Here is a 115343-nt window from a genome sequence, read left to right as displayed (position 1 = left end):
CGATGGCCGTCCGATCCGGATAGAGACAAGCCATTTCTTCGAAACGCTGATGAATCGTCGTTCGAGGCAGGAGCAGGCCTTCGACAGGCAAACCGCTGTATTTCATCAGCTGGCTAAGCTGTTCTCCCCCGCTTATTAATCTGGCTTCTGCAAGGGGCGTATCCGGTTCAGAAGCCACATGATCCAGCAGTTCCGTCAAATGGCCGGCCCACCGTTCGATGGTTACCCGTGTGAATAAGGCTGTAGTGAACTCCAACGAGCCGTGATAGCCCTCCGCACTCTCGGTTACCATCAAGGTAAGGTCAAACTTGGCCTGCGTATCGGCAAATGGACAAGACTCTACCTTCAAGCCAGGGAGATCCAACTGCAAGTTTTCCGTGTTTTGAAGCACGAATACAGCATCGAACAGAGGGTTCCGGCTCATGTCCCGCTGGCTGACAACACGGTCTACCAGTTCCTCGAAAGGATACTCTCCATGCTCAAAGGCATCCAGCGCCGTTTGCTTGATTTCCTCAAGATATTCGGCAAAGGATTTTAGTCCGGAAGGGAAGGTGCGTAAAGCAAGAGTGTTGACAAACATCCCCATCATGTCCGTCAGATCCGCATGCGGACGCGCGGCTACCGGCGAGCCGACAATTATTTCATCGTTGCCGGACAGACGGGACAGCAAGGTGCTGTACGCGGCCAAGAACACCATAAATACGGTGACCCCTTTGTCCAGCGCCAGTTGCTGCACGGCTTCCGACAGTGTTCTTCCCAGCTTGAAATCAACCCGGTCGCCTGCAAAACTGCGCAAGGCTGGGCGCGCGAAATCGGTTGGCAGCTGCAATACCGGCAGCTCCCCTGCAAAATGCTGGAGCCAATACCTCTCCTGCATCTGATAAGCATCGCTGAGCACATATTCCTGCTGCCACACCGCATAATCTTTGTACTGCAGTCTCAGCGGGGCAAGCTCTTTCCCGGCATAAAGCTTCGTAAATTCCTCTACGAAAATGTTCATCGACACGCCGTCCGAGATGATATGATGCATGTCCAACAGGACATAATGAAGCTGGCTCTCCACACGTACGACCTTCACACGCAGCAGAGGCGCCTGACTGAGATCGAATGGGCGTATAAAGTCCGCGATAATCGGGTGAAGCTGCGCTTCTTCCGCTTCACAATAGACCGCTGCAAGCTTCACTTTTTCGTGTACTCTCTGCACTGGCTCTCCGTCTGCTTTGGCGAAGGAAGTGCGCAGCGATTCATGACGTGTGACCAGCTGCTGCAGGGACGCTTCCAAGAGCATCCGGTTCAGCACACCCTCCATTCGAAGAACGGCAGGCATGTTGTAACTGATCTCCGCTCCCTCAAGCTGCTGGAGCACATACAACCGCTTCTGTGCGGAGGTAAGCGGATAATGCTCCTGCGAATCAGCCGGCTCAAGTCCCTGAAATGCCTTATTCTGTCGGGAAGCTATAACTTCAGTCAATGTCTCCACGGTTGGATACTGGAATAGATCCCGTAGCGTGACGTCGGCCTGCAGTTGCTTTTGGATGCGCGAAACCAAGACGGTTGCTTTCAACGAATGTCCGCCTCGTTCAAAAAAATCATCCCGCACGCCTAACGGACGGACGCCCAGCACCTCCTGCCACACCTCTGCCATCTTCTGTTCGGCAAGGTTCCGCGGGGCGATGTAGCTGCTGTCTTTCTCCAATTGGCCGTCAGGCAAAGGCAACGCCCGCCGGTTCAATTTTCCGTTGGCTGTCAGAGGCATCTGCTCCATCGGAATGAAGTAGGCGGGAATCATGTAAGGCGGCAGCGTTCTGCCAAGCGCCGTCCGCAGCTCTTTTACTGAATAATCCCGGTCCGCTACAAAGTAAGCGCACAGACTAAGGTTATTCTCCGCTTCTTCCACAACCGCAACGGCTGCCTCTCTAATGTCGGGAAGCGTCAATAGATGGGCCTCAATCTCCCCTAGCTCAATCCGGTTGCCGCGAATTTTGACCTGGTGATCGATTCTTCCCCAATATTCCAAAGTTCCATCCGGCAACCAACGGGCCCAGTCTCCGGTTCGGTACATTCGCTCGCCCGATACGAACGGATCCGAAGTGAACTTGCCTGCCGTTAGCTGCGGCTGGTTTACATAACCGCGCGCCACACCGGAGCCGGCAATGCACAGCTCGCCCGGTACGCCGAGCGGAGTGAGCAGCCCTTGAGGGGTAAGAATATATACCCGTGTATTGGGGATCGGCCGCCCGATGGTAACAGCCTTCTCTTCCTCGAGCTCAACTGCAGTCGTCACCACGGTATTTTCGGTCGGGCCGTACTCATTCATCAGTTCCATGTTGGGATTCATCGTCTTCAAACGGCGGATTAGCGGCATTCCAACGGCTTCGCCAGCCAATACCGCGCTGCGCACCGTACGCCAATCCTCGGGATTCATGCTCTCCAGCAAGGCCGAGTAGAAGCTCGGCGGGCTCTGCATATGGGTGATTCGGCGCTTCACGATGGCCTCGCGAATGGCCGACGGATCTTTGCTGTCTTGAGCGTTCAACAGGACAACCGCCGCTCCCGAAACGATGGGACCAAAAAAGTGGGTCACGAACGAGTCAAAAATAAAAGGATTCAACATCAACGCCTTGTCACCAGCGCTAAACTGATAGTGGTTCGCTTTCCACTGAATGGTATTGGCAAGGCTTCCATGTTCGATCATAACGCCCTTGGACGCCCCCGTAGTGCCTGATGTATAAATAACGTATGCCAAATGCGCGGGTGCGACTGTTCTCTCCAGGCTCTCAGCGGGCACCTCCCGGAGCGGGTTGTCTTCGAAGTAAAGGACGGAAATCTGGTTGGCTACCTCCGCTGCGAGAGGCTGGTGCTCTATCGAAGTCAGCAGAACTTGGGGATGACTATCGCCCAGCATATAACGAATCCGTTCCATCGGGAATTCCGGATCGATAGGGAGGTAGGCCCCTCCTGCCTTCAAGACGGCGAGGATGCCCGCCGCCATTGCGCAAGATCGGTGGATCATGACGGCGGCAATCGTCTCCGCCCCTACCCCTTGCGCGCGAAGCACAGCTCCCAGCTGCTCCGCCCACTCGTTCAGTTCACGGTAACTTAGCTCCTCATCTCCACAAATAACCGCCGGCAGATCAGGGGTGCGGGCAACCTGCTCTTCGAACAAGGTGAGCACCGTTACCTCCGGGCGGTAGTCTGCTCTAGTTCCGGCAAATTGCTCCAGCAGCAGCTGTCTTTCCTTATCGGTTACCCAATTATACTCACCCAATTGGGAGTCTGGAGAATCAATGGCCTGACGCAGTAGCTCCAGGAAACAGCCAGTCCACCGCTCTATCGTGCTGCGAGTGAACAAGGCTGCGGCATATTCCCAACTGAAGGAGAAGCCCCCGGCCTGCTCTGTAACGGTGAGTGTCAGGTCGAATTTAGACGCAGTGTAGTCAAATGGGTATGGAGAAAGACCTACACCTGGGAGCTCTAACACCGCGTGTTCGGTATTTTGCAGCACGAGCATCGCGTCGAAGATCGGATTGCGGCTTGTGTCGCGCTGCCGCACGACTTGTTCCACCAGTTCCTCAAACGGAAAATCCCCATGTTCAAAAGCAGACAGCGCCGTCTGGCGGACCTCCTGCAGATAGACGGAAAAACGTTTTTCCCCGGCTGGATGCGTGCGCAGCGCCACCGTATTTACAAACATGCCGAGCATGCTTGCGAGGTCGGCATGCGGGCGGCCCGCCACCGGCGTGCCAATGATGAGCTCCTCTTGCCCGCTAAGTCGCGACAGCAGCGTGCTATATACTGCCAGCAGCACCATGTACACCGTACTGCCGCTCTCCTGTGCCAACTTGCGGACACCCTCCGCCAACCCGCCTTCCAGTTCGAAGTCCGCCCGGCCGCCCTCGATGCTGCGCATCGCAGGGCGCGGATAATCAGCCGGAAGGCTCAGCACCGGCAGCTCGCCGGCCAGTTCCTTAAGCCAATACGCTTCCTGCTTCGCATAGGCCTGCGACTGCCTGTATCCCTGCTGCCATACCGCATAGTCTTTATACTGCAGCCGCAGCGGGTTCAGCTCTTCTCCGGCATACAAGGCGGCCATTTCTTCCGTTAGGATTTGAACGGAAATTCCGTCCGAGATAATATGATGCATATCGAACAAGAGCAGATGGCGTTCTTCTCCGAGTTGAATCACCTTCGTGCGCAGCAGCGGGGCCACGCCGAGATCAAACGGGCGGATGAATGCCCGGATCTGCTTATCCGCTTGCCCTTCTTCCGCTTCCTCGCAGGATACGGAAAATGAAACCTGGTGCTGGACCTGCTGCATGGGCTCGCCGCCCACGACCGTAAACGAGGTGCGCAGCGCCTCATGACGGGTGATCAGCGACTGCAATGCCGCTTCGAGACGCGCCTTATCCAATCGACCTTCCAGTTGGAACACGGCCGGCATATTGTAACTAAGACCTGCCTCATCCAGCTGTTGCAGCACATACAACCGCTTCTGCGCCGACGACAGCGGATAATAAGCCTGCTCCGATGCAGGAAGGAGAGCCTCATAGGCACGTCCGGCTGCCGAAGTGACTGCTTGGGTCAGTGTCTTCAGATTGGTTGTCTGAAATATGTCGCGCAAGCCGATCTCGGACTGGAACTCCTGATGTATGCGCGTCAGCAGCGTCATCGCTTTAAGCGAATGGCCCCCGAGCTCAAAGAAATTGTCATGGAGTCCCACGGAGCCCTTGTTCAAGACCCCTTGCCACAGTGACGCCATTCTCTGCTCGGCGTCTGTTGTTGGACGAATGTATTCTTTGCGGGATGCAATTGCATCGGGTTTCGGCAAAGCTTTACGGTCCACCTTGCTATTCGACGTCAAGGGTAGCCGCTCCAGCTTCATATATACGGATGGCACCATGTAGTCTGGCAGCATCGAAGATAGGTATGCCCGCATCTCCGCGATCTCCAATTCGGCCTCGCCCGTGTAATATGCACAAAGCACAGGCTCTCCCTGCAGATCGGGCATTACGGCAACCACTGCCTCACGGATGCCTACGAACTGCAACAACTGCGCTTCAATCTCGCCCGGCTCGACCCGGTATCCGCGGATACTGAGTTGATCGTCCAGCCGTCCGAGAAATTGCAAATTTCCATCCGGCAGCCAGCGGGCCTGGTCTCCGGTGCGATAGATCCGTCCGCCAGCCGCATAAGGGTCTTCGGCAAAGCGCTCACTCGACAGATCAGGCCTATTCAGGTAGCCCCGGGCTACTCCTTCTCCTCCGATACACAGTTCCCCGGGCACGCCTACCGGCTGGAGGGTTCCGCCCCGTCCCAGCACGTACAGCTTGACATGGGGAAGCGGCCTGCCGATTGGCACATTCCCTTCCTTAGGCGGCTGACTCCCCTGTTCCACTTCATAATAAGACGCATCGATGCATGCCTCCGTCACCCCATAGCTGTTGAGGATGCGCATGACGGAGCCAAACCGCCGGTACACCCGCCGGAAGTCTTCAGCTGCAAGACGGTCCGAGCCCAAGATCAGCAGTTCCAGCCGGCCGGTGCTCAAACGGTGTTCATAAATGTAATCCATGAGCGGCACTAGCAGTGCAGGCGTCGACTCCAACAGCGTAATGCCGCATTCGACGATCATCTGCTGGAGCCGGGGCAGCTGAAGCCGGACCTCGTCCGGGCAGAAGACCATCATTCCCCCGTTTGGCAGTGTTCTGGCCAGATCGCCGGCAAACACGTCAAAAGAGAAGCTGGCTAATTGCAGCAGCCGCACCTCCATCTCTTCCAGCCTATACTCTTGACGCCATGAGCAGGCAGTCTGAATCCAGCTCTGGTGTTCCACCATAACCCCTTTGGGCTTCCCAGTCGTCCCTGACGTATAGATGAGATAAGCGAGCTGTTCCGGTCGGCAGTGAAGGTGTAGATTCGTAGCGTCATCGGCGTAGCATTCCTCCTGACGCAAATCGATGACCCCGCACGCATCAGGCACAGGAAAGGCAACAGAATCAGCCGTCAACAAAATGCCGGCTCCGCTATCCGCCAGCATATAAGCCAGCCGATCGGAAGGCAAAGAGTGATCCAAAGGTACGAACGCCCCTCCCGCCTTAAGGACAGCAAGAACAGCCGTTACAATTCTCGGCGACCGTTCCCCGAGAATCGCCACGGGTTGGCCCATCCCAATCCCCAGATTGATCAGGGTGCGGGCCAGCTTGTTGGCGCGTTCATTCAATTGGCCGTAGGTCAGTGATGAGCCGTCCAGTCCTGATAGAACAGCCATCCGCTCCGGCGTCTTCGCAGCCTGCTCCTCGAACAGCTCGTGCAGCAGACCGTCAGGCTGTTGCACCATATGGTGTCCCGGGCTAAAGGCTTGTAGGATCTCATGGCGTTCCTCCGGCGGTAATACTTGTAGTCGTTCTACCGCCTGCAAAGGTGCAGCCATTCCTTCCCGAAGGACATGCATCAATCTGGAAAATAAGCGGTCCATGTCTTCCGCCGCGAATAAATCGGTCAAATAATCGATTTGAATAGCCATCTCACCGGTTTTTACATTTTCACGTATATGGACGGTTAATTCATTATCCTGGTGACCATTTCCGAGAGGTAACGTGTCATACTGAATGGGAGCATCCTCCGGAAGAGTATCCCATGCCAACGGATGATAATTAAAAAAAATGGGCAGCAAGGATTCCGTAAAGCTAAATCGTTCACGGAGTTCAGGCACAATCCGATTGAAGGGGTATTTCTGATGCCGGATCAGCTCACCCTGCTTCATTTTCACCTGCTTTAAGAGATCAGCGAATGACAAAGAAGCATCCACGCTCAAGCGAAAAGGAGTTGTACTGACGAGCATGCCTACCATCGTTTTTTGCTCCATGGACGTTCTATTGGCATACATGGTTCCCAGCACAACTTCTTCTTCTCCACAAATCCGGGCGAGATACAGGCATAATGCCGTTACAAACAAGTTGAAGGCAGAAACTTGCTGTTGTTCACAAAATTGGTGAATTTCTTGGCATGCGGATGAGGGGATCCGGTATTGGCTATATGCGGCTAAACTGCTGGCAGTCTGGGCTTCGCGTTCGGAACTAACCAACCGTGTGATTGGAGGCAGCGAACTGAATTCTTTGTCCCAGTATGCTTTGTCTTTGAGAAAGCGGGAAGATGTAAGATAAGTCTCCTCACTAGAAAGCAGTTCTGTAAAAGAGGGCGCTTTTTCCGCCGTGAGCTCCTCGTTGCGTAACAAGGACATATAATTTTGGATGATTTCGTTCCCTAACAGGTTCAAGGAATAACCGTCTGCAATCACGTGGTGAATTTTCAAAAACAATTTGGCCTCCATCTCTCCTGTCCGGAACAACGTAAATTCAAATAATGGCGCATCAAATAGAGTGAAGGGCAGACGTGAACGAAAATCGACGACCTCCTGCCATGCTGCGGACTCTTCCTCTCTCACATCCATCTTATCGACATGGAAGGGTTCGAAGGGAACAACATAGATTTGCGGCTCCTGACCATCCATCTGTTTTAAGCGCATCCGCAGGGAATCATGCCGAAGAGCCAGCATCTGCAATGCTTGTATGATCATGTCTTCGATAATCGTTCCCTTTAAGGTAAGCAAACTGTTCAAAGTGGCAACCGTCGTATTGGGATTGAGCAGTTCCATGTACCATACTCTTCGTTGCGCTTCTGTCAATGTCCAAGTATGTTGCATAGTTAATTGTGCTTCTTTTCCGATATTTGACATTCAAATCCTTCTCCCTATTTAAATTAAGTGTGTAAGTGAGCTCTTGGATAGACTCTGTACAACCTAGTGGGGTTCTTGGGATGTCAATAGCAGTTCGGCATGACGAGGGACGTATAACCCATTGCTTATTTCATGATTCAGTTCGTGACCTTCAATAGATGGATACCATTCGTGTACGGAATCACCCGTGAGGTTCTATCTTATCCGAAACGGTACGTTTGGCTTGAGCGACGACGTCAATTCGCTCCTGTAAAAAGGTATCAAACGCAAATCCTCCCGTACCTCTGGCAACGGAAGCATCTTGGTTGCGGATATATCTGCTGACTAGCCCCTGATGAACATTACGAAATTTGATGATCTCGTTGTAAATATCGACAAGAAGGTTGAGTTCGGAAGAACGATCTCTCCCAGATTGCAAATCGGCCGAATAGATTTGCTTTAAGGAAGGGGCAGCCAACGCATTTTTAATGCGGAATTGCTCACATGGCTCCAAATATGGCAAAAGATCATGAGTCGTTTCAATATAGGCATCATCTGCGGTGCCCGTAATGAGATCGGTTAGGATCACGCCCGCAATGTGCACGCCGCTAGGCGCATTGTAGCTTATCCCATTCACTTCAATGGGGAAAAAATAATCTCTGAAAAAGGTAATAAAAAAGACGGGATCCACCCCTTTGTGTACCTCGGCATTTTCCTTGCGTACCTGCCTCATCGCCGCTCTTACGGCACTAAGAATTTCCAGGCGTTCCGGCATATTCGGCTCAAGCTGAAGCTTCAGCAATTCCTCAACCGCTGGCTTAAGCGCTAGCTCCGATTGCTGGTGCCGGGTGATAAAAGCGACTTCACTGGCATCCCCAGTAAACGTTCGCAAAGAATCGGCAGGGTTGTATGCAATATACGAAGCATAGGTATCCCGTGGAATTAAACCGGTAGCCAAGGAAAAAAGATCTAAAATGGAGTACACCCTGCGTAGTTCAGAAGCAAGAATCCCTCGTTTCAAGCACGAAACTAGGAAGATCCCCAACTCTCCCATTGCCAATACCTTTTCATTGTAAGGACGGTGATATACGAAATCGATAAGTTGCTGCTGATCATCTGGTAGAAGAGACAGGCCGCGCCTCAGGAGGTCAGCCGGGGACCCCGTCTTATTCAGGGGGGGAAGTTCGTTTACCACAAAACGGCTAAAGTTACCCAATGGATAGTGCATGTCTTCACATATACAATTCACCATAGTCATAAAAACTCTCTCCTTATATCCGAAGTTATTAACGAGAAAGATTTCAACCTATTACTCTTGCGGGAAGATACACTACATATGAAGTAGATTTGCAAACAGCTTCACTGGGAGGAAATATACAATTTAAACTATCACAATAAGGTTATTGTGTCAATTTTATCCTTTTGAACATTTTGTGACATGTATTTCTAACGGGTGAACCACATCAACATCAAATCAACACGAACTTACGTACTGTTGTGCTGTGCATAATGCTCTCGTTTCTAATCTTCCACGAACAAAAAGAGATTATTCGCTAGTTTGTTCTCGGCCAATGCCTTATCATCCTTCTATGACGCGCGCAGGATCGGTGCGCCATTCGTCCAGCGACCGACCAGCAGCACAGCGAATCGTCCCCGACTCCTGCGCTACCTGCTGCACAAACTTCCAGAATGCCGCCACATCCTGCCGTAGCCGCCCAACGGCGCTTATTTTTATGTTTTATACCTTAGACATTCGCTTTATTCACACTCTCAGAAATATATGGTAAATTGGGATTGTTGACGTTTTATAAGAAGGATAGCTCGTACCGGGAGCTTAGTTATCGGAGCAGACATTGCCAGTAAATACACGTGGCTCAAACTATGGATTTCAAGGAAACAACAATGACGAGAAAATAACCCCTTCCTCACGCCAACAACTTTTCTAACTTAATTTCCAGTTCACAAGTTGGAATAATAAAAATTTTACCCAAGAAGGTGGGATGAAAGTAAGTATACAAGAAATCCCATGCTCCATCTGCCTTGGCGAATGCCCAGAGGCTATTTTATAGTGGGAGGTAAGGGATTAACGTGATTCAGTTTATCATTGATTATCGCTGGAATTTGTTGATTATCGCTGAAATTTTTTTTTGGGTTTCCTTATTTATTGCAACCACATTGCGGTATTGGTTCGATAAGCCCAAGGCTGCGCTTCTTGTGTTTATTCTGACTCTTGTCAATGAGCTGTGGATTCTATATCTAGGGGTATTGGATTTAAGGCAAACCGGCAAGCTATCGATCTTTCAAATCGTCATCGTCATTATCATTCTGTATACGCTCGTCCTTGGAAAGTATGATTTGAAAAAGGTAGACCGATTCATTTATAGAACGATTGCAAGAATAAAAGGAAAACCGATCATGGATTCACAGGAAAATAAACGGTATGGAATGGCGAAAGCCAAGGAAGAATTAAAAGTTTTTAGTCTTCACGTAATCCTGTTTTTAGGGGTACATGCAGTATTCTACCTCATGTTGTATGCGGTCAATCAGGAGTCTCATCCGATTTCGTCAGCAGAGTTGATCCCGTGGCTGCAAGAACAATTTCAGAACAATTATGCTTTAGTTCAAGTCAATAAAATTTGGTTGGCTTTCTTGCTTCTGGATGGGATCATTAGTTTCTCTTATTTGCTTTTTCCCAAGAATGAGAGCAACAAGCCCGTTAATCGGTAATTCCATCGGAATGTGATTCTCTTTACAATAATCGGTGATCAGCCCGAGGCGCCTAGCAAAATGTTTGGGTTTGGCAGCTCCTCATGTGGAATAGAGATACACTTTATCGTCAAGATAGAAAGTCTGCTGCTCTATGGTTATTCTAACTCCTAAAAAAATGGTTGTTCCCTGACAGAATATAGGGAACAACCATTATTTAAACAAAAATCTTTTAAATAAACTTTTTATAAGATCGTCTTTTCTGCGTGTTAAACAATCAAGTACTTCAAGTATCTTGAGCACAGCCGCAACCTTAGACTGATCGTCAACAGAGCTGAAACACCATCAACAGAATCCGCTTTCCTCACGATGTCAAGTATGCTGTATAACCCGAATCAGATCATATTTTTTCAACAGACGATCGAGCTCCACCTTCTTCTCCTGCGACAGCGAGCGTGCCGGTGGCAACACATCGGTCGGAATATCCACGCCAGTGGCTCGGACCGCTTCCTTCAACACATTGAAAAACGGCGTATCCACCGCATACACCTCGGTCACGACGCGGAACAGCTTCCGCTGCAGATCCTGAACCATCGCAAAATCGCTGCGCCGATAAGCGTCATACAGCCCGCACGTCAGATGCGGCGCGAAGTTAGCGCTCGCCGGAACAACTCCGTCGCCGCCCGCAATCAGCGTTTCCAGCAAATGATGATCATAACCAGCGAACACCTGGAAATCCGGGCGCACGCTCTTTACCTTCGCGATGGCTTCCAGAACCGGCTCCACACGGTCGACCGTCTCCTTAATGCCGACGATGTTCGGGTACGTCAAGGCCAAATCCTTGACCAGATCCACCTTCACATCCTGCCCCGTCAACGCCGGAAAATTATATATGTAGATTGGCACACTGACGGCCTCCGCTATATCCGCATAATGGCGGAACAACAGCTCGTCGCTCAGCTTCGCAAAATACGGGTTGATGACAACCACCCCGTCCGCCCCCATGGCTTCCGCGTGCTTGCCGTAATCCACCGCTTCCGCCGTGCTCGTCGAACCGATGCCGATCAGCACCGGCAGGCGCCCATTCACATACGACACGGCGAACTCCGCAACCTCTTGTCTGAGCTCCTTCGATAGATGGAAGCATTCCCCCGCCGAACCGAGGAAAAACAACCCGTGCACGCCGGAGGCGATCAAATGATCGATCATGCGGCCCATGCCCGGCCGATCCAAAGCTCCGGATGAATTAACTACCGTAATGACTGGAGGGACGATGCCATGTAACCTGTAGTGTTGCATATCTACTCGCTCCTTTGCCAATGCTTCAAATTTTATATTGTGAAAAAACTTACAATCCAAGCAATACAAAATGAGATACCGATAACTCACTCTGCAACTTAAAGATATCACGGCTCCCCGGCATTTACAATCTTCCTTTATGGAGATATTGTAACAAATTGCACAAGCTACTGCCTACCTGAACATTTGGGAGAGTGGCCAAAAGCACGAATCGGCGGATACGTTTCGCCACAAGCATATTCCCTATTCTCCGCCCCCTTGTCACAAAACTCCCTCACTCCTCGTTATATGTGCAAACCATAACAAGGAGATGTTTACGATGAAAGAAATAACCTGTATTGTCATCGGGGGCGGCTACGCTGGCATCAACGCTGTCAAAGCGCTGCAGCAAGCTTTCGCGAACAAAGCGAACGGCAAGTCCCTGCGTCTCATCTTAATCAACAAAGAGCCGCATCATTTTCGCAAAGTGCTGCTGTTCAAGCCCCCCGCTGGAGAAGCGGACATCGCCCTCTGCCTTTGACAAGCCTGTTTCCGGAAGGCGTGCAGGTCGTCCAAGGTACGTAACGGCGATTGAAGGCCAGAAGCGGCGGCTTCCATCCGTGAGAGTATGGTGAAATAACGAATAAGAGGGCAACAAAAAAACGCATGTCGCAGCAACATGCATTTTTTTTCAGACCGTGACTGACATATATGTGATTTACAAATCGGGCTCTTGCTTTGAAAGCTCTTGAAGCATCCCGCTTATCTGTTCTACCAATGGCGCCGGTGCTTTCTTAGTTGAACCCGTATCAAATGGAGGCTTAGGATCGTATTCCAAAATCAACTGGACTCCTTTGCTCTTATCTTCCCCCAATTCCCATGCTACTAATTGGAGTGCCATGTCGATACCGGAGGAGACACCGGCTGCTGTTATGATTTTGCCATGGCGAACCACTCTGTCATCTGTTGGAATGGCTCCAAGAGAATGGAGCAGGTCGAAGGAGCTCCAATGAGTGGTAGCCTTCGCTCCATTCAACAAGCCTGCGGCGCTCAAGATCAGAGAGCCGGTACAAACCGAAGTAGTCCATTTCGTGGTCTCATGTAATTGGCGAATCCAATTCAGAGTTTCTTCGTCATTCATCGGAGTTTTATAATTAGGCGGACTACAGCCAGGAACGACGAGAATATCAGCTGAAGTAACTTCAGAAAAGCTGTAATCAGCATGCAAACAACCCATTTTTGAATCCAGTTTAATTAACCCTTTTTTCTTGGCGACAAATTTCACGTTACTTTTCATTGTAGCAGCAAATACTTCATATGGACCAATTGTATCTAATGCTGTGATTCCATCATAAAGCATGACTGCGATATCCATGATCATCTCTCCCTAAAGCATGATGTTTAATTCGTCTTCAAGCAAACTATACCACACCCCCCTATAGTATATAGGTGTCAATATTGTGAAATTCACTACGCGGTGTTAGGGTCATTCCTCTCTTATTAACAAAAAAAGCCGCAAATGAACAAAGCGTTTTCCTGTTAGCGCACTTCAGATTTGATATTCATCGGCGTGTCCCGATGAATCAAACAAGCCGCAAGCAAGCCAATGCCTAGCACGAGCGCAAGCAAAAGAAAAGTGATCGCAAAACTGCCTGTCTTCATGAATTGAATAGACAAAATTGGGCCTAAGCTCGTTCCTGCAAACAGGACAAAAGTATACACCGACACCGCTATACCGCGCGATTTCCCGCCCAATTGGCCAACGAGCGCAACCAATGAAGGAACGGTAAGCGCAATCCCCGTTACAAAGATTAGGCTCATTACCAGCAGCAGCGGCAGGTTAGATATGAAGCCCAATGAAGAGAGTCCAAGTATAGCTAGGGCCAAGCCGCCCCGCAACACGGATCGTACACCAAACCGCTTGGCGAGCCGCCCTGCAAACGGTGAAATCATCATGCCAAGTACTCCAAAGGAACGAACGTATAGAATTTCCTGCTTGCCCAGCCCGAACGCTGGACCGCTCAGATAAGTGCCTAGCACAGTATACATACTCACAAAAGACATTAGCAGCACAAGCGCCACCAGATAACTCAGTACTAGATTTTTCTGGCTAAATACCTTTCCGATGTGCTTGATGGGTTCCCACACGTTGGCATGCGCCTGATGGATTTCTCCCTTTGGCAACAGCCACAGTACTAGAAGCGAAGTAATTGCATACACTGCTGCAAGCAGATAGAAGATAGCGTTCCATCCATATTGCTGACTGATGAGACCGCTGATGACCTGGCCAACAATTCCCGCAACCAGGAATCCAGTGCTGATAAATCCGATGGTGGTTACCCGCTTCTCTGCTGGAAACATCTCTACCGCATAGGCCAAAGCAACAGGAGAAAATGTCGCCGCAGCCGCCCCCTGCAGTCCTCTCAGAACAATAAGCCATGTTAAGCTGTGAACCATTCCGAGCAGCAATGAGATAATGGTTAATGCGATAAGTCCGATAAATATTACTCTTTTGCGGCCATATTTATCAGACAGCGCGCCATAAATCAGGCATCCCACGGCAAAGCCGAGTGAAAAAATACTGCCTGTCGCCGCCGCATGTGTAGTGGTAATGCCAAATGTGGTGGCAAACACGGAAATCAGGGGAATGGTTACGTACAAGCTGCACATGACCACCATTCCCGACCAGCACAGCACCGCTGTCATCAGTGAGTAGTTCCGGCGCACAGCGGATTGATTGCTTAACTGAGTCATTATAAACACCTCTTATTTTCAAGTTTTCAAATGATCGTTGTTCTGACTTGCGGAAATTGCATCTCATATAATGCCTTGTAGTGGCCAGAGCGGCGAAGCAAGGCTTCATGTGTCCCCGTTTCCACAATTCTCCCTTTCTCCAGCACAATAATCTGATACAGCCTTTTTGTACATCATATAGGCGGGCGATCAGATGAGCGATCGTTGATTTCCCTGATCCTGAGGAGCCAACAAGCGCCGTTGATTGACCCGGATACAGTCGTAAATAGAAGTTATGCAGAACCGGCTTTTGCGGTTCATAGGCAAAATCCACATCCTCGAAGACAATATCCCCTTCATCGACGCTAAGCGGACAGCATTTTCCTTATCGCGAATCTCCGGTACAATTTTCATCACTTCCTGAATACGTTCATACGCCGCAGCCGATTGTTGAATTTTATTTACCAATCGGCTAAAAGAACGAATTGGGCCCTGCAGCAGACGCAAATAAGCCAGATATGCTACAATGTCTCCAATCGAAATCAATTGATTGATCGCCTGCCAAGCTCCAAACAACAAAACGATGGCCATGCCGATGTAATTCAGCCCTGTAATGAATAAGGCCCGCAAGTCTTGATTCGGAATCATCTCATCAATGATTGCTTTCGTCATTTGAGGAATGGAAAATTCAAGAATTGAAATGGACAGGATGGATACTGCCGTTAATATAATAAGTTTCCACTCCGCCCGTACTTCCGAAAATGTATAACGAAACATCCCCCATGCCACAAAATGCTCCTCAACCATCCCCTTCGTTTTCTTTTCTGTAAGTTGCTTGGATTTCTCCTTTCTCCAACGTATGTTTCCATTCACCACTCATTTCAAGCTCGACATATAGTTAGATAATCTAATTATAATGCTAAAAAAATTTATCTTCCCACTCCCAATCTTCTCTCTAAGCTTCCATTCAGCTTCATCAATATTTTCTTCAGCACCACTTGCTCCTCAACCTCCAAATCACTGATGAATGAGTCGCAAGTTGACCAAAATGTTGGCAGTATCTGATCAACCAGATTACGGCCTTCTGGCGTAATGTGGACATGAACCATACGACGATTGTTTTCATTCGTCTTACGTTCAATCCAGTTTCTTTTCTCTAGCCAATCGAGCAGAGCTGTTGCTGAAGCGCGCCGGATTCCAAGCCGACCTGCGATAGATGAAGGGGTAATCCCCTCTTTATCTTGATGCAGAATCAGCAACAGCAACAGGTCCAGCTTGCTTTCTGTAATTCCGAATGAAGACAGGTTTAAATCCATCATATCCTGGATGTTATCGCCAATCCATAGCAGCAGTAAACCCATATGAGCTGATGCTTGATTGGTATCCTTAGAAGCGGTTTTCCCCATAAGCTCCAAGTAAGGAGCAACGCCCAATCTGGGCAGCTGCTGTTCACCCACATGCTCCTTCTCAATCTTCTTTCTCATTCCATCACCCTGATTACAATTAGATTATCTAACTATAAGCTAATATAATCGATTTTTCTTTTTATTGCAACCCTTGTGTTTATTGAACTATTTTTTCCGTTATTCCCCTCTATCTCTATTTCCAGCCTATGAAAAGCGGCCAATAATATCGTACAAGACCCCATTCTCCTATCTTGTAGAAGAATATAATGAACCAACACCTGAATGGTACATCCCATCATTTTTTACTCAAGCGCAGAACCATCTCTTTACGAAAGGATGATAGAATGAAAAATGATGAAATGCCCGTGAGTAAGACAAGCAAGGGGAATGGAACTATTAAGCCGAGGCAAGCTTGCTTGATTGGGCCGTTAAATAGTTGCGAACGCCGCCGTAAGGCATTGCGAATTCGTACAACAGTAGCCCAACTGCAAGATAGACTCCCTTCCCCTGATCACCCGTGCAATGGTGACGAAAGCAGGTATCCGAATAAAATCGGCAGCTTTACGAAGGGGTTGCCGCATAATGGCCTTGGCGAGGTAGATCTTAATGCGTATCATGCATTCATTGCCGCTCTGAAGACAGGTAAGGATTTTGAATCCATTCCGCTAGGCGGGGTTGTAAAGATCGTCAACCCTCAAGCCTCATACGCATTTGATTTGGTGGGACCTGATAGTCATCATTTAGGGATAGCTTCACCACCGGCTTTCAGCAGTTCCTGGGAGGCCAGTGAGATGGCGGAAGTTTACTGGCAGGCGCTGACCCGCGATGTGCCCTTTACAGACTATGATACCCATCCGTTAACCCTGGGGGCCGCTTCGGATCTGACCGTATTTTCCGATTTTCGCGGGCCGAAAGTAAATGGAGCCGTCACCACTGGCAGCCTGTTCAGAGGGGATACCCCCGGTGACATAGCAGGACCGTATATCTCTCAGTTCCTATGGAAGGACATTCCCTTCGGAGCCACAACTGTTGTTCAGAGATATCGTACGACTATTGCCGGCGATGACCATATGACGTCGTATGAAGAGTGGCTGCGAATTCAAAACGGATCCTCTCCGAATGCGCCAAATGTACACGATCCCATTTCCCGTTATATCCGCAACGGCCGCGATTTAGGGGAATATGTTCATGTGGATTTTTCCTACCAATCGGTTCTTAGCGCTTGTCTCATTCTGCTCAGTTACGGAAAGAACGCATTAGATCCAGCCAATCCCTATTTTAACTCTGCAACCCAGAGCGGTTTCTCCACATTCGGTGCGCCATATGTGCTAGATTGGGTAGCCCGGACGGCGAGATCGGCGCTAGATGCCGCTTGGTTCCAAAAGTTCCTCGTCCATCGCCGGCTCCGCCCTGAGGAATTCGGGGGATGTGTGCACAACCAGTTGACGGGAGCCGCTAATTACGAAATCAATTCGGAACTGCTCGACTCACAGGCGGTTTCCGAGACCTTCAACAAGTTTGGATCCTACCTGCTGCCTGCAGCTTATGCGGAAGGCTCTCCGATCCATCCAGCTTATCCCTCTGGTCACGCCTGCTTAGCTGGGGCTGGGGTTACTGTGCTGAAGGCGTTTTTTAACGAATCGTTCCCTATCCCCCATCCCGTCGCGGCCAGTTCGGATGGACTCTCATTGCTCCCCTACTTAGGTTCTCTGTTAACAATAGGAGGGGAATTAAACAAATTTGCCGCAAATATTGCTCTTGGCCGCGATGCGGCTGGTATCCACTGGCGATCGGACGGCATCGAGGGACTAAAGTTAGGCGAAGCAGTCGCTATAGGAATGCTTCAGGATTACAAAAAAACCTATCATGAGGACTTTTGTGGCTTTTCCCTCACCAGATTTGATGGGACTACGATTACAATCGGTTAGCCGGCAGAAGCCAGACCTAATCTCGGAGAGTGTTCGATCAAAATAATGTATTAGACTGAAAAATATTTTATCTGATGTACAATAATTGTATGAACCTTCCTTAATCATGGGATTTTATATGAGGTAGTACTTTTAATAAGATATTATCGAGTATTGGTACAGTGGAGGTCATTATTTGTCCTCCACTGATAGACCCTTGACATACCATAATTATTAATTTATATTTATATTTCCTTTTTTACTTAAATCCATCTAAATCAACTGTTATATCAGATAAATCACTGTCAGCAGTAAGCGTTAATGAAGTGGGAGCTTCTATATAAGACACAGCAATATCTCCTGACTTTGTTTCTACAAGTAATGACTTTCCTTCTTTTGTATCTTTGATTTATACTTCACCATCTGTTGGAGTAATTTTCCAAAGCTGAATCCTGCAATAAAACCTCCCTTCTGGTCTTGCTGATTAACGGCAATTTTCTTCCCATCATTTTAATTGTTACAGGATCGTTCTTCTTGTCTATCCATTACACGGGGGAATCAATCATGAGTTAAATTGTGCGAAACGAACATCTCCTTTTATTTTTTCTTACTCAACCCTTACAAATTCCTTAAGCTCAAAAAAGCTTGTAGAACCCATATATCAATGCACACAACACACACAACCTTTCATCACTTCTTAAAGTCATGCCCAGTGTTTTTCCATCATCCCCATACGTAATCGCGTTCGAGATGCTGATCTAAAGGGACAGTTTTGTGAAGGGAGGGTATTCGTGTATTGTATAGAAATTCAAGTTAATAAATCATATTTTTATAGATTAGAGAATGGAATTAAGGAGGATTGTTTATGTCTTATATTCCAGAATTTCCCAAGCGTAATGGAGTGAATAATTTTTATGATACAAAAAAATTGGAAGATAAACTACAAACACTTCTCCAACAAGACATTTGTTCTGTTTCTGAATTAGAGAGGTGGCTAGTTGAGGAACGCCTATTATGTGCTGAAGTTGAAGAACTAATAACTAGTCATCAAATCAATTTTTATAGGGATACTAAAAACACAAATAAACGCGAATTGTATTTGTATTACCAAACCGATATCCAACCACTTCTTACCAAATATAATGCAGAGTTTGATAAGAAATTTAGCAATTGTCCGTTCTCAAAATTACTGGAAGATGAAAAATATGGTTATATGTGTAAAGTAAGGCTAGAAAAGAGTAAGATGTTTAATAAAAAAAACATCTCGCTTACTGTGAGGGAACAAGAGTTAATAACCAAATACAGAGAAATTTTGGCTGGTATAACAATGGAATGGGATGGCGAAACAAAATCTTATTCCTACATAAAAGCAATGTTAGAAAGTCCAAAAAGGCAAATTCGGGAACGAGCATGGCGCGCTTTATCTGAGTCGCATATGCTTGTAAAACCTGCTGTAGACCGTATTATGAATGAACTTGTAAAATTACGTCATCAAATGGCACTTAATGCTGGATTTAGCAATTATCGCGACTATGTATTTACACTAAAAAATAGAGAATACAGTATTCAAGATTGTTACACTTTTCATGAATCTGTTGAAAGGTATGCTATTCCAGTATGGAAACGTTTGGCGAAGCTCTTTGAAACAGAACTTGGTATAGAAAAGTATCGTCCATGGGATCTTAGTCCTTGTACATTACAAAAATCTCCATTCAACAATTTAATTGATTTATTGGATGGAGTTGAAAAAATGCTAGGTAAGACTGACCTATATTTCCAGGAGAGATTTCAGTACATTCGAAAGCAAGGATTAATTGATGTGGAGGAGCGAAAGAATAAAGCGCCAGGAGCTGTTTGTTTTACCTTACCAAAAGCAAAAAATGTATTCATTTATTCCAACTTTAGCCCATCGTTTAATGCTCTTATACATGAATTAGGTCATGCAATCCATTTTTATAAGCAGTTTGCTAACGAGAGTGGTGTACAAGAACAATATCTTCGTGAAGAAGTAGCTGAGCTTTACTCCCATAGTTTAGAACTAATGTTGATGGACAAACTTGATATTTTTTACCCTGAACACAATGAATATAAGAAAGCTCAGCGTGAACAAATGCATCGTGCATTTTCCATGCTCATTTCTCCACTAGCAGGAGACTTATTCCAACATTGGCTCTATACTAATCCATACCATTCACCCGAAGAACGGGATGCAAAATATCTTGAAATCAGCAAAAGATTCCAGTATTCATCAGTTGATATTGCAGGTTTTGAGACACAAATCGGAGCAAGTTGGATCGAGTCTTTCCACTATTTTCAGTATCCTTTCTATAAAATAGAATATGCAATATCACAACTAGGAGCGTTACAACTGTTTCAAATCTATCGCGAGAATCCAGAAAAAGCTATCACTTTATTTAAAGAAGGCGCAAGTATGGATTGGAATCTACCGATCGCGGATATCTATCGAAATACAGGTGTTAATTTTGACTTTTCTGAACAAACCATAAAAAATATCTCCGAATTCATTATTAATATTATTGAAGATTTAAATTAAATGTACGTTGTAGACTGAGTTCATTCGAGCATCGTTAAGAGAGGAAGAGGATAGTTAGTTCATTATATGAGCTAATCTCCTCTATTTTTTAATTTTAATAGGAGACGGATTGTAATATGTTGGCTTGACAATCCGTCAAATGAAAAAGAGTTCCCTGTAAAAGAGAACTCCTTAAGTAAGGATTATATGATCCCATACTTTTTTAATGCAAACTCGATTCCATTTTCACTTGACTTTTTAGTTACGAAATCAGCTACTTTTTTTAATTTTTCATTCCCATTCCCCATGGCTATACCAAGTCCTACTAATTCCAACATGTCTATGTCGTTCTCGCCATCACCAAACGCAATAGCTAGATGCGGAAATTTATACTATTTTCCTAGAAATCCGCCTTCAGATTTTATCACTTGTCCAGTAATCCACTGTGATTCATCGCTAGCTAAGAAGCTAATCGTTCTGGCAGCATCTTCCGGCAATCCGATCCGTCCCATAGGAAACATCGGCAGAAAAAGTGCTTTCATCTCTTCATTTATCCATCCTGAATCGGTTGGCCCTGGATCGAACCCATTCACTGTAATTTGGAGCGGAGCCAAAGCTACAGAGAGAGGCTCGATTAACCCAATCAGAGCTCCCTTCGTTGCAATATATGCCAAGTTGTCAGGGTCGGGGCCTTTGGAAACCATGAAGACAATTCTCCCTGGAGTCCCTTTTGCATGGTTCTTTTCAAATCTTCTTGCAAATTCTGTGCTAAGTATAATCGTTCCACGATTGTTCACGACATAGTGTTGATCGAACGAAGCGATATTCAGGTTCCGAAAATTGGTTGACACGCAATAGGCTGCATTATTAATCAAAATCGAAGCGTTGCCTAGCGATTTTTCTACCTGATCCATAATAAGTGACGGCATCTCCGGGTTGGCATAATCCGCCTCCATATGACTTGCCCTCACGCCCAAACTTTCCAGTTCCTTGCGTAAATGTTCAGGCCACTCCTTGTCTCCGCCATTGCCTTCCGTTTCATCAAAAGGATGCCAATGAGTAAAGAATATATCTGCTCCAAAACTTGCAAGGGAACGGCATATCGCTGTTCCAATCCCCGTTGATCTGCTTGCGCCAGTAACGATTGCTATTTTCTTTTTCAATGAGAACATATATTGTTCCTCCATTCATGATTTGGAGGGTAAGCAGTCAGAGATCAATAGAGATGCAATTTCCCGTAAAACTAAAAACGGATACCAATAGGCATCCGCAACATGGGTTTATGATACACTCATCCCTGCGTACCCGTAAGGTTAAAGATATGAACACCAAATAGAATAGTGAAATCACTATAATTGGTATTCTATCTATTTGTTAATCCTTACAGAGTTGTACACACGATAGGTTCTATGCTCCTTCTCAACGCATCTCTGCTCTAATAATAGCAATGATGAGAGCTAAAGGCAAAGATTTAAAGACAATTCCTGCAATTACGGGAATCATTGTTTCTGACCGAAGGGGAGAGTGAGTAAAAGCGTGGAAAGAGATAGTATCGCCTCTCACCTAACCTCGTTATTTACCTGTTTTTCAAGAATTGTTCCCATTGAGTGATGTTTTCAAAACGATAAGTGTCAACACCTTGGGCTACTAAGGTGGTTTTCAGAAGAAATCAAGACGATCTCCCCCTTTGTTGTTCAAAAGGCACGTCAGTACTTCGGCTGACCCTTGATTTAATTGTATTCTTTATCCATAATTGAATGGGGGCATAAAATACAAATCACCTTAGAGCTTAATCCTCTAATACGTTTAAAGGAGTGATGGTGTTTGGATACGAACAAACAAATCGAGAAGCATATGAGAGGTCTATATTTATAGTTGAATAAAAACCTCTCATTTGCTCATGGGAGGAAAAAAACGGACATGATGTATTCCAAGAACATGGTTCAGGGAATGGAACTCACGAGCGAAAACTTTTATAAAGCAGCAGGTCTTTTTGAAGCTTTGCAGCAACATTTATCCATTAAAGGTGTCATTACAGGTGCTGTACCCGGCAGAGTTTTTCTGTCTAATGACTGTGTAACAGCTGTGTTGACAAGTCCTCAAGGCATTTTTCTAGGCGGCAGTCCAGAGAGCAACCTGTTTTTCGAAGAAGCTAATAAGTTGCTCAAAGAGGAGCTGTTACCGAAGCTCGCGTCTGATGGAGAGTTAGATTATGTACTGTTCTATCCATTGGATACGAAGTGGGAAGATGCTCTCGAGGTGGTTATGAAAGATATATTGCCTATGAGAAGCGGGCGAATGACTTTTACTCACGATTTGAGTAGTATAGATGCCCCCTTTGAAGATGGTATTGTCCCGGTAAATAGCAACTTATTGAAGCGTCAAGATTTAGTCGGGCTCGATGATGTAATACAAGAAATTTTAGAAGGCTGGCCTTCATTAGAAGTTTACGAGGACAAGGGCTTTGGATGTGTTGCCATTCAAGACACGGATGAGGGTCCAACCATTATTAGCTGGTGCCTTACGGACTGGGTAGTTGAAAACGAATGTGAACTTGGTATTCAAACGGATGAAAGGTACCGCGGAAACGGGTGGGCGCGAAAGGCAGCATTAGGCGCGCTCTCACTCGCAAAACAGCGGGGCATAACAAGAGTCGGTTGGCAATGCTGGTCCAACAATATAGGCTCGCAGAGAACAGCCTTATCTGTAGGCTTCAAGCTGCTTGCAGATTTCCCGGTCCTGTTCGGGTGGAACCTTCCCTTGAACAACCTCCTTGTCAACGGAAACCATTATATGCGCGGTGATATGAAGTATGGCGTGGAAAAAGACTACGCCCGCGCAGCATGGTGTTACGCCCAAGCGCTAGATAAAGGTTGGGACTGGAATGGAGATGTGGCATTGTATTGGAACGCAGCCTGCTTGTTTTATTTGATCGGTGAAAAAGAACGCGCCAAACACTATTATAAACAGGCTGTCGACAAAGGATGGATAGACATCCACCAACCCCATTACCATGAATATGTCTACAGAGAAGAGGACAGCGAACAGATCGCACGTATTCTTGCTGGCTCACATTAAGAAAGCACCTTGTTCGCAGGGTTCTTCGGATTCTATAATCAACATATATATTGTTTACCTGCCGCCGCATTATTGGCGGCTTTTTTGTTTAGTAGAGACTGCCGATCCATTCCCCCATCGAATAATTCAAACGCAATTGCCCCCCATTATGAATACATTGGTCTGAGCATCAATTGGCGCACCATTTTATCTCTTCAATTGCTTCTGTCTCGTCCGCAGCGTAATCATTTGATTTCATTGATGCACGGCATTCTATTATGCGAAGGACGCAAAACAATCACTTTAATTTTAAGATTATCTAGCCTCAACTATTAACCGCCCCCGCTGCATTCCCTTCCCTGAGCATCTGGGAGAGTGGCCAAAAGAACGAATTCCCCCTTACGCTTCCTCTGACAACAGCACCTTGAACTATCGCTTTCCGTTTAGCGGAATGACCCGGCTCTTTGGCACCATATAACTAAAAAAATAACCATCCGCTAACGGATGGCTATTCCTCTCTGCCTGTATTTACGTGTTCCAATTCGCAAGCATGCCTCTAGCCATCTCCATATCGGCTTCCTGGCCTGTAATAAGCGCAAACTTGGCCACCAACACCGGATAAGCGGCCCATTGCTCGACGATATGCTCATGCATGCGCGGCCATAACTTGCCCCCGGCTTTCTCATACCGTACGAGCAGATCCCGAAGTCCTTCTTCGCCAAAGAGAGCATAGTAAATGACAAAATCCTTGCCTGGATCGGCAACCTCCGCCTCCGTCCAATCCAGAAATCCGGTCACGCGCTGCCAACGCCCCCGCGAACGAATCGAAAAAGACATCCGAAAGCGCCTCCTGCTCGAACTGCCATAGGTACCCGCCGCCCCCTGAATCTACCGTCGCGATCGGTTTTCCGCGGAGCAGCGGATACGCGATAAGCTCGGGCGTAAAAATACGCCAGTCCGGTACCTCGATCGGCAGCTGCTCCCGCACAAGCTGCAGCACCTTATGCTCATTCTCAGCCCGCTCCAATACGTCCGATCGTCTTGGCTTGCGAAGCACCCACGGCTCGCCTGCATCATCGGTCGCGAAGGCCACAAGGAAATCCATCCCGGATTCGTTTAGTTCCACTTGATTGGCGTTTATGCGCAGTCCATTATAATTTGCGGCGGTTACTATCTCTTCAATCCTATTTTGACGATTTGATTGTGCCGATGTCATTGAACATCTACTCCTCACGTCCATGGCTAATTGGGTTACAGCTTGCTTGCATGCCTGGCGGCATTCCATGCGGTCAGCAATTCATCTACTCTTTCTTCACGAACCGCGCGCAATGCAACTCCGACGCCCCTATGCTAATTTTCCTATATTTTACCATCAATCACTTGTTACAGTAAACAACAAATGAAACAGTTAGCTAATGTACCAACGGTATCACATGACTCCGAACTATTTTGGAGAATAGGAACATATAATTACGATGTTGGCTCTAAGCTTTTCAGAGTCAGCAATACATTCCAGATTTTAATTCCTCTGCACTACCTTCTAAGTTGGCATTACGCACAGATAAGTTGTAAAGTGAAATTAATAATTCGTAAAGGAGCGAAAAATGGTGAAAGGTACGCATGAAGATTGGATTTTGTTTAATGGGAGAATTGTGAATATAAAGGAAGAGCAGCCGATGGTTGCATTAGAAGAACGGGGCTTGCAATTTGGTGATGGAATCTATGAAGTGTTTCGTTTATATAATGGGAAACCGCACTTGCTAGATTTACATTTAGAAAGATTTTTTACATCTATGAAGGAAATTCATCTTAATCCGCCTTTTACCAAGGAGGAATTGATTGGACAGCTTCAGCAATTAATTGAAAAAAATCATTTTCTAGAAGATGGAAATGTATATATGCAAATATCAAGAGGTGCTCAGCCACGAAATCATGTATACGAATCGAATCTGAAACCAACCTATTTTGCAAACATTGTACCGTTTCCAAGACCGACTACCGCTATGAAAGAGGGAATAAAAGCAACTGTGGAAGAGGACATCCGCTGGAAATTTTGCCATATAAAATCCTTAAATCTACTTCCGAATATTATGATTAAAAATAAAATTAGTGAAGAAGGATACCAAGAAGCAATATTAGTTCGAGATGGAATTGTAACAGAAGGGTGCCATTCCAATTTCTTTATTGTAAAAAATAATAAAGTGATTACGCACCCAGCCGATCACTTTATTTTACATGGAATTACTCGTCATCATGTTATTTCGTTAGCACAAGCTCTACATATTGAAGTAGAAGAGAGAGAGTTTCCATTACAAGAAGTATATGAGGCGGATGAATGCTTCTTTACGGCGACGCCCCTTGAAATATTCCCAGTTATTCACATTGGAGATGAGCAATTTGGTAATGGAGAAAGCGGCCCAGTTACGAAGAAACTACAAGCTGCTTATGAGGAAAGTATTGCACCTTTAAAAGCAACAAATTGAATGCATAAGGAAAGAGAAGCTGGTATTTCACCAACTAAAGAAGTAAATCACGTGGTACATCTTTAGCATCATCGATTATCATGTTCATGGCTCTTTTCTTATTCGGTTCTATAACCACAAGAACCAATAATTTCATTGGATTCTGATTCAATTATAGCGAAACGAGCAGCTTTGTTATCCTGAGCAAGTTCATCAAGAAGTTTGATCATATTTATTGCTTGATCTTCACCCGTGAAACAACTAATATTCATGAACCTAGTAACATCTGGATCAGACCAAATTTTAAACAAGCTAGACGAATCAGACACTTTCAATTGTCTTAAAAATAATCTTTCTGTGTGTAATTCTGTAATCAATACTTTTACCTCCATTATGTTATGCTTTTAAAGTCGGGTTAAAAATATTGATATCTGCGCATAGTTCAGTCCCTTCATTATTTGAGATGGCTTTATTATACAATAAAAATTTATAGTTCGGATAAGCTCGGAAAGCCCATGTAAAAACAAGAACTTATTTATTTTGAATACGATAATTTCGGGTTAGTTCAGGTACAAATATGGTCACGAATGAGTTAAGGAACAGGGCGTGTGTTGAATCGAATAATAGCTTGATTTTGCTTGGGCCTCGGATTACTCCGGGGCTTTAACTAACGCATCATATAGGTGCTTATTACTCTATTGGGTTCATGTCGATTTTCCTTTCTTTTTTAGCTCCCGTTCGTTTTTAATGTACTGAGCAACGATACGTAACTTTTTCAGACCATCCCCTCCTCTCATATTTTGTAATAGGTTAATACGCTGCTTGCGGTGAATACTGCGGTTTTCTCCAACCATTCATATAGTGACCACCTTAATAATATCCTCGACCTTCACCCACTGCTTTTCACCATCGAGCAATAACTTGATACGTTTCCCAAGCTTGTCAATATCTATAACCATTCCTATCAATTCGCAGCGTTCAAATGGATCGAACATATCCAATGTGACGCATTCCTGCCATTCCATTGATTGGGCAAGCATGTAAAATATTCGTTCTAATTCCTGCTCGTCGATAGTTGGCCGGCTACGGCGTCCAAACTCATATCTATGTTGTATAATGGTTTCCTTATGTTCGGGGAGCATCATACGCGATGACTCCCATAGCCCATTGCCCTGTAACTTCTAACTCATTTGTAATGGCCTTCAATTTTTATGTGGATTGTCGATTGTGTAATCTTAAAAATTTTCTTCCTAGAAAAGACATAAATAAAATTACACCTAGATTTCTGTATAATCTGCCCCTTACAAAAGATGGTCAAAAAAGCAGGAAGATCGGGGTGCTCTTTTGCTAAGAAGCATTTAATCTTATAACAAGCAAGCCTATGATGATCATCCAACTACCTGATGTCAATCCGAACGTGCCAAACAAAAATAAATATTCATGTCAGTGATCGGATAATGGGTCATAGAAAGTGGATCTACAAAAGAAAGGCAGCCCTGATGTAGAAAGAAAATAAAGTATTTTCTTAGTGCTTAGGTTAAGATAAGTCCCCTGTTTAAGCACTACATGCTACCCGCGTACGTTCTTTAATTAGTAATTGGAAATGGAATATAATGAGGAGGACGTAGCCCAAGCGAAGGTGTGGGAGCGTCCTCTTTATTGAACTAAAGGGCAGGATTGTTGAAGATCAATCGCGCTGAACCGTATCACAAATAGTACGAATTTTTTTAGTAAAGAGCGTGAATAGATATAAATTGGATTGCAGACACATCTCAAAGAGATGTGTCTTTTCGTGTTACTTGTATAAACGCATCCAATACACAAACCTCATTCCTCAGACGGAGAAGGTATCCATCCGAAGCCAGTTAATTAGATCGAGATACTGCAATAGAATAAATATATCAATCTAATCGCTTTTTGTACGGGAGAGGAAGATTATGAAGTGGAGGAAATTATTGAAGTACGGGGCGCTGGGAAAATATCAACGTGTCCCTTTAACTGTAAATGAAACAGCTTCTTAATCAAACGATCATCTTATAGCACTTTAGATAACTATCAACTTTCAGATTCATCCGATACTTGGGAATACACTAATGTAAATTATGGATTGTTGGGAATGTCTCTGGATCTTTGACAAGGTTTGAAATCGATTTTTCCGCTTTACCACTACTTGTGATACGGTTCGTCTTAACGGGAATAATTATTGAATTAACTGGAGGGAGTAAAGAATGCACAAAAAGGATAACAAGCTTAATAGAGATTCAGAGAATAATCTCTGCCATATTGATACTATTGAAGCAATCGAAATTGGTGACACTCAACAATGGATTGCTTTAAGGTCAGAAAACACTTCCAATCCAATTATACTGTTTTTACACGGTGGCCCCGGTACGGCGCAGATTGCTTTTTCCCGAAAAGCACAACAAACGCTGGAAAAAGACTTTATTGTTGCAAACTGGGATCAGCGAGGAGCAGGCAGGTCGTATTCATCCAAAATAAAAAAAGATGATATGCTGATTGAACGGTTCGTTTTAGACGCAGAGGAGCTTGTGGAGAGCTTATTGAAGCGATTCAAGCAAAAACAACTGTTTCTTGTAGGCCATTCATGGGGTAGCATCATCGGCGCGCATCTTGCGGCCAAACGCCCTGATTTGTTGTGGGCGTATGTCGGTATCGGACAAGTTGCAGATATGGCACGTGGAGAATTGCTGTCCTATAAATTCACAATAGACGAAGCAAGGCGTATCGGCAATAAAAAGGCTGTCCGAGAATTGGAACACATAGGCGAACCTCCTTATGTAAATCTGAAAGCGGGCGGCATACAGCGAAAATGGCTTGGAAAATTCGGCGGTCAGACAGTGAACGGAACGGCAATCGGTATGGTCATCAAGAATATAACCGCCCGCGACCTTGGCCTGTTAGGGTTAATTAGTTTTGCCAAAGGCGCTGCATTTTCTCTGAAAAACCTGGAGGAACAAGTGAACTCTGTAAATCTCTTTCAGGAAGTTCGTGAGATAAAAGTTCCAGTTTTCTTTTGCTGTGGCCGCCGGGACTATAATGTTCCATTTGAGCTTGCTGTCGAATATTTGGAACAGCTGAGTGCCCCGCATAAGGAGGTCATCTGGTTTGAACATTCAGCCCATTCGCCTAACTTTGAAGAGCCAAATGTGTTTCATGAGTTCTGTTTAACAAAACTGAAAAGATGCATAGTATAAGGATTATGGACTAAGCACCTTTTCCATAAGGATAAAAATGGATACCGCCATAACAGGAATTTGTTTATTACATTGCCGTCTTAGGGCGCCCCATCAGGCGTCCTTCAATTTCGCTCTATTTGTGTTACGGTGAACCGTATCATAAATAGGACGAAATTTTGAGTATTTAAATACCGTTCTAAGGGAGTTTTTGACTCTGCAAAAATGGAAGGTAATTACTCCTTTAGTAGTTTTGAAAACAAAGATTGCGATATCGCCAATCGAAGAGCAATTTCTTAAGTCCATGGATTTCCTTGGTACAATTTGATAAGTCAACTTGGTTCAACTCCTAGGAAAATAATATCATTGATATCAATAATATTGTTAAAATGAGAGAGAGCTGTCAAGCTGTATAGTGATGAACCCTCCTGAGATAGTAGAAATACGATATGTACCTCTATTTTCTTTTGGCCATAGAAAAGCCACTCTTCCCTTTAAATAGGAAAGGGTGGCTTGTTCTGATAATTATATTCCTTTTCCGAAGAGATTAGTCTCTTGGAACCACATATTCGGAGAGTTTTATTCCTTTACTTACTTCAGTAGCGTAAGACGGGCTGATCCCAGAAGCAGTTACAATTTCTTTTACACTAAAATCATTTCTGAGAATAACATCAGCATACTTAACACCGCCGTCTTCCCTTTACGCCGCTTCTCAGCCCAGTTTTCGTACTGGTTATAGCGAATCTTGCCCACGAACATCGGATTATCTAAAATATCGTGAATGGCGCAGGTAGAGAATGGGTTTCCTATTTTGGTCTTGTAGCCTTTTTCCGGTCATTTCATTGGATACACGTGATGTTGTCAGGTCAAAAAGTGACATTCACAATCGCCCATTTTTTTGCTTCCGCTTGATGGATCAACCCAAAACCGTGGTGAGGGTCGGTAGTGGCGTTGTCGGCGGTGTTCACTTTATTTTAGCGAGTGATGTGGGTGTTGATTTGGTAAAGTTGGCAGGGGGGCACGATCGACCCTGTTTCTAGCCTCCCCTCAACATATTGTAGAAGTTTTTGTCCAATATTTCTGTTCCTATGATTTTCATGAACAATCACATTCTCTACCACTCCATATGGTCTAAAACCATGCAAAGCCTGCAAACATATGTTTAATGTAACCGTTCCTAATATTTGTCCATACTCCTCGTATACAAGTAAAAAATTGTTTGAATCCCTTCTAATAGTCTCAATTTGTGCTCCGAAAACATTCATTTTCTTACTATTTGGTACTAACATTCTATAGAGCTCGAATATTTGATCTTTATCTGATATTTCATCTTCTCGAATCATAAGATTTCGACTCCTTTTTAACTGGATCAATACATGGTATTCGCCTTCTATAGTTTATTTCCTTTATTTGTAACCTCCCTACCCGTTACCCCAATAATATTAGGAGGGCAATTGCTACAATAAACTTCTATTTTTAAACGACTGACGATCGGGTTGAAACATTCATTGGCGAGCTAATCAATATCGATTTCTGCGTTCCCGTTGCAACCGATCCTCTAATACAGATCAATGATCTGGCGATTGATGGCTGGCCATCTGCGACCAACCCTAATATTATCTGGATCTCATGCATCGCGGTCAAAGGCGAGAACAAGATAAGTATTAAGGTTGATGATTCAACTTACAACTATTTCTTTCATGCTGAAAAATAATATCCAATGATTTGATAAAGAATGGCCTGCAGTTGTGCATTTTTTCTATGACACAAATGTTCCTAGATAAAAAAAGAAAGGAACGATTTCTCTGGGATGCGAAACATCTCTAAATGTTGATTCGTATATATTGATGTTAAAGATTAGATATGAATGGAGGAACTATGGTGAGAAAATGTTATTCGTTGCTTATTTCCGCATTTCTACTGTCGGTTCTTGTAGTTGCGCCCACAACGATATTCGCCGCAGCACCGGCAACATCGTTTAACGTCTATATGAATGGGAAGCAACTGGAGGATGTGCTAATGTTGCAGGGGCGCACACTTGTGCCGTTGACTGCCTTCGATGATCCGGCTCGGCTTAGTTATACCTATGATGCCAATTCGAAGACGGTCAACATTACAAACAAGGTCAACAAAGTGAGCATCCAATTAAGTGGCGGGGCGCAGGAAGCAATTATGAACGGGAAGAAAGTAAAGCTTGATGCGCAAGTAACCTTTAAGGGTGGCCGTACCTTTGTGCCGTTGCGTTTCTTGTCTGAGAATCTGGGAGGGAGTGCTAGTTATGACAAAGAGGGCAAAAAAGTCGTGGTTCGCACCCCTTCAGAGCAAGAACGATTCAAAACATTGATGAGCGGAGACTTGACGGAGGCACGCAAAATTGCCATTAGACTTCCTCTCATATACGGGAAGGACGCTCTTCAACCACAGGGCGAAGGATTTTCAATCCAATATACGTTTCCTAAGGGAGAAACTCTTCGTTATTATCAACAATATAAAGGGCTAGTTAATTATGTCGAAATTAATGCTGATGGACTTGCAGAAGTAAAATGGCAAGGGGATGAACCTCAATCGGGTATAGAACACCGCGAGAAAGGGAACAAACCAGCCGATCTAGGGGAAGCCGTCTATTTCGTTGATTCCGTCATGTCCGATTACACGTACTATGGTACGATCGACAAATTGGGAAAGTCGACCGAACTAGGGCAATTTGGCCGATTGGAGGAAAACAATAAAGGCAAAGTAATTGTCCCAATCGACGAAGAAAAAAGAATCGATGCAAGTAAAGACTAGATTACATATTTCATCTGTCAGCATGCCAGCCCCCGACTGTAAGAGTCGAGGGTTTTTCTTATTGTCTGTTCATTATACAGCTATAAGGAAACTTGTGATGGACATAGATGATTGAAGTATAACCTCAAAACCTACCTGGTTTGTTTCAACCTGTCCGTAGATCAATGAAGTGTGACTAAATTTTTGCATAAATATAATTGTTTATTACATAAACAACATCCGCGATAATGCCTGGTCTATCAAGCTTTTCATCGTTAAGTCATGTTGCATCACCGAAGGCTCCCAAATTTTCAGGAAAGACTCATTTTCTTATCATACTACTTATCCAACAACTGATAATATTTTTCGATATGCCCTCTAGGTGGTTACCATGAATGACTATATCTGCAAAATTTTTAGTGCGCAGTACAAATTCTATTTCTCTATGTTTTGCAGCATCTAGGTAATATGTTGCAACTTCCTCAAAACCCACGCCCCAATTTTTCATATTTCTACTTATCCTTCGATACATGCGTTCATCTAAATCAAGGTCAACAAAGATCTTTACATCTAACATTTTTCTTAACTCTTCAAAGTAAAGTGTGAAAATGCCTTCTAAGATAACTACTTCAGGAGGAATTTCAGCACTCAGTAAGTTGTTTAAGTATTCCATTAATTTGTTATAGTCTAATGCATCTGGATGATTAAAATCGTCATATTCCACATTTGATACAGGCGATATCATCTTTGGCAAATCCTTTTTATAGAAATCGTCCGTTGAGACAACATCTACTTGATAATCTTTAAGTTCTTTAGCTATAATATCGCAGTAAGTTGACTTTCCGCTGCCAGAACCGCCTGCAATTCCCACAATAATAGGTTTCAATTGTGCCAGCTCCTCTTTTTGTATTTGAAACTTTCCTTAGCATAGGAATAATATTCCACTAACTGCAGGGAAATCCTTGTTACACCATTATCCTGTCCGTTAGCTTAAAAAAATGAGCAGACTGCGGTAGCCTGCTCAACAATAAATTTTATGCAACTATCGTTTCCCGTTAGCATTCCTGTAGATGGACTAATTTCGTCTTTGAAAAAAGAAAAGCGCCTCGGTACGATGGGAGTACGCAACGGGTCATAGCCCTTAAAATCCCATCATCCAGGAGGACGCTCTACTATGAAGTTTAAATCGCAGGACAAACAAAATCAACTCATTGAAAAAATTACTGCTCAGCATCTGGTCGTCGGGATCGACATCGCTCAGCAAATGCATGTCGCACGTGCTGTTAACTTTCGTGGAATTGTTGTCGGTAATCCTCTATCCTTCTCAAATGATGAAGAAGGCTTTCACAACTTTCTCCAGTGGATCCTTTCGCTGCAAGCCGCGCATGGACTAACGGCAGCCATTGTTGGCATGGAACCTACCGGGCATTACTGGCTCAACCTCTCCAGGTGGCTCTCCGAGCGTCAGTTTGAAGTCGTTCTTGTTAATCCACACCTGGTTAAGAAAAATAAAGAAAACCGCGACAATACGCCATCCAAAAGCGACAAGAAAGATGCGCTAGTCATAGCCGACATGGTTAAGAACGGCTACTACTCATTCACTCGTACACGCCCGAAGCCTTTGAAGAGCTTCGAGTCTTTCTCTCAAATCGGGACTCTGTCGTAACGAGACTCGTTAGTGCCAAAAACCAAATCCATCGTTGGGTTGACGTTGTTTTCCCGGAGCTGCGTCAGGTCTTTAAGAGCTGATGTGCACCGGTTCGTTGGCCACCCTTCGTCTTTTCCCTACGCCCGAAGAAATTCGTAAACTACAGCCTAAAGACATCATTGAAGGGTGGAAATCGCTGATGAAGCGTCATTCTGGTGAGCGAAAAGCTCGTGCTCTCATCGCGCTTGCTAGCTGTTCCGTTGGTTCTAAACAAGCCACGAATGCCTACAAACCTCATAAAATAATACCAATTCAACTAGCAGCTTAAGCAATATCCTACCGTTTCGTCGTACGAATTTTGGCTTATTCGCGGGATTTCAAAAAGAAAGCACAGAGTACTGGATGTATTCAACCAAAGGGCACCGACCCGTACCGTTAGCTAGACCGGCCTCCACCCCTTGGACAGGTGTAACGAAGGAATGAGAGGGCATAGACCCGTTGAGACATGGGAGTGATAACCTCCAGGGGCGGCGTGGAGAATGCGTGCAGTATATGGAAGGATATGGGATTGCGACCTCCCTCTCTATTTCCTCGCGCCTTCATGTTATCCTGGTCTTCTATGGTCTTCCATTTACTATCTTTCTGGATTTCTGGAAAGGGTGAAATCCTGCGAATAAGCGAGCATTCGTGAGAAAATTAAATCGTACCGAGGGAGTTGAACAAACTCAAGATTATTATTCGTTGTATAGCCTAGACAATAAGTTAAATGTTGGACTTACTTCCCAGGTTTCATACGGAATAAAACATTTTGCACTCATCGCATCTAGTGTACGAGATTTTTGGTTTGGGCGGGTTATATATTGGTCTATATTAGATTCGTTTAACTCAACATATCTGGCTTCTTGAATTTCTTCTGGTTGAATTTTTATTTCTCCACTCACATACTCTGCCTTAAAAACTACTGATAAAACATGCTTCGTTGCATTATAATACACGCCCGTAATACCTAGAGGGCGGATTACAATCCCAGTCTCCTCTAGAAACTCCCTATAAATAGCCACATCTAAAGGTTCGCCGACCTCAACATTACCCCCTGGCATTTCCCAAGTATCCGAACGCCAATGTGTCCTTAGTAATAAAACCTCACCTTTCTCGTTCATAACGAAAGCGGAAACAGAAACAGTATGTTTTGGCTGTTCGTGTGTCATTTGTAGTATCACCATCCCCAAATAAATATACGGTTCTTACCGTTTTAAATACTAAATGACATCTAAGTATTTTAGGTATTGAATTACAGAAATAATTGGTTGGTCATTCAGGTCTAGCAACATATATCTAACCTTTTGTTCATTCGTCTTTTCCACTATTACAATTTCTTGAACTCTCATTATGTAACTCCTTTATCTTTTCATGCTCTACAAAAGAGATTTACGCTAAAGCAACCTCCTATCTTAAATAAACTATATTTACATTAATTTCAAAGTTCTATTAATCATTCTTCAACAAATAAAAAAGAAGTAGTTAATAACGATAAATACGTTATTAACTACTTCTTATTATAGTCTTGATAAGTCAACGAACATTACTACCCGTTCGCGCTTCTTTTCCATCGACATCATCCTCACATCGAACATTGTTCTTATCATGTGCGAATATACGTTCGATTATCAATAGAAAAACTTACTACAACATATAAGGTTTATCTACTGATAAAATGGTTAAAGGTGATGACAAATGTTTATATCCCCAATGCTGCTGGAAACGAGCGATAAAGCTTTTAACAATCCAGACTTTATATTTGAATTAAAAGTATCTCCATTAACGTTCATGTACATTATTTAATAGTTGGGTTTGAGGAATTTCTCTGAACGACATAATTTTTATTTTAGGAGGGAACAACATGGAAGTTTTTGCAGAATATTTAGCGCATATTGATAACCCGCAACATCGGTCCCGAACGGAAGAAGTTTTGGCTTGGGTAACTAAGAAATTTCCAAATTTAATGCCAAAAATTGCGTGGAATCAGCCTATGTTTACCGATCACGGCACATTTATTATTGGCTTTAGCGTAGCCAAACATCATTTGGCTGTTGCCCCTGAAACGGCAGGGATTAATCATTTTTCTGATGAAATTGTGCAGGCTGGCTATGATCACACCAAGCAGTTGGTACGTATCCAGTGGGATAGTCCGGTTGATTTCTCATTACTTGAGAAAATGATCGAGTTTAATATTTTGGATAAGGCAGACTGTTCAACTTTTTGGCGGAAATAATTATGAGCGTATAAGCAACCACTTTTTTGGTTGCTTTGGTTTTAGGATTTGATTTTAAAAGCGTTCCCGAAGCAAATGAAATTTATCGGGAATCGGATTATTAAGGGTGGCGATCGCTACCCTTTTTTATTTTCTTTTGGCAAAAGTCAAATGTGCAGCAGAAAGAAAAACGTGGCATTCGTCAACGGTAAATGTCTGACCGAAGGGAATTTAAGAAGTTGATGAATTCGCTCATCCCGAACCCTCTTACACATTAGTTCCGTGGGATGGTAGTAATACAAACTGGATTGAACACCATTTATACGTGTGTGATAAGGATAGTGAAGAATTAGCTAAACATATAGCATTTCGAAATTATTTACGTACCAATTCAGAGGCGGTCGCTGAGTATAAATGTCAACGTAAACATGTACACTTTCGCTTGTTTAAGTATGTACAAAATCACTTGTCCTCATGGTCAAAATGATCCTTCAACCGGTAAGATTCACCTACAATAGTAACGACAGTTGCATGATGCAGAATCCGATCTAAAATAGCATTAGCCCGTTTCGGCTCACGAAACACTTCATCCCATGATATGAAGTTAACATTGGTCGTGAAGATGGTGCTTCGCTTCTCATAGCGCATATCAATGGGCTGGAAGAATAGTTTGGCATCTTCAGGCTCAATTGGAAGATAGCCTATCTCATCAATAATGAGCAGCTTGTATTTCGTATAATGCTTCAATCTTGCTTCTAGTCGGTTTTCTAACATGGCACGCTTAAGATTCTGGATCAGATCGTGACACTTAATAAAGTAGGTGCTCGTTCGTTTCTTTGCTGCTGCAATCCCAATCGATGTCGCTAAGTGAGTTTTCCCTACCCCACTTGGGCCTAAGAACACAATGTTCTCGTTGCCTTCAATAAAGCGTAGGCTTATAAAGTCCAGTATTTGCTCTCTATTCACGGAAGACTGGAAGCTAAAGTCAAAATCTGAGAGTTCCTTAAGATGGGGAAAGGCACCGACCTTGACCATGGCATGAATCATGTTCTGCTCACGCACGTCTATCTCATAGCTTGTAAGCTTCACAAGTGTGTCCATGAATGGCATCTGGTTGCGGATACTAAAGTCCACCACTTCATTTAAATGTGCCTGCATCTGCTTCAGTTTCAGGTATTCTAAGTTACGAACAGCTTGCTGGTAGGAGGTTAAAGTCATTCAAACGCACCTCCAATCGCTTGAAGATTCTTTTTCGCTAAGTCATCAATGTCGGGATATCTTGGCATAGACTGCCTTAAGTTCTCTCTGTAATGCTCCTCGGTATCATTTAATTTTGCTTCACCAATAGGATGGCGAACCAAAAGTTCCGTGTTATAATAAGCATATAAATGGTTGTCATAAACTTGTATTCCCACCGTTTTTCCTTGATACCCAGCAGGAACTGAGTATTGTCTGGATTGGTAGGAGATCATGTTCGATGCATTGATCTTTACAAGCTTATGATGTATGCGATAGGAACTTCTTGTACGCTCCGCTGGTAACGGGTGTAAGGAGTTCTTTTCCTTTTCCAGGGCTAGAACTGGCACTTTTCCCGTTCCTTGATGGAACGATTGGTTTACTCGATCACATAGCGTTTGAATGTAGGTTTGAAGCTCCGGTAAGCTTAACTGGCCTTGGTAGGCATGGATCTCATCTAAGATTTTCATTTGAGCTTCTACTTTGCCCTTAGTACGAGGTCGCCCTGCGATACAAGGTCTAACTTTAAACCCAAAGTCTGCTGCGTACCCGGCAAACTTAGCATTCACTTTACCACCGGTATATTCCGTTCTCGCTTCGTCCATGACGGTCTTCATGTTGTCTGTAAGAATCTCATGAGGCACGCCACCAAGGGTTTCAAAGGCCTCCGTTAAGAAAGATAGCAGCACGCTTTGTGATTTAGATACGCTCATGTGATACACCCTGAACCGAGAATACGAGAGCAGCAGTACAGCTACATTCACTTCAACTTTCTCTCCGTCCTTCGTTTCAAAGGGAATGCTTTCTTTCCAGTCTAACTGGGCCTGCACACCTGGATCTGTCTCGAACCGAATCGTTCCCTGTGGTGATGGCATTCGCTGTCCATGCTTAAAGTAGGCTTCAAATTCAGGTTTACGGGCAATGTAAGCTCTGAATGCAGACGCTGAACATTGCAGTCCATGGTTGTCCGTAAGGTATTGCCATAATACTCGCTTGTAGTAAAACACTTGCTTGCTGTCTGTGGATAGAAGTGCAGCAATGATTTCATAATACTCATCAATCTTAGAGCCTTTGTCTCGTGATCTTCTTCTCGTATACCCATCTAGGTATTTCTGAATGGTTCGACGATCCACACCCAGTTCTCTAGCTAACTGACTTTTATTGATTTTCATATTGAGACTCTTGAGTTTTGGTAAGTCTAGTAAACTGCGGATTTCCATATTCGATTGAACATTCAACGTGATATACATACTCATCTCCCTTGAGACAAGTATGGTTCATCTCGTCAAATCTGAACATTCTTATTCAAGCATTTCTGTACATGTCAATATGGTCAACCTTGATAAAGCATACTCATCAAGAGAAATCATCAAGATAATAAAAGCAGATGGTTGTGTACATAAAAATACAGAAGGTGACCACTGGCACTTCAAACATCCAACCAAATCGGGTAAAGTAACTGTTGCACACCCCAAGAAAAATCTTAAACGTAAGACAATAAAAAGTATCTTTGAGCAGGCGGGACTAATTTAAGCCCTGCCTCTCCCAAGGAGGTTAACATATATGAAGTACATTTACCCAGCTGTATTCTCTCCCGGCGAGCCAGACGAAGGCGGCTTCACTGTCACATTTCCTGACCTTCCGGGCTGTGTAACCGAGGGTGACACTCTCGACGAAGCCCTATACATGGCGAAGGATGCCCTTGGTGGACACCTTTACCTCATGGAAGATGACAACGATGATATTCCTCAGCCGTCGAAACCAGACGTTATCCAATTGGAAGCCGGTGAATTTGTGTCTCTCATCCAAGCTAATACAGATTTCGTCCGCGAGCGTATTTGCAATAAGGCCGTGAACAAAACACTCACGATCCCGAAATGGCTGAACGATGCAGCTGCAGAGGAAGGGATTAATTTCTCCCAGACGCTGCAGGATGCACTTAAGCAGAAACTCGGTGTTAAAGACTTCTCTTCATGAGGAGTCTTTTTCTTTTATAGATAACAAAAAAAGCACCCCTGCAGGTGCTTAATTCAATCGTTATGTTAGCTGCTTAATTTCCCTTGGCAGTACAAATCGTATTTGCTTATGAAGTCTGGCCAATGTGATTCATCCCCTAAAACTGATTGGTCGTTCATCCAGATTGTATAATAAAACGGTTATCCTGACTAGCAAAATGGTTGCTGAATAAATTATTATTCAAGAAATCGATGTAATTCCTAGAAAATCCGTTCATGCGGCTGCATTCGGCGCGTGGGCTTATCGCTTGAACTCTCTTTTCTCATATCCCTATTAACAATGGCAGGAACACTTTTTTCATAGCCGATTTTTTGTAGAGCAGCGAAATGAATTCCCCGGTTCCCGTGTATGCGGAGGGCATTTTCACACGGTAACCCGAATGGGGACCATACAGGATGAATCTCGCAGGAAAATTCCTGACTGTTATCTTCTGTATGTCCGAGAATTGAATCTTCTGTATCCCGAACATGGTATGGACCCGAATCGTCGTTTCATCGACAACTGCTTTGGTACGTTTCATAAACAGCGCACAGAATCCGGTAAGTAGAACTGTAGCCGCCGCGCCATATGGCAGAGATGGCTCGATTGGTTCTGCAGTGAACTGATCCACAATAACAATAGCCACAAAAATCTTGACAGACCCATCCACACCGTTCAGGCAAGTCCACGGTTCGGAAGAAGCACCATTTCACCTTGACTATTACGACTGGCAGGCTTCCATATACTCTTCTCAATTTTAGTGACAAGTGCTTCTGTTAACGCTTTTTCCATGCGGTAATCGAATTGATGATTCATCTATCCTATCTCCCTTCACAAGCAATCACATACAAATATCGGAAGATAACTCCTTTTTCTGAATATTTCATCGTTCAACTTTCGTGCATCCGCAGGAATGACGGCTTGATAAGTAATAAACATTTGCGACTGCTAGACTGAGACCGAGCCGCTTACTTGATTATTTGTACTCCTAATAAAGTTATATGTACCAGTTGTGCCAGTAAGTTTTTCACATCCAATCCTGTTTCTTCTTTTACTTCCCTACAAGCAGCATAGAGAATGTTTTCTTTGTGATCAATACGTCCAGGCGGATGTTTTTTTAAGTTGCCTTTTTCACATATGCTCCCCAAGTTTTATATTTTAAAATTTCTCTGCTACCTTCTTCTATTCATAGTACCTAAGCCCTTTCAAATATTGATTTTTAGCAGTCATTTAGTGTGTCATCGATAATAAGCGGTCGCGCAGCTCTACGTAAGCATGATCCCAGCCCATTTTCGCAAAGAAGCGTAATCCGTCCAGTCCTTTGAAGTAACGCGCACCAATCAACCGTTCGTTAAAATAAGAAATCGGTGATTCCTTCTTTTCATAGTGAATGCGGAAAGCTTGCGCGACATCCCTATCCGGAATTGCACCCTCAACCGTGGCGATATCAATAAGAAAATCACCGTACATGCAGTTGCCGTCAATGATCCCGGTTATGCTTCGGCCATCGGATAGAATGTTCCATTCATGGCAATCACCATGTACAAAATAGCGATGAGGAGAGTTATATTATCTAAAAGTTAGTAGACGGGCATAAATTTCGTTAAAGACATCCCTTTCCAAGCAGCTTGTCCGGAACAGCTCATGCCAATTTTCCCAGAAGGTCCCCGTTTGATTTTCCTCATAAAATGCCGTTAAAAAGCTCTCCCAAGCATCATACGCTCCATTGCCCGAGGGTATCAGAGGACCAAAGCCGGTCGTCGTGCTATCCAGTTGAATCTGGTTCATATCGGTAATGACGCGGACCAGATCGGGGAGCAGTTCAATCTTCTGCTTTGCCTGCAGGTCAGCCACGACACTGCCCTTAATCCGCTCTGAGATGCAATACTTAAATGGCCCCTCTTCTCCTCGTCCGAATGTCTTCGGATAAAGCACATCCTGAGAAGAGAGTATATCGGCAACATAATGCTCCGTTTGAAACGCATCCACTGCATCGCTGAAGCGGATGACATAATCGCGATGTTCGATCTTAAATGAAAAGACACTGCTGAAATTTCCGCCTTCGATTGCACTGACATTCTCAGCAGATTGTCTCCAGTGACGCTCTAGTACCGCGTGGACATCCGTAATTGTTAAACTTGGCTTGGCTTGGCTCATTTCGCTTCAACCCCTATTAGTTAGTCATATTAATGAAATAAAAGAGAAGCGCACACCTTGATGAGAATAGAAAAAAGCCGTGGAATGAACATAGTTCACCCACGGCCTTTCGTAAACGATCACCACAAATAGACGCATGTCTATCGCAGCAATGTAAACAATAGCAATGATGATAATATGGTTCATGACAAGTAAGGATGAACCGTGACATTACAAAATTACCTCACCGTAATACAGAGTAAGGTTCGCAGTCCAGTTCATGTGCTATTCAGTTAAAAGATTAACCGATAACCATTGTCAGAAACGTGCTCATCATCAAAGTACTAATCCCGCCATTTCTTTTATTTGTTTCCATTATAAATGGTTTACAGGATATTACAACCTCTTTTATTGTAAAACGCTCATTTACAAATATCAGTACTCTCATTGAGATTGAGGCAACTTAAACCGCAGCGCGAACAATGTAATGTTCAAATGTTGTCGGCAAGCCTCTTTCGGTGGCATGTTCATGAAATATCCTTTCTATTTCAGACATGCATTCATTGATTACCATCTCAAATACGGAAGGCGTTTGACCAAAGCAACGAACTTTAACAACATCCATAGGCTCATGTAAATATTGAATACTTGTCACGGTTTCAACCTCAGCGTGCTCCAGCGCACCTGCTTCAAGCTTATTTTTGATTTTATCTAAAATGGGAGTTCCTTCAGAATGCGGTTCGAAAAGATTGGGGAATAGTTGCGGCAGCTCAGCCGATAATCGATCGCCTGGGTGGAGACCAAGTATTTGTCCGCCCTTCTTCACAACCCTGCTTATATCTACATAAGCTGAAGTTGGGCCTCTGCGATTGTAAACGCAATCAAATTCCCCAGCATCAAACGGTAGTCTGTCTCTTGTATTGCCTGTAACAAATGACACATTTGAAAGGGTGCGATTGCTACCCGCTATGATGAAGTCGCTTGTAACATCCAAACCTATGATTCTGTTAACTATCGGACTCCATTGAATAGTGAAGTCTCCATGACCGCATCCAACGTCCAGCACAATTTTATTCCGAACCATTTGCGACACTTCATTTGTAAATAGAGCCTCACCATTAGGCTCCGTAATCATGGAATTCCATGAATAAGAATACTTCCCTGTCAATTTGCCGATCTGAGCGTACCACGCAAAAGAGTGGGGCGATAACCAATCCTTGTGGGTCTTTGGATCTGACAACTTCGGGTACAATAAAACACCTCCTATGAGTCATGAGTTTACATTATAAGACATACCAACATGGATACACAATATATTCCTCAATCATGCCGATTAACTCACATACATTCCCTTCTCTGAGCATTTGGGAGAGTGGCCAAAAGCACCAAGTGACGGATACATTCGCCAGACCCGTACGTAAATCATTCCCCCTAGAAAACAGTTCACTGCACAACTAATCTCTTCTCCCACTAACGCCCTCCCTTGAAGGCCATATCCCTGTATCATTATCCCCGATCAAAAAAAGACAGCCCGCCATCAAGACAAGCCATCTCTGCATCCATATCTGCCAACCCACCATCAAAGAACAGCATTCCATCTCCCATGCCCTAGCGGCGCATCAGGAGAGGATTGCAGGCATCCTCTGCAACATTCGTCACGATACGAAGCAGCACTCACTGCCCCTGTTCATGCCGATGTATTATCCATAGCGAAATGTCGGCATCCCCTGAACATCCGTTACGATGCGGAACAAGCTGCCTGCATGAGGCTCGGCTTGCAGCTGCGCTTCGCTTAAGCCTTCCCGTGCTGTCGTTATATACAGTTCGTTCAGATCCAGCCCGCCAAAAGCGCACGAGGTTACGTGCGACGCTGGCACCGCTACGAAACCTATCTGGCGTCCCGTATGCGGATCCCAACGCGACACGCCGCCACCGCCCCAATGCGCGATCCAGAGCATGCCTTCGGTATCGATGGTCATGCCGTCCGGGTACCCTTGCTCTGGCGCAAAGGTGATGACCGCTCGCGGATTGCTAATGTTGCCTGACTCCACCTCATAATCCCATGCCCTCACCTGCAGCGTCGGCGTATCGATATAATAAAAAGTGCGGTGATCTTGACTCCAAGCAAGGCCGTTCGATGTCGACACCCCGTCAAGCAGCGTGCTCAGTTGTCCATTCCGCTCGAGCTGGTACAGCTTGCCCGCCTGCGGCTTCCCAATCTTACTCATCGTGCCAGCCAGAAAACGACCTGCCGGATCGCATTTTCCGTCGTTGAAGCGGATGGATTCATCTTGCGTCTCCTCAGGACGAGCGCACAGCTCCGTTTGTCCCGTCTCCATATGGTAGACGTACAACCCGTTCCGCAGCGCAAGCAGCAGCATATCATCCACCTCCGTCAAGGCAACGGCGCCGACCATCTGCTCCATTTGAATCGCCTGCACCTCTTCCTCGCGCGGGCTCCAGTGAAACACGAATTGACCAGTAATATCGACCCAATACAGCCGCTGCAGCCGCTCGTCCCATACGGGCCCTTCTCCTAATATCGCTTGGCGGTCAACGACCAGTTCCGCTTGCATCCCCATCTCTCCTTTTTTGCCAACTATTATTCGACTATAACATGCAATGCTGCACAGCGTCACCCGTCGGGCCAGCTCTTCCTCCGGCACGTCTAGATGCAGCCGGCGCGCAGCGATATCTAGCTCGATGACGTCGCCGTCGCGCACGAGCGCCAGCGGTCCGCCGAGCAGCGCTGACGCTGTACATCATTTCACCCGCCTGCTCTATCAACTAAATAACAGGTTAATTGGACAAGGAATAGATAATGTTAGGCTTTGAAGGAGAACAGCTTGTTTCGTTTGCAACAGGACACTACTTCGCTGAAGTAAATTCAGGATTTATAGTTTACATAGTTACTAATCCTTTTGTACGAAGTAGAGGGCTTGGGGCGAAAACATTATCGAAATTAGAAGAATTATTACATAAAGACGCTGCTGCAGCTGGATATGCTTCGTTAAGTGCAATAATCTTGGAAATAGAAACACAAGAAATAGCACATACAGAAGCAGAAAAAGAAGACTGTATGAAAAGAAATCAGTGAAATAATCCGAGCAATTTACCAAGAGAAATATTACTTTGTGAATAGAATAGATGAAAAAGTTCTTATTAATTGTTTAGAGAAAATGGGATTAATGGAAAAAGCCCGCATCCTCCGATGCGAGCTTCGCAGCCAGTGAACATCATCCGCGGCTGTCCCTCTGCCTCTATACCAACTGTACCGTTAGATTAAATAGACCGCTATACGAACAGGTTCAGGTTGGCGTCTTCTGCCTTGCCCAAATATGTGGCGACTCCGCCGATCGTGACACCGTCGATCATCTCTTCCGCCTGGATGCCCATCACATCCATCGACATGGAGCATGCCACCAGCTCCACGCCGAGATCCATCGCATTGCGCATTAGCGTCTCAAGACTATCCACGTTCTTCTTTTTCATAACACGCTTAATCATTTGTGCGCCCATTCCTGCCATATTCATATTAGAGATCGGCAGCGCGTCCGGTCCTTGCGGCATCATTTTCCCGAACATCCGATCCATAAAGTCTTTATCCAATCGTGGCGCATTCGCCTTGCGCAATATATTCAGCCCCCAGAAGGTGAAAAACATCGTTACCTTCTTCCCCATCGATGCAGCTCCGGTTGCAATAATGAAGGAAGCAATCGCTTTGTCCAAATCTTGATTGAATACGACGAGCGTCGCGCCTTTCTCCCCCTCCGGTTCGCTGCTAGAGGCCGCAGCCTGACTCTCGGCGGACCGGCCCTTCTGCAGCCAGACGCGGATGTTGTCTTTCTCCATCACTTGCTTCAGCAGCATGTTCCCTGTCTTGCCGCACCAAGCCGCAATATCCTGTGGAAACGCCGGATCGGTAACGGACACCTCGATTACGTCTCCTTCCTCCGCCTTCTGCATCACTTGATATACTTGGCTAATCGGGCCCGGGCACTGCAGCCCGCACACATCTAATTGATAACGGGATTGCAGCTCGCCGCTGAATTCAAGCTGCGGAGGCTCTGTATCGGAAGCAGCCTGCGACGTGGATGAGCCGGGCCCGTGCTGTCCCTGTGCCTCTTCCGGCGATTGCTTCCCGAAGTACATCGAGTACGTCTTATATCCGCCGCTCAAATTGATCGCCTTGAAGCCATTCTGCTCCAAAATTCGCGCAGCCAAGTAACCGCGCAGCCCGACTTGGCAGCTGACATAGATCGGCTCGCTGCCCGGCAGATCGTGCAGACGAGAGCGCAGCTCCCCGAGCGGAATGTTGATCGAGCCCGCAATGAATCCGGACTCGCGTTCGACCGGCTCGCGCACATCGACCAATGTCGCGCCATTTCGAATGAGCTCGTCGATGTGGTCGTAATGAACGACGTCCAGCACGCCGTCCGCCACATTGGAAGCGACATAGCCGAGCATATTCACCGGATCTTTCGCCGAAGAATATGGCGGCGCATAAGCAAGCTCCAGATCCGGCAGATCATGCACCGTCAGCTTGCCTTTAATAGCGGTCGCGATCACGTCAATCCGCTTCTCCACACCGTTCATGCCGACGCCCTGCACACCGTAGATTTCCCCCGTCTCCTTGTTGAACGTCATCTTTAGCGATACCGGAAATCCGCCTGGATAGTAGCTGGCGTGAGAAGCCGGATGGATGTGTACCGCTTCGTATGCAGCCTCAAGCCGCTTCAATGTCTTCTCATTATTGCCCGTCACCGCTACGGTCAAGTCGAACACTTTCGCGACGGACGTGCCCAATGTCCCCCGATAAGGCCGCCCCTTCCCGTAGATATGATCCGCTACCAGTCTCCCCTGCCGATTGGCCGGCCACGCCAGTGGAATCATTGCCGGCGTCTGTTGAATATAATCCTTCACTTCGATCGCATCGCCAATGGCCCAAATATGCGGATCTTCCGTACGCAGCTGCTCATTGACCATAATGCCGCCGCGGCTGCCAAGCGCCAATCCCGCAGCTTTCGCCAACTCATTTTCGGGACGCACGCCAATCGACAGAATCGTCATGTCTGTCTCCAATGTTCTGCCGCTCCCCAGCTTAATCTTGCGGCCTTCCTCCATAAAAGACGACAGTCCGTCGTTCAAAATGAGCCGAACTCCTTTGTCCCGCAAATGCTGGTGCACGATCGCCGCCATTTCCGGATCCAGCGGCGCCATCACCTGGTCCGCCATCTCAACGATGGTGACTTGAATACCGCGCAGGTGCAAATTCTCAGCCATCTCCAAGCCGATAAAGCCGCCGCCTACGATAAGGGCTTGCTTCGGTCCTGCTTCATCCACGAATTGTTTGATTCGATCGGTATCCGGAATATTGCGCAGCGTAAATACATACTTCGCCTCGCTCAAGCCTTCAACTGGCGGCACAATCGGCTTTGCTCCCGGTGATAGAATTAACTCGTCATACGATTCCTCGTAGTTCTCCCCTGTCTTCACATTGCGTACAGTGACAACCTTGCGCTCGCGATCGATACCTGTTACCTCGTTCAATGGCCGGATATCGAGATTGAACTTCTTCGACATCCCTTCCGCCGTCTGCACGAGCAGCGATTCACGCTTCGGAATGACATTGCCTATATGGTAAGGCAGTCCGCAGTTCGCGAATGAAATATGTTCACCCCGCTCGAACAGCACAATATGGGACGTTTCATCCAAGCGCCGCAATCTCGCTGCAGCGGTTGCACCTCCGGCGACACCGCCAACGATAACAATTTTCTTCTGGTTCGACATTAAGATCATCCTCTCCATTTATATACCCATAGGGGTATATTATAACATCATTGATGATCCGTCAAATCGGGAATGGCGGCGTAAAAACAGCAGCATACTCCACACATAAAAAAACACCGCCTTCCTAAGAAAGCGGTGCAGCCCACACATTTGCCGTGCAGTATAGTCTGTATGTATGTTAATAAGTACAGCATGAATATTGATTATGCTTTTTCCTTCGGCTCCATTAATCTCTCGGAGTCCACCGTCGGATCGAGCCAATTCTCGATCAACTGCCGTGCATATTGCAGGTCTTCATCATCGAGCATGTAGTACCATATTCCATTAATCATCGCGCCTTCGCCATCCAGCATATAGCTGCTGAATGCAGGGAGGCTGTCTTTCGCAATAATCGATTTCGCCAGATCAATCATATCCTTGGGGAGCATATCGGTCGTGAAGTTGTCGCCCGCAATTTCCATGAGCTCAGGAATTCGGCCGATTTTGTCGAGCTCAACCGCACGCTCCATGACGGCCTGCAAAAAGATGCGGTTCCGCATCGTTCGATTCATATCCGAATCCTCGCGATATCGCACATAATTCAATGCCTCCAGCCCGTTGTAAATCGGCTTGTTCGCTTCGATTCTGAATTTATCATGGCTCCAATGTTTATTGACAATGTCTTGTGTTATCGGCAATTTAACACCATCGAGCGCGTCAACCACATCTTTGAACCCTGTGAAGTTGATTGCTGCATAATGATTTACCGGCTGCTGAAGCAAGTTCTCTACACTCTCCACGCTCATTTTCGCCTCTCCGAACGCATATGCGTGTGCGATTTTATCCTGTATGTCTTTTCCGACGAGCTCCGCATAGGCATCCCTCGGGATAGACAAGAGCAGAATTCGATTCTCTTTGGGCCGCACGATGGAGTAGATGATTGAATCTGAACGGCCTGCCTCTTTGTCACGTTGATCAATACCCAGCAGCAGTAGGGAGAATGGAGTGTTCTCTTCGCGGATGACTTCTATTTTTCCGATAATCGGTTTGTACGTTTGTTCCAGCGTCTTCTCTACCCGCTCGGACAGGAACATGTCGAATGCAAGAACCGCAAGCTGCTTGCGAAAGAGAAAGCCTCCAATTGCAAGAATGACCACTGCCAGCAGTACGATTCCCCATTTTTTATATTTTCTCATAGCCGCTCCTTCCTTCAAATTTTTAAAATCTCATTACACTTTACTTGAAGAAGGAACGCTTTTCCACATCCTAATTGTCATATATGGTATTTTATAGTTAGTTTCGACATTGTTTTTGCTCTCCTTTATAAGTTTTCTCCATTAAATCCTCGCTCTTCCATGGATGAAGCAGTCGATCTGCTCTACTCCGACCTCAACTGCGGACCGTAGAGCATGAAAAGAAAAACCAGTCATAGGGCATGCCCTACGACCGGCTTAATTGATATCTAACGCTATCGAACGGCATCCCGTTCATTTCACCCAACAACCGTTCACCGATGAATGCCCCCTTCTTATCACAACCAGCTTGCGATGTCCTGCTTCAAGCGTTCGATCGGCTCCAGACCAGTATCGCCCAGATTGCTCAGCGCAATCAACACAGCATCTTTATCCGTATTCCGGTATAACGTAGAGCGGAATCCCGCCAAGCTTCCATTATGATAAGCCGTATTCCGGCGCTCGGAATATATCATCCAGCCATATCCGTATCCCCGCTCGTTATCAATGGCGACATGGGGCGTGAACATCGCGCGTACTCCTTCGCTTCCGATTAGCTGCGTGGCATGAAACGCTCTCTCCCACCGATATAAATCCTTTACCGTGGAATAGAGAATGCTGCCGGCGCTGTTGTAGCTGGGGATATCCTGCTTCCATGCCGCTTTGCCCTCCGCATATCCGATTGCCCGATTTTTTTCCGCAAGGTAGGAAGCGAGATGTCCTCCCGTCCGCTCCATATGAAGGGGCAGGAATAGCTCCTCGTGAATAAAAGTTTCATATTTTCGACCTGATGCTCTTTCAACGATGAGTCCGAGCAAGGCGTAACCGAAATTGCTGTAATGAAAGCTGCCTACCTTATAGGTTGGGGCTATCCTATCCATCGCCTCAAGACGAAGAGGTTCCAAATCTTCATCGACATCCCAATTTACATGAACATCCTCGTCCAATCCAGCCGCATGAGTCAGAAGCTGATGAAGCGTCACATAACCGAGTCCCGGCAGTTCTGGAACGTAATGCGCCAACGCATCCTGTACGTCAAGCTGGCCCCGCTGCTGCAGGAGCATGATGGCGGCTGCCGTGAACTGTTTCCCAATCGAAGCGATTTTAAATATGGTATGCTTATCGTTCGGCCGCTTCTGCTCCATATCCGCCCAGCCATAGCCTTTGCACAGGCGAACACTGCCTTCATAGGCAAATAAGAACGAACCGTTAAAGCCTTGCTCGATTAGAAATTGATCGATATGAGTATGGATCTCCATTTTATAGAGCACCTCTTTTGCGATTGATGACAACGAGTCGTTTATTTCCTACCATTTCGCTTACAACTTGCGATTTTCCTTCAACGTATCGTCATGCAGCAGAGAAAAGCGCCCCGAACGATTAGCGTTGCGGAGCGCTTTGATTTCATCATATTCATATAATTGCTTAAGATACTAGCTTCAGGCCGATAGCCGCGCTGAGCACCATGCCGATGAATAGCAGCCGCAAACACTTTTAACCACTGAACATTCATCTGTTTCCCACTCCCTTGCTGTACCCATGCCTCTAATGTCTTATGGGGTCAAGCTCAGCCAATATATTTTCCAGGATGCATCCAAACGTTTCTTGAAACGGACCGGTCCGCCCAATAGCATCTCTACGAGCACGCCATCGAGCAGGCACATGAATGACGCCGTGACCGTCCCCACGTCCAGCTGCGCCACTTCTGCCCGTTCCATCCCCCGTTCGAACACCGTCACGAGCATTTGCTCCATTTTGTCCAAATAAGCGTTGATATGCTCCATCACCAATGCCTGCAAGGACACGGGCGGGAAAAACATCATCCGCAGCAAAAATTTCACGCTATTGTCGTTATCATACCTATCTTTGTATTGCGCAATGAGCTCAAATAGCTGATGCTGGACCGTGTTATCCCGGCTCCGTTCGCAAAATTCCCGCAGCAGCTTCAGCTCATCATGAATCGCTTGCTCGATAACTCTCAAGAACAAATCATCCTTGCTCTTGAAATGAGCGTAAATGGACGGTGTTTTGATGCCAACCTGCTCTGCGATGTGAGCCAATGAGGCGCCCTCATACCCATTCTCCGCAAAATGATCCAAAGCAATCTCTATAATCCGATTCGCGGTCATAATCCCCCTCCTGCTGCCTAACTAACATTAGTTATATACGAAATTTTTACATAGCTTTTAGGCGTTTGTCAAGCAAAAAATCCCCTGGCAGCAATGTCGAACTCTTCATGAGCATCGCTTGCCGGCAGGGGATGCTTGCAACTACATCCGTTGAGAAAATAGTGTCTTCAATTATGATACCAATTTCAAGCCCACAGCTGCGCCGAGCACCATGCCGATGAACAAAATGCGTTTCCATTCCCGCGATTCCCCGTACAGAATCATGCCGAGAATGGCCCCCCCAGAAGCGCCGATTCCCGTCCATATCGCATACGCGGTTCCCATCGGCAGCGTCTCCATCGCCAGCGCCAAGAACACAAAGCTAGCGCCAAAGCCTGCCATCATATAGACAACCGATTGCCATGTGTGTTCCTTATGGAATTTATTAATCATGGCAACACCTGCCATCTCAAACACACCGGCCAACAGTAAACTAACCCATGCCATCAGGATTCAGCTCCTTTCTCTGCTTTCTCCTTCGTAACCAGCTTCAAGCCGATAACGCCGCACAAAAGCAGCAGAATAAGGAGCACCTTGGCCATGTTAAACGGTTCGCCGAAGAACACGATATCCGCAAAGACAGTACCTGCCGTCCCCAACCCTACGAATACCGCATAGACCGTTCCGACGGGAAGATTCCTCCCAGCCATAATCATGACATAGAAGCTTATGACAATTGCAATAATTGTACCGCTCCAAGTCCACACATCATACGCGTGCTTCAGACCGATAACCCAGAACACTTCAAAGAATGCGGCAATAAACACTTTAATCCAATGAATATTCATGATTCCTTCTCTCCTCTTCGCTGCCCTTTCTGTCTACACTTATGGAACAAATCAACCTTCACTCATTGTGCGCTACAATAAGGCGATATTATGCCTGCAATAACTTATTTCCTTCCTCCGTTCAAAAGTAAACAACTCCCTTCTAAGCCAACCTAACTAACATTAGTTAATTGGATTTTTTCACACAAAGAACTTACTGTCAAGAGGTTACATTCGTTTTCCAATAAAAATGGTTTAGATTCAACCATTATCATTATGAGTGTTCCACAAAGTCCTTTTGTCCACTATCCCCTTAATTCAGTAAACAAAAATCTATCGAACCACCAGTTGATAGAGTGAATCGCTCTTCACTGCTAGGATCAGATCCGCTCTAAAAAGAACAGAATTCCATCCTATCTCACCAAATAAACCGATACCTTCAATTCCTGAGCTGTTCCTTCCACAATCTGAATGGTGGGGAGAGTGAACAAAAGAACACTTCGACGACCCTCGCCTTACTCAATCTGAGTTATTGGGATAAAACCGATTGATCGCCACATGATGCTTGAACCCTACTCAGGCAATTTCATAGATAGACCCTATCTTACTTTTTACCAAAAGAAAAAAGCAGACCTATTCTCAGATCTGCTCCATACGCTTATTTATATTTATTTGCCTGATACGCTTGCAGCCTAGGCTCTCAGATCGAGCCAAGCCACTTCTTCCGGAGTCAGCGAAATTGCAGCAGCATCTTTGCACGATTCCATTTCCGACCGGTTTTGCGGTCCGATAATCGCGGCAGTAGGGAATGGCTGATTAAGCACATATGCAAGTGCTATCTGAATCGTCGTGACCCCTTTTTTATCCGCCAGTTGAGCAGCGCGATCGTAGCGTTCCCAGTTCGCATCATTATAAAATACGCGCACGAGGTCCTCGTTCGAGCGATCGTCACGCGTAAAGCGACCTGTGAAGAAACCGCGAGCTTGCGATGACCAGGACATTATCGGAAGCCCTGAGCGCTTATGCCAGGAGAGTGTTTCATCATCTGCACTGATGCAATCGGTCCAATAGGGCTCCTGCGCCTTCGCCAAGCTCAGGTTCGGACTGCTGAACGAGAAGCCGCGCAGCCCGTGCGATTCAGCATACGCATTAGCTTCCTCCAGACGCTGCCACGTCCAATTGGAGCCGCCGAAAGTACGAATTTTACCCTCTTCCACCAGCTCGTTCAACATTTCAAGGATGGCTCCGACCTCCACGTCCGGATCGTCCCGATGCAACGCATACAAATCAATATAGTCCGTGCGCAGCCGCTCCAGACTTATCTCCAACTCCGCCCGAATAGCAACACGATTCACCTGCGGTCCGTGCTGGTTCGGATGGCCGCCCTTGGTCCAGACACGGATCTGATCCCGATTGCCCCGCTCCTCCATCCACATTCCGATCGCTTGCTCGCTCTTGCCCCCGCAATAAATGAATGCTGTGTCAATCGTGTTCCCGCCGATGTCCGTAAAGGAATCTAAGTTGTTACTGACTAATTCATATACTTCAGGCGAAAAATAATCCGAGCCCATAATGAGCTGCGATACCGGCTTTGGCAGACCGTCAATGGACAGCATCTTCATCAGATTCACCCTTCCCCACGCATTTTTAGGTTATAGCTACACGTCTGCGCTCATAAGCGGAAGCAAGACATGCGTCAATGACTTGCATATTCAAAATAGCATCATCCGGATTCAGCAAAAGCGGCTGCTCTCCCCAGATGGCTTGCGCCATATTATCCGCTTGCAGCGCATACGCATTCAGCTTCGGCATTTCTTCCTCGCGCTGTCCTTCTTGCGTATGTACGATAAAGTTCGGATCGCCGATAAATGCGGAGGGCACCTCGATCCGGCCGTCGGTTCCCAATATTTCCAATGTGTTGCGGAACGCCGCCCACATGGCGCAATCAAATGTAAGCGCAACCGAATCCGGAAATTCAATCAATCCCGAAGCCATCATATCGACATTGTCATGCTCCGGCGACAAAAAAGCATGGACGGTAGCCGCTTCCGGTTCCGAGCCCAAAATATATCGGGCAGCGCTTATCGGATAACAGCCGACATCATAGATGGAGCCTCCGCCCCAGTCGCGGCGATAACGGACATTGTTTTTGTCACCCGCGTTATTGAAGGAGAACGTGCCGTGTATACCGCGAACGGTTCCGATTTCACCGGACTGGACAATCTCACGGATACGCTCGTAGCGGGGATGATGGCGGTACATATATGCTTCGGCCAGCTTCACGCCAGCCTTGGCGCACGCCTCGACCATACGCCGAGCCTGATCGGCATTTAACGCAATCGGCTTCTCGCAGAGCACGTGCTTGCCTGCTTCCGCCGCGCGAATCGTCCATTCCAAATGCAAATGATTCGGCAGCGGAATGTAGACCGCATCGATATCCGGATCATGCAGCAGCTCCTCATAGCTGCCGTATGCCTTCGGTATCTCCAACTGCTCCGCTTTCTCTTGCGCTTTATGAACATCCCTGCTCGCAATCGCGGCGACTTCACCCGTCTTTGATGCCCGAATTCCAGGAATAACCGAGTGAATCGCAATAGTAGCACAGCCGAGCACACCCCAACGCAGCTTCTGTTCCATAGCGTCTTCCCCTCCTGCCAATGTTTGGATTCCCTAATCACCAGCTATTATAGAGGATGGCATCTTCAAAATCTATAGAAGCGTTTTCATATGAATATAACGATTTGAAACTAAAAGACAATGCCCCGCTCCGATGATTGGGGCATACCCTGACTATTCCGGAATATTGCTCACAGTTGGATCAGGCACATAGCTTTTTTTGTAATCCAAATAATGCACGTCCGTGACCATTCCGTCTGCCGCATGATGCAGATCATGGCAATGGAACATCCAGTCGCCCGGGTTATCGGCTTCGAAGGCGACGACTATCGTTTCTCCCGGCTTGACGTTTAGCGTATCCTTCATAATGGGTGCTCCTGCAATCGGCTTGCCATTCTTGCTCAGCACTTGGAAGAAGTGCCCGTGCAAATGCATCGGATGATCTTCGCTCTTGGACTGATTTACGAAAGTCACCTTCACCCGCTCCCCTTTGTTGACCTTGATCTTGTCCGTATCCGGGAACACTTTGCCATTAATCGTATACACCGTTTTGCCTGCGCGCACCTCGGTATTCAAGTCCATCTTGACATCTTGATCATACGCTTCATTCAAACTGAACTTCGCATTCGCCATCTCACCGTATTTCGCCAAATCCAATGTCGGGTGCATGACAGAGGAATCAGACACGTCTTTGGATGCAGCGGCTGTCTCTCCTTCATATTCGATAAAGGTTCGCATTTGCTTCATTCGCTGTTCCGAGCCATGCTCTTCTATCAGCCACTTGCCCGGGTTGTCCGCTATGAATTCCACATCATATCGCTCGCCTGGGGCAATAGACAACAGCTGATTTTGAATGAGGGCCGGACTGTTAATCGGCTGCCCGTCCGATGCCACCACCTTGAATTCATGTCCGTGAATATGAATCTGGTGGGACAGGAATCCGGCATTCACGAAGCGCAAACGCACCTTCTCACCTTTTTTCACCTTAAGAGGCTGTATCGAGCCCCCCATTTTCCCATTGATCGTGTACATATCGTACATGCTCATATCGTGTCCTGCCATCGGTTGGACGGATGAGGCATCCGATGAAGCTGCTGCACCATGAGTATCGTGGCCATCCCCTTGCTGCTCCTTCTCCCTATGCTCCATTCCTTTCATTTCTCCATCCATACTATCCGTCGCATCCATGGAATGACTCATCTCCATGTTCATCCACTCATCCAACACCAATGTATAGTCGCGATCAGCCTTATCCTTCGGGTCCTCGACCACAAGCGATCCATACAAGCCTTTATCGACCTGATTCACGCTGTCCTGATGCGAGTGATACCAATAGGTGCCCGGAATGGTCGCCTTGAATTCATAGGTGAACGATTTCCCCGGCAGCACCGCATCCTGCGTCACTCCAGGAATGCCATCCATTTCATTCGGCACCGGGTATCCATGCCAATGAATCGATACGGGCTCCTCCAACTCATTCTTCAAAGTAACCTTGATCGTCTCTCCCACCCGTGCGCGAATTTGCGGTCCCGGCACGCTGTTATTGAACGTCCACACCGGCAGCTTCTTCCCGGACGCGATCTCCAATTCGCCTGCTTGTGCGGTAAGCGTCGCATTGCTTCCATCCAACACCTCAATTGCGCCGGTGAGCCGTCCGTTCGTGTCTTCGATCGAGCCAGATACCGCGGCGTCCGCCCCATGATTCATCCCTTCATGCCCGCTTGCTTGTCTTGCCTTCCCATCTGTTCTACTTCCTTCATCGCTCCCAGCGAAACATCCAGATAAGGCGATCACTCCCGCAAGAGCGGTTATGACGACAAAAATATTCAACCATGTGCGTTTGTTCATTGACCCACATCCTTTCATCTGTTCTGCACAATTGATTATAAGAAGCAATTTTGTACAAATGTTGTAGATGGCATACCTGTTAAGCAATAACAACACACTTTGGCGCATTACAAGTACTTCTCCTTCATCACAGCACATTGCTGCGCCAATAAGGCAGCATTCCCTATACAATTTATACAACCTTTTGCGTTACAATAAGGAGGAGCGGATAAGGAGGTTGCTATGAAGGGCACACGGATTCTCGTCGTCGATGACGAGCGAAATATGCGCAATTTAATTCGAATTTATTTGAAAAAGAATGGCTATGACGTCATTGAAACCGATAATGGCATACAGGCGTTGGAGATCATGGAAAGAGAAGCGGCGGATCTCGTCATTTTGGATATCATGATGCCGGGCATGGACGGATGGAGTGTCTGTGAACGGATTCGCGAACGCTGGCCCATCCCGATTCTGATGCTTACGGCACGGACGGATACGAAGGATAAAGTGCACGGGCTGAATATGGGGGCAGATGACTATGTGGTCAAGCCGTTTGATGGGGAGGAACTGGTTGCGAGAGTCGGAGCTTTGCTGCGCAGAGCGCAGGTGAGCCATGCTAACACTGCGTCGACGCCCGCCATTCATGTTCCCGATATGGATATATATCCGGACAGCCGGGAAATTCGCATCAAGGGGGAAGCCGTCGATTTCACACCGAAGGAATTCGAGCTGCTGCTGCTGTTGGCTTCCAATGCGCAGCGAGTATACTCCCGCGATCGGATCGTCGAACAGCTGTGGGACTATGATTATGAGGGCGATATCCGTTCGGTCGATAATCATGTAAAAAACATTCGGGATAAAGTACAAAAGGCACAATTAAGCTACGATCCGATTCAAACCGTATGGGGCGTCGGCTATAAGTTCAACCAGAAAGGGACGTCATCATGAAATGGAATCGCGTCGACGTCAAGATTGGCGCCTCCATGATGTCGTTGTTCCTCATCGTGCTCATCCCGCTCGGCATCGTAACCGATCGGATTTTCACTTCATTTTATTACCAAAAGGCCCATCAGGAAGTCATGGAGCTGTCCGCTCATTTCGTCAAAATGGCCGAAGCGCAGCACGGCTTGACCTCGGACGCGGTCTCGACGATGGCGGAATTTTCGAAGGTCGGCATCCATATTTTCGATCGGGATGGCAACGCCACGGGCAGCTCGAATCGCCATTCCCAGAACATAAGCGAGCTGCTGACCCCTGAGGAATGGAACCGGCTCAAAGCAGGACAGCTTATCGATAAAGAATTCGAATCGCCGGATCAAGAGCCATGCATCGTATCGGGACGAGCCTTCATAAATGACGGACAATTTATGGGCGGCGTCATCATTACATCGTCATTGGACAGCGTGCGCAGCTTTGTCGGGCAGGTACGGCACATGATCGCCATCTCAGGTGTCATCGGCGTCCTGATTGCGCTGGGCTTCTCGCTCGTCTTGTCCCGCCGCATGTCTAAGCCGCTGCTGCATATGGTGCAGGCGACTCGACAGATTGCGGTCGGACAATTGGGAACGAGAGTCCCGGTCACGTCCCAAGACGAGATCGGCTCACTCGCCCATGCCATTAACGACCTAGCCCGGGATCTGCAGCGGCTGCGCGAATCACGCAATGAATTTTTCGCCAATATTTCACATGAACTGAAAACGCCCATAACCTACTTGGAAGGCTATGCGAAGGTCATTTCAGAGGAGCTGTATGAATCGGAGGAAGAGAAGAACGCTTACTTGCAGATTATCTCGTCGGAAGCAGTGCGGCTGAATCGATTAATCAATGATCTGTTCGAATTATCCAAGATGGAAGAAGGGCGCATAGAGCTGATTCCAGAAGCGATCGATCTTATCCCGCTCGTTGAAAGCGCCGTGGCCAAGGTCGAACGCGCTGCCGCACAGAAAGGGCTTGAATTGGAATTCCATACCGAACTGCGGCAAGCATTCGTGTGGGGAGACGGGATGAGGCTGGAGCAAATATGGATCAACCTGCTCGACAATGCCATCCGCTACACGCAAGCAGGCTCCATTCGGGTAAGCATTGTCCCGTTGCAGCAGCAGTATGAAGTATGCGTCCAAGATACGGGCATCGGCATCCCGGAAGAAGAGCTCCCCTATCTATTCGAGCGGATGTATCGAGTGGAGAAATCCCGTTCGCGCGATTACGGCGGAACAGGACTTGGGCTCGCTATCGTCTCCAAGCTCGTCGAGCTGCATCAAGGCCGCATCGATGTGCAGAGTGAACACGGCAAGGGAACGGTCTTCTCCGTCAAGCTGGCCAAGCATGAATCCGATTAGAAACATCTTTTCTTCCTGCGCATAAAAAGAAGATTGTTGTACCACAATAAGGCAGGGAATATGAACATACAAGAAAAGGTGGTTTCAGCATGTACAACCAACAAATGTCCTCGCAGCTCAATCAGTGCGAACAAGTTATTCAGCAATTGATGCAGCAGACACAGCGGGCATCTCAAATGTATCAGCAACTGCTGCAGCAAGAGCAGCAAAACGTATCGCGCCTCGAAGAGTTGGCTCAGCGCGAACGCCAAGCATCGCAGATCATCCAGACCGCGCTGCAAGGACATCAAGTGGCAATGCAGCAAATGCAGCAGGTATCGCAAGTGTGCCGCGAGCTGGAGCATTCGATTCAAACATCGGCCAATGTCGCATACGCGCAGCCGCAATACACGACGGCTTCGTATACGAACCGGGTATAAATGTAGAAGCTGTTCGGGCGGTTGCCGGCAATAGCTGCGCAACCGCCCGTTCGCGCTGCTCGCTATACCCGCTTCGGCGTCTTCATGCCGAGCAAGTGCAGGCCGTGCTGTAAGATGCGCGATACAGCCGCGACGAGCAGCAACTTGGCCGACTTCTCCGCTTCGTTCTCTACGAGAATCGATTCATGATTATAGAAGCGGTTGAAGTGCTTGGCGACATCGAGCAAATATCTGGCGAGGATAGACGGCTCGTTGGATGCGATAGCAGATGCGATGATCTGCTCGTATTGACTCAACGACTTCATACTGGCCCAAGCTTCCTTCCCGGCCAAATACGGATTTGCGGCAGCCTTCGCTTGATCTGCTGCGTATTTCTCCAAGCCGGATTCCCCCATCGTTTCCAAGCCTTTCTCCAATAGGCGCACCGTTCTGGCATAGGTGTATTGCACGTATGGCCCGGTTTCTCCCTCAAAGCGCAATGCTTCGTCGAGACTGAAATCAACGGATAACGTGCGGCTGTTCTTCAAGTCGCCGAAGACGATTGAACCTACCCCAATCGCTTCCGCAATCTGTTCCTTATCATGTAACGTCGGATTTTTCTCCTCAACAATTGCTAGTGCTTTCCCCTTCGCTTCATCCAGCACTTCATTCAGGAAGACGACCTTCCCTCTGCGAGTCGACATTTTCTTGCCGTCCACCGTCATCAGGCCGAACGCCACATGCTCGCAGTCACGCGCCCACTCATACCCCATCTTGCCCAGCACGGTGAACACCTGCTGGAAATGCAGCCGCTGCTCCGCGCCGACGACATACAGGAGCTTATCTGCCTTCATCACTTCCTTGCGGTAAATGGCCGTAGCCAGATCACGAGTCGGATAAATGGTCGTGCCGTTCGATTTCAGAATGAGACACGGCGGCATCCCTTTCTCATCCAAGCGCACGACCATCGCGCCATCGCTTTCCTCCAACAGGCCTTTTTCCTGCAGCTGCTTCACGACTGCATCCATCTTATCGTTGTAGAAGCTTTCGCCCAATACGTAATCGAATCCAACGCCAAGTCTTTCATAGACGCGCTCGAATTCCTTCATGCTGACGTCCACGAAATACGTCCACAGGCGCACGGTCTCTTCATCACCGCCCTCCAGCTTGCGGAACCACTCTCTCGCTTCATCCTCCAGCTCCGGATGACGCTCTGCTTCTTCATGGAACTGCACGTATAGCCTCAAGCTTTCCTCAATCGGCTTTTGCTGGAGTAAATCATCATTTCCCCAATGCTTATAAGCGGCTATCAGCTTGCCGAACTGAGTTCCCCAATCCCCCAGGTGGTTGACGTTCATTACCTCGTAACCAGCAGTGCGGTACAAGTTCATCAGCGCATTGCCGATCATCGTCGAACGCAAATGACCGATCCCGAACGGCTTCGCGATATTCGGCGATGACATATCAATAACGATCCGCTTCCCATTTCCGAGAGCGGGCTGCCCATACGTGGGTTGAAGCATGTCATGGATCAATGCGCCCGACAGCACAGCCGGATCGAAAAACATATTCACATAGCCTCCCGCCGCCTCTGCGCGCATGCCTTCTCCACCATCCTGCTCATTCACCTGCTTGACAACGTCCGCGGCAATTTGCTGCGGGGCACGCTTCCACGCCTTCGCTAAAGGGAAGCATGGGAAGGCGAGATCGCCCATGTCCGCTTTGGGCGGCTCCTCCAACGATTCGATGATGTCTTCCTGCGACATGTTCAGCATCGGCGCTAACACCTTTGCCGCAATTACTTTCAACATTCATAACCCTCCAATATGCTTGAAAATGCAAAAAGCCCCCGTCTGCAAGAGACGGAGGCTGAACCTGTCCGTGGTACCACTCTAATTGAATTCAAATCGATCACTGTCTGCATGCAACACGCAACGATTCGAAATCCACTTCCTGATTGTAACGGCTGTGCCGGATTTCCCTACTTCCATTCTGGCGTCAGAACAAGTTCAAGAAATCAACTCCCGGGTCCGCTTCCTCCGCACACCGTGCCGGCTTCCACCATCCCGGCTCGCTGCTTCACGGCTTTGTGCTAAGTACTCTCCCGTTCATCGTCATTGTACATTTGATTTTTTCACATTATATCCTTAGTCGCCTGCAAAAATCAACCGTCCGTTTCAAATCGGTTTCCGAATCAACGTTTTTACGAATTCCATCTGCGTATCTGTCCCGGCCACCCGATCGTCTACATTGTCGGGTACAAGCAAGTCGGGATAGCAAGCGTCCTCTACATCGCGTGCCGAGTCTGGCCGCTCAAATATTTTGTAGGACAGTTGGAATTTCACCTTCGAATGCGGCATCGTAAATAAAATCACATCGCCATAGCGACTCGGCTTGCCGCCTGTCGGCTCCCCGATAACGGGTGCCGAGCTGATTGTCTTGGATGATCGTTGCGATCCACATGGCAGAGCTCATTGTGGGCTTGGACGTAAGCACATGCAATTTGCCCTGAAACAACAGCCCTTGCTTTCGCTTATTTTGAAGCTCTTGACTCGGAAAAGCGGTGACCCCGAAAGGCGGACGGCTCTCTCCCGGAGCAGCCACCTCTACCGAATGGCGCACCGTTGCGCCAAAGCCGGTATATTCGGCAACCGGCAAGTACTCCAACAGCATGTCGCCAGCCCGGGAGTTTCCTCCTCTATTATTGCGTAAATCAATGACGACATGCTCGATCCCTTTTTGCTTCACTTCGGTAAAAAAAGACTGCAGCATTTGCATATAACTCTCGTCCGCGGCACATCCATTAATCGTCAAAATGCCGAGCTTGTCCTTCGCTTCGATCTGGTAGCCCCAACACTCCAGTGTGGTCTTCGCGATATGCAATGAATAATAATCCAGCTTAAGCGAAGCGGAATAGATCTGCCCATCACGTTCTGCGTCAATCTCCACGGCACCTTGCTCCACCACGCCAAAGGTGGACAAATACAGCTCATTCACAAACATATTGCGGCGCTCCACTACGGCTTTTACATAATATAGACTTTCAGCGGGAACAAGCTTCTTCGCGTCCTCCAACAATTGAGAAATGGATTGGCCGCCGATGCGAACCAGCCTGTCCTTGACTTGAATCCGGTCATCGGCACTGTCCACGACGTACAACTCGTCGCCGAGCCACTGCACCCGAATCGGAAGCGTTTTCTTATTATTGACCAACGGATATCCGGCAATCGAATGACCGTCCTTCAACTCTGCCAGCAGGCGCAGCGCATACAAATACGTATCGTAATTCGTCAGCAGCCGATTCGTCTGGTTCACTTGCGCGATAAGGTGATCATAAGTTCGTTGGACGGATTCGGGTACGCCATCGAGTGTCGCGGGATGCACATTTTTTATTTTGCTCATCACGAATGCCAGATCTTCCTTGACCTGCTGCTTCTGCCTATCGATTTGCTGCAGTTGCTTCGTATCGATCTTGACCTGCTCCGCAACGGGAGGCACGGGGTATGGCTGCTCTTCTTCGATAATATACAACACATAGATGAGAAGAGATATGACCATGAGCGCAAGCGCATAAAACGTATATTTGACATAGCGCATTCCCATAACCTCCGATAAATATCCATTATAGTAAATATTGTTATATCAGTATAAAGGAAATGAAAACATAATGGTATCCCCTTTTCGAAGTAGAGATGCATGGATTTTCAAGAAAAAGAAGACGCTTTATGCTCTGCCGTCTGATCCTTTGGCTCAACTGCGACCAAAGGTTTAATCGTGATTCACTCCCGATTGGGAAGCATTCAGCTTGTGCAGCAAACGAAGCAATGTCATCTGTTCATCTGTAGTCAAAGGCTGCAGCATAGAGCTTACCGTTGTCTCATAAATGGACCATGCCTGATTTAAGATATCCTCCCCTGCCGGAGTAAAATAAACCAGCACGCGTCTTCGATCTGCTTTATCAAGCGCGCGGCGGACCATTCCATCCCGTTCCAACCCTCTCAGCAATCCGCTAATATTGGCCCGCGTGACGGCCAAATCATCCCCCAACTCGGAGGGCAGCGCCGGACTCCCATGCTGCTGCAGAGCATACAACAGACATAGCCGTCCTAACGTAAGACCAAGCGGGGCCAATTGTTCTTCGAGCTGGCGAACCAGCGACACATTTGTCTTATATGAGGTTAGAAACAATTTTACGGGTATGATCGGTTCTTTGAACGGGTCATATTTTATGATGGAAAATCAGTCCCTTCACACATAATTAAGCACTTAATTATTTGCCGATTAATATTAAACCTCTAACTCACTCTTGTCAACAACGTGGAGTGACCTTGTGCAGTATCCAATAGGCAAGAAAATCACTGCGCTCGACGAGAAACCCAGTCACTTAAAGTTTATTATGATGATTTATTTCATTAAAATGTTGATTCTCCTTCAGTTAATCCATACCATTTTAGTGTGTACCCGTCTCGATAACGCTGATAGGCTCTCTCAATCAGTAAGTCGTCTTCAAATTGAATATATCCCGCTAAATATAACGCCTTCAAATAATCTTCGAACTCTTCATTTCCAAGTTTCATGTTTTCTTCTTCTATCCCGCAAAATATGCTTGTTTCAAGAGCCAATAAGAATGACATCCCTTGCATTGTACCCCCGGACATATAGATATTATCCTCTGAGTTAATAATAGAGTTGATTCCATTGGGTTTATAACATTCTAAATATTCATCAGGATTAAGCTTAAGAAGTTCCTTAATTCCTCGTTCGTCTCGGAATATATAGGCTTTCACAACCGTGTCAAAATTAGCATGCAGATCTCTTCTTAATCCAGCAAAACATTCAATACTAACTTCCTTAGCAAAATATTTTTGTTTGTACAAGCATTCAATGTCTTTTAGAGTGAAAGGATTCGGGATATTTAATGTTAAATATTTTTCGTATAACTTATGAATATCAATCATGTATTGACTCCTCTTCAGTCATATCGTATTGTTCTAAAATTAGGTGAGAAGGTTCTAGAACACTTTATATTTTCCACATTTTATTGAGGGCTTAGTCAAAATTTTCTCATTTCTTTTATCTTTTTTATCCTAAAAAAGAATTTGTTCCGTAAAAGATATAACTTGTTCGGTATGTGCTGTAGTCGTCCCCACTATGATAATGATCATAATATAGAGTGTCGTTAGTTCCAGTTTGCCAATGATTTTCAGGTCCTACAAATTTCCCTTGCCCTACTCTCATGGCAAGACCTTTCGCATCCTTATCGCTTACTGCCCATACTTCGTTATGAATACTCGCTTTTAACCATAATTCAGCTTCGCCTTCCCCTAATGGTTTTCCGATAAGCAAAGGTTCTTTGTTTCCATTTCGAGATTTGGCTACATAAAATCTAGGTTTGTCTTCTTTTTTACTTTTGCTGATTGCTTCCGCCATTTCATTGACAAAAGCATATGTTTCTCCAGCCAATTCAATCGTGACAATTGTGACGGCCGCTCCTGCTGTTAACCAACCTATTAATTGTCCAATTCCCCAACCTATCCATGGAAGCGCTGGAACAACAAACATACTATCATTTCCATGCGAATCAGGGTAATCTGAAATATCCGTTCGTGATGAGTTATCGTCCTTTAATTCTATCTGACTGTGATTAAATTGCAAATCGGCTTGCGCATTTAATGCATATGTGTGCGTAGCAGTTAAGAAAAAGATAAGGAATGCAGCAACCATTGCAGTCTTGCGAATTAGAGATTGAAAGAAAGATTTTTTTCTCATCGTTTTACGCTCCTACATTTTATTAGCTCTAGTACCCTCTCAAACAATTTCAAAATTCAGCCTCCCTAACGCCTAACATAATGAGGTAAATTTATCTTTTTATTACACAATATATATAATATAACCAAAACTTGTTAATGAAGCAAGATATTTTTTTCATCTCTAGATTTTCTAAAATATATATTCACTCTCCTTTTATAGATTTTTTTTGCTTTTATCCGCTACAAAGATGGCTTGGCTATCCTCACTTAAGTCCACTAAAGAAGCAATTTATTCGGAGTATCTGATTTACACAACAAAAAAGACGACTTTTATTCATTTTTTGAATGAGAAGCCGCCTTTTTTTCATCGTTTGTCGGTTTTGAATCATCGGACTCACCCGTTTTGATACCTTATTATGCAAAAAAAAGGTACAGCCTCCTCATAAATTGAGAAGCTATACCTTTTTCTGGTTCTGGAAAAGATGATGATGCCATTTTTTCCAGGCAGTTCAAAACGATTAGTGTGTTGCTTCAATATTGCCGCGTACCGACTTACCTTTGTTGGTGATCAGGAAATAATACTTATTATTTTTTTCGACATTAAATGTTTTTACATACTCGTCTCTAGTGTTGCCATCTACAACGACAGAGCCATACGTTTCCCAACCGTCATCGTTTACTTGCACTAAAGTATATTTGACTTCGGTGGCGCTACTTCTGTCGCCTTTTTGCGTAACATATAATTTCACCTTATTGCTAGCTGCATAGAAAGTTCCGCTTTTATCCTTTTCATCTCTGCTTAGTTCGAATCCGTAACCATAGGATGCCAGCGTCCCAAATTCACTTGCTTGATTTTGCGGAGCGGCACTTGCGTTGTGGGCGAATACCGGACTGGCCGAAACCAACATGCACAGTGCGGAAATGGTAAGAATCATCTTTTTCATAAGCTATCATTCTCCTTTATTGTTTATAGTTAGTGAAGTGTACACTTCCTTGTACTATTGTAATAAATTAGTTTAACAATTTTAACTAGACTGTTATTACATTTCCCGGTGGTTTAATGACGTCTTTTGTTAACATCGTCTGATAATGCCGATATTTTTCTGCAATATTTCCAAATAAATTCCAGTCTCAATCTAGCGTGAAAGGCATTTGGGAGATGGTTCGAACTTCGTCTTAACCTATGGCAAAAGACGGCCAATGGCCGTCTTCACTCGTTTTCGCTCACCTTGACTTTATGATGCGTCAATCCGTTCCTGAGCTGCATTGAAACACTTTTTGCACACCTTCAGCGCCGTGCCGTTCCCCTTCGTTCGCGTGTAGAGCAGCTTGATGCGGGTGCTGCTGCAGACCGGACATGTTCCTCGTCCGTGCGACGGCATGTTCCACAATGCTTTGCCGCGTTTGTTCTTCGCCATGAACTTCTCTCTCCCTTTTGCACTAGATCGTAATATGAATGCAGACTTGCATCCTTTCTCTACTTGTATGAGCGCTGCCTTCGTAATATTCATACACTGATGAACGGCTTCCGTCAGTCCGTACGACAAGGTCAAAGTGCATACAATCAGCTGTACAATTCTTCATGGAAGTTGCAGCATCTCATGTTATGATAGAAGAAACAATCCGTATGAGGAGCGTAGATCAGATGACTATTCATATTCTTACAGACAGCGCAATCGACATGCCTCATTCCATCGTTGAACAGTTGGGCATTACGGTAATGCCGATCGTTGTGACCATAGATAGCGATCAATTCGAGGACGGCGTCACCATACTGCCGAAACAGATGTTCGATGGCATGCGGAATGGTCTCGTATATAAGACATCTCAAGTGCCGCTGGAACGGTTCAAAGAAACGTTCGAGGCGCTCGCGAAGGCAGGAGATGAGGCGGTATACATCGCTTTTTCTTCCGAGCTTTCCGGGACGTATGCTTCCTCGCGCATGATGCTTGAAATGGTGCAGGAAGAATATCCTTCCTTCGCCTGCGATATTATCGACACTAAATGCGCATCGCTAGGCTTCGGGCTCGTCGTGCATCAAGCGGCGCTCTGGGTGCGCGAAGGTCTGTCCAGAGCAGAGATCACGTCTCGAACCGAACTGCTCGCGAAGCAGATGGAGCACGTGTTCACCGTTGACGACCTGGAATATTTGTACCGCGGCGGGCGGGTCAGCAAGTCGTCCGCAGTAATCGGCGGACTGTTGAACATTAAGCCGGTATTGGATGTGGAGGATGGCAAGCTAATCCCAATCGATAAAGTGCGAGGCAGAAAAAAATCGATTATACGCCTTGCCGACCTGTTGGGAGAGCGTGCTAATTTGGAGGATAAAGAGCAGCTTATCGGCATCGCTCATGGTGACGACGAGGAAGCGTTGGAATCGTTGAAGCAGATGATTCAAGAACGCTTTGGCCTGAACAATTTCATTACCAGCTCCATCGGATGCGCCATCGGCGCTCACTCGGGACCAGGTACGCTGGCGTTATTTTTCAGAAACAAATCATACAAATAAATGGTACGCAGGCTGCTACATATGAACTGAACATCCCCCCGCAGACGAAGGAGCGGCCTCACCATAGGCCGCTCCTCATCTTACACTCCCACCTTCGCTATCGCAAAGGGCTTCCTGACGTCGTTTCATCCGTATATATCCGTACGGAATGCGGGCGGTCGTGCGCTTGGGCCCAATAATACGAGGCAGCCGCGATCCGATCTGGCTTGAACCCCACCAGCAGACCGGGAGCCAATGCTTCGGAAGTGGCGGTGTAGAAGCCGGCTGCATCCGTTGCCCCTTGCTGGTACTTGCCAGAAGCGAATTCGAAGCGTCCGTATACCGCCGCAGTCACCGGCACGTTAGTCTCCGCATCGACCACTTGAAGCGTCACCTTCACTTTGCCGTTATTTACCGCAGCCGCCATGCTGCCGATAACCATCGGCTTTAAATCCGTCGCTCCCGTCATTGCGCAGCTCTCACCGGACATCGGGCCGACATTGCCTGCAAGGTCGACGGCGGCGACGCGATAACAGTACGTCGTATTCGGGAGCAATCCGACATCCTTGTACGACAACCCTCGTACTTGAGCCTCGTATCCGTCAGGATCGGGTATGAAGCCAGCTTCCGTTCCGCGATAAATCAAATACCCGCTCACTTCCTGATTGTCGGACGCTCTATCGAAGCGGAGCGTAATCTGCTCGTAATCGAGCTCCTCAGCTTGAAGATTTCCAGGCTGAGCAGGCGGCTCCGAGTCCGGCGGCGGATTCCAAGCATAACGGTTCCGGCTCCAATCGGATGGCAGCTCCCTGTACGAGTCGTAATGATGCACGGCAACGCCTGCAAAAGAGGAATACGCCGCAAAGGCGTCGTACACCAGAGCCAACTCCGCTTCCATCGCCACACGCCCCTCTTCCCGGAACGTTATCGTTTCAGGGTCACCGCTGCTGGCGACATCGAGCGTTTCGACCCCGATGACGACCGAATTCACCTTCCCGATGGACTCCGCATAATCCAGCTCGTTCTGCGCCCCTGCGATAATGCCCGCACTGCCGGATGCTGTATCGCGGTAATCCATAATACTAATATAATCGCTTATATCCTGGATGTGCTCGGATAACGGCTTCACCGTTCCCTTCCACTCCACCGCCTTCGTGTTGACATTCGTATCGTACCACCGGGGAATGGCTGGTCCGAAGGCGATTTTCGTTTTGGACACATCCACCCTGCTCTTCATCGTATCCATGAGCATTAAATATTGCTGCTGCAAAAAAGGGGCTCTGTCTGCGAAATCAGGCAATATATAAGGCTCGATATCAATATTGACGCCGTCGAACCGAGCGGCCTCATCTGCTGCCAAGTTATAATTGATGACGCTTTCAATTTCGCGGACCGCATCGTCATGATACTGCGGATAGACGGCAATATAAGGCGGTGATGTCCCGCCGGCAATTAACGCATGAACCTGAAATCCCTGTTCATGCGACCACTCTACGAATTCCTCCACCTGTGCCGACTCATCCTCGAGCATTTCCATACCGGCATATTTGCCAGTCGCGTAATAGAGCGTCGTCACGGGCTGAGAGGGGAACGTAGTCGTATCGTTCGCAAATTGCTCCAGCACGTCGCGGGAGCCCGGATTGAGCAGCAAGGTGTACGACGACGGCTCCCAGATCCACATGGCGCGGTCCTGACGCGGCAAGACGGCATGCTCTTCTTCCGCACCATTGTCCTCCTCTTCGGACTCGGTCTTCACGTACGTGGTTAAGCTCATCCCGATATTTCCGACACTGTCTGTTGCCCTTGCTTGGATGGCGTAGACGAGACGTTCATCATTGGGTGGATTCCAGTGAAATTCATATCCGCCATCCGTCTGCTGGGCCGTCTGCCACGGCTGTCCAGTCACTCTCACTTCGACACTCGCCACCGGATTCTTGCTGTCTACCGACACCCGTACCTTCACCTGTCCGCTTACGACTTCTCCATCCGCTGGTCCGGTTACCCTCACCTTCGGCTTGCTGAGGGGCGGATTGTCTACCGAGACGGTTATGAACGGTGACCATACACCATATCGAGTTGCAGCATCATTGCCGCGAGCCACGATTTCCATATCCCCGTCATAAGCGGAAGCGTCCCATGTCGCTGTCCATGTTCCCGCATGCGGGCCAAGGGTCGGGATCATTTGCGTACCGACTGTCTCACGGCCCGCCACGGACAGCACGACGTTATACACACCGTCATAACTCCCGGTGATGATGAAGCGCTTGCCCTCCGTTTCCTGAACCTGATCGATGGTGATGAAGGATTTCCCTGCGCTCAGACCCGCACTAGGCATCGCAGACACCACCGTTGTCAACAATAGAACCGCACAGCACATTACCTGCACAACAACGCTAAGGCATTTTACGGTACTACGCTTCATCTGAATCACGCTCCACGTTATAGAGGTTGTTAACACTCAATTAATGAGGTTGTTTACCACTTCCCCATTGCATAACGAGGCAGGACGGGAGCAAATTCGGCTGCTTTGTTAAACTCGTGATTATAAATGCACGATCCTGCCTGTTTGTCGGCTCTCATTAGCCGCTTCAATAAAACGGATAATTTCCAGCGTTTCACTCAGCTCGACGGGAACGGCTCCCGTTCGGAACATGGCCATTACCTGCTCCAGCATGCTGGCGTAATACGGTTTGGCGTGTGCGTACACATCGACGTACACCGTCGCTTTCTTCGTATGGACAGTGCCGCCGAACTTGCGGTTCCCTACACGGTTGCCGCGCAGTGTGCCGATTCGGCCGTCTGCCCATTCGCCGATGACCATGTCATACCCTTCGCTGGATGCGGCACGGACACTGCGGCAGCCTCGGCCCAGCAAAGCATACAGCATATCCGCCGTATGAATGCCGTACCAGAACAAGCCCGGCTGAGTAGGCTCCAGGTCCATCGGGCCGAAGCAATCCGCCCCGACGATCCCGTCCGGCGCTACATCCCGCAAGCACTGCGCAATGCCTTCCGCGAAGCGGACCGCCGAACAGCTCATAACGGTCACGCCCGCCCGTTCCGCCGTCTCCGCAATCATCTCCGCATCCGCCCTGCATACCGCGAGCGGCTTGTCGATGAACACCGGCTTGCCGTAATCGGCGATGCGCGCGAACAGCTCGCTATGAACGCGCCCGTCCACGGCTTCCAGCAGAATCGCGTCACAGCGCTCAGCCACCGCTTCGGGTGAAGACGCAATCTCAACGCCGTACGATTCGGCCAGCTTCTCCGCAAAGCCTCTGACCCGGTTGATGCTCATGCCGAAATCGGGCGAGCCGCCCGGATACGCGATGGTCACCGCACCGCCCTGAACATGATGCGGATGCTCCTTATTGTTCAATAGCTCCGTGAAGTCGACCGCATGAGAGGTGTCGGTGCCGACAATACCGATGCGCAACCACTCCCGAGAATGCACCGAATCGAACACCGCCTTCTTATTTGCACTACTGTGGTTCATCATGACAATAAGCCCCCCCTGTTCTCCTGTTCGTATCAATTGGTCCTGATCTATCTGTCATTTGAGCTGCAACTCAGCAGCACGCGCATACGCCTGCTTATAAATATCGAGCAGCTTCTGCAGTCCGAGATTTTCCGCCTCCTTTACATATTGATCCCAATCGGATAGGGGGCGCGTGCCCAGAATAAACTTGGCGATATTTTCGCTCCGATGCTTCTTGACCGCTTCGCCGGTCAAAGCGAGCACCTCCGTCTCCTGCTCATTGAACGCTGGCTTCGGCTGCAGCTTCGCATCGAACTTGCGCGCTTGTTCGTAAGCCTTCTGCAAATCCTCCGATGCGAGGGCGAGCTGGGAATCATAATCGATCCATGTATAAGCGCCGTTCGTCGCGATGCCCGTCTTTGACCGCAAATCAACCGCATCGGCGAAGTCAGCCTTGAACTTGCGCGTGCCGCCCTCCGTCGTGAACGTTTCGCCTTCTTTCCCCCAGCTCGCGATGACACGAGCTTCCTCGGAATAGAAGAAATCCATATACTTCATGACATCTGTGATGTGAGATGAAGTGGAGGCAACAGTCAGCCCAGTCTCCAGCGTGTGCAAGTACGGATTGAATTGCTTCGCGCCCGCCCAGCCGGCAGGCGGCTCCATGAAGGCCAGATTGAATGACGGGTCGTCCTTGCGCAGCGGGATATTGAAGAAATCAATCCGGCTGATGTAATCGACCGTGATGAACGCTTTGTTCGTCGACACGATATCCTGCCACTGCTTCGTCTGGATGGACAGCCAATCCGGCGGAATGAGACCGTCCTTGTACATCCGATGCATTGCTTCTACCAATTTTTTATAATTATCTTGAATCGGACCGTATTCCCACTCCTTCGAGCCGAAATGGTAATAGATGTCGCCGCCCGTCTCAAAGTTCTCCGCCAAGTTGACGAAAATACCCAATTCTTCGCCGAACCGGAAGCTGAACGGGTAACTGTCCGGATATAGCGTCTTCAATTGTTTTGCCGCTTCGTACAGCTCGTCGAATGTGGCCGGCGGCTTCAGACCGTGCTTCGCGAACACGTCCTCCCGGTACATCCATATCATCCGGTTCGTCTCCCCGAAGCCTTCATTCGGGAACATGAACAGCTTGCCGTCCGCAGACAACGCCTGCCGCACCATTTCCGGATACTTCTCCATCCACTTCTTGAAGTTCGGCATATCGTCCGTATAATCCAAAATGTTCGCCAACGCCCCCTGCTGACCATACTTGTTGGCAGTCCGGCGATCGGTCATGAACATCAAATCCGGCAAATTGTTCGAGGCGATGACCAGATTTAACGTATCGGCCAGCTTCCCCGACGGGAGCTGCACGCGAAGGGATACTCCGGTCTTCTCTTCAATCCATTTCCATATCGGCCAATCCTTCTTATACGGGAAGGTTGGATTCGAATCGATAAGCATCGTAAATATCTTTTTATCAGGCGGATCCCCGCCCTTCTGTGCCATATCCGCGCCGCTCTTCCCGCCTTCCTTCGCACAGCCTGCGAGTGCCAAGGCAAGCAGGCAGCCTGCCATCACTATAGCCGTCCACTTCCGAATGCGTGCCGAACTCTTCTTCATCTGTCTCACCCTTTTACCGCGCCAATGAGCGCGCCCTTCACAAAATATTTTTGCAAGAACGGATATACGAGCAATATCGGCAGTGTCGACACCATAATCGTCGCGTATTTCAACGACTCCTCCACGATGAGTTGATCGCCCCCGATTTGCGTGACGTCCCCCGACATCACTTGACCCGCCAGCACCAGATTACGCAGCAGCACCTGCAGCGGAAACAGCTCTGGATCGCGCAAATACAGCAACGGAAAATAGAAGTTGTTCCAGAGTGATACCGCGTAGAACAAGCCGATCGTGGCGAACGAGGCTTTGGACAGCGGAACCGCGATACGGAAGAACAGGCCGAGGTCGTTCAGACCGTCCATCTTGCCCGACTCTTCAAGCTCCTTCGGAATGTTCGCAAAAAAAGTTCGCATGATGATCAAATTCCACGTGCTTACCGCGCCAGGCAGCACCATCGCCCAGACCGTATCGATGATGCCCAACTCCTTGACGACGAGAAAGGAGGGAATCATGCCGCCGCTGAAGAACATCGTAAATATAATCATTAACGTGAACCCTTTGTTGAACAGCATATCGCTGCGAGATAACGCATATGCCCCCGCTGACGTTATGACAAGCGCGATGCCTGTTCCGAACACGGTGTATATAATCGTATTCAAATAGGACTGCAAAATGGACAGATCGCCTAAAACGAGACTGTACATTTTTAGGTTGAAGCCTTTTGGCCAGAGAAACACTTCGCCTCTCATGACGTATACATCCCCGCTCACGGAGATGACAGCCATATAAATAAACGGATACACTGTAACAACGACGACGATTGCCAGGATGAGCGCATTGATGCATTGAAACAGACTGATTTTTTGGGAAAATTGCCTCATGACGCATGCCACCTCCTTCACCAGATGCTTGTATTGCCGACCCTGCGGCTAATCGTATTGGCTGCTATGACGAAGATAAGGCTAATAATGCCCATGAACAGATCAATCGCCGTCGCGTAGCTGTAGTTGCCTTGCACGAGTCCGACCCGGTACACATAGGTGCCGATAATGTCAGCGGTTTCATAAGTGGCCGGGTTGTAGAGCAGAAACACCTTCTCGAACCCGATCTCAAGCACCTTGCCAATATTCAAAATGAGCAAAATGATAATCGTCGGGCGAATCCCAGGCAAAGTGACATGCCACAGCTTGCGGAATCTTCCCGCTCCGTCCATGTCGGCCGCTTCGTACAGCACCGGGTCGATCGTCGTGAGCGCCGCCAAATAAATGATCGTCTCCCACCCGGCATGCTGCCAAATTTCCGAAGCGACATATACAGTCCGGAACCATTCGGGCTCCATCATCACATTCGCATTGGCCGCGCCGAACCATTTCAGCAGCTCGTGGAGAATGCCCCCAGTCGGCGACAAGAACATCACTACCATCGATGCGACGACCACGTTGGAAATAAAGTGCGGCAAATAGCTGACGGTTTGCACGAAGCGCTTGAAGAACGAATGCTTCACCTCGTTCAACAGCACGGCCAACACAATCGGGGCTGGGAACCCGAACGCCAAATTGTACACACCGAGCAGCAAGGTGTTGCGCATCAGCTTCATGAAATCGGGATTCTCAAAAAACATCCGGTAATACTTCCATCCGACCCAAGCGCTTTCCTGAATGCCTTTGAACAAATTGTAGTCCTTGAACGAGATGACGATACCGAACATCGGGGCGTACTTGAACACGACATAATATAGCAAACAAGGCAGAAACAACAGCCATAAATATTTGGTCTGATTGAGCTTGCGCAGCAGGTTCTTGTCAGACCGGACGCGGATGTGTCTGATTTCGCATATCCTCCTCTCGTGATCATCTCGTAACAACGACATCGTATTCGGAACGGTGCACACTGCCTATCGGCAAAGTTTCGGCTCCATCTGCGAATTTGTTAAAATCCGAACATCGGCATATAAATGAGGAAAAAAGAATATTGTGGAGAACTGCGATCACACCTACCATTATAGTGCGATTCACTTATCGCTCATTGAAAAGGAGGAGCTCATGCCGCGCGCGCTATCGTTCAAATCGATTAAGCCCCAGAGACGTTCCCTGTTCATGCAATTGCTCGCCAGCTTTTTAGTCATCATTTTGCTGCTGCTGTCATTCCACGTGCTGTCGTTTGCATTCTTCCGCTCCCTCATGCAGGAGGAAATCATCCGTTATAATGAAGCTGGCCTGCAGCATGCCGTTGATAACTATGAGCGGCAGCTCGGCATGTTGACAACATCGATGTTAAGTTTATACATGGACGATGCCGTCTCCTCATTTACGCTGAACAACGACCGCATCCGGTACGACATTGCCGACCAGATCCGGATTCAGCTCAAAAAAATGTCAGGCAGCTTCTATCCTTACGTGGACAACATTGCCATTGCGTTCCGCGAACCGAAGCTTGTCATTGAGAAGGACGGAATCAACACACCGGAACAGATGTATGGAAAGTTCTACGCCAGTGCCGACTACTCCCCTTCCTTCTGGATGGAACAGTTCAACCAATCGGAGTCCACTAAGCTGTTCCCAGCAAGAGAATTCTCGGAGAAAGGTATAAGCCAAGCGCTGCGCAAAGGAAATCTTATTCCGCTCGTCGTCAAGAACAAGCTGCAGCGTCATTTTTATGTAAGCGCCTTTCTGAATGCGGACGCGTTCCTTCGCGCCTATCAGCCTCCGGTATCGGATGGATTCGGTATTCTGTCCCCGGATACTAGCTCCCTGTTGTTCGGCACTGCAGAGCATTTCAATACTGCTCAGGCGATGGCCGCTTATCAGAGGGACAAAGAATATGTACACGATGGAGACCTGTTTTTCTTCTACTTAAAAGGACCAGTTACCGGCTCCGTATATGTGAATGTCATCTCTGCATCCAGTCTCTCGGCTCAAATCGCCAAGCTTAATTGGATGCTGATCGGCATTCTAGCGCTTGTTCTCGTTATCGGATTGGCGGCTTCCATCTGGTTCAGCATGCGTATTCATCAACCGATTCGCAGTCTCCTGCGGACAATCCAATTGAAACGCGCGGACGCTCTCAAATACAAAGGGATTATGGAGTTAGAGGAAATCGGTTCAAACGTACAACAGCTGCTCATGAGCAATCAGAGCATGAATCGCGATCTGATGCGGAAAAACTCCCTGCTGCGCCACTATTTCTATACGAACAAGCTGAAAATGATACATACGCGAAGCGCTGATTTTCAGGAACTGCTGCAGGAAGAACGCCCATACCGTCTGGCACTGTTCAAGCTGTATCGGAAGCAGAGCCACGACTGGACGTCCGAAGCTTCCACAGGACGCACTGCCTATTTCGTGATGGAATTCATCCAATCGTCTTTATCCGCCAAATACGAGGAAGCGCTCGTTTTTCAGATGGAACGAGATCAGATTATCGCACTGGTTATGCTGCGCGAAGAGGAAGAGCCACTTGAGGAGGCCGTCCACACACTTAAGCAGGTTTTCGACCACGATAAAGAATATTTGTTCTTTACGATCGCCATCAGCTCCGCATATGCCTCATCCGCCGAATTCAACGCTGCTTACGAGGAAACGATCTGCATGGAGCGGCAGCGCCTGTTTCATGAGGAAACAGAGCTCATCCGCGTGTCATTGCCGCAGAGTGAGATATCCATGACGGGTCAGGAGGAGCAACAGCTGAACGCCGTGCTGGTGAGCGGGAACGAGGATGCGCTGAAGTCTTGGTTAGATAAAATAATGCGCAGATTCCATGAGATGCGTGCGACGGGAGAAGACGTACAACGGTTCACGGATGATTGCATTCAAGCCGTGTACAAAGGTCTCTCTGCCCTCAATTTGCCGACGGAAGCGCTAAAGGCGAAGTTTGCTGACTGGGACCATGTAAAAAGAGGATACCACTTGGGCAGGCTGCATGACTATCTGCTCGCCTTTCTGCATGATGCCGCCGCTCTGATTGCCCAGAGCCTGCATGAGGAGGACGCGGTGACGAAGTTCGTGAAGCAATATATTGAAGAGCATTACGGGGAGGACATTTCGCTCGATACCATCGCCGATGAACTGCAGTTGACCAGCGGGTACGTATCCACGTACTTTAAAGAAAAGACCGGCATGAAATTCAGCCAATATGTGAACGACATGCGAATCAGACAGGCGAAGCGGCTGCTGCGGCAGCCAGAACTGAAAATCCTTGATGTGGCGGCGCGTGTCGGTTACCACAACGTGAATTCATTTATACGCATGTTCAAAAACACAACCGGCCTCAGCCCCGGTGAATACCGCAAAAAAATCGACGCGATGCCCGACTGATCGAACGCTATCCTGTTCACCAGCTGCCATGCCCCTGTTGTTTCCAGGACCGCTGCCCGCGGTTCTTTTTTTCGTTTCACAACATGACTCATGTTGCTTGGCAGCACAACCACCTCATCATCTCAATATCTCAACATCTCAGTATCCCGCACCTAAGCACCTAAGCACCAAAGCATCCCTGCACCTTACCGCCCCCCTCCAATACTACTTTGATACGCTCTGCCCTTTCCTCAGAATCCCCCACGCCTCGCACATTGAAATCATGCAACCATTTCTCAGTTTATCAACTTAGCTCCACACTCCCTTTACCTCAGGAACACTCCACTTCCGGGCCAATGAATGCAACCTGTTCCTTGTTCATCATCCTAGCTACACTCTACCGTCACCTCAGAAACTCCAACTTCCCATACGCTGGATGCACCCTTTCTCAGCTCATCATCTTTGATTCTAGCTTCACCCTGCCCTTTACCTCACTCAGAATTATCCTTTCTATGTGCAGAGCTGTTTCCCTGTGATTCACTACCCCCATTTGGCAGAATCCAACTCGTTGATTAAAGCTTCTGAGCTACAGGGAGATTGGGCAAAGACTAAATAGACACGATAATTGTCTTTTACACGAATCTATATACGGGGTAAAATGTCGAGAAAATGGTCCAGATAGAGAAAGCTTGTGTGGTTCTTTAAAGCTTGAAAAAATCGGTTTCTTTCCGAGGAAATTCACGCACATCCTGTCGGCCATTGGAAAATATACAGTGTTAACACCATTTCAAGCAGAGGTATTATCATTCCACTGGAAATCATCCAGTCAAATCACGCCTTTTTTCCTAATATAGTGGTTTAAGGCTGTTTCTGTTGGATCATTTCCAATGAAAAACGCCGCCACGGTAATTGAATCAAATTACATTGGACAGATTCCAACGGACGGGATGAGTGCTGAGCAATACAAATATAGCCCGTCCTCCTCAGAGGTACGGGCTGTCCTATACATGTTCCATTCTTATGCTACGTGCGGCTCTTCGTCATGATGAGGTTCCGCATTAGTTGACGGTTGTTTCAATCCGTTAAATAGCAGGTTCAGTATGAGCGCCGTAAACGTACCGGCCACGATGCCGTTGTCTGTCAGTATGCGCATTGTTTCTGGCAAGCTCTCGAATATTTCGGGGACGACCGTAACGCCGAGTCCCATACCGACCGAGCAAGCGATAATGATTAAGTTCTCGTGGCGGTTCATATCGACCTGCGAACCGAGCATTCGGAGACCGCTCGAGACGACCATGCCGAACATGGCGACCATAGCCCCGCCCAATACAGAGTGCGGGATAAGCTGCGCTAAGGCTGCGAACTTCGGCACGAAACCCAGCAACACGAGCAGGCCGCCGGCCACGACGATAACATCGCGCGTCTTCACACGGCTCATCTGGATGAGGCCGACGTTCTGCGAGTATGTCGTGTAAGGGAAGGCATTGAACACGCCGCCGATCATGATCGCGAGCCCTTCCGCACGATAGCCGCGCGCCAAATCCTTGCCGTCCAGATCCCGGTTTAATATTTTGCCGAGCGCCATGAATACGCCGGTCGATTCAGCGATATTGACCATTGCGACGATAATCATCGTCAGTACGGCAGTGACATTGAATTTCGGCGCGCCGAAGTAGAATGGCTGCACGGCATGGAACCAGCCCGCTTCCATTACAGGCGTAAAATCAACTTTCCCCATAAACCCTGCAGCGATCGTTCCGACGGCCAATCCGACTAGAATCGATATCGCACGTAGGAAGCCTGTCGATACTTTATTCATAATGACGATGAAAATAAGCACTCCGAAGCCGAGCAGCAAATTTTCCGGACTGCCAAAATCGGGGCTTCCCTGACCGCCCCCCAGATCATTAAAAGCGACCGGTATAAGCGTCACCCCGATAATCGTAACGACCGAACCCGTGACAACCGGAGGGAACAGGCGAATCAGCTTGCCGAACAGACCACCGAACAGAACGACGAACAGGCCCATTGCAATGATGGAGCCGTATATATACGGAATTCCAAAATCACTGCCGATTGCAATCATGGGCGTAACAGCCTGAAACGCGCAGCCGAGTACGACGGGCAGGCCGATGCCCGTGAAGCGATTCGTGAACACCTGCAGCAATGTCGCGATGCCGCACATTAACAGGTCGATTCCAATGAGATAAGTAAGCTGCTCTGATGTGAAACCGAGCGCGCTCCCGACAATAATGGGAACGATGACCGCACCCGCATACATCGCAAGCACGTGCTGCAGACCAAGCGAGAACGTCTGCAGCGGATGGCGGTTGCGCTGGAAGACATGGTTGTCGACCTTGCTCATCGAGCCGGCACCTCCTGCTCCTCTTCCACAAAGCTTACTTTGCCGTCTTGAAGAGAAGCGACGCGTACAAGAGATTCGACCCGGTAGCCAGCGTCAAGCAGCATGCTGCGTCCTGGCTGGAACGACTTCTCGATCACGATGCCGAACCCGACTACGGTAGCGCCGACTTGTTCCACGATGCGCGCCAAACCGGAAGCAGCCTCCCCGTTCGCCAGGAAATCGTCAATAATAAGTACACGATCGTCCGCAGACAAATATTTTTTCGATACGGTTACTTCATTGCTCTCCTGCTTCGTAAAGGAATAGATCTTCTCAACGATAATATCATCACGCAAGGTCAATGATTTCTGCTTGCGGGCAAAGATGAGTGGTACGTTCAGCTCCAAGGCAGCCATAACGCCCGGCGCAATGCCCGAGGATTCTATCGTAAGTACTTTCGTAATCTTTTCTCCCGCATAACGACGAACGAATTCTTTCCCCACTTCGTACATCAACACTGGATCCATCTGATGATTCAAAAAAGAGTCTACTTTCAATACTTGGTTGCTTAGAACTAATCCTTCTTGCATCACTTTATCTTGTAGTTGTTTCACAGAAGGCTCCCCCTTATGTCTTATGTTTGATCTTAAAAGTCTGATTGCGTTCTGCACATCGCGATATACATCCATGCTGCCGGACTCTCATAAATGCACAAAAACCCGATCTATTGATTTCCAAAGTGGAAATAACTAGACCGGGCTAATGAGAAGTCGGAAGCCCCGTTATAAGTATGCGTCACTAAAATCAGCGGGCGCTGTCTCAAACAAGGGCATTCACATTTCCATTAATAATGAACCATATCTCTTGCTAATGAGAGTCAAGAGAAGGATCGTGAATGATGCCGGATGACACGAGCCAATCAGCTCTCTCGTTCAATGTGGCATTCACGTTCAGGTTCCCCGTAGTCCAATCATTTCCGGTGATCGGGTAGAGACGTGCAGGCCTATTCCTGCACATATACGAGAAAAACATCGATATATTGCTCGTTGTTTAATAAAGGCGCCAATTCCTCCTTATTAAACATGCGTGCTATTAATATGTTGTTTGTGTAGTATACATCAAGATATGGTTGAAAGAAAGTAGAAATTTCTGAAAAGAGTCCAGCTTTCTTTCACTTTCCATATCCTTACTGATTCATCGACCACTGTTCGACGTCCCACACCTTTGATATCCATCCTTCATAGAAATCAGGCTCATGGCATACGAGCAGAATGGTGCCTTTATATTCCTTCAATGCACGCTTCAGCTCTTCTTTCGCGACAACGTCTAGATGGTTCGTCGGTTCGTCGAAGACGATCCAGTTGCTTTCGTTCATGAGCAGCGTGCACAGACGCACCTTCGCCTGCTCTCCCCCGCTCAGCATGCGGAGCTGACGGGTAATATGCTCGTTCTTCAATCCACAGCGCGCAAGCGCGGCCCGCACTTCATGCTGGTTCATATGCGGGAAGGCATTCCACACTTCATCAATAGGTGTGCCTGCTGGCGCTTTAACTTCTTGTTCAAAATAGGACGGGTACAAGAAGTCACCCAAGTACACCTCTCCGCCATACGGCTTAATGACGCCCAACATCGTCTTCAGAAGCGTCGATTTACCGACCCCGTTGCAACCGACGATCGCAATTTTGTCACCGCGCTCAATCGAAAAGTTAAGTTCCGGCAGCAGCGCACGATCGTAACCTACCTGTAAGCCCTTCGCCTCTACGACAAGTCGGCCGCTGGCGCGGGATTCCTTGAACACAAACGTCGGCTTGACCGCTTCCTCTGGCCGATCGATTCGTTCCAGCCGATCCAGCTGCTTCTCGCGGCTCTTGGCACGACCGGAAGTCGAATAGCGCGCTTTGTTGCGCTGGATGAAGTCTTCCTGCTTCTTGATAAACTCTTGCTGCTTTTCATAAGCACTAATATGTTGACTTTTATTCATTTCCGCCATATCTAGGAATTTCTCGTAGTTAGCCGTATAACGCGTCAATTTGGCGAATTCCAAATGGTAGATCACGTTCACGACCTTGTTCATAAATTCCGTATCATGGGAAATAAGCACAAAGGCATAGGGATAATTCTGCAAATAACTTGTCAGCCAACCGATATGCTCTACATCCAAATAGTTGGTCGGCTCATCCAAGAGCAGTACATTCGGCTGCTCCAGAAGCAGCTTCGCAAGCAATACCTTCGTCCGCTGTCCGCCGCTTAAGCTCGCTACATCCCGCTCGATGCCGATTGCACCGAGACCGAGGCCGTTCGCCGTTTCTTCCACCTTCACATCCAGCATATAGAAGCCGCTATGATCCAATTCCTCTTGTATCTCGCCCATCCGTTCAAGCAACTGCTCGAGCGTATCCGGATCGGCATCCGCCATCTGATCGGCGATTCCCATCATTTCTTTTTCCATTTCATACAACGGAAGGAATGCGTCCTGCAGCACTTCACGAATCGTCTTGCCCGGCGTAAGCTTCGTATGCTGATCCAAGTAGCCATAACGAACCTTCGGGGTCCACTCGACTTTCCCGTTGTCCTTCAATACTTGTCCTGTCAAAATATTCATTAATGTCGATTTGCCCGCACCATTCGCGCCCACCAGACCGACATGCTCTCCCGGCAGAAGACGGAAGGATACATCATTAAACAGTTCGCGTCCGCCATAGCTGTGACCTAGCTCTTCAACCGTCAATAAACTCATAACGTGTTCAGTTCTCCTATCACAATCATCTAATCTTATTCGTTCCCGTGATGCGTACAACAGGCTGTCCGGAAACGAACACAACTTCCCCGATCCTCCTTTAGAATTGTCAAATTGTCAAGAAAAAGATAAAACAAATAATTATATTTTATATAGTAACTATATTTATTATAGTGTATACTGTCAGTATCAATCCTTTGAAGTAACGATACACTATTTGAATATGGAGGGACGATAACAAATGAATACACATTCTACAGACACTCATATTGGCCATGTTCATTTATATGTTGCCGATCTGACACGCTCCTTATCTTTTTATCGCGAAGTGATAGGGCTGCAATTGCTCCGCCAGCAAGATCGTGTCGCTGAGCTGACCACCGACGGCAAACGGCCCATACTGATCATTGAGCAGCAAGCACAGCCATTGCCTAAGCAGCCGCGCACCACTGGCTTGTATCATTTTGCCATTTTGGTACCCAGCCGCCAAGATTTAGCGCACACGCTCACCCATTTGCTGCACACGGGCTATCCGTTGCAGGGCGCGGCAGACCACCAATTCAGCGAAGCGATTTATTTATCCGACCCTGACGGAAATGGAATCGAGCTGTATGCCGATCGTCCGCGATCGGAATGGGTGTGGAGTGACGGTGAGCTGCCCTTCGTCAGCGATCCGCTAGATGGAGACGGGTTGTTGGCCGCGGCGGACGATACGCCGTGGACCGGTCTTCCATCTGGTGCGATCATCGGTCATGTCCACCTGCACGTCGCAGATTTGCAAGCGGCGAAGACGTTCTACTGTGATGGACTAGGATTGGACATTACGATCCCATTCCGCAACCGGGCGCTGTTCGTCTCGGCCGGAGGATATCACCACCATATCGGACTTAACACTTGGAATGGCGAAGGGGCCCCTGCACCCGCACCAGAAAGCATCGGGTTGAAATGGTTCTCCCTCGTCTTTCCTGACGACGCAGAACGCCAGCAAGTGCTGCAGCGGTTAGCGGAGATTGGAGCACCTGTGAAGACAGATAACGAGATTCCGTTCACGTGCGACCCTTCAGGCAATCACATACAATTGATCACATCCCGCTGATGAATTGGCAGTACGCCATTAACGTTGAATTTCACCATTAACAATAAATATCAGTATCACAAAATGGAATTATATAATAAAAGCCTTCCCTGCATATACGGGAAGGCTGTCCAAGTCATATGTGTTCTATATTATTCAAACAGAGTCATCTGCTCCAGCGGCATTGGCGGAACATTCATATGAAGCAACTTCATAAGCTGCTTCGCATTGGATGCTGCGTCGCCGCCTGAGTTGTTGTTGAAGATAACCCAGCATTGCTTGGTGGATTGCAGCAAGATGTGCAGATGCTGCTTCCATTCTGTCAGTTCTTGTTCCGAATACCGGTACAAATAGCGGACTTCCCGCCAGTTCGGCTGGCTGGACGATTGCCAACCGGAATCGTTGCGTCCATGCAAGCGTACCATCGTGGCTCCGTCATGCGTTGGCTCAAGCACGGTAGGCACCGAGCCTTCGCCTACCTGCGGTTCGTCGCACACGCTGTGAATCCAGCCTTCCTCACGCATAAAGGCGAGTGTTCGCTCGCGCATATCAGGAGCAAACCAGCTTTGATGGCGAAATTCCAATGCCAGCGGCAAGCCATCCATCCATTCTCTCGTCCGGCGCAATATCTCCACATGCTTGCGCGCACAGTTGAACCATGGCGGGTATTGGAATAGAACCGCCTTCAGTTTCCCCTCAGCGCAAAGCGTCTCCGCGGCATCCCGGAACACCATGAACATCGTCTTCGCGTCATCGAATGGAATCTTCCCCCGTGAATGTCCGGTCATGCCTTGATAAGCCTTAACGATGAAGCCGAACTGCTCCGGCGTTTGTTCGCTCCAGCTTATCATGCGCTCTGGGGTCGGTACCGCATAGAACGAGCTGTCGAGCTCCACCAACGGGAAATGCGAACCGTACACGCCAAGCTTCTCGTTAGCTTTCGTTCCGGGCTCATATATGGCATCATGATCTCCCCATCCGGCCAGACCAATCTGAATTCGCTGCTCCGTATTGAGCTCATTTTCATTAAAAGGCATACCTATCGTCTCCGCTATCTTTTTCTCCCGCCCTTATCTCCTCTGCCCTCGACTGAATTCAAACATTAGAGGCAGGTCGTTACTGATATTATCGTCATTTCCAGAGTACAATGCAATCTTCTCCAGTCGTGGCGGCGGGTTACAAACCGGGGTAACACTTTTGCGCAAATGAATAGCAATCTATACTTCTCATTCAAATGATATGGCTATGAGTCTAATCATAAAGCGTGCAACTAGTCTTGTATCAGCCAGGTTAGGGCATAACAATTTCGCTGAATTGGGAACCTGACAATGCGACATACAATGGTTGCAATTTACACATTGTAGCAATAATATTATTCGTGTTACTATATATAAGTTAGTTCTAATTCAAATTAAAATTATAATGACTACTATACCTATTCAGCAAAATGAATCGAAAGGATGATCCCTTCGCATGAACAACAAACAGACGTTAACATCAGATGAAACGATGCGTTCCCGCCATTCAGTTCGCAAATATGTGCCCAATGTCCGTATCCCTGAAGCCGAACTGAACGAAATATTGGAGCTTGCCGGAACGGCGCCCTCTTCTTGGAACTTGCAGCACTGGCGCTTTCTCGTCATTCAAGAAGAAGAGAACAAGCAGCGCATGCTCCCGATTGCCTATAACCAACAACAGATCGTTGACAGCTCTGCCGTTATCGTCGTCCTTGGCGATACGCAAGCCAACCTTGTGGCGGATGAAATCTATGGAGCGGCTTTGAACGCTGGCGCGATTACGCAGCAGGTGTACGATACGCTTCTGGGCAATATTCAACGCGCATACGCATCCTCCGCGACGGTTGGCGTCGAGGAAGCCATTCGCAACGGCTCCTTGGCCGCGATGCAGCTGATGCTGGCTGCCAAAGCAAAAGGCTACGATACGTGTCCTATCGGCGGATTTAACCGCGTTGAACTTGTCAAGGCATTCCAGGTTCCTGACCGTTATGTGCCTGTCATGCTGATTACATTGGGACAGGCGGCTGCCCCAGCTCATGGCTCAGGACGCTTCCCGATTGAACGCACCGTCATTCTTGAGACATTTGCTGCGTCTTCGAACGAATAAGAACAACTTCTCTGTTCCAAGCGTCTGATCGATAACTGATCAGGCGCTTGTTTGTTACAGAGTTACCTATGCACTCCGACAGCCTTTGCAAGTCGGCATCATCATTGCAGCAGACGAAGCATGGCGTACACCTTGCGCTCATCGCCATGTATGTGTTGCTCACGCACATAGAGCTGCGCCGAGCCATCTCCGTCCAGAAAGATTCCATCTCCGATAATATTTTTTATGCTCATGTATTCATATATGGCCTGCCGAAATTGCTCTGCGGTAACGCGGTCCGGAGTTACAGTCGCATAGACATTTGCTGCTTCATCATACAGAATGCCAGAACGCAAGCGGGCCTCATACATAGCTGGCAGCGCTTCTTTCTCTGCCCGCTCCTTCCAGCGCAGATCGTTCAAGCTCATGCTAATGCCTCCTACCGCCCAATAGCTCCCCCGGTTCATGACCTGAATGTCCGCTGCACTTTGTACGGCCTGAATCGAAGTTTTCTTTGCAACTTTGTCGAAGACGAATGTTCCTCGTTCATATTTGACATTGCTGCCGCCCGAGCCGAAATCCGCAGGCGATCCATTTGCAGGGTCATCATTCACAATCGCGACGCTCAACAGATTACCTTCGTAAAAGAAGCCTGCATTGATTCCCATATAGCCGCTGTCCTTCACGTTCGTCGCTATCGAGATCGGTTCAAAATTATCTGCTGCAGTTTTTACGATATGAAGCTGGATCTGTTCTTTGCTTGTAAAGGTCTCGTACTGATACAAGTTAGGGCTGGGACCTTGCCGGAGATGAAAAAATCCAAAAATGACGATGATAAAAAGAGCCAAGATAATAGAGAGCGATACGTATGTTCTGATATCGATTTGGCGATCGTCCATTCAACTTCAACTCCAACGCATCTTCACGACGAGCTCACAGCAACTCTGCGATTCTTCTTCTGTTTTAAAAATCAGCTGTATGCCTTCGGGGGAAAATTTGACCGCCAAGGCGGAGCTTGCGCCCGCACCGCGGATGATTCGGAGCACTTCCTGATCATTGCCGCGCTGCGCAGCATCCATAATGTTGCTCGCCAATTCCTTGGACTGCCGAATCCGTTCCAGTACTTTGGCAGCTTGCTGAGCAAGTTGATGAGAATTCGCCGCGGATGTGATAAATAGCGACGGATTGACAGGCGGGTATTCATCCGGCCGAAACGGAGGCTGAGTCACAGGACGCACAGGTTGTACGGAACCGATACGTTGTACGGGTCCGATACGTTGAATCGAGCCGATGCGGTAAGTAGCTCCTGGCACATAAGGTGACATGGATTCACTCCTTTATTGTTAAAGATTATTATCGTTCCTAATTTAATATATATGACAGCCTATGAGTAGTGAGAAAAAGATGTGCCCTTTTTAAAAAATACTCCAATCATAGCGTTCGGACAACGCTGCCAGCAATTGTACGCCTGCGACACTGTTCCCCTTTTCATTTAGAGAGGGACCGACGAGACCGATGCCCATTTGTCCCGGAATAAGCGCAAGAATTCCGCCCGACACCCCGCTCTTCGCCGGAATGCCCACATGAATTGCGAATTCGCCTGAAGCATTGTACATGCCGCACGTCACCATGAACGAATTGACGATTTGTACATAATGTCTTGGGATGAAGCATCTTCCCGTCACCGGATCACAGCCATGATTGGCCAGCACGAGCGCCATCCGAGCCAACTGCGTCGTGTTCACTTCAATGGCACATTGGCGAAAATATACGTCCAGCGTAGGCTCCACGTCATCCTCTAGAATGCCGTTATCCTTCAAAAAATAAGCGAGCGAGCGATTGCGATGCGCAGTCGCCTTCTCGGACTCATACACGTGCTCATTCCACGTCAACGTGTCATCGTCAGCCAACGTACGCACAAATTCCAGCATGCGTTCTGCCTTCTCGCGCGGGCTCTGGCCTTCGATGAGCGAGGCAATCGCAATGGCACCCGCATTGATGAACGGATTGAACGGCTTGCCGGGATCCACTAGCTCCAGCTTCAGGATCGAATTGAAGTCATCGCCGGTAGGCTCCATGCCTACCTTCTCGAACACCTTAGCCTCTCCGCTATCCAATAGAGCCAGCAGCAGAGAGAACACCTTAGATATGCTCTGCATCGTAAACTTAAAGCCGCAATCACCTGCATGAGCCTGCTCACCTTGCGTTCCTAACAGGGAAATGCAAAGCGCATCGCGCGGAGCATTTGCCAAGCCGGGAATATACGTGGCGACTGCACCTTTTGCTGCTGTCTTCCTGCTCTCCTCCAACAATTGGGGAAGCTCCTGTTCTAGCTGCTGCCAATAGGTAGACATATGTGCTGCGCTCCATTCCTTCCGATAATATGCTTCTCTGTTCTCAGCCGTTCACGGTTTGAACATGCATTTATAGAGTGTCATTTACGATGTGGAACCATTCATTGAGGGCATTTCTCCAACCCACGACAGTCACTGCGCTTCCTTCTTCACTTCTTGAATATCTGTTCTGCAATCCAGCCGATGATGTCCATGATCTCTATTAGCATATCATTTCCAAGCGCAAAAAAGGACCCTATTTCCACTTCAGGAAAAAGAGTCCTTCGCACGTTATTGAATTATTCCGGGACGATGCCAATCCGGTTCATGTGTAAGCAGGAACTGCTCTGTCGTGAGATAGAGCGGGATCGGGGGCACTTCCTTCAAATAATGCCGCTGCATTAACAAATCGTAGTGCACCTGCCGGTTCCGGGTACCGGTCATGACGGGCAAATCTTTATGCTCATCCATATAATCGTCAACCGCGGTCTGAACTATATCCAAATAAAGAGGGATGAGCATATCATTCTCCTCGAAAATTTCATACGTATAACGGGACATATAGAACTTCTGATCCGATACGCCGCCTAAATAACGGCTGATACGCTTCAGATCAATACTTTGGTCCTCTTTCAGCAAAGTCGTGCGTTGAATTTGTTCAGGCATGTCGTTCTCGAACTGAAGCACTGCTCTTTTTACGTCTTGCAAGGACACATGTACAGGAGCATTCTCTTGTTTCTGTTGTTGTTTCCGACGTTTAAACCAGAGCATGTCTGAACCCACCTCTCTGTTTTCCTATGTCATGCAGATGGAAACAGGAATAATGTATTCGCTTACATATTCATTATAACATAGATTCAATATGGTTCACATGACGCATGACAGGTAGGTTTAACCAAATCCACAATCAGTGGATCAATATCAACATGAATCATCAAAAATATTGATATGACGAAAGGGGCAACGCGATATATGAACACGCAGCAATCCACAACTACTCATCAGATGACAGGAACAGCCATCGTAACCGGAGCAGGCTCGGGAATTGGCCGGGCGGCTGCGATACGTCTGGCGGAGGCAGGCATGACTGTCGCGCTGTTCGACCTGAAGGACGAACGTACACAACAGACGGAAGAATACATTGCCAAGCGATTCCCTGGACAAGCATACGCTTACGATGTGGATTTGAAAGTTCCAAAACGGGTAGAAGACGCCGTCAAGCAGGTTGCCGAGCAATGCGGAGACATTAAGGCGGTATTCGCGAACGCGGGCATTAACGGCGTGCTCTCTTCCATTGAAGAGTTGAAAGTCGAGGACTGGGAGGAGACGATGAAGGTCAACCTGACTGGAACATTCGTCACCGTGAAGTATGCTCTGCCCTATTTGAAAAAACAAGGCGGCAGCATCATCATAACAAGCTCTATTAACGGCAGCAGAAAGTTCTCCGGATTCGGCATGAGTGCGTACAGTTCTTCCAAGGCAGCTCAAGTGGCATTTGCCAAAATGGCTGCGCTGGAGCTCGCTCGTTATAAAATACGAGTCAACGTCATTTGTCCGGGATCCATTGAGACCCACATTGAAGAGAATACGAACCGGAAACCGTCCGTGAAGGACATCGAAATCCCGATGACTTACCCGGAAGGCAGTCAGCCGCTTGAGCATGGGCCAGGGTCTTCCGAACAGGTCGCTGATCTGGTTGCCTTTCTGGCATCCGATGCCGCAAGCCATATCACCGGCGCGCAAATTATGATTGACGGCGCCGAATCACTTCTCTAGCTCGATACTAAAACACGTCCATCCTTAGCGCAGTCACAGAAAGTAAAATTTCCGTGCCTTGTCATCCGGATGGACGTGTCTTATTCTTTCGTGTCTTATTTACTCATCTCTTGCGTTGCATGCCCCGCTTAGCTGAGCGGCTGCACTTCCGCAACTTTTCGTTGCTGGCGGACTCGTTTCGTTGCCTCTACCATGTGGCGAAGGGCCGCGACCGTTTCTGGCTCATGACGCGTCTTTAAGCCGCAATCTGGATTAATCCAGAACGATTCCACAGGAAGCACGGCCAGTGCTTGCTCAATCAGCTGCTCCATCTCTTCCACGGAGGGAACGCGCGGACTGTGAATGTCATACACTCCAAGTCCGATTCCGAGCTCGTAATGCTGCTTCTCCAGTGTGGCAATCATATCTCCGCCGCTGCGCGCTGTCTCCAACGAGATGACGTCCGCATCCATCTTGCGAATCGTGTCCACCATGTCGGAGAAATCGCAATAGCACATATGCGTATGAATTTGCGTCTTAGGTTCCGCGCCGCATGTGGCCAAGCGGAATGCAAGCACGGCCCACTCCGTGTAATAGGACGCATCCTCCGCTTTGAGCGGCATGCCTTCCTTCACCGCCGGTTCATCCACTTGAATCATTCCGATGCCGGCTTGCTCCAAGGCGGCAATTTCTTGACGCAGCGCATAAGCCAGCTGGAATGCCGCTTGTTCGCGCGGGACATCATTACGGACGAACGACCAGTTCAGAATCGTCACTGGACCAGTGAGCATGCCTTTAACCGGCTGCGCAGTCAAAGACTGGGCGAACGCCGTCTCTTTCACGGTCATCGGTTCTGTGAACGCGACATCGCCGTAGAGAACCGGCGGCTTAACGCAGCGGGAGCCGTAAGATTGCACCCAGCCGAATTTGGTAAAGGCGAAGCCGTCCAATTTTTCGCCAAAGTATTCAACCATGTCCGTACGCTCGAACTCGCCATGCACGAGCACATCGATGCCGATGTCTTCCTGGATGCGAATCCAACGCGTCATTTCTTCTTCCAGGAAAGCTTCATACGTTCTGGCATCCCACTCTCCCTTGCGGTAACGCAATCTCGCCCGGCGAATGTCCGCCGTTTGCGGCATGCTACCGATTGTCGTCGTCGGCAAGAGCGGGAGCTCCGGCCAGCGCTTCGAATGCAGCACTCGGCGCTCCTCATAAGGCGTGCGTTTAATTCCTTTCGCCTTCTCCTCCTCCAGCAGCTCGTGCAATGCTTCGACGATATCTGCACGCTGGCGGGAAGGCTCGTTGCGCCATGAAAGGACGCGCGCGGCACTGTCATTCAGAGCGGCGCGCGTTGCTTCACTAGGCTGCGCGATATGACGGGCTAATTGCACCGTCTCCTCCAGCTTCTCATCCGCGAAGGCCAACGCCTCACGAATTACCTCCGGAAGCTCTGTCTCGCGCGTCGCCGTCAACGGCACATGCAGCAGGCTGCAGGATGGCTGTACGATCCAGCGTTCCTTCGGCACGATGCTCGCAACGGATTCCAGCCACTCCGCCACTTCTTGCAGATCAGTACGCCATATGTTTCGGCCGTCGATAACGCCGAGCGCTAACGTTTTATCTTGAGGGAAGCCCGACTTGCGAAGCGCGGCTTCGTTGCTTGCTTTGCCATGCACGAAATCCAACCCCAGCGTATTGACCGGCAGTTGAACGAATGCTTCGTAATCCGATACCGCATCGAAATAAGTTTGCACCCATAACGGAAGTGTCGGAGCCGCTATCCGCAGCTGTTCGTATACGGATTGCACAGCCTGCCAATCTTCTGGCTTCATTGCCAAGACGAACGCCGGCTCATCCAGCTGTACGCACGGAACGCCCTCCGCTTCAAGCTCGCGAAGAATGTCGCTGTACACACCGATGAACTGCTTCAGAACCTGCAGACGTTCTCCTGCGGGAACCCCCTTCAAGGAGCGCACATACGTATAAGGACCAATGATGACCGGCTTGCCTTCGATGCCCAACTGAAGCTTCGCTTTGCGATAAGCTTGCAGCGGTCGGTTGGAAGTAAGCTGTGGCGCGCGACCTTCCCATTCTGGCACAATATAGTGATAGTTCGTGTTGAACCATTTCGTCATTTCACAAGCAACTGCATCTTGGGTTCCACGTGCAAGAGCAAACATGAGATCAGGCGATACTTCCCCGCCTTCATACGAATAACGTGAAGGGATGAGTCCGAACATCGTAGTCATGTCGAGCACATGGTCGTACCAAGAATAGTCGTTTACAGGAATGTAATCGAGACCGGCTTGTTGCATTTTGGTCAATCGCTGCAATTCAATCTTGTCTAATTCCTGCTCCAGCTCCTGAGCCGAAATCTTTTTCGCCCAATACTGCTCCAACGCTTTCTTCCATTCGCGATCATAGCCGATACGCGGATATCCTGCTGCACTTGTCTTTACTGATGATGCTGTCATTATCCTTGCTCCTCTCCATATGCGATTCCCCCGCGGGACAAATAGGGACAATTTCTATCTGTTAACACGGAATTAGCATATAACATTATCCGCCATAAGGAAACCACAAAAAAGGACATCCTGCCAACTGACAGAGATGTCCCGTAAACGTCCATGACGGAATAATGGCTCATCGCTTTCCTATCATCGTGCCATCCGGCTGTGCCGGACATCGACATGCGATTTCCATGTTTACGAACACTTCCCTATCTCCCGTAGGTACAATCAGTGCTGCCAGAACAGGCAGGTCTCCTGGCTTCAGCGTCATCGGTGTTAGCGGCCTTCCCGGTTGCATAAGCGAAACCAGTGGCCTGAAGGCTACACCTCTTCTGATACAGTGGCGGGACCGCGTCGGACTTGAACCGAACTTCCCTATTAAGCTTTGACATGTTCGCAAAGCGCCTGTTCCCTAAATATTCAGTTGTGTTGGAACGTGATGGACACCCTTCCAATTGAGAACGATTATAAACTGTCTTGCAGCGGATGACAAGTGCTTTTTCCAAATGGACGAGCAGTAAAGTATGGGGTTGGGGAAAATTCATCCTCCTCATCAAACCGGACGTGAGGTTTTCCCTCATCCGGCTTTCCGATGTTCTTCTTTCTTGTGCATTATGGTACTTTCCTTACACGACGAGTTTCTTAAGTCCCGCAAGCTGTGCCGCTGCGGCCGCCTGTCGGGGATTGCTGTGTTTGTAACGACGATTTTTCTTTTGGTTCCAGAAAAGGGTTAACCTTTTCCTGATGTACCAGTCAATTTTGATTAAGAATAGGTTTACCTTCTCCCATGTCTTCCGGTAATGCATCCCCAGAAAAGTCAAACCCATACTCATCTTCCCAGTGTGCCTAGCTTGGCTAGGCGCGCAAGATTGCAAAAAGGCGAGCCAGCAGGCTCGCCTTAGCTTGTCGAGAAACGCCAAATCAAGTGAACTAGGAAACATAAGTATTCAACCTTAAAGAGTGTTACTCTCCTTATCTTCGCTCATCAATGAAAATACACGCTATATGGACATTCCTTCATTCAGGAACACGATGTCTTCCCCGTTCTCATCCAAGGTCAGCTCACGATCGTCCAAGAACCACAGATCGTTCTGCTCCATGTAGAATGTAATGCCGTCCACGACTTCGGTTACGCCAGGGTATTGCGGGCTGTCTTTCATGATGCCGAAAGAGTAAGGTCCCGAAGCGCTGAATCCACTGTAGCGCACGAATACGCGCACCGTATCTCCTGCTATAAATCCCCAATCGGTCTGAAACCGCTGTGCCGCCTTTGGTGTCACTCGTAATTGCATCAACGGACCTCCTTTATTCAATCTGTTCCCTTCTAAGCTCGATCATACCATGTGGAGAAACCGATGAAAATACCAACTTTTCACCTTGCATCATTCATTTACGATCACATCGAAACCTTGATCCTCGATCGCTTCGCGAATCTGATCCGGCTTTACTGCCGTCTCGTCATAAGTGACACTCACTTGCTTCGCCGCCAGGTCCACCTGTGCTTGTCCGCCGATATCAGCAACGGCCCGTTCGACCGATTGCTTGCAATGTCCGCAAGTCATTCCTTCCACTTTCAACGTCAAATTCGCCATCATAACTGCCTCCTTCAATTTCATATCGTTAGTTCTGAATTGTCATCCATATCTCCTAACTCCTTCCTCATTTTCCTGCAAACGTTTCGGGGCCACTCACATATAAACGAGCTCTCCATGCACGATTTACAACCACAGAACACATTTCACAGGACACATTATATTGCGAGAAAAATGGTTATAGTCGAACTAATAATCTTGGGCGCATTACCACTCAAAAATAGAGCCTCCTCATATCGAGAGGAAAGCTTTAATTTAATTGCATTTTACACCTCTCGATAACGTCGTAATGCCTCCTTTCATGAAATTTTCATTTTAGGTTGGCTATATGTATGAATATTGGTTAAAATTTAATTGTTACATATTTTGAACAAGCTGTCTCATGCTTCATTGAGCACAAAGGAGGCAATACACATTATGACCCAAATATCCAAAGTATCCCGCATTGCATTGATCGGTTCGGGATTCGTCGGCTCCAGCTATGCATTCGCCTTGTTCAATCAGGGCTTAGCTTCCGAATTAGTTATTATCGACGCCAACCATAAAAAAGCGGAGGGCGACGCGATGGATCTAAACCACGGCCTTCCATTCGCATCCAATATGCGAATTTGGGCTGGGGACTACAGCGATTGTAAAGACGCCGATTTGGTTGTCATCACAGCCGGTGCGAACCAAGCTCCTGGCGAAACACGTCTCGATCTCATCGAAAAAAATGCGAAAATATTCAAGTCTATCGTTGAATCAGTCATGAACAGCGGCTTCAACGGACTGTTCCTGGTTGCCACCAATCCGGTAGACGTGCTTACATACGCGACATGGAAATATTCCGGCTTGCCAGCAAATCGCGTCATCGGATCCGGTACGATACTGGACACGGCACGCCTTCGCTATCTGCTTGGAGAGCAGATCGAGGTCGATCCGCGCAACGTCCACGCCTACATTATAGGCGAACACGGAGACACCGAGCTTCCGGCATGGAGCAACGTCAGCATCGGGGGTCAACCGCTCGAAGATTACCGGAAGACGCACGGGAAGCCAACGGATGAAGATTTAAACAATATTTTCATCAACGTGCGCGACGCCGCGTATCATATCATTGAACGCAAAGGCGCCACTTACTACGGCATCGCGATGGGACTCGCGCGTCTGACTAAGGCGATTCTCCGCAATGAGAATTCCGTACTGTCGGTATCCACTTTGTTAACCGGCAAATACGGGTTGGACGATGTCTACATCGGTGTTCCAGCTGTCGTTAACCGCCAAGGGATTAGAGATGTGTACGAGCTTCACCTGTCAGAAGATGAGAAGCAGAAGCTGCACCATTCGGCCGGCGTACTGAAGCAGGCGATTTCTTCTATTTTCCCTAAATAATTGAATGATGTCAGCAAACCCCGAGGCTTAGTCTCGGGGTTTATTTACCATTAAGGAAAGTTAAAGTTCTGTGAAGCGGTAAAGCGAATCAAACATTCCTTATGGCGATAAACCCTGCCTCTACATGCGGTCGCTCATCTATGAAAGCCTCGGCAGAGGTTTTCTCATGTCGCACGGACATTTTACGTGCTTCCCAAGCTCAAGCAGCCATGTACAGCACTAGACGCTTCGATAGTGACAAGCTCGAGTATGCTTGATCGCGAGAAAGGTTGAGGTTGTTATAAATCGCCCTAGCTCCACTATCCCCTCGCATCAGTAAGGTTAGTGTGGCTCATATTTCGCTTTTTCCAATTCTTTGCATGCTCCGCGAATTACGACGAAGCACCCCCTGTGTTGCAGCCTCCAGCATCGCGTCCGTCGAACAACAAGCCGACAACTGCTCGTCGTTGTTGTCCTGAGCATATGGGAGAATGAACATAAGCATGACAAAATGGCTCCAAAGTCTCCAGCAGGTACGGCGACAAGAGGAACGCTGGAGAAATGAGCAGACACAAACAGAAAAGCGCACTGGAAACTGTTCCAGTGCGCTTCTTCTTCAAGAATGGGGCTGCCAATCGCGCCAAGCCGGCACGCCTCCAGCCGACTCCGCTGCAATGATCGCATTGTGCACCGCATAGCCGAGCACTTCCGCCGCCCATATGCCGATCAGATCTACCGAAGCAGCAATACCTCCCGTCGTCATGGCGAAGACCGTGTCCCCATCGTACATCGTATGGACCGGGTATATTGTACGTGCAAGGCCGTTATGCGCCATTTGCGCAACCTTGCTCATCTCCGTCTTCGTCAGATCGCCGTTGCAGGCAATCGCCGCAATCGTCGTATTCGTTCCTGGGCGCGTATGCCCGAATGGGTTCGCCATTTGTGTCAGAAAGCTTAACGGATCAATGAAGCTCCCCGCATCCTCCTGCCTCGCCCCTGCCAACGTCGTTCCTGTCTTCGGATCACGCACCTCGCCGATCGCATTGACCGCGACGGCCGCTCCGACGACAAGACCACCTGGCAGCTGCACCGATGCAGTGCCGAAGCCGCCCTTCATCACCCGATCAGGTCCTGCATATTTCCCGACCGTTGCCCCCATGCCAGCTCCGATATTGCCTTGCGGGCACGCGGTAGCGATTGCATTACGCGCAGCGGCATAGCCCATCGCAGCGTTCGGTGTAACATGCGGATCGCCTAAGCCCAAGTCGAATAGGATCGCAGACGGAACGATAGGCACTACACCTACCCCGACATCCATACCAATCCCCTGCTCCTTCAAATAACGCATCACGCCGTGTGATGCTTCCAGTCCGAACGCGCTGCCGCCGCTCAGGCAAAGAGCGTGAATATGCTGTACGAGCGCAGTCGGGTGAAGCAGCTCCGTTTCGCGGGTGCCTGGTGCGGAACCGCGCACATCGACGCCGCACACTGCCCCTTCCTCCGCAATGATGACCGTGCAGCCCGTTAAGGCTGCGTCATCCTGTGCATTACCCAGTTTGATGCCAGGCACATCAGTTATACAGCCCGGATAGAACTCCTTGCCGCCCACGTGATGCAAAGCGGAATCCGAATGCTTCATATTCTCACTCCCTTAACTATTATTAATAATAAGATTCGATTAAGAAGCCCGCTTTCCTTTTTTCAGGATATATCTTGCTCTGTCTTTACTTCTGCCTCATAATGGGAGAGATTACTAAGCCATCATTTGGAGGTGTCACAATGAAAATGCGCGTATCTGCCGTACAATACCATTTGCATTCGATTAGCAGCTTTGAACAATTCGCTCACCAAGTCGAACATTATGTGAAGACAGCAGCGGAATTCGAAGCTGAATTTGTGCTCTTCCCCGAGTTTATGACGACACAATTAATGTCCATCGGTGACGAACAGGGAGAAGCGCTGACGATACAGGATTTGCCGCAGTATACCGAAGCCTATCACACTTTGTTCAACCGGTTGGCGAAGCAATACAACATGCATCTTATCGGGGGCACGCATGTCATTGCGCGTAACGATAAGCTATATAACGTCGCTCATCTGTTCTACCCTGACGGCAAGGTGGAAGAGCAAGCGAAGCTGCATATTACTCCTTTCGAAGTGAAGGACTGGAATATGGCTGCCGGAGAAGGCGTACGCGTCTTTCATACGGAAAAAGGGACGATCGCCATTTTAACCTGCTACGATATCGAGTTTCCGGAAATTGTGCGTATGGTGCGCGCGCAAGGCGCGGACGTCATCTTTTGTCCTTCCTGCACGGACGATCGCCAAGCATTTTATCGCGTGCGCTACTGCTGCCATGCCCGGGCCATCGAGAATCAAGTGTACGTCGTGGCTACCGGCACAGTCGGCTCACTGCCTACTGTTGACCTTATGCGTTTGAATTACGGCCAAGCAGCAGTCATCACGCCGAACGACATTCCGTTTCCGCCACGCGGCATCATGATTGAAGGTGAAATCAACAACGACATGATCGTAACCGCCGACTTAGATGTCACCTTGCTGCACCAAGTGCGTGAACGCGGTTCGGTCACGACTTGGCGTGATCGCCGCACCGATTTATATACGGATTGGTAAGGAGGGTGTGCATGTTCCGCCAATCGCTATATGTCATACTCGATGGCAAGCCGCGACTTGTTACGCTGCGCAACTATACAATAGAGGATACAGAAGCGCTCATCGATATCCAACGCGACTGCTTCCCTCCTCCATTCCCATCAGAGTTGTGGTGGAATGCAGAGCAGATTGCCAATCATGCGCGCATCTTTCCCGAAGGGGCACTGTGTGCCGAAATGGAGGGCGTGCTCATCGGTTCAATGACCGCCCTTATCATTCAGACTGATGCATATGAGAAGCACCTGCCTTGGGACAAGGCAACAGATAACGGCTATATCCGAACGCATCATCCGGATGGCGATACGCTGTACGTCGTCGATATTAGCGTGCGACCGGATTATCGCAAGTGCGGCATCGGCAAAGTGATGATGCAGGCCATGTACGCCGTGGTCGTTCATCTCGGATTGAAGCGCCTTCTCGGCGGTGCGCGCATGCCCGGCTACGGACGGGCCGCGGCTCAGTATTCAATCGAACAATATGTGGAAGGCATCATGGAAGGGAAATGGCATGATCCCGTCGTAAGCTTTCTGCTGCGCTGCGGGCGGACGCCGGTCGCCATCGTCCCGGATTATCTTGAGGATGAAGAGTCAAGGAATAACGGGCTGCTCATGGAGTGGCGCAATCCGTTCATCACGAATTGCCGGCGATAACAGTTCCAGTATGAGCAGTCTGACTATGCAATAGGAAAAGGTGGCAATGATATACAATTACGTTCGAGGAAAGGATGTTATGCCATGACAGCATTGCGATATATTCGCATCCAATCTATAGCAGATCCTTTATTTTCCCAAATGCACGCGTTAATGGGCCGCATTTTTCCGAAAGAGGAAGTGCTGGAATTCGATTTATGGAAAGAACCATTGGAGGACCCGGATATTCGCGTATTCGTCGCGGTGCATGGCGAAGAAGTCGTCGGCGCGACCGAATATCGCTTCGTGGAGCCGCTGAACGTAGCGATGACCGACTTTACCATTATCGGCCAACCCAGACTCGGCATTGGACGCTTCTTGTATAAAGAGCGCGAACGCGACCTGCTGCAAGCTGCTAAAGAAGCAGGCACATCGCTCATCGGCATGTTTGCCGAAATCTACGACCCTTATCGTGTAGGTGATTTCTCGTTCGGGGGCGTGCGCCCGATGGATCCGGTCGTACGGCGCGAGGTGCTGTCGCACCTCGGCTACGAAAGATTGGATTTCCCCTATGTTCATCCTTCTTGGTCCAACGATGGAGAAGCGGTGAGCGGACTCGATTTCTGCTTCATGCCGTTGCAAGAAAATAGGCAAGACGTACCGGCAGAGCTTGTCGTTGCATTCCTGCAATGGTATTACGCCGTACTGCCGAACAAGCCTGAAGCTTGGTACAACATGATCGAGCAATTGAAGCAGCGGGATAACATTGCTTTACTTCCGCTCTAATGGAATTGCCTAGCGGCTTTTTGATGAGTTATGGCGTGTCCTGTCATTTTCTTACGAAACGACAGACAAAATGCAGGCGGATATCAGCCCTCGGTACATATCGGCATCGACATCCGTCACGGCAAGCCGGATGCTGCAGCATAGTACGATTTCCCGAGAAATAATCCGTTCGTCGCGGCGGCATCGCGGCACTCATAGACGTGAAAGGGACTGTCTCAAAAGGTCTGCAGGACTTAAAGGACAGTCCCCGCTTTTTATTAGCCGCTCTCCTCAACTGCATCCATCGCGTCCAAGCAGCATGCGCAGTCGTCCAACAACGCAAAATGGTGGAGCAGGAATAATCTCTGCCCCACCATTTTTTAATTCGCATGCTGCAATTCTAATAAACTGAGCTATCCCTCAAGTGTTTCTATCTGCTTTTTGGATAGCTCTTTTGCTTCATATAGCACGGAGTTTCACATGTCACACTGTACAGTGTAACCACCGTAGAGCATTCTATTACACAAGGCCGCACAGTCTCCGGCATCGTCCCGGCCGTTCTGCCCGGAACGTCTCCACGTTGCCTTGATCCATCATCGTTACGTATACCGTTCGTCCATCTTCTCCGCCGAACGTAACGTTCGTGCAATTGCTGCCATGCAGACGCACTTCCTCGACGAGCTCGCCTTCCGGCGAGAAGATGGCCACGGTCCCTTTGCCGAAACGGCTCACGTACAAATAGCCTTCCGTATCACAACGCATGCCATCTAGTCCGTAATCCGGAAACTCGTGGAACAATCTTTTATTGGAAACATTCCCTTGTTCATCAAGGTCATATGCCCATATCCGGCGTTGAATGGATTCATTGACGTATAACGATGCTTCGTCCGGGCTGACCTCTATCCCATTGGTCGTCCCCATCCCCGTCTCCAACAGCGTCATCTCTCCGTCCGGAAGGATACGCCACAATTGGCCGGTATCATTGCTCCAATTCGGATCGCTGGCGAAGACGATGTCATTTGCCATAATGGCAATATCGTTCGGTTGATTCATATCCGGATTATGCGCCAGCACATCAAGCCGCCTCGTATCGAATGAATACCGGTATACGTTGTGGCCGGCATAATCGGCGATCAGCATATCACCGTTACGGTTAAACCGAATTCCGTTCCCAACACTTCCTTCCGGAAGTTCAAGGAAGACGGAGCACTCGGCTTCAGGCGTAACTTGTCCAATCGTGCCTTCACGCTCATAATTGACCGCATACAAATTGCCGTCCTTGTCGCACGATGGTCCTTCTACGCCATTGGTAAAGCCGTGTGGAGTTGTGAACACCTCGCTTGTGCGGCATTGTGCCTTACGTTCAACCTGACTCATACCTTCCGCTCCCCCCTATACATTATCCTTACTCCTTATTCGGCAGCCGCATGAGCATAATTAACCACATTAATCAATGTGCCGAATATAATGAATGCCGTTAATTATAAATGGATTGGAACAGTTGAGTGCCGGTATCCTGACGCATCAGCGGGCATTTCCGTTGTTATGATCGTCCGCGCCGTCTTCTCCACCGTCGCCGGTATCCGTCTGAAATACGCGCCGCGCTTCTTTTTCCTGCACATACGCTTCGATCATATCGCGCTTCAGTTCCCAAGCCTTCATGCTTATATCGACATGGTATCGCTCTGGATTCGTCTTGCGCAAGTATTCCGGCCAGAATAGCTGCAGCTGCTGCTTGTGATAGTCGCGAATCTCTTCCAGCGACGGTCGGCTGTATAGCAGTTCACCGTCACGGTACACCGGTTGCAGCAGTCGTTCCGCATCATATTGATCTACATATTTGTGCATATACGGGTGAATCGGATCGAACAATTTAATTTTGGAACGGCGTTCCACATCATCTTCTTCCGATAAGCAGATGTAATCGGCGATAGCCTTCTTCTTTTTCTTATGAATAATGCGGTATACATCCTTCTTGCCTGGTGTCGTCACCTTTTCGGGATTCGCCGATATTTTGATCGTCGGGTGCATTTCTCCTCTGACTTCCCGGGAGACCAGCTTATACACCCCGCCCAACGAAGGCTGATCCGATGCTGTAATCAACTGCGTGCCGACGCCCCACAAATCAACGCGCGCGCCCTGCAGCTTCAAGTCAGAGATCGTATACTCGTCCAAATCATTGGAAGCGCAAATTTGCACATCCGTCAGACCGGCTTCGTCGAGCATATTCCGCGCCTGGATCGACAAATACGCGATGTCGCCGCTATCCAGACGAATCGCTTGCAGTTCTTTGCCACGCTTCTTCAGCTCAAGGCCGATTTGAATGGCATTCGGAATGCCGCTATGCAGCGTATCGTACGTATCGACCAGGAGCGTCACTTGGTTAGGCAGCGCCTCGGAGAACACTTCGAATGCCTCTCGCTCGTCCTCGAAGCTCTGTACCCAAGCGTGCGCATGCGTGCCTTTCGTCGGAATGCCGAAGCGTCGGCCCGCCAGCATGTTCGAAGTGGCATGGAACCCTGCAAGGTAAGCCGCCCGCGCTCCCCACAAAGCCGCATCCGCTTCCTGGGCCCGTCTTGTTCCGAATTCCATCAAAATATCGTTGTGCGCCACCTGCTTAATTCGCGATGCTTTTGTCGCAATCAACGTTTGGAAATTCATGAAGTTCAAAAGTGCGGTTTCAATTAATTGTGTCTCAAAGACGCGTCCTTCCACACGAATAAGCGGTTCATTCGCGAAGACGAGCGTGCCTTCACGGACCGCATCAATATGTCCGGTAAACCGGAAATTCCGCAGTTCCTCGAGGAATTCTGCATCGTACTGCTCTTCCTGTTCACTTAAATATTCGATATCCTCTTCCATAAAGCGAAGCTGTTCGATATACTCCACAATACGTTCAAGTCCAGCGAACACCGCGTAACCGTTGTGGAATGGCAGCTTGCGGAAAAAAGCCTCAAATACCGTATGCTGGTTGTGCGTACCGTGCTTCCAGTGTGCATACATCATATTGATTTGATATTTATCCGTGTGTAACGCCATAGACGTATTCATCTGTTCATCCTTCTTTCTGAGGTCCCTACTGTCGAGCGGAGCTTCTATCGTTAATAGCCGCGAACGATTTGAGCTCCTAATGTATTGCGGAAATGCTGCAAGGCCCATTCATGTGCTTGTCCATTAAACGTGGCGACAGCATCCTCATGAATGACAGTCTTGTAGCCTAGATTATAGGCTTCGATCGCCGTATGCAGCACGCAAATGTCTGTGCACACGCCAACCAGATGTACTTCTTGAATGCCTCGGGTACGAAGCCGCAGGTCCAAGTCCGTTCCGCAAAACGAGTTGTAGCGTGTCTTATCCATCCAGTAAATGCGAGCTTCGTTCTGCTTGTATACCTCTTGCACTCGGCCATACAAATGCCGTCCATCCGTACCTTTAATGTTATGCGGCGGGAACAGCGCCGCTTCCGGATGATAAGGATCCTGCTCTTCATGCATATCGACCGCCATCGTGACAAAATCGTCTGCAGCCGCAAACTTCTCCACCAGATCCGCAATGCGGTCTTCAATATCAATAGCCGGCTGTCCGCACGGAAGCCGGCCGATAACGAAATCATTCGTATAATCAATTACGACCAACGCCTTCATGGCAGTTCGTCCCCCCTCTTCACCCTTGCCGAGCAATAGGCAGCTTAACGTCATTATGACAAAATGGCGCTAAAAGTCAACCGATAAGCTACCCCTTAGCGACAAAAGTGCCGGTTCCCATCGTTCCCAATCTGCCTTGTTCGTCGGTAACCGTTCCATATAATGTAAGCATGCGTTTCGTGGCGCTCACGACATGGGCGCGCACTTCCAGCGTCCCGCTCTTCAACGGGTGCACGAAATGGACATTCAAGTTGCTTGTCACGACGTTCTCGTGCGGCCTGACTGCAGCGGCGGCAATCCCCATCGTATTGTCGAGCAAAGAACTTAATACGCCTCCATGGACGATGCCCATCATATTCAGGTGATGCTGTTCCACCTTCAGCCTTACGACAGCCTCATGTTCATCCACTCGCACCAGTTCGCAGCCCAAATATCCCCAAAAGGAAGCTTGGGCCTGTTCGGCCAACTCGCTCCAGCGCTTCATCTGATCATCATTCTCTTTACTCATGTGCGCACCTCACAATTGTTCAAGCTATTTATTGTAGTTAACCGCGATGGTATATATGCATTTCTTCTTACTAGTATATACGACGCCTATCTACAGATCATCCCAAAGATTACATCTCCTATCCTTTATGTTGTCTATAAAAAAATCGGCCGATCGCCAGTGCCAACGATCGGCCATTGATTAGATGTAATTTACGATGTCCTATATGGATGCCACTCTATTCAGAATGAGCGGATTCGCTTCGTCCCCCTTCTACTCATCCGGTTTTTCATTCGGCTCTTCACCCTGCTGCCTGCGCAGCCCCTCCTCCTCAATCAATTTACGCCGCAGAACTTTGCCGACGATCGTCTTCGGCAACTCGCTGCGGAATTCATAAATGCGCGGCACCTTGAAGGCCGCCAGTCTTGCGCGGCACCATTCCTCCAACTTCTCCTCGCTCACGTCCAAGCCTTCGGCCCGGACGATAAAGGCTTTGACCGTCTCGCCGCGATACGGATCGGGCACGCCGATGACGACAGCTTCCTTGACCGACGGATGCTCGAACAGCACCTCTTCCACGTCGCGCGGGTACACTTTGAAGCCGCTGGCATTGATCATGTCTTTTTTCCGGTCTACGAGCGTAAAGAATCCGTCTTCATCCAGCTTCGCCATGTCTCCCGTCAGCAGCCATCCCTCGTTGAGCACTGCTTTCGTCTCTTCCGGCCGATTCCAGTACCCTATCATCACCTGTGGTCCGCGTACGGCGAGCTCTCCGATCTCACCGACAGACAGCGGCTCTCTTGTATCTGGATGAACAACCATCGCCTCCGTATCTGGAAATGGGATACCGATCGTTCCGTTCTTGCGCAGGCCCTTCAGCGGATTCGCATGCGTGACCGGCGAAGCCTCGGTCAACCCATAACCTTCAATGAGCCGGCCGCCCGTGATGGATTCGAAGCGCTCCTGCACTTCCAATGGCAGCGGCGCGGATCCGCTTACGCATGCTTTGATAGAGGAGAGGTCGTACTTATGAACCTCCTTATGGTGATTGATTGCAATGTACATCGTCGGCGCTCCCGGAAAGACGGTTGGCCGTTTCTTCTGAATCGTCTCCAGCACTTGCTTCGTCTCAAAGCGCGGCAGCAGCACGAGAATGCCTGCCAGATGCATCGCGTAGTTCAACAGCACCGTCAGACCGAACACATGGAAGCAGGGCAAAGCCGCCAGAAAGATTTCCTTTCCCCTGTGGGCGTCAATGAACCAATTCGCGGTTTGCAGCGTGTTGGAGACCAGATTGTAATGCGTCAACATGACGCCTTTTGCCATGCCTGTCGTCCCGCCCGTATATTGCAGCATCGCGATATCGCGCTCCGCATCGACCGGATAGCTGACCGGCTCCGCAGGACACGACTTCAGCCAAGACTTGAAGCGGAACACGCCCGGCACATCCGGTATGTCCAGCGATTGACCATCTCTTTTCGCTTTCAACGGATAGAGCAAGTTTTTCGGAAACGGCAAATATTCTTGAATGGACCCGACAATGAATTGCTGCAGCGGAGTGCTGCGCTTCACATGGTGTACGCGCGGGAACAAAATGTCCAACGTCACGATGACTTTTGCTCCGGAATCATTTAATTGAAACGTCAGCTCACCCTCCATATACAGCGGGTTCGTCATCACGACGATGCCTCCGACGAGCAGCGTGCCGTAGTATGCGATAACCATCTGCGGACAGTTCGGCATCATTAGGGCAACGCGGTCGCCAGTCTTCACGCCTAACGACTGCAATCCATTCGCAAATCGGTAAGCCGATTCAAGCAGCTCCCGATACGTTAGCGACACACCCAAAAATTCAACGGCGGGCCGCTCCGGATAATCTGCGACGGCCTGAATCAGCAGCTGCGCGACGTTGTGCTTGGGATAGTCGAAGGACGGTGCCACTTCTGCAGGATAATGGCGAAGCCAAGTCCGTTCGCCGAGCATTGCTACCCTCCCCTTCCTCTCTCAGTATGAGAAATGTTGTTGCGGCAGTTCATCGTGCTCATTAATAGACGATATAGCGCTCAGATTTAATCACGCTTGCCGCGATGTCCCGCTTAAGTGCAAGGGTGGACAGGGAGGATGCGCGCGTAAATTTCTTCAAGAGGGACAGCTGCGTGCGAAGCACGTCGCCGCTCGCCGCTTCCTGCAGCGTTTCTTTGGCACGTTGCTCCATCACCTGCAGCGCTTCGCGCAAATAGACGCGCGTCATCTGAATCGCAAGATCCGCCTTCTCCTCTCCGAAGCGCTCAACGATCTTTTTCGTGCGCAGCAAGGCGCTTTCTCCCGCATACAATTGAATGATCATGTCAGCGAGATGGGACAGAACCTCTTGCTTCTCTTCGATGCGGGTGCCGAACTTCTGGACTGCGGAGCCTCCCACGATAAGGAATAGCGTCTTCATCTGCGACAGCAGCTGTTCTTCTTCCACAAGCGGACCGTCGCCTTCCGCAACACTATACGAGAGCACTTCCTCCTGAAGCTGCTCAAGCCGCTCCATTAGCGGAAGCTCGCCTTTCATTGCTTTTTTGAGCAGCGTGCCCGGAATGAGCAGACGGTTAATCTCATTCGTCCCTTCAAAAATCCGATTAATGCGCGCATCGCGGTAAATTCGCTCGACCTTGTATTCCTGGACGTAACCGTATCCGCCGTGAATTTGCACCCCTTCATCAGCGATGGTATGCAGCGCTTCGCTGGCGAACACTTTATTGATGGAGCACTCCATCGCATATTCAGCAATGGCCTTAGCCGATTGCTTGCCGGCCTCCGCATCCGCATGATCCAGATTCTTCAGCATGTCATCGATATAGCCGGATGTCCGATATACCATGCTCTCCAGCACATAGGTCAGGATATTCATCTCGGCCAGCTTCTTCCCGATGAGTGGAAACTGGCTTATCGGCTTCCCGAATTGCTCGCGTGTATTGGCATATGCCGCAGCGAGGGCCACTGTCTCCTTCGCACCGCCGAGGCAGCCCGCGCCGAGCTTGAAGCGGCCGATATTCAGGATGTTGAATGCGATGAGATGGCCTTTACCGATCTCCCCGAGCACGTTCTCGATCGGGACGTGCACGTCCTCGAAGTATAGCGGGCAGGTAGATGAGCCCTTGATTCCCATTTTCTTCTCTTCCGGACCGATACTGAAGCCTTCCATCTCGCGTTCCAATATAAAGGCCGAAAACTGCGTGCCATCCACCTTCGCATACACGATGAAAATATCGGCGAATCCGGCGTTTGTAATGTAAATTTTCGAGCCGTTCAATATATAATGCTTGCCGTCCTCCGATAGCTTGGCGGTGGTGCGCGCTCCAAGCGCATCCGAGCCCGAAGTCGGCTCCGTCAAGCAATACGCCGCGATCTTCGCGCCGGATGCCAAGTCAGGCAGATACTTCTGCTTCTGCGCCTCCGTACCGAAGAACACGATAGGCAAGGTGCCGATGCCAACGTGTGCCCCTATGGACAGGGCGAACGATGATGCTTGGGCGAGCGTTTCGTTAATAAGTGTCGAGCTTACCTTATCCAGTCCGAGTCCGCCGTAGGCTTCGGGCACATCTGCCGCCAACAGTCCGAGCTCGCCTGCCTTCCGCATCAGGCGAATCGTCAATTCATAATCCAACCGCTCGATGTGCTCATCTTGAGGCAGAACGTCCCCTTCCAAAAAAGCGCGTGTCGTCTCCGCGAACATGCGCTGCTCTTCTGTAAAGTCTTCCGGTGTAACGACCAGCGCCGGATCCGAATCAAAGATTAGAAAGCCGCCTCCAACCTGTCTCGCTTCGGAAGTTGCACCCATATGCAATTCCTCCTTCATTACTGGATTGCTGCTTTATACCGAGGCCGGGGCAAGCACCTCGAATACCCCGGCCGCCCCCATTCCGCCTCCAATGCACATAGACACTACGCCATAGCCGCCGCCGCGCCGGCGCAGCTCATAGAGCAGGCTCGTCGTCAGCTTGGCTCCGGTGCAGCCGAGCGGATGCCCGAGCGCAATGGCGCCGCCATTCACGTTCACCCGCTCCAGGTTCAAGCGCAATTGCTGTATGACGGCCAAGCATTGCGCGGCGAACGCCTCGTTCAACTCGTACAGCGCCACGTCATCAGCCTGCAGCCCAGCCTGACGGAGCGCCTTCGGAATCGCTTCTGTCGGGCCGATGCCCATTACTTCCGGCGGAACGCCCGCAACGGCGAACGTCCGGTACACGGCAAGCGGCTCCAGACCAAGCGCTTCCGCCCGCTCCCGGCTCATGAGGAGCAAGGCTGCTGCGCCGTCGCTGAACGGCGAGGAGTTGCCGGCCGTCACCGTTCCCCCCATGCTGAAGGACGGCTTCAACATGCCGAGCGCTTCGAGGCTCGTATCCGGGCGCACACATTCATCATGCGCGAACGGCTCCGTCACGGTGCGCAAGCGGCCATTCGCTTCCGCGCGCGTACGCGCCGCCTGCACCGGGACGAGCTCGGCATCGAATGCGCCCGCCGCCTGCGCCGCGGCCGCCCGCTCATGGCTCTGCAGCGCAAAGGCGTCCTGCATCTCTCTGGAGATGCCATACGCCTGCGCCACCCGTTCCGCGGTATGTCCCATGCTCATGTACAATTCCGGCATCGTGTCCGCTATCTCGGGATGCGGAGCCAGCTTGAAGCCGGTCATCGGCACATGCGACATGCTCTCCACTCCGCCCGCGATAATGACATCTGCCGCTCCCGCCATGATGCGCTCCGCCGCGAAGGCAATCGCCTGCAGCCCCGATGAGCAGAAGCGGTTGATCGTGACTCCGGGCACCGAATACGGCAACCCGGCATGCAATGCAATCACCCGCGCTACATTTAAGCCTTGTTCGCCTTCCGGCATGGCACAGCCAAGGATAACGTCCTCTACCTCGGCCATTTGCAAGGCTGGCGCGCGTTCCAATACCGCCCTTATTACAGCGCGGCCCAAATCTTCCGCTCTCGTCTCCGCCAAGGCGCCGCGCTTGCCTTTTCCTACGGGAGTTCGCACGGCGGCAACAATAACCGCCTCGCGCCCTGAACGGGAGGAAGCGCTTGCTTCCATATAAGCCCCTCCTTTTCACATCGCATCCATATTCCTTCCTGATAACCTGGGCATATGCAGGGCTGCCTTTAATTCCGCAGCGGCTTGCCTTTGCTTAACATGTGCTGCATCCGCTGCTGCGTCTTCGGTTCTCCGCACAGCGACAGGAACGCTTCGCGCTCCAGATCCAGCATGTGCGCTTCAGAGACGAGACGATTGGCCGGAACGTCACCTCCCGTCAATACGCGGGCCAGCTTGCGCGCAATTTTGGCATCATGCTCGCTAATATATCGGCCTTCGAGCATGGACGAGACCGCCAGCTGCAGCACAGCTCGCCCTTCTCGGCCTGCTGCGCGAATCGTAGGCTTGCCTGCATCCGCCGCCGTTCTCCAATACCCGGCAGCATCAAGTGACAGCACCGCCTGCTTCGCCTCGAACACTCTGCGTGCGCTTGGGATGAGTACCCTATCCTGCGGACTCATATATCCAAGCCGTTCCACATCATGCCCGCTGCCAGATACTTTGGCCATCGCAATCGTTTCGAAGGCGCGCAGCAGCGGCTGCGTGACATCATCCTCCGGGTGCGGGAAGCGCTTGGACAGCCTCAAGGCGATTTCCTTGCAACCGCCTCCTCCCGGAATGAGGCCGACTCCCGTCTCGACGAGGCCGAAATACGTCTCCGCGCTGAACAAAATCATATCGGCCGGCAGACACGCCTCCACGCCGCCGCCGAGCGTCATCTGGTGTGGTGCGGCCACGACGGGACGATTCAGCGCCTTCAGCTTCATCATCGTATTCTGGAACTGACGGATGATCAGATCGATTTCATCCCATTCTTCGGCCTGCGCCTCTGCTAGAAGCAGCATAATATTGGCGCCGACACAGAAATTGCGGCCTTCATTGGCAATGACCATACCTCTGTAATCGCGGGAAACAATATCCACGCTTTTCTGAATCATCGACAATATATCTTCGCCGATCGCGTTGTTCGGCGAATGGAATTCAAGGCAGGCCACATCGTCCCCAATATCAATCAGACTCGCTCCCGAATTGCGCGTAATGGTCTTCCCCTGCTCCTTGCATTCACGGAGCGATACCAATTCTGGGTCTGTCTCCACCAGCTTCCATTCTCCGCGCGAAACATGGAACACCCCTTCCGGTCGACGTTCATAGAACTGTTCATGGCCCGCTGCGAGCCAATCCGTCACCCATGAAGGGACCGTTGTTCCCTCCCTTTCCATCCGTTCCACGCTGGCGCGCACGCCTATCGCATCCCAATATTCAAACGGACCGAGCTCCCAGTTGAATCCCCAGCGCATCGCCTTGTCGATGACGCGAATATCGTCGGCAATCTCCCCTAGCTTAGCAGCGGAATAGCAGAGCACATGCTTGAGCACATTCCAGACGAACTGCGCATGAGCATCGCTTAGCTTCAATATGGCCTGCAGCTTTGCCTCCGTTCCTTTGGCGCGCTTCGCCTGCTCCAGCGAAGCAGACTTCACCGGCTTGCGCGGTTCATAGCTCCAATCCGACCATCTCACGGCTCGAATTGGATCGGCGCTAGCTCCTGTCCGCTCTTTGCGGTAAAATCCTTGCCCGCTTTTCTCCCCGATCCAGCCGCGCTGAACCATTTCCTGAAACCAGGCAGGGAGCTGGAACGCGGCGCGCTCTTCATCGCACTGCACCTGTTCAGCCACATTGTTCGCCACATGCTGGAACGTATCAAGCCCGACCAGATCCAGCGTGCGGAAGGTGGCGCTCTTCGGGCGTCCCATGACAGGTCCAGTGAGCGTATCGACCTCCTCGATGCTTAAGCCGAGTCTTTCCATTTCCTTCAATGTCATGAGCAATCCATACGTTCCGATGCGGTTGGCAATGAAATTCGGCGTATCCTTCGCTACAACGACTCCTTTGCCGAGCCGGCGTTCACACCATTCTCTTGCCTGTGCCAGTGTTTCCGTCTTCGTATCGGTTCCAGGAATCAGCTCTACCAGATGCATGTAGCGCGGCGGATTGAAGAAGTGAGTGCCGACAAAAGAGCCTTTAAACGCTTCTGTCCTGCCTTCCAGCATGAGGTCGACGGAAATGCCCGACGTATTCGTGCTGACCAACGTTCCTTCCTGCCATTGCCGTTCCACTGCTTCCAATACGGCACATTTAATGTCCAGCCGTTCGGTCACCGCTTCAATAATCCAATCCACGCGCTGCAGCTCCGCCATATGGTCGGTCGTATTGCCGGGAGTAATCCGCTCTGCGAACGCTTCCACATATAATGATGCCGGATTGCTTCGCTTCAGCCGCTCCACCGCAGACCTCGCCAGCCGATTGCGAACGCGGAAGTCTTCCAGGCTCAGACCCGCTTTCTCTTCTTCCACCGTTAACGCTGGCGGAATCATATCAAGCAGCAAGCAGGAGATGCCCGCATTCGCCAATTGCCCCGCGATGGCGGCTCCCATGACGCCCGATCCGATCACGGCCGCCCGCTCCACCTCGTTCCATTTCTTCACCTTCGTCCCTCCTCAATCATGCACTCGCAACCATCATCAACTTGCGTATTGCCCCCTTGGCCCGTACCAACCACTTTATCGTGGTCACTTGACATGCGGTCTCCGCCCGCACCGCAGCACATGACATTCATGCGTGCCGTTCCAGTCCGAGCAGATCTAGGCCGGGAATCGCTTTCAGCAATTGTCTCGGCGCTACCAGCACTCCGTTGGAGCGCGCCAGGTAACAGGAGTCATGCCATGCTACCTGCTTCTGGAGCGAGTGAACGGGACGCAGCCTGCCGGCCAGCCACAGCTTATGTAACCATTCCGTGTGATGAAATACTTGGATTTTCCTTGGATGTCCGGTTGCAGTCCACAGTCCGGATATTCTTCTTTCAACGTATGATACGTGTGGGGTCAGGCCGTCACAATAGTGGAGTGCCTCATGCAGCAGACGGACCAGCGCTTGCGTCACGCGCTGCGTACGTTACGCCCCCATCAAGTCGATTGGCAAGTAGATAAACCCATAGAACAACACTGCGTGCATAAGACCACTTGGAAAATCTCGTCACAGCTTGCCTTCGCTGAGTTTCTGTCCGAGCGCCTGCATCGTCCGAACCGACCGCTTCGATACCGGGTCGCCTGCTTGACCGTGACGCATATAGAGCACACGCCTGCAAATCAAATTTCGACAAACATGCCGACACCGATGGAAGCAACGATAATAAAGACAAGCCATTTAACATAAATTAGCATTCTATCCCCCTCCACCGATGTCTGATATGAACAAATGCATCCCCTGCTGTGACACAACAACCAGAGGATTGCCCTTGCTTGATGGATATGTAGGCTTAATAGAAAAAATGCAATTCATATCCCCGAGTTGACAATGGGTTAAACAGGAGATATCTTGCTCGTCCGAGCATATCATGTATTAAAGAAGCCATAACTCGAGGTGATTTTATGAGCATTTTTGTCCTCATCAAGCAAACATTCGATACCGAAGAAAAAGTCGTCCTCACAGACGGAGTGCTTTCGGAAGATGGGGTAAAGTGGGTCATTAATCCTTACGACGAATACGCGCTAGAAGAAGCTATGCGCTGGAAAGAAGCGCATGGCGGCACCGTAACGGTACTAACCGCAGGTCCAGAACGTTCACAGGAAGCGTTGCGCACCGCCCTAGCCATGGGTGCCGATGATGCTATCCATATCGTTCCTCCAGAGGGCCGGGGAACGTCAGATGATGAATATATCGTGTCATCCTGGATTGCATCCATTCTGCAGGAGCAGCAGCCGGACATCATCTTTGGCGGTCATTTCAGCGTGGATCAAGGCAGCGCCCAGGTTGCGGTTCGCGTCGCGACTCTGCTCAATATGCCGCACGTATCCGCGATTACCGGACTAGAAAGGACGGGAGACAGCTTAGTTCAAGTTCAACGCGATGCCGAAGGGAACGCGGAACTTCTCGATGTATCGTTGCCCGCCCTGTTCACAGCGCAGCAAGGGCTGAATGAACCACGTTACCCCTCTCTTCCCGGAATTATGAAAGCAAAGCGCAAGCCAATTCGCGTAGTCTCTGCAGCTGAGCTGTCTCAAGAAGCGGCGCTGGAGCCCCGAACAGAACGTCTAGCGTTAGAGCCGCCGCCGCCGCGTCAAGCAGGCAGAATGATTGCAGGCGATGCTGCTGCTCAAGTACAAGAGCTAATTCGCTTGCTGCATGAGGAAGCAAAATGTCTCTGACATCTGTTTCCATTTAAAGAGCATTCAAACATGTATTTTTGAGCATGAAATGTACGTTGAAGCAACTTCTTAAGAGACCAACAACATGGATGATTATAAGAAAGGAGTGCTGCGATATGAGCTGCACTTATGCTGTCATCGCCGAAATGCGGGGAAACCAACTGCGTCAGGTAACGTTCGAGGCGCTTGACGCCGTTCAGCAGATGGCCTCTTCCGACGATCGGATTATTGTTCTTGCGATTGGATATGGACTGCAGGAAGCGGTACTAAGTTTATCTATCCCTGGAATCGCTCATGTGTATTGCGCCGAGGATGAGCGATATAAATATTACGACTCGGAGGCGTACTTCTCTGCGTTGCGCGCTTTCGTGGAACAAGAGTCGCCAGAGGTCGTCCTCTTCGGACATACTGCGATGGGACGCGATCTCGCCCCAATGTTGGCTGCACACCTTCGCACCGGGCAAATCTCCGATGTCATCTCGATTTCGCAAGACACGGACGGATTCGCCTTCCGGCGTCCGGTGTATGCAGGCAAAGCATTTGAGACCCGACGATTTACGACTCAATCGAACCCGTGGATTATTACGATTCGGCCGAATAACTTTCCAGCATTTACACCGGAAAACGGTACGCTGCCTACACATGCGACGGTATCTTCCCCTGCTGTCGTTGCGCTTCCCGCTCCTGCACCTTCGCTGCGGACCGTAGTTCGTGATGTCGTCACGAAGATGAGCGGTTCGATTGATTTGGCCGAAGCCAAAATTATTGTTTCCGGTGGCCGTGGCGTCAAAAGCGCGGGGGGCTTTAAGCCGCTTGAACAGCTGGCCCTCGTGTTGAACGGAGCAGTCGGCGCATCACGCGGGGCTTGCGATGCCGGTTATTGTGACTACGCTTTACAAATCGGTCAGACCGGGAAGGTCGTCACACCTGAAATTTATTTTGCTTGCGGCATCAGTGGCGCAATTCAGCATTTGGCGGGAATGAGCCAATCACGTGTCATCATTGCGATCAACATCGATCCGGAAGCTCCCATCTTCCAAGTGGCGGATTACGGCATCGTCGGGGATTTGTTCGAAGTCGTGCCACTATTAACTACGGAATTCCGCAAAATGCTCGTTTAAGACATCCAGACGTGTAGCTCTCGATTTCTGCTCCATACAGACCCTATCATCCTTACATCGTCTCTTGTCGAATTGGACCGGACGATGTAAGGATATTCGTCGTTATTGTAGAGGTTGTTCAAAAAGCCCCCTTTTGAACACGATCTTGTAATCATATTTTCACAGAATCAACTGTCAAATTACGGAATAAGTGGTATAATGGTCTCACCTATCATTCTCAAGTCCTATTGGATCACTTCATAAAGGAAGGTGTTCCCGCATGTTTGCCCGCTTAATGTTAAAGCGCTTTTCTTTTAAGCTGTATCGCAGAGACGGCCTGACGCTGATCGAAGTGCTGGCTGCTACCGCCATATTTAGCATGCTGCTTATCGTTTTTATCACCATGAGCGGCTTTGTGCAGCAGACGGACAAGTCAATGGGCCGCTCTCACGAAGCTGTCACGATCGCGGAATCATTCATACATAAATATCGTTCCCAACCGCAATCGATCGGGCCGAGCGGCATCACCCGTGACGATGTGCGCGCCCATCCTGGCCAAGCCAACACATACCAAGTGACCATCCATCCGCTACAGTCATATGTAGACGGCGCCGCCCCCGCACCCATATCTGCTGACCATCAAGCTGTCGTACAATCGATCGTCTACATGAACGAACCATCCTATCACAATCGGCCGATGCTGCTGACGGTCTCGGTCTCATGGGAGGGATCATGATGCACATACCGTCCCGCATCCGCAATGAACGCGGGTTGACGCTGCTGGAGCTGATGGCGGCATTGCTCATCACTTCCGTCATTCTGGGCGGAGCCCTGACCTTCTGGTGGAGCTTGCAAACGAACAGCAATATGGTTACTGCCGCACAAATGCAAGAGACATCCGTCCGCTGGACAAGCAAGCAATTCCATCATCTCATATCGGAAGCTTCTCTCGCCGCACTCTCGTCTCCGCAGGAGATTAGACTTCGAGTTGGCAAGGACTACCGGGCCATCATCCATCATTCATCGACAGAGGAGTGGAATGTGTACTCATTCTCTGTTCCCTCCGCCTCCGACCTAACTGACGAAGAAGTGATGGTCAAGCTTGCCGATACTTCCGTAACCTTGAAGTCGCATCCTGATCGCTATCGTTACCTGTATTCGCTTGCCCATAGCATGCCGGCCGCTCCGCTAATCCGCATCATTCAATTGCCGGATGGAACGTCGGTGAATACGGCGGAGTTTCCCGCCATCGCTCAGGCAGGCAGCCTTCTGGAAGCAGTGCTGGAATTCCAGAGCATCAGCAGAGACTCGATGGGGCGGCCCGAGCTAACGTCCGGCAATGCCAATTCACGCTACACGATTACGGCAAAGTTGATGAAGGATCGGTAATGCAGCTGGACATCATTGCTTGTTATTATGCTGAATCTGGTGGAACATGCTGCCGCGGATGATGACCCTCCGCCCGCGGGGTATGCCGCAAGCTGCCCGTAACGTTCCGTTGAGCTCGGCAGGAGTTATCTGAAGGAAAGGAACTGATATCGTGAACAAGTTGCATTTGTGCTTGAACATACTGCGCCGTGAACGCGGCAGCGCTATGATGATTGTCTTTTTGTGCATGATCCTATTATTTCTTACCGTCCCGCTCTTGCTCCAGGTCGTCGGCACCGGTGTGGTGCAGCAGCATTTAAGCTCGGAGCAGCGCATTGCCCAGGAAATAACGGTAGGCAATATGGAAAGCTACATTAGCTATTTAAACCAATACCAACGCAAGATAGGCGGCTCGCCAGTCGCTTCGGAGCATTATCGCAACACTTACGCGGGAATGGGGAATAAAACCGTACAGACGGGAAGCGGCTGGTCGACGACCGTGTGCATGAACGATGTAACCGATGTATTTCCCGACGCACAATCTGACCGCTTCTATATGAAGAGCGAAGCCTCCTTGCAGAAAGGCAAGAAAGAAATGGTCTATTCCTTTTTAAAGGCGCCGCGCTTCGGAGAAACGGTCGTATCCCCGAATCCGGACGATCGTGACTGTACGCTGGATAAGCTGCTGCTGCAGGGAAAATTCAAGGATCCGCACCACAATGATTGGCAAGACCCGCCCATATATCTCAAACAAAGCGACGATGAAGAGAACGAAGCTGAGGATGTTGTTATTCGCAAGCATTCTGACTTGCAGACGCCTATCGGAAAATTTTTAGAGGAAAAGCAAAAGGAAAGTTCGGCAATGACAGCCCCCTCCCCTGATCGCAGCTGCGGAAGCAAGTGCCAATATGATTTGTCTGAAGTAGACAAGCCGGAAGCCTTGGCTGGAGAAACGATTGCTCTGGGTAATGCTGTTATCGATCGAAATGGGGAGCGAAGCTCCTATACTATCGGCGCTCCCAATCGACTAGTGAATATCGTTGGGGGCAGCCTTACATACGACTCTTACGTTAACGTAGAGATTTACGGGAACATGCATCTCTCATCGCTAACGTTGCATAATGGCGGACATTTGACGATTCATGGCGATCTCATTATTGACGGTCCGCTTGTTGCAAGCGACTGGAAAAATGAGTACAGAGCTACGATCGAACGCACTGTTATCAAGGCGAATCGTATCATAGTAAAAAACAAGCTGGAGGTAAACGACAATGCCCAACTGCTGGCAACCGAACTGCTATACGCTGAAAACATCACCACCAGCGGGAATTCTACAGTGGGAGGAGACCGCATTGTCGTTGTCAACAACCTGATTGCCCATAACCTCATCTTTATCGATTCCGCTCATACTCGTGATATTATAGCAGGAAATATTCTACTTCAAGCCAAATCCGACCCTAGTACAATTTCAAAAATAGAGGTGCGTGGGGATATTCTCGTGAAGGATAAGCTAACTGTGAATAACAACGTTATATTTGACTTTGGCGGCACGCTCGCTATAGGCGGCAATATGGATTTGCAAGGGTCCCAAAATCGGCTCCTGCCGCGGAACAATAGCGATCGTTCCACGTCGATCATCATTGATGGCGGCATCTGCATCGGCATTCCCGATTGGGAGCCGCGCCGCGAACAGTAAGGAACATAGGGAGCATAGGGAGCAAAAGGAACAACCGGAGGTTTGCCGCCTCCGGTTGCTTTTACGTTCTACGATGTATAATTAGATGTGGCCTTCACGACAATCAATGATTACCA

Annotated in this window: 92 protein-coding genes, 10 pseudogenes, 2 riboswitches and 1 other annotated feature (1 of these 105 cut by a window edge); of the genes and pseudogenes, 31 read left to right on the top strand and 71 right to left on the bottom strand. The window is 48.6% G+C overall.

Annotation, left to right across the window (positions count from 1 at the left end):
• Together LQV63_RS02780 and LQV63_RS02775 are read right to left on the bottom strand one after the other, a co-directional pair.
• Positions 1-7735, bottom strand: the 5' end (the start) of a protein-coding gene (locus LQV63_RS02780; RefSeq protein WP_233695545.1) for a non-ribosomal peptide synthase/polyketide synthase. It extends 33590 nt beyond the left edge of the window; only the first 7735 of its 41325 coding nucleotides appear in the window; it begins with the start codon at positions 7733-7735; its stop codon lies beyond the left edge, outside the window.
• Positions 7736-7916: 181 nt separating this feature from the next.
• Positions 7917-8972, bottom strand: coding sequence for a monodechloroaminopyrrolnitrin synthase PrnB family protein (locus LQV63_RS02775; RefSeq protein WP_233695544.1), 1056 nt, complete (start codon positions 8970-8972; stop codon positions 7917-7919).
• 830 nt (positions 8973-9802) lie between these two features.
• On the opposite strand from LQV63_RS02775, the gene LQV63_RS02770 reads away from it, so the two are divergent.
• Entirely contained in the window at positions 9803-10441 is a 639-nt protein-coding gene (locus LQV63_RS02770) for a hypothetical protein (protein ID WP_233695543.1), read from the top strand.
• A gap of 351 nt (positions 10442-10792) precedes the next feature.
• Here the strand turns inward: LQV63_RS02770 and LQV63_RS02765 are convergent, their stop codons facing one another.
• Positions 10793-11719, bottom strand: a complete 927-nt coding sequence (locus LQV63_RS02765; RefSeq protein ID WP_233695542.1) for a dihydrodipicolinate synthase family protein — start codon at positions 11717-11719, stop codon at positions 10793-10795.
• A 319-nt stretch (positions 11720-12038) separates the two neighbouring features.
• Between LQV63_RS02765 and LQV63_RS02760 the strand changes: the two genes are divergently transcribed.
• Entirely contained in the window at positions 12039-12239 is a 201-nt protein-coding gene (locus LQV63_RS02760; RefSeq protein ID WP_233695541.1) for a hypothetical protein, read from the top strand.
• Between the two features lie 177 nt (positions 12240-12416).
• Here LQV63_RS02760 and LQV63_RS02755 read toward each other — a convergent pair whose 3' ends face one another.
• From LQV63_RS02755 to LQV63_RS02740, 4 genes and pseudogenes are all read right to left on the bottom strand, one after another.
• Entirely contained in the window at positions 12417-13073 is a 657-nt protein-coding gene (locus LQV63_RS02755; RefSeq protein ID WP_233695540.1) for a DJ-1/PfpI family protein, read from the bottom strand.
• Between the two features lie 164 nt (positions 13074-13237).
• Positions 13238-14452 carry an MFS transporter gene (locus LQV63_RS02750; protein ID WP_233695539.1) on the bottom strand — a complete coding sequence of 405 codons (1215 nt, stop codon included), beginning with the start codon at positions 14450-14452 and terminating at the stop codon, positions 13238-13240.
• Between the two features lie 208 nt (positions 14453-14660).
• Positions 14661-14765, bottom strand: a pseudogene (locus tag LQV63_RS31695) (hypothetical protein); the annotation flags it as partial.
• 595 nt (positions 14766-15360) lie between these two features.
• Positions 15361-15915 (bottom strand): MarR family winged helix-turn-helix transcriptional regulator, encoded by a 555-nt coding sequence (locus tag LQV63_RS02740; protein WP_019419581.1) that lies wholly within the window; start codon positions 15913-15915, stop codon positions 15361-15363.
• Between the two features lie 281 nt (positions 15916-16196).
• Between LQV63_RS02740 and LQV63_RS02735 the strand changes: the two genes are divergently transcribed.
• Entirely contained in the window at positions 16197-17765 is a 1569-nt protein-coding gene (locus LQV63_RS02735) for a vanadium-dependent haloperoxidase (protein WP_233695569.1), read from the top strand.
• A gap of 241 nt (positions 17766-18006) precedes the next feature.
• Here LQV63_RS02735 and LQV63_RS31690 read toward each other — a convergent pair.
• Positions 18007-18180, bottom strand: a pseudogene (locus LQV63_RS31690) (DUF4097 family beta strand repeat-containing protein); the annotation flags it as partial.
• Positions 18181-18609: 429 nt separating this feature from the next.
• On the opposite strand from LQV63_RS31690, the gene LQV63_RS02730 reads away from it, so the two are divergent.
• Positions 18610-20298 carry a M3 family oligoendopeptidase gene (locus tag LQV63_RS02730; RefSeq protein WP_233695538.1) on the top strand — a complete coding sequence of 563 codons (1689 nt, stop codon included), beginning with the start codon at positions 18610-18612 and terminating at the stop codon, positions 20296-20298.
• A 182-nt stretch (positions 20299-20480) separates the two neighbouring features.
• Here the strand turns inward: LQV63_RS02730 and LQV63_RS02725 are convergent.
• Together LQV63_RS02725 and LQV63_RS02720 are read right to left on the bottom strand one after the other, a co-directional pair.
• A pseudogene (locus LQV63_RS02725) lies at positions 20481-20651 on the bottom strand (HAD hydrolase family protein); the annotation flags it as partial.
• Positions 20652-20669: 18 nt separating this feature from the next.
• Positions 20670-21449: an SDR family oxidoreductase gene (locus tag LQV63_RS02720; protein ID WP_233695537.1), complete on the bottom strand. Its 780-nt coding sequence runs from the start codon at positions 21447-21449 to the stop codon at positions 20670-20672.
• A gap of 748 nt (positions 21450-22197) precedes the next feature.
• On the opposite strand from LQV63_RS02720, the gene LQV63_RS02715 reads away from it, so the two are divergent.
• A complete protein-coding gene (locus LQV63_RS02715) occupies positions 22198-23355 on the top strand; it encodes a GNAT family N-acetyltransferase (RefSeq protein ID WP_325175841.1) in 1158 nt (385 codons plus the stop codon).
• A gap of 507 nt (positions 23356-23862) precedes the next feature.
• On the opposite strand, the pseudogene LQV63_RS02710 reads toward LQV63_RS02715, so the two are convergent.
• A pseudogene (locus LQV63_RS02710) lies at positions 23863-24550 on the bottom strand (macrolide 2'-phosphotransferase).
• Positions 24551-24941: 391 nt separating this feature from the next.
• Here LQV63_RS02710 and dat point away from each other — a divergent pair.
• The gene (gene dat, locus LQV63_RS02705; RefSeq protein ID WP_233695567.1) at positions 24942-25817 is read left to right on the top strand and encodes a D-amino-acid transaminase; all 876 of its coding nucleotides are present in this window, start codon (positions 24942-24944) and stop codon (positions 25815-25817) included.
• A 104-nt stretch (positions 25818-25921) separates the two neighbouring features.
• Here dat and LQV63_RS02700 read toward each other — a convergent pair.
• The 3 genes and pseudogenes from LQV63_RS02700 to LQV63_RS02690 form a co-directional block, all read right to left on the bottom strand.
• Positions 25922-26173: pseudogene (locus tag LQV63_RS02700) on the bottom strand (GNAT family N-acetyltransferase); the annotation flags it as partial.
• Between the two features lie 327 nt (positions 26174-26500).
• The gene (locus LQV63_RS02695; RefSeq protein ID WP_019419571.1) at positions 26501-26650 is read right to left on the bottom strand and encodes a hypothetical protein; all 150 of its coding nucleotides are present in this window, start codon (positions 26648-26650) and stop codon (positions 26501-26503) included.
• Positions 26651-26941, bottom strand: a complete 291-nt coding sequence (locus tag LQV63_RS02690) for a YolD-like family protein (RefSeq protein ID WP_233695536.1) — start codon at positions 26939-26941, stop codon at positions 26651-26653.
• A 1083-nt stretch (positions 26942-28024) separates the two neighbouring features.
• On the opposite strand from LQV63_RS02690, the gene LQV63_RS02685 reads away from it, so the two are divergent.
• Positions 28025-29011, top strand: a complete 987-nt coding sequence (locus LQV63_RS02685) for an alpha/beta fold hydrolase (protein ID WP_233695535.1) — start codon at positions 28025-28027, stop codon at positions 29009-29011.
• A gap of 526 nt (positions 29012-29537) precedes the next feature.
• Here LQV63_RS02685 and LQV63_RS32340 read toward each other — a convergent pair.
• The 3 genes and pseudogenes from LQV63_RS32340 to LQV63_RS02675 form a co-directional block, all read right to left on the bottom strand.
• A pseudogene (locus LQV63_RS32340) lies at positions 29538-29666 on the bottom strand (HTH-like domain-containing protein); the annotation flags it as partial.
• Positions 29633-29809, bottom strand: a pseudogene (locus LQV63_RS02680) (hypothetical protein); the annotation flags it as partial. The pseudogenes LQV63_RS32340 and LQV63_RS02680, both read right to left, overlap by 34 nt.
• Positions 29810-29964: 155 nt before the next feature.
• Positions 29965-30333, bottom strand: a complete 369-nt coding sequence (locus LQV63_RS02675; protein ID WP_233695534.1) for a GNAT family N-acetyltransferase — start codon at positions 30331-30333, stop codon at positions 29965-29967.
• Positions 30334-30868: 535 nt separating this feature from the next.
• Between LQV63_RS02675 and LQV63_RS02670 the strand changes: the two genes are divergently transcribed.
• Positions 30869-31777 (top strand): copper amine oxidase N-terminal domain-containing protein, encoded by a 909-nt coding sequence (locus LQV63_RS02670; RefSeq protein ID WP_233695533.1) that lies wholly within the window; start codon positions 30869-30871, stop codon positions 31775-31777.
• A gap of 301 nt (positions 31778-32078) precedes the next feature.
• On the opposite strand, the gene LQV63_RS02665 is transcribed toward LQV63_RS02670, so the two are convergent.
• Positions 32079-32642 (bottom strand): uridine kinase family protein, encoded by a 564-nt coding sequence (locus LQV63_RS02665; protein ID WP_233695532.1) that lies wholly within the window; start codon positions 32640-32642, stop codon positions 32079-32081.
• A 288-nt stretch (positions 32643-32930) separates the two neighbouring features.
• Here LQV63_RS02665 and LQV63_RS02660 point away from each other — a divergent pair.
• A pseudogene (locus tag LQV63_RS02660) lies at positions 32931-33702 on the top strand (IS110 family transposase); the annotation flags it as partial.
• Between the two features lie 436 nt (positions 33703-34138).
• Here LQV63_RS02660 and LQV63_RS02655 read toward each other — a convergent pair.
• Positions 34139-34612, bottom strand: coding sequence for an NUDIX hydrolase (locus LQV63_RS02655; protein ID WP_233695531.1), 474 nt, complete (start codon positions 34610-34612; stop codon positions 34139-34141).
• Positions 34613-35304: 692 nt separating this feature from the next.
• On the opposite strand from LQV63_RS02655, the gene LQV63_RS02650 reads away from it, so the two are divergent.
• Together LQV63_RS02650 and LQV63_RS31270 are read left to right on the top strand one after the other, a co-directional pair.
• A complete protein-coding gene (locus LQV63_RS02650; protein ID WP_019420364.1) occupies positions 35305-35676 on the top strand; it encodes an iron chaperone in 372 nt (123 codons plus the stop codon).
• A 256-nt stretch (positions 35677-35932) separates the two neighbouring features.
• Positions 35933-36142 (top strand): annotated as a pseudogene (locus tag LQV63_RS31270) (GrpB family protein); the annotation flags it as partial.
• Here LQV63_RS31270 and istB read toward each other — a convergent pair.
• Both istB and istA read right to left on the bottom strand, forming a co-directional pair.
• The gene (istB, locus tag LQV63_RS02640; RefSeq protein ID WP_233695530.1) at positions 36118-36873 is read right to left on the bottom strand and encodes an IS21-like element helper ATPase IstB; all 756 of its coding nucleotides are present in this window, start codon (positions 36871-36873) and stop codon (positions 36118-36120) included. The pseudogene LQV63_RS31270 and the gene istB sit on opposite strands and share 25 nt — an antisense overlap.
• The gene (gene istA / locus LQV63_RS02635) at positions 36870-38141 is read right to left on the bottom strand and encodes an IS21 family transposase (RefSeq protein ID WP_233695529.1); all 1272 of its coding nucleotides are present in this window, start codon (positions 38139-38141) and stop codon (positions 36870-36872) included. Before istA ends, istB begins: the two co-directional genes overlap by 4 nt.
• Before the next feature lie 22 nt (positions 38142-38163).
• Between istA and LQV63_RS02630 the strand changes: the two genes are divergently transcribed.
• Together LQV63_RS02630 and LQV63_RS02625 are read left to right on the top strand one after the other, a co-directional pair.
• Positions 38164-38424, top strand: coding sequence for a type II toxin-antitoxin system HicA family toxin (locus tag LQV63_RS02630; protein ID WP_407672879.1), 261 nt, complete (start codon positions 38164-38166; stop codon positions 38422-38424).
• Between the two features lie 30 nt (positions 38425-38454).
• Complete coding sequence (locus LQV63_RS02625) at positions 38455-38868, top strand: type II toxin-antitoxin system HicB family antitoxin (protein ID WP_233695528.1); 414 nt, start codon at positions 38455-38457, stop codon at positions 38866-38868.
• Between the two features lie 693 nt (positions 38869-39561).
• Here the strand turns inward: LQV63_RS02625 and LQV63_RS02620 are convergent.
• The 6 genes and pseudogenes from LQV63_RS02620 to LQV63_RS02595 all read right to left on the bottom strand — a co-directional run bounded on the left by LQV63_RS02620 (position 39562) and on the right by LQV63_RS02595 (position 43769).
• Positions 39562-39702: a hypothetical protein gene (locus tag LQV63_RS02620; RefSeq protein ID WP_233695527.1), complete on the bottom strand. Its 141-nt coding sequence runs from the start codon at positions 39700-39702 to the stop codon at positions 39562-39564.
• A gap of 152 nt (positions 39703-39854) precedes the next feature.
• On the bottom strand, positions 39855-40034 hold the full coding sequence (locus LQV63_RS02615) for an NUDIX domain-containing protein (RefSeq protein WP_233695526.1): 180 nt from the start codon (positions 40032-40034) through the stop codon (positions 39855-39857).
• 82 nt (positions 40035-40116) lie between these two features.
• A pseudogene (locus LQV63_RS02610) lies at positions 40117-40431 on the bottom strand (phosphotransferase); the annotation flags it as partial.
• Positions 40432-40455: 24 nt separating this feature from the next.
• The gene (locus tag LQV63_RS02605) at positions 40456-41043 is read right to left on the bottom strand and encodes a phosphotransferase (protein WP_233695524.1); all 588 of its coding nucleotides are present in this window, start codon (positions 41041-41043) and stop codon (positions 40456-40458) included.
• 442 nt (positions 41044-41485) lie between these two features.
• Positions 41486-42274: a class I SAM-dependent methyltransferase gene (locus LQV63_RS02600; protein ID WP_233695523.1), complete on the bottom strand. Its 789-nt coding sequence runs from the start codon at positions 42272-42274 to the stop codon at positions 41486-41488.
• Positions 42275-42722: 448 nt separating this feature from the next.
• Positions 42723-43769 (bottom strand): SMP-30/gluconolactonase/LRE family protein, encoded by a 1047-nt coding sequence (locus LQV63_RS02595; RefSeq protein ID WP_267933866.1) that lies wholly within the window; start codon positions 43767-43769, stop codon positions 42723-42725.
• Positions 43770-43843: 74 nt separating this feature from the next.
• Between LQV63_RS02595 and LQV63_RS02590 the strand changes: the two genes are divergently transcribed.
• Positions 43844-44119, top strand: coding sequence for a GNAT family N-acetyltransferase (locus LQV63_RS02590; RefSeq protein ID WP_233695521.1), 276 nt, complete (start codon positions 43844-43846; stop codon positions 44117-44119).
• A gap of 197 nt (positions 44120-44316) precedes the next feature.
• On the opposite strand, the gene LQV63_RS02585 is transcribed toward LQV63_RS02590, so the two are convergent.
• From LQV63_RS02585 to LQV63_RS02540, 10 genes are all read right to left on the bottom strand, one after another.
• Positions 44317-46812 carry a CoA-disulfide reductase gene (locus LQV63_RS02585; protein ID WP_233695520.1) on the bottom strand — a complete coding sequence of 832 codons (2496 nt, stop codon included), beginning with the start codon at positions 46810-46812 and terminating at the stop codon, positions 44317-44319.
• 203 nt (positions 46813-47015) lie between these two features.
• A complete protein-coding gene (locus LQV63_RS02580; protein ID WP_233695519.1) occupies positions 47016-47987 on the bottom strand; it encodes an LCP family protein in 972 nt (323 codons plus the stop codon).
• Positions 47988-48322: 335 nt separating this feature from the next.
• On the bottom strand, positions 48323-49282 hold the full coding sequence (locus LQV63_RS02575) for a serine hydrolase domain-containing protein (protein ID WP_233695518.1): 960 nt from the start codon (positions 49280-49282) through the stop codon (positions 48323-48325).
• An 80-nt stretch (positions 49283-49362) separates the two neighbouring features.
• Positions 49363-49536, bottom strand: coding sequence for a hypothetical protein (locus tag LQV63_RS02570; RefSeq protein WP_019420377.1), 174 nt, complete (start codon positions 49534-49536; stop codon positions 49363-49365).
• Between the two features lie 40 nt (positions 49537-49576).
• Positions 49577-50152 (bottom strand): TetR/AcrR family transcriptional regulator, encoded by a 576-nt coding sequence (locus LQV63_RS02565; RefSeq protein ID WP_233695517.1) that lies wholly within the window; start codon positions 50150-50152, stop codon positions 49577-49579.
• 171 nt (positions 50153-50323) lie between these two features.
• On the bottom strand, positions 50324-50638 hold the full coding sequence (locus LQV63_RS02560) for a DMT family transporter (RefSeq protein WP_019420379.1): 315 nt from the start codon (positions 50636-50638) through the stop codon (positions 50324-50326).
• Positions 50638-50979, bottom strand: coding sequence for a DMT family transporter (locus LQV63_RS02555; RefSeq protein ID WP_019420380.1), 342 nt, complete (start codon positions 50977-50979; stop codon positions 50638-50640). The genes LQV63_RS02560 and LQV63_RS02555 overlap by 1 nt, the downstream gene beginning before the upstream one ends.
• Positions 50980-51650: 671 nt before the next feature.
• Complete coding sequence (locus tag LQV63_RS02550; RefSeq protein ID WP_233695516.1) at positions 51651-52580, bottom strand: aldo/keto reductase; 930 nt, start codon at positions 52578-52580, stop codon at positions 51651-51653.
• Positions 52581-52605: 25 nt separating this feature from the next.
• The gene (locus LQV63_RS02545) at positions 52606-53595 is read right to left on the bottom strand and encodes a Gfo/Idh/MocA family protein (RefSeq protein ID WP_019420382.1); all 990 of its coding nucleotides are present in this window, start codon (positions 53593-53595) and stop codon (positions 52606-52608) included.
• Between the two features lie 153 nt (positions 53596-53748).
• On the bottom strand, positions 53749-55422 hold the full coding sequence (locus LQV63_RS02540) for a multicopper oxidase family protein (RefSeq protein ID WP_233695515.1): 1674 nt from the start codon (positions 55420-55422) through the stop codon (positions 53749-53751).
• Positions 55423-55644: 222 nt separating this feature from the next.
• On the opposite strand from LQV63_RS02540, the gene LQV63_RS02535 reads away from it, so the two are divergent.
• From LQV63_RS02535 to LQV63_RS02525, 3 genes are all read left to right on the top strand, one after another.
• Positions 55645-56352 carry a response regulator transcription factor gene (locus tag LQV63_RS02535; RefSeq protein WP_019425131.1) on the top strand — a complete coding sequence of 236 codons (708 nt, stop codon included), beginning with the start codon at positions 55645-55647 and terminating at the stop codon, positions 56350-56352.
• Entirely contained in the window at positions 56349-57743 is a 1395-nt protein-coding gene (locus LQV63_RS02530; protein ID WP_233695514.1) for a sensor histidine kinase, read from the top strand. The genes LQV63_RS02535 and LQV63_RS02530 overlap by 4 nt, the downstream gene beginning before the upstream one ends.
• Positions 57744-57832: 89 nt before the next feature.
• The gene (locus LQV63_RS02525; protein WP_019425129.1) at positions 57833-58162 is read left to right on the top strand and encodes a hypothetical protein; all 330 of its coding nucleotides are present in this window, start codon (positions 57833-57835) and stop codon (positions 58160-58162) included.
• Positions 58163-58224: 62 nt separating this feature from the next.
• Here the strand turns inward: LQV63_RS02525 and argS are convergent, their stop codons facing one another.
• The 7 genes from argS to LQV63_RS02490 form a co-directional block, all read right to left on the bottom strand.
• Positions 58225-59952, bottom strand: coding sequence for an arginine--tRNA ligase (argS, locus tag LQV63_RS02520; protein WP_233695513.1), 1728 nt, complete (start codon positions 59950-59952; stop codon positions 58225-58227).
• A gap of 44 nt (positions 59953-59996) precedes the next feature.
• Positions 59997-60262 (bottom strand) — a binding site (T-box leader).
• A 192-nt stretch (positions 60263-60454) separates the two neighbouring features.
• Complete coding sequence (locus LQV63_RS02515; RefSeq protein ID WP_233695512.1) at positions 60455-61738, bottom strand: S41 family peptidase; 1284 nt, start codon at positions 61736-61738, stop codon at positions 60455-60457.
• A 171-nt stretch (positions 61739-61909) separates the two neighbouring features.
• On the bottom strand, positions 61910-62302 hold the full coding sequence (locus LQV63_RS02510) for a MarR family winged helix-turn-helix transcriptional regulator (protein WP_233695511.1): 393 nt from the start codon (positions 62300-62302) through the stop codon (positions 61910-61912).
• Positions 62303-62553: 251 nt separating this feature from the next.
• Positions 62554-63099, bottom strand: a complete 546-nt coding sequence (locus LQV63_RS02505) for a pyruvate kinase (protein WP_233695510.1) — start codon at positions 63097-63099, stop codon at positions 62554-62556.
• A gap of 124 nt (positions 63100-63223) precedes the next feature.
• Positions 63224-63910, bottom strand: a complete 687-nt coding sequence (locus LQV63_RS02500; RefSeq protein WP_233695509.1) for a hypothetical protein — start codon at positions 63908-63910, stop codon at positions 63224-63226.
• A 499-nt stretch (positions 63911-64409) separates the two neighbouring features.
• The gene (locus LQV63_RS02495) at positions 64410-64835 is read right to left on the bottom strand and encodes a hypothetical protein (RefSeq protein WP_233695508.1); all 426 of its coding nucleotides are present in this window, start codon (positions 64833-64835) and stop codon (positions 64410-64412) included.
• Between the two features lie 291 nt (positions 64836-65126).
• Positions 65127-65309 carry an RING finger protein gene (locus tag LQV63_RS02490; RefSeq protein ID WP_233695507.1) on the bottom strand — a complete coding sequence of 61 codons (183 nt, stop codon included), beginning with the start codon at positions 65307-65309 and terminating at the stop codon, positions 65127-65129.
• A gap of 227 nt (positions 65310-65536) precedes the next feature.
• On the opposite strand from LQV63_RS02490, the gene LQV63_RS02485 reads away from it, so the two are divergent.
• Entirely contained in the window at positions 65537-66400 is an 864-nt protein-coding gene (locus LQV63_RS02485) for a DegV family protein (RefSeq protein ID WP_233695506.1), read from the top strand.
• 97 nt (positions 66401-66497) lie between these two features.
• Here LQV63_RS02485 and LQV63_RS02480 read toward each other — a convergent pair whose 3' ends face one another.
• The 5 genes from LQV63_RS02480 to LQV63_RS02460 form a co-directional block, all read right to left on the bottom strand.
• Positions 66498-68801 carry an Ig-like domain-containing protein gene (locus LQV63_RS02480; RefSeq protein WP_233695505.1) on the bottom strand — a complete coding sequence of 768 codons (2304 nt, stop codon included), beginning with the start codon at positions 68799-68801 and terminating at the stop codon, positions 66498-66500.
• Positions 68802-68921: 120 nt separating this feature from the next.
• Positions 68922-69875, bottom strand: a complete 954-nt coding sequence (locus tag LQV63_RS02475) for a Gfo/Idh/MocA family protein (protein WP_233695564.1) — start codon at positions 69873-69875, stop codon at positions 68922-68924.
• 57 nt (positions 69876-69932) lie between these two features.
• Positions 69933-71483: an extracellular solute-binding protein gene (locus LQV63_RS02470; RefSeq protein WP_233695504.1), complete on the bottom strand. Its 1551-nt coding sequence runs from the start codon at positions 71481-71483 to the stop codon at positions 69933-69935.
• A gap of 5 nt (positions 71484-71488) precedes the next feature.
• Positions 71489-72364, bottom strand: coding sequence for a carbohydrate ABC transporter permease (locus LQV63_RS02465; protein ID WP_233695503.1), 876 nt, complete (start codon positions 72362-72364; stop codon positions 71489-71491).
• A gap of 17 nt (positions 72365-72381) precedes the next feature.
• The gene (locus LQV63_RS02460; RefSeq protein ID WP_233695502.1) at positions 72382-73353 is read right to left on the bottom strand and encodes an ABC transporter permease; all 972 of its coding nucleotides are present in this window, start codon (positions 73351-73353) and stop codon (positions 72382-72384) included.
• Between the two features lie 103 nt (positions 73354-73456).
• Between LQV63_RS02460 and LQV63_RS31685 the strand changes: the two genes are divergently transcribed.
• The gene (locus LQV63_RS31685; protein ID WP_233695501.1) at positions 73457-75796 is read left to right on the top strand and encodes a helix-turn-helix domain-containing protein; all 2340 of its coding nucleotides are present in this window, start codon (positions 73457-73459) and stop codon (positions 75794-75796) included.
• A gap of 997 nt (positions 75797-76793) precedes the next feature.
• Here the strand turns inward: LQV63_RS31685 and LQV63_RS02450 are convergent.
• The 3 genes from LQV63_RS02450 to LQV63_RS02440 form a co-directional block, all read right to left on the bottom strand.
• Complete coding sequence (locus LQV63_RS02450; RefSeq protein ID WP_019425113.1) at positions 76794-78140, bottom strand: nucleobase:cation symporter-2 family protein; 1347 nt, start codon at positions 78138-78140, stop codon at positions 76794-76796.
• Positions 78137-78733, bottom strand: coding sequence for a xanthine phosphoribosyltransferase (locus LQV63_RS02445; RefSeq protein ID WP_233695500.1), 597 nt, complete (start codon positions 78731-78733; stop codon positions 78137-78139). Before LQV63_RS02445 ends, LQV63_RS02450 begins: the two co-directional genes overlap by 4 nt.
• 328 nt (positions 78734-79061) lie before the next feature.
• Positions 79062-79162, bottom strand: a riboswitch (purine riboswitch).
• A 143-nt stretch (positions 79163-79305) separates the two neighbouring features.
• On the bottom strand, positions 79306-80856 hold the full coding sequence (locus tag LQV63_RS02440) for an ABC-F family ATP-binding cassette domain-containing protein (protein ID WP_019425111.1): 1551 nt from the start codon (positions 80854-80856) through the stop codon (positions 79306-79308).
• A 241-nt stretch (positions 80857-81097) separates the two neighbouring features.
• Between LQV63_RS02440 and LQV63_RS02435 the strand changes: the two genes are divergently transcribed.
• On the top strand, positions 81098-81952 hold the full coding sequence (locus LQV63_RS02435; RefSeq protein WP_233695499.1) for a VOC family protein: 855 nt from the start codon (positions 81098-81100) through the stop codon (positions 81950-81952).
• Between the two features lie 131 nt (positions 81953-82083).
• Here the strand turns inward: LQV63_RS02435 and LQV63_RS02430 are convergent, their stop codons facing one another.
• Positions 82084-82968, bottom strand: coding sequence for a DUF72 domain-containing protein (locus LQV63_RS02430; RefSeq protein WP_233695498.1), 885 nt, complete (start codon positions 82966-82968; stop codon positions 82084-82086).
• Positions 82969-83404: 436 nt separating this feature from the next.
• Here LQV63_RS02430 and LQV63_RS02425 point away from each other — a divergent pair, with 436 nt between their 5' ends.
• Positions 83405-84055 (top strand): nitroreductase family protein, encoded by a 651-nt coding sequence (locus LQV63_RS02425; RefSeq protein ID WP_019425108.1) that lies wholly within the window; start codon positions 83405-83407, stop codon positions 84053-84055.
• A 101-nt stretch (positions 84056-84156) separates the two neighbouring features.
• Here LQV63_RS02425 and LQV63_RS02420 read toward each other — a convergent pair whose 3' ends face one another.
• The 4 genes from LQV63_RS02420 to LQV63_RS02405 form a co-directional block, all read right to left on the bottom strand.
• Positions 84157-84933: a hypothetical protein gene (locus LQV63_RS02420; RefSeq protein ID WP_233695497.1), complete on the bottom strand. Its 777-nt coding sequence runs from the start codon at positions 84931-84933 to the stop codon at positions 84157-84159.
• A 6-nt stretch (positions 84934-84939) separates the two neighbouring features.
• Positions 84940-85359 (bottom strand): hypothetical protein, encoded by a 420-nt coding sequence (locus tag LQV63_RS02415; protein ID WP_019425106.1) that lies wholly within the window; start codon positions 85357-85359, stop codon positions 84940-84942.
• A 90-nt stretch (positions 85360-85449) separates the two neighbouring features.
• Complete coding sequence (gene glsA / locus LQV63_RS02410; protein ID WP_233695496.1) at positions 85450-86388, bottom strand: glutaminase A; 939 nt, start codon at positions 86386-86388, stop codon at positions 85450-85452.
• A gap of 270 nt (positions 86389-86658) precedes the next feature.
• Positions 86659-87138, bottom strand: a complete 480-nt coding sequence (locus tag LQV63_RS02405; protein WP_019425104.1) for a DUF3939 domain-containing protein — start codon at positions 87136-87138, stop codon at positions 86659-86661.
• Positions 87139-87339: 201 nt separating this feature from the next.
• On the opposite strand from LQV63_RS02405, the gene LQV63_RS02400 reads away from it, so the two are divergent.
• Positions 87340-88143, top strand: a complete 804-nt coding sequence (locus LQV63_RS02400) for an SDR family oxidoreductase (protein WP_233695495.1) — start codon at positions 87340-87342, stop codon at positions 88141-88143.
• Between the two features lie 128 nt (positions 88144-88271).
• Here LQV63_RS02400 and metE read toward each other — a convergent pair whose 3' ends face one another.
• The 4 genes from metE to LQV63_RS02380 form a co-directional block, all read right to left on the bottom strand.
• Entirely contained in the window at positions 88272-90599 is a 2328-nt protein-coding gene (gene metE, locus LQV63_RS02395; RefSeq protein ID WP_233695494.1) for a 5-methyltetrahydropteroyltriglutamate--homocysteine S-methyltransferase, read from the bottom strand.
• A 169-nt stretch (positions 90600-90768) separates the two neighbouring features.
• Positions 90769-90906: a hypothetical protein gene (locus tag LQV63_RS02390; RefSeq protein ID WP_157259900.1), complete on the bottom strand. Its 138-nt coding sequence runs from the start codon at positions 90904-90906 to the stop codon at positions 90769-90771.
• Positions 90864-91059, bottom strand: a riboswitch (cobalamin riboswitch). Its footprint overlaps the gene before it by 43 nt.
• Positions 91060-91636: 577 nt before the next feature.
• Positions 91637-91927 (bottom strand): HesB/YadR/YfhF family protein, encoded by a 291-nt coding sequence (locus LQV63_RS02385; protein ID WP_233695493.1) that lies wholly within the window; start codon positions 91925-91927, stop codon positions 91637-91639.
• 90 nt (positions 91928-92017) lie between these two features.
• On the bottom strand, positions 92018-92227 hold the full coding sequence (locus LQV63_RS02380) for a cation transporter (protein ID WP_233695563.1): 210 nt from the start codon (positions 92225-92227) through the stop codon (positions 92018-92020).
• 417 nt (positions 92228-92644) lie between these two features.
• Here LQV63_RS02380 and LQV63_RS02375 point away from each other — a divergent pair, with 417 nt between their 5' ends.
• Positions 92645-93598 (top strand): L-lactate dehydrogenase, encoded by a 954-nt coding sequence (locus LQV63_RS02375; RefSeq protein ID WP_233695492.1) that lies wholly within the window; start codon positions 92645-92647, stop codon positions 93596-93598.
• Between the two features lie 595 nt (positions 93599-94193).
• Here LQV63_RS02375 and LQV63_RS02370 read toward each other — a convergent pair.
• Positions 94194-95216, bottom strand: a complete 1023-nt coding sequence (locus LQV63_RS02370) for a P1 family peptidase (protein ID WP_233695491.1) — start codon at positions 95214-95216, stop codon at positions 94194-94196.
• Between the two features lie 140 nt (positions 95217-95356).
• Here LQV63_RS02370 and LQV63_RS02365 point away from each other — a divergent pair, with 140 nt between their 5' ends.
• From LQV63_RS02365 to LQV63_RS02355, 3 genes are all read left to right on the top strand, one after another.
• A complete protein-coding gene (locus LQV63_RS02365) occupies positions 95357-96211 on the top strand; it encodes a carbon-nitrogen hydrolase family protein (protein WP_233695490.1) in 855 nt (284 codons plus the stop codon).
• An 11-nt stretch (positions 96212-96222) separates the two neighbouring features.
• Positions 96223-96900 (top strand): GNAT family N-acetyltransferase, encoded by a 678-nt coding sequence (locus LQV63_RS02360; protein ID WP_233695489.1) that lies wholly within the window; start codon positions 96223-96225, stop codon positions 96898-96900.
• A 93-nt stretch (positions 96901-96993) separates the two neighbouring features.
• Positions 96994-97665, top strand: coding sequence for a GNAT family N-acetyltransferase (locus LQV63_RS02355; RefSeq protein WP_233695562.1), 672 nt, complete (start codon positions 96994-96996; stop codon positions 97663-97665).
• Between the two features lie 498 nt (positions 97666-98163).
• On the opposite strand, the gene LQV63_RS02350 is transcribed toward LQV63_RS02355, so the two are convergent.
• From LQV63_RS02350 to LQV63_RS02310, 9 genes are all read right to left on the bottom strand, one after another.
• Positions 98164-99021: an SMP-30/gluconolactonase/LRE family protein gene (locus tag LQV63_RS02350; RefSeq protein ID WP_233695488.1), complete on the bottom strand. Its 858-nt coding sequence runs from the start codon at positions 99019-99021 to the stop codon at positions 98164-98166.
• Between the two features lie 147 nt (positions 99022-99168).
• Positions 99169-100695, bottom strand: a complete 1527-nt coding sequence (locus LQV63_RS02345) for a nicotinate phosphoribosyltransferase (protein ID WP_019425091.1) — start codon at positions 100693-100695, stop codon at positions 99169-99171.
• 50 nt (positions 100696-100745) lie between these two features.
• A complete protein-coding gene (locus tag LQV63_RS02340) occupies positions 100746-101288 on the bottom strand; it encodes a cysteine hydrolase family protein (protein ID WP_019425090.1) in 543 nt (180 codons plus the stop codon).
• A gap of 88 nt (positions 101289-101376) precedes the next feature.
• Entirely contained in the window at positions 101377-101796 is a 420-nt protein-coding gene (locus LQV63_RS02335; RefSeq protein ID WP_019425089.1) for a PaaI family thioesterase, read from the bottom strand.
• Between the two features lie 252 nt (positions 101797-102048).
• Complete coding sequence (locus tag LQV63_RS02330) at positions 102049-103758, bottom strand: long-chain-fatty-acid--CoA ligase (protein ID WP_233695487.1); 1710 nt, start codon at positions 103756-103758, stop codon at positions 102049-102051.
• A gap of 61 nt (positions 103759-103819) precedes the next feature.
• Entirely contained in the window at positions 103820-105604 is a 1785-nt protein-coding gene (locus LQV63_RS02325; protein ID WP_233695486.1) for an acyl-CoA dehydrogenase family protein, read from the bottom strand.
• Positions 105605-105637: 33 nt separating this feature from the next.
• Positions 105638-106858 (bottom strand): acetyl-CoA C-acyltransferase, encoded by a 1221-nt coding sequence (locus LQV63_RS02320; RefSeq protein WP_233695485.1) that lies wholly within the window; start codon positions 106856-106858, stop codon positions 105638-105640.
• 68 nt (positions 106859-106926) lie between these two features.
• The gene (locus tag LQV63_RS02315; protein WP_325175840.1) at positions 106927-109344 is read right to left on the bottom strand and encodes a 3-hydroxyacyl-CoA dehydrogenase/enoyl-CoA hydratase family protein; all 2418 of its coding nucleotides are present in this window, start codon (positions 109342-109344) and stop codon (positions 106927-106929) included.
• A gap of 127 nt (positions 109345-109471) precedes the next feature.
• A complete protein-coding gene (locus tag LQV63_RS02310; protein WP_233695484.1) occupies positions 109472-109798 on the bottom strand; it encodes a (Fe-S)-binding protein in 327 nt (108 codons plus the stop codon).
• A 488-nt stretch (positions 109799-110286) separates the two neighbouring features.
• Here LQV63_RS02310 and LQV63_RS02305 point away from each other — a divergent pair, with 488 nt between their 5' ends.
• The 5 genes from LQV63_RS02305 to LQV63_RS02285 all read left to right on the top strand — a co-directional run bounded on the left by LQV63_RS02305 (position 110287) and on the right by LQV63_RS02285 (position 115227).
• The gene (locus tag LQV63_RS02305; protein WP_233695483.1) at positions 110287-111063 is read left to right on the top strand and encodes an electron transfer flavoprotein subunit beta/FixA family protein; all 777 of its coding nucleotides are present in this window, start codon (positions 110287-110289) and stop codon (positions 111061-111063) included.
• Positions 111064-111179: 116 nt separating this feature from the next.
• Positions 111180-112184 carry an electron transfer flavoprotein subunit alpha/FixB family protein gene (locus tag LQV63_RS02300; protein WP_233695482.1) on the top strand — a complete coding sequence of 335 codons (1005 nt, stop codon included), beginning with the start codon at positions 111180-111182 and terminating at the stop codon, positions 112182-112184.
• 259 nt (positions 112185-112443) lie between these two features.
• Positions 112444-112899, top strand: a complete 456-nt coding sequence (locus LQV63_RS02295; RefSeq protein ID WP_233695481.1) for a type IV pilus modification PilV family protein — start codon at positions 112444-112446, stop codon at positions 112897-112899.
• Entirely contained in the window at positions 112896-113552 is a 657-nt protein-coding gene (locus LQV63_RS02290; RefSeq protein ID WP_233695480.1) for a prepilin-type N-terminal cleavage/methylation domain-containing protein, read from the top strand. Before LQV63_RS02295 ends, LQV63_RS02290 begins: the two co-directional genes overlap by 4 nt.
• Before the next feature lie 151 nt (positions 113553-113703).
• A complete protein-coding gene (locus LQV63_RS02285; RefSeq protein ID WP_233695479.1) occupies positions 113704-115227 on the top strand; it encodes a hypothetical protein in 1524 nt (507 codons plus the stop codon).
• Positions 115228-115343: the final 116 nt, after the last annotated feature.

The organism is Paenibacillus profundus, from assembly GCF_021369635.1.
GTDB classification, from domain to species: Bacteria; Bacillota; Bacilli; order Paenibacillales; family Paenibacillaceae; genus Paenibacillus_B; species Paenibacillus_B profundus.
The sequence above is the reverse complement of the archived record's forward strand: the minus strand, read 5'-3'. Positions and strand labels throughout refer to the sequence as shown.

Excerpts from the sequence above, each read along its gene's own strand:
- LQV63_RS02775 (WP_233695544.1), bottom strand. The coding sequence starts at position 8,972 with ATGACTATGGTGAATTGTATATGTGAAGACATGCACTATCCATTGGGT.
- LQV63_RS02765 (WP_233695542.1), bottom strand. The coding sequence starts at position 11,719 with ATGCAACACTACAGGTTACATGGCATCGTCCCTCCAGTCATTACGGTA.
- LQV63_RS02760 (WP_233695541.1), top strand. The coding sequence starts at position 12,039 with ATGAAAGAAATAACCTGTATTGTCATCGGGGGCGGCTACGCTGGCATC.
- LQV63_RS02755 (WP_233695540.1), bottom strand. The coding sequence starts at position 13,073 with ATGGATATCGCAGTCATGCTTTATGATGGAATCACAGCATTAGATACA.
- LQV63_RS02750 (WP_233695539.1), bottom strand. The coding sequence starts at position 14,452 with ATGACTCAGTTAAGCAATCAATCCGCTGTGCGCCGGAACTACTCACTG.
- LQV63_RS02740 (WP_019419581.1), bottom strand. The coding sequence starts at position 15,915 with ATGAGAAAGAAGATTGAGAAGGAGCATGTGGGTGAACAGCAGCTGCCC.
- LQV63_RS02735 (WP_233695569.1), top strand. The coding sequence starts at position 16,197 with ATGCCCGTGAGTAAGACAAGCAAGGGGAATGGAACTATTAAGCCGAGG.
- LQV63_RS02730 (WP_233695538.1), top strand. The coding sequence starts at position 18,610 with ATGTCTTATATTCCAGAATTTCCCAAGCGTAATGGAGTGAATAATTTT.
- LQV63_RS02720 (WP_233695537.1), bottom strand. The coding sequence starts at position 21,449 with ATGTTCTCATTGAAAAAGAAAATAGCAATCGTTACTGGCGCAAGCAGA.
- LQV63_RS02715 (WP_325175841.1), top strand. The coding sequence starts at position 22,198 with ATGATGTATTCCAAGAACATGGTTCAGGGAATGGAACTCACGAGCGAA.
- LQV63_RS02695 (WP_019419571.1), bottom strand. The coding sequence starts at position 26,650 with ATGGTTGGAGAAAACCGCAGTATTCACCGCAAGCAGCGTATTAACCTA.
- LQV63_RS02690 (WP_233695536.1), bottom strand. The coding sequence starts at position 26,941 with ATGATGCTCCCCGAACATAAGGAAACCATTATACAACATAGATATGAG.
- LQV63_RS02685 (WP_233695535.1), top strand. The coding sequence starts at position 28,025 with ATGCACAAAAAGGATAACAAGCTTAATAGAGATTCAGAGAATAATCTC.
- LQV63_RS02675 (WP_233695534.1), bottom strand. The coding sequence starts at position 30,333 with ATGATTCGAGAAGATGAAATATCAGATAAAGATCAAATATTCGAGCTC.
- LQV63_RS02670 (WP_233695533.1), top strand. The coding sequence starts at position 30,869 with ATGGTGAGAAAATGTTATTCGTTGCTTATTTCCGCATTTCTACTGTCG.
- LQV63_RS02655 (WP_233695531.1), bottom strand. The coding sequence starts at position 34,612 with ATGACACACGAACAGCCAAAACATACTGTTTCTGTTTCCGCTTTCGTT.
- LQV63_RS02650 (WP_019420364.1), top strand. The coding sequence starts at position 35,305 with ATGGAAGTTTTTGCAGAATATTTAGCGCATATTGATAACCCGCAACAT.
- istB (WP_233695530.1), bottom strand. The coding sequence starts at position 36,873 with ATGACTTTAACCTCCTACCAGCAAGCTGTTCGTAACTTAGAATACCTG.
- istA (WP_233695529.1), bottom strand. The coding sequence starts at position 38,141 with ATGTATATCACGTTGAATGTTCAATCGAATATGGAAATCCGCAGTTTA.
- LQV63_RS02630 (WP_407672879.1), top strand. The coding sequence starts at position 38,164 with ATGGTTCATCTCGTCAAATCTGAACATTCTTATTCAAGCATTTCTGTA.
- LQV63_RS02625 (WP_233695528.1), top strand. The coding sequence starts at position 38,455 with ATGAAGTACATTTACCCAGCTGTATTCTCTCCCGGCGAGCCAGACGAA.
- LQV63_RS02620 (WP_233695527.1), bottom strand. The coding sequence starts at position 39,702 with ATGAATCATCAATTCGATTACCGCATGGAAAAAGCGTTAACAGAAGCA.
- LQV63_RS02605 (WP_233695524.1), bottom strand. The coding sequence starts at position 41,043 with ATGAGCCAAGCCAAGCCAAGTTTAACAATTACGGATGTCCACGCGGTA.
- LQV63_RS02590 (WP_233695521.1), top strand. The coding sequence starts at position 43,844 with ATGTTAGGCTTTGAAGGAGAACAGCTTGTTTCGTTTGCAACAGGACAC.
- LQV63_RS02585 (WP_233695520.1), bottom strand. The coding sequence starts at position 46,812 with ATGTCGAACCAGAAGAAAATTGTTATCGTTGGCGGTGTCGCCGGAGGT.
- LQV63_RS02580 (WP_233695519.1), bottom strand. The coding sequence starts at position 47,987 with ATGAGAAAATATAAAAAATGGGGAATCGTACTGCTGGCAGTGGTCATT.
- LQV63_RS02575 (WP_233695518.1), bottom strand. The coding sequence starts at position 49,282 with ATGGAGATCCATACTCATATCGATCAATTTCTAATCGAGCAAGGCTTT.
- LQV63_RS02570 (WP_019420377.1), bottom strand. The coding sequence starts at position 49,536 with ATGAATGTTCAGTGGTTAAAAGTGTTTGCGGCTGCTATTCATCGGCAT.
- LQV63_RS02565 (WP_233695517.1), bottom strand. The coding sequence starts at position 50,152 with ATGACCGCGAATCGGATTATAGAGATTGCTTTGGATCATTTTGCGGAG.
- LQV63_RS02560 (WP_019420379.1), bottom strand. The coding sequence starts at position 50,638 with ATGGCATGGGTTAGTTTACTGTTGGCCGGTGTGTTTGAGATGGCAGGT.
- LQV63_RS02555 (WP_019420380.1), bottom strand. The coding sequence starts at position 50,979 with ATGAATATTCATTGGATTAAAGTGTTTATTGCCGCATTCTTTGAAGTG.
- LQV63_RS02550 (WP_233695516.1), bottom strand. The coding sequence starts at position 52,580 with ATGAAGATGCTGTCCATTGACGGTCTGCCAAAGCCGGTATCGCAGCTC.
- LQV63_RS02545 (WP_019420382.1), bottom strand. The coding sequence starts at position 53,595 with ATGGAACAGAAGCTGCGTTGGGGTGTGCTCGGCTGTGCTACTATTGCG.
- LQV63_RS02540 (WP_233695515.1), bottom strand. The coding sequence starts at position 55,422 with ATGAACAAACGCACATGGTTGAATATTTTTGTCGTCATAACCGCTCTT.
- LQV63_RS02535 (WP_019425131.1), top strand. The coding sequence starts at position 55,645 with ATGAAGGGCACACGGATTCTCGTCGTCGATGACGAGCGAAATATGCGC.
- LQV63_RS02530 (WP_233695514.1), top strand. The coding sequence starts at position 56,349 with ATGAAATGGAATCGCGTCGACGTCAAGATTGGCGCCTCCATGATGTCG.
- LQV63_RS02525 (WP_019425129.1), top strand. The coding sequence starts at position 57,833 with ATGTACAACCAACAAATGTCCTCGCAGCTCAATCAGTGCGAACAAGTT.
- argS (WP_233695513.1), bottom strand. The coding sequence starts at position 59,952 with ATGTTGAAAGTAATTGCGGCAAAGGTGTTAGCGCCGATGCTGAACATG.
- LQV63_RS02515 (WP_233695512.1), bottom strand. The coding sequence starts at position 61,738 with ATGCGCTATGTCAAATATACGTTTTATGCGCTTGCGCTCATGGTCATA.
- LQV63_RS02505 (WP_233695510.1), bottom strand. The coding sequence starts at position 63,099 with ATGATTGATATTCATAAGTTATACGAAAAATATTTAACATTAAATATC.
- LQV63_RS02500 (WP_233695509.1), bottom strand. The coding sequence starts at position 63,910 with ATGAGAAAAAAATCTTTCTTTCAATCTCTAATTCGCAAGACTGCAATG.
- LQV63_RS02495 (WP_233695508.1), bottom strand. The coding sequence starts at position 64,835 with ATGAAAAAGATGATTCTTACCATTTCCGCACTGTGCATGTTGGTTTCG.
- LQV63_RS02490 (WP_233695507.1), bottom strand. The coding sequence starts at position 65,309 with ATGGCGAAGAACAAACGCGGCAAAGCATTGTGGAACATGCCGTCGCAC.
- LQV63_RS02485 (WP_233695506.1), top strand. The coding sequence starts at position 65,537 with ATGACTATTCATATTCTTACAGACAGCGCAATCGACATGCCTCATTCC.
- LQV63_RS02480 (WP_233695505.1), bottom strand. The coding sequence starts at position 68,801 with ATGAAGCGTAGTACCGTAAAATGCCTTAGCGTTGTTGTGCAGGTAATG.
- LQV63_RS02475 (WP_233695564.1), bottom strand. The coding sequence starts at position 69,875 with ATGAACCACAGTAGTGCAAATAAGAAGGCGGTGTTCGATTCGGTGCAT.
- LQV63_RS02470 (WP_233695504.1), bottom strand. The coding sequence starts at position 71,483 with ATGAAGAAGAGTTCGGCACGCATTCGGAAGTGGACGGCTATAGTGATG.
- LQV63_RS02465 (WP_233695503.1), bottom strand. The coding sequence starts at position 72,364 with ATGAGGCAATTTTCCCAAAAAATCAGTCTGTTTCAATGCATCAATGCG.
- LQV63_RS02460 (WP_233695502.1), bottom strand. The coding sequence starts at position 73,353 with ATGTCGTTGTTACGAGATGATCACGAGAGGAGGATATGCGAAATCAGA.
- LQV63_RS02450 (WP_019425113.1), bottom strand. The coding sequence starts at position 78,140 with ATGAGCAAGGTCGACAACCATGTCTTCCAGCGCAACCGCCATCCGCTG.
- LQV63_RS02440 (WP_019425111.1), bottom strand. The coding sequence starts at position 80,856 with ATGAGTTTATTGACGGTTGAAGAGCTAGGTCACAGCTATGGCGGACGC.
- LQV63_RS02435 (WP_233695499.1), top strand. The coding sequence starts at position 81,098 with ATGAATACACATTCTACAGACACTCATATTGGCCATGTTCATTTATAT.
- LQV63_RS02430 (WP_233695498.1), bottom strand. The coding sequence starts at position 82,968 with ATGCCTTTTAATGAAAATGAGCTCAATACGGAGCAGCGAATTCAGATT.
- LQV63_RS02425 (WP_019425108.1), top strand. The coding sequence starts at position 83,405 with ATGAACAACAAACAGACGTTAACATCAGATGAAACGATGCGTTCCCGC.
- LQV63_RS02420 (WP_233695497.1), bottom strand. The coding sequence starts at position 84,933 with ATGGACGATCGCCAAATCGATATCAGAACATACGTATCGCTCTCTATT.
- LQV63_RS02415 (WP_019425106.1), bottom strand. The coding sequence starts at position 85,359 with ATGTCACCTTATGTGCCAGGAGCTACTTACCGCATCGGCTCGATTCAA.
- glsA (WP_233695496.1), bottom strand. The coding sequence starts at position 86,388 with ATGTCTACCTATTGGCAGCAGCTAGAACAGGAGCTTCCCCAATTGTTG.
- LQV63_RS02405 (WP_019425104.1), bottom strand. The coding sequence starts at position 87,138 with ATGCTCTGGTTTAAACGTCGGAAACAACAACAGAAACAAGAGAATGCT.
- LQV63_RS02400 (WP_233695495.1), top strand. The coding sequence starts at position 87,340 with ATGAACACGCAGCAATCCACAACTACTCATCAGATGACAGGAACAGCC.
- metE (WP_233695494.1), bottom strand. The coding sequence starts at position 90,599 with ATGACAGCATCATCAGTAAAGACAAGTGCAGCAGGATATCCGCGTATC.
- LQV63_RS02390 (WP_157259900.1), bottom strand. The coding sequence starts at position 90,906 with ATGACGCTGAAGCCAGGAGACCTGCCTGTTCTGGCAGCACTGATTGTA.
- LQV63_RS02385 (WP_233695493.1), bottom strand. The coding sequence starts at position 91,927 with ATGCAATTACGAGTGACACCAAAGGCGGCACAGCGGTTTCAGACCGAT.
- LQV63_RS02380 (WP_233695563.1), bottom strand. The coding sequence starts at position 92,227 with ATGGCGAATTTGACGTTGAAAGTGGAAGGAATGACTTGCGGACATTGC.
- LQV63_RS02375 (WP_233695492.1), top strand. The coding sequence starts at position 92,645 with ATGACCCAAATATCCAAAGTATCCCGCATTGCATTGATCGGTTCGGGA.
- LQV63_RS02370 (WP_233695491.1), bottom strand. The coding sequence starts at position 95,216 with ATGAAGCATTCGGATTCCGCTTTGCATCACGTGGGCGGCAAGGAGTTC.
- LQV63_RS02365 (WP_233695490.1), top strand. The coding sequence starts at position 95,357 with ATGAAAATGCGCGTATCTGCCGTACAATACCATTTGCATTCGATTAGC.
- LQV63_RS02360 (WP_233695489.1), top strand. The coding sequence starts at position 96,223 with ATGTTCCGCCAATCGCTATATGTCATACTCGATGGCAAGCCGCGACTT.
- LQV63_RS02350 (WP_233695488.1), bottom strand. The coding sequence starts at position 99,021 with ATGAGTCAGGTTGAACGTAAGGCACAATGCCGCACAAGCGAGGTGTTC.
- LQV63_RS02345 (WP_019425091.1), bottom strand. The coding sequence starts at position 100,695 with ATGAATACGTCTATGGCGTTACACACGGATAAATATCAAATCAATATG.
- LQV63_RS02340 (WP_019425090.1), bottom strand. The coding sequence starts at position 101,288 with ATGAAGGCGTTGGTCGTAATTGATTATACGAATGATTTCGTTATCGGC.
- LQV63_RS02335 (WP_019425089.1), bottom strand. The coding sequence starts at position 101,796 with ATGAGTAAAGAGAATGATGATCAGATGAAGCGCTGGAGCGAGTTGGCC.
- LQV63_RS02330 (WP_233695487.1), bottom strand. The coding sequence starts at position 103,758 with ATGCTCGGCGAACGGACTTGGCTTCGCCATTATCCTGCAGAAGTGGCA.
- LQV63_RS02325 (WP_233695486.1), bottom strand. The coding sequence starts at position 105,604 with ATGGGTGCAACTTCCGAAGCGAGACAGGTTGGAGGCGGCTTTCTAATC.
- LQV63_RS02320 (WP_233695485.1), bottom strand. The coding sequence starts at position 106,858 with ATGGAAGCAAGCGCTTCCTCCCGTTCAGGGCGCGAGGCGGTTATTGTT.
- LQV63_RS02305 (WP_233695483.1), top strand. The coding sequence starts at position 110,287 with ATGAGCATTTTTGTCCTCATCAAGCAAACATTCGATACCGAAGAAAAA.
- LQV63_RS02300 (WP_233695482.1), top strand. The coding sequence starts at position 111,180 with ATGAGCTGCACTTATGCTGTCATCGCCGAAATGCGGGGAAACCAACTG.
- LQV63_RS02295 (WP_233695481.1), top strand. The coding sequence starts at position 112,444 with ATGTTTGCCCGCTTAATGTTAAAGCGCTTTTCTTTTAAGCTGTATCGC.
- LQV63_RS02290 (WP_233695480.1), top strand. The coding sequence starts at position 112,896 with ATGATGCACATACCGTCCCGCATCCGCAATGAACGCGGGTTGACGCTG.